Below are 115,343 nucleotides of genomic sequence, written 5' to 3'. Positions count from 1 at the left end.
CCGGCGTCATCGGCATCCCAGGTCAGGCCGCCATCGAAACGCAGCCAGGGCGCATCCGGATATCGGGCAGCAAGGGTGCGATAACGGTCGATGCCGGCGAGGCGCAGCCGGTGATAGGCATCAGAGCGTTTCCGGGCCGAATTGAGCCAGGCGAGCGAACGGCCGGAGGCGCCATTGGCAAGCGGCCCATCGCTGACGAGCACGGTGGCGATCCCGAGGCGAGCGAGATGGACAGCCGTCGAGACGCCGAATATGCCGCCACCGATGACGACGACCTTCGAAGGTTTGGGGGAAGCATTCATGTCGATAACCTTGTTTCCTGCTATGTCGAACGAATTCCATGCATCCGTCGTAGGAGCCCTCAGCGGCATGCCTCGCGTCAGGGGCTAAAGCGCGTCGCGATCTTTCAGATTCGCGCCTCGCGCTTTGGCTCTTTGTTTTTTGCGCATGTCGTTGCCGCAAAACCGCTGCACACTTTTGCGCGACATGCTTTAGAGGACTTCCGCAAGGAAGCGTTTCAGCCGCTCGCTGTGGGGATTGTCGAAGATTTGCCCCGGGCAGCCGGCTTCGACGATGCGGCCCTCATCCATGAAGACGACCTGGTCGGCCACCCTGCGTGCAAATCCCATCTCATGCGTCACCACGGCCATCGTCATGCCCTGGCGGCCGAGAGCTGCCATCAAGTCGAGAACGCCTTTCACCAATTCGGGATCGAGCGCACTCGTCACTTCATCGAACAGGATGAGTTCCGGATCCATCGCAAGAGCACGCGCGATGGCGACGCGCTGCTGCTGCCCGCCAGACAGACCTGCCGGGCGATGATTTCTGCGCTCGGCAAGACCGACCTCGGCCAAACGCGCCTCGGCAATGCGTCGCGCCTCCTGCCTCGACATCTTCTTGATCTTCGTCAGTGAAAGCATGACGTTCTCAAGCGCGGTGTGATCGGGAAACAGGTTGAAGTGCTGGAACACCATGCCCACGCGCCGGCGCAACCGCTCTGGTTTCATGGCCAGAATGCTGGCGCCATCGAGCAGGACGTCGCCGCCTTTCGGTTCCACCAGCCTATTCATACAGCGCAGCAGCGTCGATTTTCCCGAGCCGGAAGGACCGATGATGCAGGTGACGGTACCGGCGGCGATGTCGAGATCGACACCCTTCAGCACATCGAGATTACCATAGGCCATGGTGAGATCCCGGACGTTCAGGGCACCACCCTTGAAGCGCGGTTCGGTCTGCTCGACAGATTTTGCCGGGGGTTGCGGACCGGCGGCGCGCATTTCGCTCACCTCGACCAATCCACTCGCAACACCCGAGCTGCGGCCTTGTTTTCCCAGGCGCAGTCGCACATCGATGTAATTGACCAAGTGAGTGAGCGGCACGGTGATGACGAGATAGAAGACGCCCGCCAGCAACAAGGGCGACAGATTGCCCGTTACGACAGCTTGATCCTGCCCGACGCGGAAGATCTCCCGCTCGGAGGCGAGCAATCCGAGAAAATAGACGAGGCTGGAATCCTTGACGTTTCCGATGAATTGATTGACCAGCGCCGGCAGAACCCGCCGGATGCCTTGCGGGATGACGATCAAGCGCATGCCCTGCCCGTAGCTCATGCTGAGCGCCCGGCAGGCTTCCATCTGGCCGCGCTCGACGCTTTGGATGCCTGATCGGAAGATTTCGCCGATGTACGCCCCGGCAATCAGGCTGAGCGCCAGGATGCCGAGCGGAAATGGCGACGGACCGAAGATCTCCCGTCCGATCCGGGCAAAACCCTGACCGATGATCAGGATCGTGACGATCGCCGGCAAACCGCGGAAGACATCGGTATAGACGCGCGCGGGCAGCCGCAGCCAGCGGGACTGCGAGATACCCATGACGGCGAGAGCCATGCCGATAACGACGCCGAGCACGGTCGAGGCGGCGGCCAGGATCAGGGTATTCTTCAGGCCGACGCTGATCATGCTCGGTAGCACTTCGGCCATGGCGTCCCAGTCCAGGAAGCTGCGGCGCAGATTTTCAAGCCAGTTCATCGAGATCCTCATCGAAGCCCAAGCCGGGCATGAAACCGTCCGCCGGAGCGGACGGCTTACGACGTTACTTCTTGGGAAGGTACTGGTCCGGCATCGGCGAACCGGGGAACCATTTTTCATAGAGGGTCTTCCAGGTGCCGTCCTGCATCGCGTCGTGAAGAGCTGTGTTCAACGCCGTGCGGAAGGCGTCATTTCCCTTGCGGATCACGAAGCCCGCTGGCGCATCGAAGGACGGGATGTTGACCGCAATCTTCAGCGCGGGATAGCGCTCGCCATATTGTTTGGCAGCCTCGTAGTCGAGAAAATGCGCATCGACCGTTCCGTTGTTGAGGGCAGCCACGGCGGAATTGTTGTCGGGGAATTTCACGAGATCGGCCTCACCGAAATTCTTGGCCGCATAGACTTCCTGCAAGGTCCCCTGCACGACGCCGAGACGCCTGCCCTTGAGGCCGTCGGCATCCTTGATGCCGGAATCCGCCGTCAGGACCGAGAGATAACCGGCAAGATAGCCGTCGGAAAAGTCGACGGTCTTCTTCCGGGCTTCGGTGGTTCCGATCGCCGCGACAGCAACATCGAACCGTTCGTTTGCCACCGACGGCAGAAGTGCGGAGAATTCCTGGCCCGTGAACGTGACCTTGTCTTTCGGAATGCCAAGGCGGGAGACGACGTTGAGAAACAACTCGATATCGAAACCGGTGAACTGGCCGTCCGCCGTCGCAAACGTATAGGGCTTGGCATCGCCCATCGTGCCGACGCTGATCACCCCGGGCTCGATGAGGCTATAGGGATTGTCGGCCGCGGCCGCAGAGCCGGCCCCCATCGCCAGAAGGCACGTCAGAAGGCCAGCCCGCAATGGAGCCGCGACGGCCGCGAAAGATTCAAAAGGCTTCATGTTCGTTCTCCGCTCTGAAGGGATGCTCTTGTCGGCATTCGTTATCATCCGGTCTCGTCGCCCGTGCGACGAAGACTTCTGGACAAGATACCGGTCTTCTATATAAAGAGACCGGTCTCACGACATATTTGATATCTGTCAATTGACCGGCCGTCAACAACTCTTGTAGTGCTGCGCCATGGAAGATTCCGCTGCCCCGAAACGTTCAGTCACGGTTGCCGACGTCGCGAAGGCAGCAAGGGTCTCGAAGGCGACGGCAGCCCGCGTGCTCGGCGGCTATGGCGTCGTCAGCGACAAGATCAAGGATCAGGTGACGGCGGCCGCCGCCGCGCTCGAATACCGCCCGAACGAGCTCGCCCGAAGCATGAGCACGGGACGCTCAGGCATTATCGGCGTGGTGGTCGGCGATATCGAGAATGCTTTCTTCAGCCTCGCAGTGCGCGGCATTACCGATGCAGCCCGGCTTGCGGGCTTCAACGTCATCATCGCCAATTCGGGCGAACAGATCGATGCGGAAAAATCGGCGGTCGACCTGCTGATCGGTAAACGCGTCGATGGCCTGATCGTCACGCCGGCCCGCTGCGATCGCCTCGATCACCTGCAGCACGTCCGCCGCGCCGGCGTGCCATTGGTTCTATTCGACAGGGCCATCCCGGAGCTTGATGTCGACGCCGTGACCGGGGATGACAGGGATGCGGCACTCACCGCGACAAGGTATCTGATCGGCCAGGGCCATCGCCGCCTCGCCTATATCTCCGCCATGGACGCCGAGGACGGCGGGCTCACTGAGCTCGGGCGGATATCAAATTCCGCCGTGCGCGAACGCATGGAAGGCTTCGTCAGCGCTCTGACCGAGGCGGGTTTGCCGAACCCTCTTCATTACATCCGGCTCGGCGCCACGAACCAGCAGCAGACAAACGCCGTGATAAAACGCCTGCTCTCGGAGATATCGCCGCCGACGGCGCTGTTGGCATCCGACAGTCTCGTGGGCTTGCGCATTTTCAAGTCACTGCAGTCGCTCGGCTTGTCGATCCCTCAGGATGTCTCGATGATTTCGTTTCTGGACGCCGACTGGACCAGCGTCACCGTTCCGCCGATCACCATCGTCGACCAGCGCGTCTACGAACTGGGCAAACTCGCCGGCGAACGGCTCGTCGCCCGCATCGAACGCACCCCGCTTGCCGTCGAACGTCTGCGCGTTGCCACCAGCCTCGTCGTGCGCGGCTCCGTTGCGACGATCGGCCGGTAAAATCTGGGTTAAAGCGCGTCGCGCTTTAGGTTTTGTCTTTACGCATGTCGTTGCTGCAAAACCGCTGCGCACTTTTGCGCGACATGCTTAGTCGTACAGCTCGCCATGACCAATCTGCTCTTGCCTAGCGGAAGCATCGCTGATGACAGGGTCATCAGCCGGATCGGGATCTTTCTTGTTGGCGTCGCTCAGAAATTGCGCGGCCTTAAGCAGCGCCGCGGTTATCTCTCCGGTTGCCCATCCGGACTCATTGGCGACGGCAATCAGTCTTTCCAATGCGTCGCGCGCGGCCTCGGTTGCCTGTTCAAAGCGTTGCGCGGGAGCTTCGGTTTTCGGCGGTGGAAAGGTCATCGGCATTCACTCCATTAGGTCTGACTGTAGGAGAGGAACGCAGCCTGCGGGAAATGGATGCACAATCATGCCGATTTAGCCAGCGGATGCCTTGTCACGCGGCAGAGACAAGAGGTGGCGACGGTTTCTCCAGGTCAGATGACCGTCTGCAACAGGAACGGAGAGCGCTCCAGCGGACGCTGGGCGAGAATCCTCAGCATCGCCGGGCCTTGTATGCCAGTCGTCGTCGTCGAGCGACCGTCGTGATAGACCACCGTCATGACTCGGCTGAGGCTGTCATATCTGATCTCTGCGATCGTGCGTGTGTGAACCGGAAAGATGAATTCGTGGGGCTGAGATTTTCGCCGGGAGGTGTTCGAGGTCATCGTGATGCCCCATCGAAACAAAAGGAGGATTGCCCCAGCCGTCCACGGCTCAGGACACGCGTGATAGTCGGCAGCACATCCCTCATCGAATGTCTCCAATGCGCTTAAAAATCGATCAAACAACAGAGCGGCCGGTTCCCGCCATCAGAACGGCAATCGCTAGGTCTGAGACCTTAGCCTCATCCCAACCATGCCGATCAAGCACATATTGTTTCCATGGTCGCGTGACATCGGCGTGACACGCAGATCGCGGCTCGAAAACACGTCCGGAACGGGCTCCGTGAATTGCCAGCTCTACCTAAGGCAGCGACAGCCCATCAATGCAATGTTCTGTATATGCCGTAGGCCCGTGCGGCCTGCGGCCAACATTCGACGGCGCGTGCAAGTGACCGAATGGCTTCGTCCACGACGAAAACCGCATCCCCGAGCCGTTCGATCTCGCAATCGAGTTCATACACTTCAACTTCGTCAAGGTCTTCACTCTTCAGCAGCTGCTTGCTTGCCTCGATCAGGCGCTCCGTACGCTGAACAATATCAAGAGCGCTCCGTATAATGATGTCGAGCATGCGGTTGCCCTCGCTTCGATGAGCAAGTGTCGGGCATAATCGCGATGCTGACAATCCTGAAATCTTGTCAGATGCGCTCGCGGATCGTGTCGTAAAGATCCCTCAACTCGCGCAGCGATTGATGGCGATGGCGCGGCAGAGAAGCGCGGCGTCCAGCGAAGGCGAACGCACCCGCAACGGCCGCAACGAGGATGAGCGTCGAAGCCGGATAGAGCTTCACAGCCGCTTCCGTCTGCCGCATTGCTTTCCGGGCGCCTCCCTTTAACGATCGGGCACCATCGAACACCTGCCGCTGGAGCGCGTCGATTTGCTGTCGCAACGCGCTCAATTCCTCACGCAGGCCCTGATCAGGCTGCCGGGGAATGCCGACCGAGGCCGCGTTCGTATCGATGATGGCTTTCGGCACCGGTTCGCCGATCTTGGCTCCTTTGGTGTCGAGGGTCGTCGTCTCAGTGCTCTTGCGTCGCGGCACGATCAATTCTCCTTCCCCTGGGGGTAAAATCATCCTGTTCTAGTTATCGTCGAGCGAGAAGACCGGCCGATAGTGGCGCTCGGCGATCAGCAAGCTCCGATCAGGCCGGATGATGTAAATCTCCTCGACCTGGCGTCCCCATTGATCTGTAAAGCTGTGCGGGAAGGAAGAACCCACGGGCGATTTCGTCAACTTCGTGCGAGGCTGACCATGATAGGTGATGCTGCCGGGAATGGGGGCCAGTCCCGCCGACGCGTAATCGCCTGCACCGGTCGTGCAGCCCGTCAGAATAACGGCAAAAACCAGCCCAAACCCTATGCTCCGCTTCATGGAACCTCCAGCTGTTCCTGCCTTTGCGCGTTACTTATTTCATCGCTAATGTAACAAGAGACGATAGAGATTGTTCCATATTTCGGCTGGAAACGTCATGACACACGTCTTCAGGAGATCGAGCTTGGGACTGGCATCGCGCGTTCAAGGCCAGTCTTAGACGCGTGCCTCACGCGGCGACATCAGGAATGCGCAGGCCAAAAAGCGCGGCATATTTACAGAGCTTCTCCCAAGGCACATCGCCGACCGGCACGCCCTCTTCCAACGCCGAGCGGCGCCTGCGGGCTGCGCTGTCACCCGGCATGCGGACCGGGCCATTGTTCCACGGCGCGGATGGGTTGCTGCGGCATGCAGAGGCGAGATAATCGGACTGCGCGGTAAAGGCGTCCAGCCCGGCGAAAAAGGCGGGGTCGATGACCTGAATAAATGCGCTTTGCGAAAACACACCGGGCGGCGCGTTCGCCCGTCCCTTGCCGGAAAGCCCCTGCCCCAGCAGTTCGACGATCAGCCCGAACCCAAAGCCCTTGTGTCCCTTCAACTGACCGCCGAGGGGCATCATTGTCCCGCCACGTTCGGTCACCTCGCGCGGATCATCGGTCGGCTCGCCCGCGGCGGTGAAGGCCCAGGCCTCGGGGAATTTCTTGCCGGCGTTCGCCAGGTTTTGCGTCATCGTCGTGGTGGTGATCGAGGCGGAGACGTCGATCAGAATCGGATCCTCGGATGTCGGAAAGCCGGCCGCCATCGGGTTGGGGGTCAGGAGCGGCTTTGTGCCGCCATAGGGCGCGACTCGGCTTGCCGCGGGATGCGATACCGACAGCTGAACGATGAGGCCCTGTTCGGTAACCTGCCGCATGAAGGCTGACAGTGCGCAGGTGTGATGGCAGTTTCGGATTGCGGCGGTGACGACGCCATGATCGCGTACGCGTTCGCAGGCCTGGTCGATCGCCTTGGTCAGCAGCCATGCGCCGGGCAAAGATTTGCCGTCCCACACAAAGGCTGCGCCGCGGTCATTGACCACCTCGTAGCTACCCGACTTCGCCAGCGAACCATCTTCCAACGCTTCGACATACCAGTTCAAAAGGCTGACGCCATGCGTTTCGTGGCCGATCATGTCGCCTTCCACCAGGACGGCGGCTGTGATTTTGGCCTTGTCGGGTTCCATCCCGGCGCGGATCAATATCTGCTCGGCGAATTGGGTGAGGTCAATGCGGTCAATCAGCGGCATAGGCATCCATCCGTCATGTCATCGAAAGCGCGGGCCATTCAGGGAAGGCGGCCCGCGCGTCAATCCGCAAACCGGCTTACTTGAAGCGGATCTGCGATAGCTGCAGCTCGGAATTCGTCGCGATCGTCGGCTTGAAATCGAGACGCGGCGAAACGCGGGTGAATCCGACCATGTGAAACATCGGGATATCGGCGATGATCTCGGTGTTCACCTTGGCGAAAAGCTCCTTCCAGAGTTTTGTGCGCGCGTCTCCGGTGGCTGAGGTCGCCTTGGCGATGAGGGCGTCGACTGCGGGATCCCGAACCATGGAGTGAGAGCCGTCGGTCGCGTATTTCACGAAGGCGGTGAAGACGGGATCGCCGGTCGCGTTATCGTGCTGCGACTGCGTCAGCGTCGGACCGGAATCGGCGACGAAAGGTGCCACGAAGTAGCCGTTCCACACGGAAACGTCATACATATCGAGCTTTACGTTCAAACCGACGTCCTGAAGCATGGCCATCATCGCTTCCATCGCTTCGGTGGCGTTCGGATATTGCCCGTTGCGGCCGATGATGCGAATCTCTTGATCGACCGGGACGCCGTCAGCTTTCGCCGCCTTGACCAGTTCCTTTGCTTTTTCCGGGTCATAGGGCCAGACGGGAATATCGGCATTGTAACCGATCGTTGTGGGTACGACGAGCTGTGTGGCGATCTTCGCCTGTTCAGGGAACAGCGTTCCGAGCATTGCCTGACGATCGATGGCGAGGTTCATCGCCTCGCGAATGCGCCGGTCGTTGAGGGGTGCCGCGCGCGTATCGATGCGCAGCGATGTCGTCTCCGAATTCGGATAAGCGAAATCTGTTTCCTTGTTGGTGGCATCCTGCACCGATACGGCCGGAACGATATCGGCTTCGCCGGCATCGACCATGGCGGCTGCGACCGCGCTGTCGGAGCGGAACAGATAGGTCGCCTGTTCCACCTGCGGTTTCTCCCCCCAATAGTCCGGATTGCGCTTCAGCACGATCGACTGGCCGATATCCCATTTGTCGAACGTATAGGGGCCAGTGCCGATCGGTTTGCGGGTGAATTCGTCTGCTGGTGTCGCCTCGGCTGATTCCACGGCCATCACCGTCATCAGCAGCGGAAGAATCGGCTGCGCCGGTTTTGTGGTAATGCGGATCGTGTTGGCATCCGGCGTCTCGAAGCTGAATTCCGTGCCGCCGAAATATTTGCCGCCGGTCTCACAGCTGAGCTTCTTGTTCTTGTTGCGCTCGATCGTGAACTGGACGTCTTTGGCGGTGAACGGCTTGCCATCGTGCCATTTGACATTCGGGCGCAGCTTGAATTCCCAGGTGTCGTCGTCGATCTTCGACCATTCCGTCGCCAGACGGGGTTTGAGGCCGCCGTTGACGTAGTCGAATTCGACCAGCATCTCGTTGACGTTCTCGGAAATGACCCGGCCGACGTCCTGGCGCGCCGCCATGCAAGGCTCGACGACATCGACGGTTTCGGCAAGCACAACAGTCACGTTGCTCTTGGCATCCTCAGCGTGAGCCGAGCCACCGCTCAGCCCGATCATCGTGGTTGAAAAGCAGACAGCTAGCAAATGCAGTTTCATTTCGTTCTCCTCCCATGCGCCGTCGGCGCTCCTCAAGCGAATCTTCGTCCCATTTCCGGTGATGCGGCCCTCGCCTCCTCCTGCAAAAGCCGATCTAATGCATAAGTGCACTAATATACCAGTTGAGAGGAGCGATCAAGCGCGACACCCGAAACACGGGCGCCCACCCTGTCTGAAACGCTCGATTTCTAGCCGGCCGAAACAAACAGTCCGCGCGACATCTCGACCTCATCATCGGTAAGATCGGTCGGCGGCGCAGGCATTGATCTGCCTCGAAGCCGGCGAATGATCTTGCGAAGTTCCGTCGCGGCGCGATCAATTTGCTTTTCCCCGGTTTCAGTTGCGCAGGTCTTGGGGCAGCAGGCCGGCGGGGAAATTCTGGTAGGAAACGGGGCGCAGAAACCTGCGGATCGACATGGTCCCGACGCTGGTCGCGCCGAAATTGGTCGAGGCCGGATAGGGGCCGCCATGAACCATGGAATCGACGACCTCGACGCCGGTCGGGAAGCCATTAACCAGCAATCTGCCCGCCTTCCTTTCGAGGATCGGCAGCAGCTCGCGGGCAAGACCAAGATCGGCGTCGTCCATATGGATCGTCGCGGTCAACTGTCCCTGGAAGCTTTCGGCAAGGGAGAGCATCTCTTCTTGCGAGCCGACGCGCACCACGAGGCCGAGAGAGCCGAACACCTCTTCGCTGAGCGAATGATCGGCAAGCCAGGCCGAGCCATTGGTCTCGAACAGGTTCGGGGCTGCATCCCGGCCAGCGCTCTTTCCAGTGAGAACCGGTGCGACTGCATTGCTTGCCCGCATCCGATCGACACCGTCGTGATAGGCGGTGGCGATGCCTTGAGTCAGCATCGTCTGCGGCGCCACCTTTTCAAGCGCCGACTTGGCAGCGCCGGCGAACCTGTCCGCCTCCGGCCCATCGACCACGACGGCAATACCGGGTTTGGTGCAGAACTGGCCGGCGCCAAGCGTCAGTGAGCCGGCCCAGCCTGAACCGATCGCCTCCGCCCGGGCAGTGGTCGCGGCCGGCAGCAGGAACATCGGATTGACGCTGCCGAGTTCCCCGAAAAACGGGATCGGCTCTGGACGCTGGGCGCAAAGATCGAACAGCGCACGACCACCGACCAGCGATCCGGTAAAGCCGACGGCCTTGATGGCGGGATGCGTCACCAGAGCCGTGCCGACGTCACGGCGCCCGCCCTGGATCAGGCTGAAGACGCCAGCCGGCATTCCGGTGCGTTCGACAGCAGCGGCGATCGCCTCGGCAATGATCTCACCGGTGCCGGGATGGGCTGAATGTCCCTTCACCACGACCGGGCAGCCGGCAGCAAGCGCGGCTGCCGTATCGCCGCCGGCCGTCGAGAATGCCAGCGGAAAATTCGAGGCGCCGAAGACGGCGACCGGGCCGATCGGCCGCTGTACCAGGCGGATCTCGGGCCGCGGCGCCGGTTGGCGATCCGGTTGCGCCGCATCGACGCGCGCGTCAAGATGCGTACGCTTGCGGATATGCTCGGCAAACAGCTTGAGCTGGCCGGTGGTGCGAGCGCGCTCGCCATTCAGCCGGCCCTCCGGGAGCCCGGTTTCCTGAGTTCCGATGAGCGTGACGGCCTCGCCACGTCTGTCGATCTCCTCGGCGATCGTCTCAAGGAAAATGGCGCGCTCCTCGCATGTCTTTGCTGAAAACGCCGCAAAGGCACCTTCGGCAGCGCGGCAGGCGCGGTCGACCAGATCGGTCGTGCCGACGGCGAAGTCATGCGCCGGGCCGTGCGCCGGCTCGGAGCGAAATGTCGTCGTTCCGGCAATCCACTCACCGGCGATGAAATGTCTGCCTGAAGGGGTCCAGCTCATTGTTATCCTCCTCGGCGGAGCCTCGCTCCGTCCTGATGCGGTGATCCGTTGTCCAAGATGCCGGCTTTAGCGGCCATTCACCTTCCGCCATTCGGCAAAGAGCGTCAGGTTGCTTTCGTCGGTGGCCGGATAGAGGCCGATGATCGTATGTCCTTGCTTGACGCGCTCGGTGACGAAATCCTCGTAAGCGGTCATTTCCACCGCTTCGTCAGCGATCTCGTCGGCGATCTCGGCCGGGATGACGATCACGCTGTCGTCGTCGCCAACCATGATGTCGCCCGGGAAGACCGCCACATCGCCGCAGCCGATCGGCACGTTGATGTCGATCGCCTCGTGCAGCGTGAGATTGGTCGGGCTGGAAGGACGATTGTGATAGGCGGGAATATCAAGGCCACCGATCGTCACGGCGTCGCGGAAACCGCCATCGGTGACGACGCCGGCACCGCCGCGCATCATCAGGCGGGTAATCAGAATATCACCGGCGGAGGCTGCTCGCGGATCCTTGCGGCTGTCCATCACCAGAACATGGCCGTCGGGGCAGGTCTCGATGGCAAGCCGTTGCGGATGTTTCGGGTTTCGAAAGACGTTCATCGCGTTGCGGTCCTCGCGCGCCGGCATGTAGCGCAGCGTGAAGGCCGGCCCCACCATATTGCGGCCCTTCGGCTGCACGGGCCGAACATCCTGGACCGTCTGATTTCTCAAGCCGCGCTTGAACAGCGCCGAGCAGAGGGTCGCGACCGAGACGCCCATCAGCTTTTCACGGGTTGCGGGGTTCATATTTCCTTCTCCTCGTTCAAATTCAGCCGCCGAAGCTGCGCGTTTCCACTGTCCAGTCACGGGCTTTGCCCGTCAGGCTGCAGCCAAGCCCCGGACGTGCGGGCACGATCATCCGGCCGTCCTTGATGTCGTGCTGCTCGTTGAACAGTGGCGCCAGCCAATCGAAATGCTCTACCCACGGCTCGTGCGCATAGGCAGCCGCCAAGTGCAAATGGATTTCCATGGCAAAATGCGGCGCCAGGCGCAGGCGTTTCGCCTCGGCTTGCGCGCAGATGCGCAGAAAGGGCGTGATGCCGCCGACACGCGGCGCATCCGGCTGAATGAAGTCGACCGCATCGGCGCGGATCAGGGCCATATGTTCGTCGGCGCTTGCCAGCATCTCGCCGGTGGCGATCGGCGTGGCGAGTTCGCGCGCCAGTGCCGCATGGCCCTCGGCGTCATAGGCATCGAGCGGCTCTTCGATCCATTCGAGATTGAGCGGCTCGACAAGCCGGCCGAAGCGCAATGCCGTCGTGCGATCCCATTGCTGGTTGGCATCGACCATCAGCGGCACACGGCCGTCGATATGGCTGGTCACGGCATCAAGCCGGCGAAGATCGGCCATCGGGTCCGGCTGTCCGACCTTGATCTTGATGCCGCCGATACCGGCGGCGATCGAGTGATCGATAGCATCGCGGATTTCCTCGACGCTCGACGACAGGAAGCCGCCTGAAGTGTTGTAGCAGGCGACGCTGTCGCGATGGGCGCCTAGCAATTTTGCCAGCGGCAGGCCTGCCCGTTTCGCCTTCAGGTCCCAGAGGCAGATGTCGATGGCGGCAATGGCCTGCGTCGCAATGCCGGAGCGGCCGACCGAGGCCCCGGCCCAGCAGAGCTTGTCCCATATCCGTGCGGTATCATTGGGGTCTTCGCCCATCAGGTTGTCGGCGATCTCGCAGGCATGTGCATAAAGAGCGGGTCCGCCCGCCCGTTTCGAGTAACTGAAGCCGAGACCGCTATGGCCCGCTTCGGAAACGATCTCGCAAAACAGAAACGCCACCTCCGTCAGCGGCTTCTGCCGGCCCGTCAACACCTTGGCGTCGCTGATCGGCCGCGCCAACGGCAGATAAGCAAGCGACAGGGTGACCGATCGGATGGCGTCCAGCTTGGACGGGCCGGCGGCGAAGCCAGCCTTGGGCGGTTGTGCGGGGATCGAGCGTCGATTGGGATCAAACATCGTGGTTCCTCAATTGATAGCCGGTTCCGGAGTCTTGCCACCGAATTCCGTCGTCAGGAAGTCGAAGTCGCAGCCTTTGTCGGCTTGCTCGATATGCTTGGAGAACATAAAGCCGTAACCGCGCTCGTAATGTCGCGTCGGCGCCACCCAGGCGGCCCGTCGGGCTGCGATCTCCTCTTCGGAAGCCAGCATATTGAGGCTGCGTGCCGGAATATCGAGCTCGACCATGTCCCCGGTTCTCAGCAATGCCAGCGGCCCGCCGATGTAAGATTCCGGCGCGGCGTGCAGCACGCAGGCGCCGAAACTCGTTCCGGACATGCGCGCATCCGAAATGCGCACCATGTCGCGCAGGCCGAGCTTCAACAGCGCCTTCGGCATCGGGATCATGCCCCATTCCGGCATGCCGGGCCCGCCCTGCGGGCCTGCATTGCGCAGCACCAGCACCGTGTCCGGCGTCAGCGGATAATCGGGATCGTCGATGATCTTCTTCATCTCCGCATAACTGTCGGCAACCAGGGCCGGGCCGCAATGGCGATGGAATTTCGGGTCGCAGGCCGCTGGTTTGATGACCGCGCCGTCAGGACACAGGTTCCCCTTGAGCACTGCCAGCGAACCTTCGTGATAGACCGGGTTCGACAGTGGCCGGATAACGTCCTCATTGTAGATCTTCACCTGGTCGAGGCCGTCCACCAGGGGTTTGCCCGTGACGGTTATCGCGGTCGGATCGAGTTTGTCACCGAGCTGCTTCATGAGCGCCCGCAGGCCGCCCGCATAAAAGAAATCTTCCATCAGGTAGGTCGAACCAGAAGGCCGAATGTTGGCAAGAACAGGGGTCGTGCGACCGATGCGGTCGAGGTCATCGAGCTCCAGCGGGATGCCGGCGCGTCGCGCCATGGCAATCAGGTGAATGATCGCATTGGTGGAGCAACCGGTCGCCATGGCGACGGTGACAGCATTGTCGACGGCCGCCGGCGTTATGATCCGGTCGGGGGTCAGATCCTCCCACACCATATCGACGATGCGGCGACCGCAGGCGGCCGACATGCGCTGGTGGTTGGCGTCGGCTGCCGGAATCGAGGAGGCGCCCGGCAGTGTCAATCCCATAGCCTCGGCGATCGCTGTCATCGTCGACGCCGTGCCCATGGTCATGCAATGGCCGTAGCTGCGGGCAATTCCGCCTTCAATGCCCTGCCACTCCTCCTTGGTGATCGTGCCGGCACGCCGCTCGTCCCAGTATTTGAATCCGTCGGTGCCGGAGCCCAGGCTCTTGCCGGCATAATTGCCGCGAAGCATCGGGCCGGCAGGGAGATAAACAAAGGGAATGCCCATGCTGACCGCACCCATGACAAGGCCCGGTGTCGTCTTGTCGCAGCCGCCCATCAGAACGGCGCCGTCGACAGGATGGCTCCGCAACAGCTCCTCGGTCTCCATCGCCAGCATGTTGCGATAGAGCATCGTGGTCGGCTTGACGAAATTTTCGGAAAGAGAAAGAGCAGGCAGCTCCATGGGAAACCCGCCCGACTGAAGGATGCCGCGCTTCACCCATTCGGCGCGTTCGCGGAAATGCATGTGGCAGGGCTGGGCATCGGACCAGGTGTTGATGACGGCAATGATCGGCTTTCCGTGCCAATCCTCCGGCGCATACCCCATCTGCATGGTCCGCGACCGGTGACCGAACGAGCGCTGATCATCCGGCAGCATCCATCGGGCCGACCGCAGTTGCTCGTACGTTTTCCTCGCGGTCACGGCTTTCTCCCACCATTTCGCTTGCTGCTCTACGAATTTCTCCAACTAATATTTTAGTTTGCCATATATATCAACCGCAACTTTGCATTCTTGTGCATTAGGTCACGTAAAGCTATGAATGGTGTAAAAGGATTTGCCTCACATGAATTCTCAGTTCGCTTCCACATTCGGCCTGACCGCACCCGGCTTTCCAGTCGCGGCCGGCAGCACCGTCCAGCGGGTCTATGATGATCTGCGAAAGCGCATCATCACCATTCAGTTGCCGCCGGACACCACGCTGTCGCGCACCGAGCTGACGGAGACCTATGAAGTCAGCCAGACGCCCATTCGTGACGCGTTACAGCTTCTCAAACAGGAGGGCCTGGTTCGTATTTACCCGCAGTCCCGCACTGTGGTGACGAGGATAGACGTCCTGCAAATCTACGAAGCGCATTTCCTTCGTGTCGCGCTGGAATCGGAAGTCTGCCGCCGCCTCGCGACTGACCCGGATCCGGATCCGAGCGTCATCACGCGCGCCCGCTCGATCATAAAAATGCAGTCGGCGGTCGCCGATGACGTCGATCAGATTGCCATCTTCCAGGAGCTCGACGAGCTCTTTCACCAGACATTGTTCGCAGGCGCCAAGCGCAGCAGCCTCCATCAACTGATCCGCGAGCGGTCCGGCCATCTCGAGCGCATTCGACGTCTGCATCTGCCCGAAAAGGGCAAGATCATGAGCATCCTCGATGGTCACCACGCCATCATCGACGCGATTGCCGCTCGCGACGAACAGGGGGCCGTCGATGCGGTCCGCGAGCATCTCAGCCGCACAGTCGCAAAAGTAGAAGAGCTCAGGAAGGAGTTCCCGGACTACTTCGTCTGAACCTGCCGCGCCGCAGGTTTCCGCCGGGGTCAATTGACCGGCGTCAGCAGCGGCCTGCCTGCGAAGAAGGCGGCAAGGTTGTCGAGCGTGAGTTGCGCCATCCTGTCGCGCGTTTCCTCGGTGCCGCTGGCGTGATGGGGATAGAGCACAACGTTATCGAGTGCTGCGAAGCGCCGATCGGGATTGGGTTCGTTGAGGTAGACATCGATGCCGGCAGATGCGATCCGATTTTCCTGCAAGGCGCGGATCAAGGCCGGCTCATCGACCACGGTGCCGCGGGCAATGTTGATGAAGCTGCCCGTTGGTCCGAGCGCATTCAGCACCTCTGCCGAAATCAACCCTTCGGTCGAGGGCCCGCCCGGTGTCGCGACGATCAGGATGTCGGCCCAGTCCGCCAGTTTTACCGGCTCGTCGAAATAGGCAAAATCATTGTCGGCTTTTTTCGTCCGCCCATAATAGCCGACCGCCAGTCCGACAGCTTCGCATCGCCTGGCAATCGCCATGCCTATGCGGCCGAGACCGACGATCCCGGCTTTCTTGCCCGACGTCGATGTCGTCAGCAGCATCATGCCCTTGTGCCCCCAGTCGCCGGAGCGCACATAGCGATCACCTTCCGGCAGGCGCCGGCGTGCCGCCAGCATCAGAAGCAGCGCCATGTCGGCAACGTCGTCGCAAAGCACCTCGGATGTGTTGGTGAGCTTGATGCCGCGCCGCGTCATCGCCTCGACGTCCATCTGGTCGTAGCCGGCCGAGGAACAGGCGGCCAGCTTCAGTGCCGGCAATTTCGCAAGCAGGGCTTCATCGATCGTCACATGGCCGTTGCAGACCAGAGCCGTGCAGATCGGGCCGGCTTTGGCCAGGAGAGCATCGCGTTGCCCGCCTTCTGCAAGATCCAGCCGGTGCAGCGTATAGGTCTCCTCCAGCACCGCCATCTGACGGGACCGGAGCGGATAGGCGACGATGACATCGGGCTTCATACGGAAACGAGTCCTTCCTGTGTGAGACGTGCGGCCCGTCGGGTGGCCTGGACCTCGGGATCGGGATCGAGGCCGGCGGCAAGCAGCGCCTGGGTGTAGGGGTGGGATGGCGCGTTAAATATCTGGCCCACCGGCCCCTCCTCGACAATCTCGCCGGCCTTCATGACGATGACACGATCCGCGAAATCGCGAACCACCGGCAGGTCGTGTGCAATGAAAAGGTAGGACAGGCCGAATTCGCGACGCAGACCCTCGAGCAAGGCAATCACCTGTGCCTGGATCGACACGTCGAGCGCTGAAACCGCCTCGTCGCAGATGATCAGTTTCGGCTCCATCGCCAGCGCGCGGGCAATGGCGATGCGCTGGCGCTGGCCGCCCGAAAATTGATGTGGATACCGGTCCGCCATATCCGGCTTCAGGCCAACCTTGACCAGCAATTCGGCCACCCTCTCCTTCCATCTCGCTTTCGGCAGGATATCCGGGTGAATGACCCAGGCCTCGGAAATCAGCCTGAACACGGTCATCCGCGGGTTGAGCGACTGCGTCGGGTCTTGAAAGACCATCTGCAAATCCCGACGCAGCCCGAATATTTCCCTCGGGCTCATCGCAAGCAGATCATTGCCGCGGTAGAGGACCTGACCCTCCTGTGGGTCGTCAAGGCGAACGATCGCCCGGGCAAGCGTCGACTTACCGGAACCGCTCTCGCCGACAACAGCGACCGTTTCGCCGGGCATGATGACGAAGTCCACGCCTCTCAGTGCCTGGAATGCGCCAAAACTCTTCTTCAAGCCGATGGCGCGCAGCAGCGGTTCGCCCTGCCGGTCACGCTCTTGCGCCATCGCGCCCTTCCCAGGTGCGGCAGCAATCAGCTTCTTCGTATAGGGGTTCTGCGGGTTGCGATAAACTTCGGCGGCATTGCCGGTTTCGACGACGCAGCCGGAATTCATCACCACGACCCGGTCGGCGATCTCTGCAACGACACCAAGATCGTGCGTGATCAGCAACAGGCCCATTCCGGTTTCCTGCTGCAATTCCTGCAGAAGTTCGAGCACTTGTGCCTGCACCGTAACATCAAGCGCGGTGGTCGGTTCATCCGCAATCAGGATTTCGGGCTTGCAGGCGATCGCCATGGCGATCATCAGCCGCTGCCGCTGCCCGCCGGAGAACTGAAACGGGTATTTTCGCATCGCCGCCTGCGGATCGGTGATGCCCACTCGCTGCATGAGTTCGAGCGCCCTGGCACGGGCCTGCTCAGCGGACTGACCATGCGTGGTCATCATTTCGGTGATTTGCCAGCCGACCGTGTAGACCGGATTGAGATGCGCCAGCGGATCCTGAAAGATCATGGCGATCTTGGCGCCGTTGATCGAACGCCGCTCCTCAGGCGTCATTTTCAGCATATCGCGCCCATTGAGGAGGATGGTGCCGCCGGTGATCTTGCCGGGTGGCATATCGATCAGGTTCATGATCGCCGAGGCGGACACCGACTTGCCCGAACCGCTTTCCCCGAGGATTGCCAGTGTCTCGCCGCGATCGAGATGCCAACTGACATCTTGCACTGCCTTGACGGAGCCACTGGCGGTGTGAAACTCGACCGAGAGGTCGCGCACTTCCAGAAGATGTTCAGCCATTTTTCCTGCCCCTCATTTCAAGGCGCCAGCGTTGCGTTGGATTGAGCGCGATGCGCAGCCAATTTGACAGAAGATTGAGCGACAGCGTCGTCAGGATGATTGCAAGGCCCGGCCAGAAGGACAGCCACCAGGCATTGGTAAGGTAAGGCCGCCCTTGGGCAACCATGAGGCCCCAGGTGATTTCCGGCGCCTGAATGCCGATCCCAAGGAACGACAGCGAGGATTCCGCCAGCATGACGAAGGCGAAATCAAGCGTCCCAATGGTGACCAGCGTCGGGAAGATCACCGGCAGGATGTGATGAAAGACAATGCGCCGGGACGATGCTCCCATGACTTTCGCCGCCTGCACGAACATCCGCTCGCGCACTTCCAGCACTTCGGCGCGGGTGGTGCGCAGATAGATGGGAATGCGGGTGATCGCCAGGACGAGGACGATATTGGTGACCGAGGGTTCGAGCATATAGAGCACGATCACCGCCAGAAGCAGCGACGGAAAGGACATGATGACGTCGCCGAGGCGCATGATCCATTGAGCGGCGGAAGAGCGGCTATAACCCGCCACCAGTCCGAGCGCCGTGCCAACGATAGAGGATGCAAGCACCGCCGCCGCAGCAATCAGGATGGTGTTTTGCGCCGCGACGACGACGCGGGCAAGCAGCGGCCTGCCCAGCGCATCGGCTCCAAGGACATAAAGCCATCCGCGGGTAATATCGAAGGGCGGCGCGTTTCGGCCCCGCAGGTTCTGCTTGGTGGCGATGCCCTCCAGCAGAAACGGGCCAAACAGCGCGCAGAGAAGAACGATCAGGAGGAATAGAGCGGCGAAGAATGCGAGCTTGTCCGCCCACAGCATGGTCAGCCAACGCCCGATCGGGCCGCTCGGTTTTTTCTCGATGAGGATTTGTGTGTCGGTCATCGTCATCGCTCAATACCGGATACGCGGATCGAGCAGCGCATAGGCAATGTCGATCAACAGGTTCATGATGAAGATCGCCAATGCCGAGACCATGATGACGGCCAGCACGACGGCGAAATCGCGAAGGAGGATGGAATCGATCATCAGCTTGCCTATTCCGGGAAAGCCGAACACCGTCTCGACGACAACGGCACCGTTCAAGATGGCCGCCGCCTGATCGCCGATCACTGTGATCACCGGCAGCATGGCGTTGCGCAGTCCGTGAATGAAGATGATCGAGTTCGAACGCACGCCCTTGGCGCGCGCCGTCTTCACGTAGGCGGAAGACAGCACGCTGATCATCGAGCCGCGCACCACCTGCAGGATCAGGCCGAAGGGCCGGATGAACAGCACGCTGACCGGCAGGACCCAGTGCCAGAACGTTCCCGTTCCCGATGTCGGCAGGACATGCAGTTTCACGGCGAAAATGACGATTGCCACGATGGCAAGCCAGAAATCCGGGGCGGCAGCGCCGATCAGCGAGAAGAAAGTGGCAAGACGGTCGAAGACCCCGCCGACGCGAAACGCCGCGAGCGAACCAATGACGATCGCAGCGACCGTGACCAGCGCCATGGTGATGACAGCCAGCCAGAAGGTCCAGACGAAGGCCTCCAGCACGACATCCATGGCCGGACGGGCCTGGCGCAGGGACTGACCGAAATTGCCTTGGGCGAGATCCGCGACATAACGGCCGAACTGGATGATCAATGGGTCGTTGAAACCGTTCATCTCACGGAATTGCTGGCGCATTTCCGTGGTCGCGTCGATCGGCAGATAGAGGTCGGTCGGGTCGCCCGTCAGCCGGGAGAGGAAAAAGACGATGACGATAAGCACCACGAGCGATACGCCACTGGCGATCGCACGCTTGCCGATAAAACTCTTCATGCCACTCCTCCCGAGTGAAACCCATACGGACCGTCAGGTCTGGTCTTCGCGTGTTTCGAAGCCCGCCCAGTCATGCCCTTTCCGGCGACAGGCGTGAACTAAAATATTAGTTCATCTAGAATTTTTGTGAACCCCCTTTCTCAAAATCGTCAGCTCTTATCAAACGGCGGCTTGCGCCGCCACGCCATACCGCCCGTTCCAATGATGGTCGCGCCAATGATGACCGCGGCACCAATCCATGTCTGTGCGGCCGGAACCTCCGAGAAAAACAGGAAAGCTATGAGTGCTACGACCGGCAGCCGGAGAAAGTCGAGCGGGGCCAGAACGCTTGCAGCCGCCATACCGAAGGCGCGGGTGATCAGCGTCATGTTGAATGCGCCGAGCGCCCCTTGTATGGCGAGCAGCCCGAGTTGGCTCCAGGTCGGCATCGACCAAACCGGCACCATGACGATCAGGCCAAGCGGCACCGTGGTAGTGAGATTCCACGCAACCAGCCGGTCCGCGCTATCCCTCAACGCCATGCGCCGAAGCATCAACTGGCTAGCCGCCGTCAAGACCGCTCCTGCAAGGGCAAAAAGCAGCCATTGGTCGAAACCTGACGCTACGGGGCGAATGATGATCATCACGCCGATAAAGCCTGCGGCGATGCCGGCGACGCTGGAGACGCCGACGCGCTCCTTGAGGACAAGCCATGCACCGAGAACGAGAAACATCGGCATGGTGAAATTAATCGCCGTGGCATCGGCCAGTGGCGCGTGCGCAAAGGCGATGAACAAAGCAACCAGTGAGGCAAGCTTCAGACCCGCACGCACTGCGTGCAGAACACGATAGGGAGAGGCTTTCAGACCGACTCGGGACACGATCCACGGCGAGACGACAAGAAGTCCGAAAAACGAGCGGAAAAAGCCGATCATCAAGGGATGCACGTCGCCGGCCAGCAAGCGCACAATGATGGCGTCAAGACTATTCAAAAAGGCGGCGGCCACCATCATGCAGACGGCAAGGCCTGTGCGACCGGGCTGCATCACGCTTCTCCTGATTGAACGATGTGGGCTCTGCCAATATCGGACGTTCGATACGGCAGCGCGTTGAACCAGCAATCCATCAGAAATAAGAGCCTTCCTGGCGTGCAGGTGCCAGGATCGCTCAACTCATCAGGGATGGGCATCGCTATCTGTCGGTCGCGCGATCTGACGGTCTTATCTCGATCCCTCGTCCGGCGTCCACACTAAAATACAAATATATTAGTTTGAAGGCGACAACTGCCATATCCCATCGAGAAACTAGGCTTGATGACACTCGACGGCACGTGACGATGATGGGGGCAGCTGGGAACTCGAAAGCCGGGAGAGCGCCGTCGATGGAATACGCTTTCAATTTTAAAAATACGGCCGGCTGAACTTCGTCGTCGACTTTTCCGATTACCTTAATCGGATGCCGTCAACCTATTCAGACGGGTCGAAAAGCCTGACAATCCGCGCCACGCCGGAAAAGCCGGTTCCCTTTCCGATGCCCAAGACCGACGAAAGCTGACCACTTCGCACGGGAAAGGAAGCGATTTCCAGGAATTACTCTAAAGCTCATCGCTGCGACGTCTCACGGCGTGCTTCAGAGCCATCATATGTCTTCGCCGCTCCAGCACATAGTCGGCATAGCCGAAGCAGATGAACAGCAACGTCGGACCGGCGTAGATCATGATGAGAGCCAATGCGATAAGGATGAATGCGGTCGTCATGGTCTTGTTTCCATCATATTGGTCGCGCCGCATCTGAAGCGGCGAAAGCGGACAGGCTTATCTCGGCGATCCCTGTCCTTATTCCTTGAAAATTCGCCGGCTTCGTATTCGTTCCCTGCCCGATCGATTTCCATACGCGCGGCAGGCCCGATCGAACGACAATGGCGAAGCTGGCGGTTCATTCGACCTCGATCACTCCCGCGGCCTTTCCTCTCGCATCACCGCCCCCACGATCTCGGGCAGCGGACTAGTCGTCAAATCCTCAAGCCAAACCGATAGCTTCGGCTTCCAGTTCGGATAGCTGTCGCTGGTGCCTGGAACATTGGTCGGCTTTTTTTCGTCGGTGAGATCGGCAAGCCGAACCGCGACGAGCAACGACGGAGTCCGCGCGATGAAGCGATAGGCGCTGACGGTCAGTTCCCTCAGCGTTTCCTCGCTTACCCTTGCGGCAGCAAGGCGGGCCGGCAAATCGATGCCGGCAACCTTGAAGGTGACCTTCAGGTTCCTCCGTTCGTGCTTGCGGTGTTTGAGATGTTCTTCGGTGAGATCGGGCGGTACGATACCGTGTTCACAACGGTCCCGAATGTCGGCGCCGCGCCACCAGCCGGCAAGGGTCTGGTGGTCATGCGTCGAAATGCAGGCGAGCGCGAGGACGGGATAGGCATCGGCCGGCTTGAAGCCCTTGTCGTCCTGTTCGTAGGAAAGGATCCGGTAGGAGAAAATGCCGGCAGCGGCCAGATCTTCCTGCAATCCTTCCGGGATCATTCCCAGGGACTCTCCGATGACGAGGCATCGGTGTTCGGCGGAAACTTCGGCGAGGATCTGCAGCAGCCGATCCTCGGGATAGCGGACATAGGCGCCGCTCTCCGGCCTGTCGCCCAATGGAACCAGGAAAAGGCGACGGATTGCCGGCGCGTGATCGATGCGAATGGCGCCCGCGTAGCGCATGGAGGTGCTGACCATGCGTCGATACGGCGACATCTCCCCTGCGGCAATTTTTGAAGGCAGGTATCCAGCGAGGTGCCAGTCCTGGCCGTCGACGGCGAATGGATCGGGAGGGCTGCCGATGGTGGCCTGGGAGACATAGATATCCGGCTCGCTCCATGTCGCCGAGCCATCGACCGCTTCCCCGACGGCAAGATCAAGATAGAGCCCGATGCGCAGCCCGGCCTTGCGCGCTCGATCTGCTGCCTGCATCAATTGCCGGTGGGCGAGCCATTGTAGCCACATGTGGAAACGAACATCGTCCGGGTGCTCGCGTTCAAAATCGGTGACGGCAGCGCTGTCGACGCGCTGGAACTCGGCTGGCCACCGTTGCCAGCCGGCGCCCGCTCCGCGCTCGACCATGTAAAACGAGAGGCATTCGAACAGCGCATGCAGCCGCAGGCTGTCGCCGCCTTGCGCGACAAAGGCGTCGAAATCGGCCGGGCCGTCAGAGGCGGCCTTGCGACTGACACGACCCTGGCGCCATGCCGACCAGAGATCACGAAGCGCTCCAAGCTTGGTCCGCGCGACGCCGATGTAATCGACGAGATCGGATTGGCGAAGGCGCTCCAACTCCCGTTCGAGTTCGCGACTGCTGGCAAACCCCGGCACCTGGTCGACTGCGATATAGAGCGGGTTGAGATGCTGACGGCTTGAGGGTTCATAGGGGCTGCAACGGTCGGGATCGGCGAGGAACGGCGCGTGAAGCGGATTGAGTCCGATGAAATCGGCCCCCAGCGATCCCGCCAGATCGGCCATATCAGCCAGATCCTTGAAGTCTCCTATGCCCCAATTGCGTGCCGACCGGAGTTCGTAAAGCTGCAGGCTCACGCCCCAGACCCGTGTGTCGGACAGGAAATCCGGCAGAAATGACACCGGAATCTTCCCGCGCGCCGGCTTCGCTTCCCGCCGCGGCGCGCCAGTCTCACCCGTCCTCGTCAATTCGATGTTCAGTGCAGAGAGTATCTTGCGCTTGGTCTCGGCGGAAATCGCCACTTCCCGGTTCTCGGGGCTGGGTCTTGTCGGGCTGATGCCGTGGAGCCGGGCGAGCTTATCGAGCTCAGCGGATTTCATCAGTCGATCCTTTCCTCGCACCGCCGTCACGCTTTGCTCATGCTCCAGATCACCGTCCAGGGCGCGAGATCGCCGCCGTCGCTGCCGAGACGGAATATCGTCTCGGCGTCACCCTGTTGCGGGTCAAGCGGCCGTCCCGCCTCGCTGCCTAGGTTGGCGCGCAGATGAAGGTGCCGGCTCTCCGCAAGGGTCCAATCCACCGCGATCGCGTTTCCCGCCGAGCGGTAGACCGCGCTTCCGCCGGCCACACCCTTCAGCAAAGGAACGATCTTCCGATGCCGGAGGTCGAGAAGTGTCCGGTAATACTCAAGCACGTCAGAGGTAGTGCGTTTCGACCAATCCAGTTTGGCGGCCGCAAAGGTCGATGGCGCCGTCGGGTCGAGAAGGTCGTCGGCGTCGAAGCCCGGCAGACGCGAAAGCTCCTCGCGACGGCCTTTCCTGACCTTCTCGTTCAGATCCTCGTCGAAATCGCAGAAAAAAGGAAACGGCTCCTCCGCACCCCATTCCTCACCCATGAACAGCATCGGTATCTCAGGCGCCAGCAGATAGATGGCGATGACGGCCTTGACGGCATTGGCCGGGCTCGAGGCCAGAACCCGATCGCCGAGCGCCCGATTGCCGATCTGATCATGGTTCTGGATGAAGGAAATGAAGGCGGTCGGCGGCAGGTGGCCACTCGGTCTGCCGCGGCCTCCTCCGCGATACGACATATGTTCGCCCTGGAACACGAAACCTTCCGCCAGCGCTCGGCCGAGCTTGCCAGCGTCGCCAGCGTAATCGGCATAATAGCCGAAGGTTTCGCCGGTCGCCGCGATATGCAGCACGTGGTGGACGTCGTCATTCCACTGGGCTGTGAACAGCTTCGCTTCACCTTTTTCGTCACGCTTCAACAGGTCGCTGTCATTCTCCTCGTTTTCGATGATCAGATGCACATGCCGATCGCCGGCCGCAGCCCTGACGCGGCGGGCAAGCTCGTAAAGAAGATGCTCGTCGCTGTCGTCCTTGATCGCGTGAACGGCATCGAAGCGGAAGCCGTCGAGCCTGAATTCGGTGATCCAGTAAATGGCGTTCTCAATGACAAATTCGCGGATCATCTGCGATCCGTCGCCGTCGTAGTTGATGCCATGGCCCCAGGGCGTCTTGTGATGGTCGGTAAAGAGCGGCGCATAGGAGGGGATATAGTTCCCATCCGGCCCGAAGTGATTGTAGACCACATCGAGGAACACCGAGATGCCGCGCTGGTGCGCTGCATCCACCAGCGCCATGAAATCTTCCGGCCGGCCGTAACTGCTGTCGGGAGCATAGGGAAGCACACCGTCATAGCCCCAGCTGTAACGACCCGGGAATTCACTGAGCGGCATGATCTGCAGCGCCGTGATGCCCAGCTCTCGCAGATGATCGAGCCGCTCGATCGCCGCCCTGAAGCTGCCCTCCGGCGTGAAGCAGCCGATGTGCATCTCGTAGATAACCATCTCTTCCCAGGGCCGGCCAGGCCAGTCGCTTGTCTTCCAGCGATAAGAGGAAAGGTCGACCACCTCACTCGGACCATGCACATCCTGCGGCTGGAACCGCGAGGCGGGATCGGGAATTTCGAGACCGTCCGGCAGGACGAAGCGATAGCGCGTACAGGCATGGGCATTCGGAACTATGCACCGATGCCAGCCATCTTCCGCCGCCTGCATCGGACGCGGATCGGCGCCTTCGATCTTCAACGACACGCTGTCATGCAGAGGAGCCCAGAGGCGAAACAGAATGCCGTCTTCGGTGAATGCGGGGCCGAACGTCATTTTGGTCAAGGGAAAGCCTTCGGTGAGTGGGGATAGATTTATTTAACTTTTGCGGGAGCAAAAAGTTTCGTCCGCAATTGGACACGCGAAAGCGGCAACGGTCGCGGGGATGACCGCACTGCTCGCCTTGGTATGTTTACGCTTCGATCGTCAGGCCGCCGCGACCTTGCCGGAGAGCGCCTGATCCATGGCCGCCTGAAGCTGTTCCTGCGTGAATGGTTTCTTCATCCGCAGCATCCGGCCGAGGCCATGGTCTTCGGAAAATTCGGCATAGCCCGAGGCGAGGATGATCGGTAGGCCCGGGAAAGCCGAGCGGAGGTGGCGCGCAAGCTCGGCGCCTGTCATACCCGGCATGGCATGATCGGTAATGACGAGATCGCAATCCTGTCCGCCGGCAAAGAATTCCAAGGCTTGGGAAGCGGAGGACACTTCCTGCGGCAGGTGCCCGAGATCCTCCAGCATCGCCACGGTTCCCGTCCGGACAAGCGCGTCGTCGTCGACGACGAGAATGGCAAGCGGCCGCGACGCCGGTTTCAGAGGCTCCGTCGCCGGAGCCTCGACGATCGGCTGCACCTCGACGAAAGTCTCGGCGACGGGCAGCCAAAGGGATACGGTCGTGCCGCTGCCCCTGGCGCTCGATATCTGGATCGAGCCCCCGGATTGCGCCGCCAGACCATGCACCATCGATAGGCCGAGACCGGTGCCCTTGCCGACTCCCTTGGTGGTAAAAAACGGTTCGGCGGCACGCGAGACCGTTGCTTCGTCCATCCCTTCGCCATCATCCGACACCGATATTCTGATGTAGTTGCCGCCGGCGAGACCGGCTGGCCGGCCCTCTTCGGCGGCCGCCGCGGCAACCGTTACGGCTCCGCCGCTTTCGAGTGCATCGCGCGCATTGACGAACAGGTTGAGCAGCGCCAATTCCAGTTGGTTGCTGTCCACCAGAAGGGGCGCCAGATCTGCCGGGATGCGCTTGCGGATTTCGATGCGCGGCCCGACCGCCTTGGCGAGAAGATCCTCGACGTTTTCGAACAGCCTGAGGAAGTCGACCGCCTGCGGCTTGAGCTCCTGGCGGCGTGCGAAGGCAAGCAGGCGCTGGGTCAGCGCCGTGCCGCGCTCGGCCGCCTGGATCGCATTGGTCAGCAGCCGTTCGCTGCGTTCATCCACCGGAAGCCGCTTCTTCAGAAGGCCAAGGCTGCCGAGCACCGCCATGAGAAGGTTGTTGAAGTCGTGCGCCACCCCGCCGGTCAGGTGGCCGATGGTGTCGAGCTTCTGCGCCTCGAACAGTTGCGCCAACGCCTCCTCGCGCTCCCGCGTCCTTTGATCGATCCGGTGCTCGAGCTCCTCGTTGAGCTCCCGCAACTGGGCGGCCGAGGCTTCGAGTTCGGCAGTGCGTTGGCGAACCCGGGCCTCCAGCTCCGCATTCAGGCGCTCGAGTTCCCGTGTCTTCCTGTAGAGATCGGCAAAGACCCTGACCTTGGCTCTCAGCACTTCGGGCACGATCGGCACGGAGACGTAGTCGACCGCGCCCACCGCATATCCGCGCAACCGGTCGGGTTCGGCCAGCATCACCGCGGAAACGAAGATAATCGGCGTATCTTGATACCGTGGGTGCTGCCGGATCATGCTGACCAGCTCGAACCCATCCTGTTCAGGCATGCAGACATCGACGAGGATCACCGCGATTTCGGTGCGCAATAGATGCTCGAAGGCTTCGCGCGCCGACTGCGCCTTAATGAGGTTTTCTTCGAGCTCGTCGAGGATGACCTCGTAACTCAGAAGCTTGGCGGGTTGGTCGTCGACGAGGAGGATGTTGACGGGGTTCATGGCCAGGTCCTCAGCGGTGCAGCCACATGCGAAGGGCCGACAGAAGCTGTTCGGTATTGACCGGCTTCGCCAGGTAGTCGGAAGCGCCCGCTTCCAGGCATTTCTCGCGGTCGCCCTTCATCGCTTTGGCCGTCAACGCCAGGATCGGCAGCCGCCGGAATCGTGGCTCCGAACGGATGACCTGCATCGTCTCGTAGCCGTCCATTCCAGGCATCATGATATCCATCAGCACGATTGCGACAGAGGGTTCATTGTTGATGACGTCGATGGCTTCGCTGCCGGTCGTTGCTGTCAGCACCCGCATTCCCCGGCGCTCGAGCACGCTGCTCAGCGCGAAGATGTTGCGAGCATCGTCGTCGACGAGCAGTACTGTCTCGCCGACGAGATCCTCGTCCGAGCTGTGCAATTCCTGCAGCGTCGCCTGTTTTGCAGGCGGCAGGTCGGCGAAGACCCGGTGCAGGAACAGCGCAGTTTCATCGAGAAGACGTTCCGGAGACTCCACGCCCTTCACGACGACGCTTCGCGCCATGCTGTGTAGCGTCGCATCCTCCTCGGGGGAAAGCTCCCGTCCAGTGAATACGACCACTGGAACCTCACCGATCTCGGCGTCGTCGCGTATTTTCTCCAGTACGTCGAAGCCGGACATATCCGGAAGGGAAAGGTCGAGCACCACGCAATCCGGAGGATCCTGCCTCAGAGCGTCGAGTGCTTCCGATCCGGAGCCGACGCTGGTGATGTCGATGTCGTCATGTCCGAGAAGGGCAGTGACGCTCAACCGTTCGGCCTCGTTGTCTTCGACGAGCAACAGATGCTTGCGGCGCGGTTGCGCATAGGCTTTCAAACGCGACAGCGCCTTGCCGAGGCCCTCCGGCGTCGTCGGCTTGCTCATGAAGGCGAAGGCGCCGCGGGTCAGCCCATGCTGGCGATCTTCATCGAGACTGATGATCTGCACTGGGATATGCCGCGTCTGCGGGTTCTGCTTGAGCTGGCTGAGCACCGTCCAGCCGAGCATATCGGGCAGGAAGATGTCGAGCGAGATCGCCGCCGGCCTGTAGTCCTGCGCGAGTGCCAGCGCATCGCCGCCACGCATCGCCACCAGAACCTTGAATCCATTGTCACGGGCGAGATCGGCCAAGACGCGGGCGTAATGTGGATCATCCTCGACGATGAGCAGCACCGAGTCACCGGCCGCTATCCGATGACGATCGTCTTCAACATGTTCGGTTGGTTTTTCGGCACGGCGGATTGCCGCGGCCTCGGCAAATTCCACGACGTTTGCCGGTGGGACGGATTTCGGCGCAACCGCCCCGGCACCGACATAGGTGAGCGGCAGATAGAGGACGAAGGTGCTGCCGACGCCGGGCGTGCTGCGGAGCTGGATCTCACCCCCCAAGAGGTTTGCCAGCTCGCGGCTGATCGCCAGGCCAAGGCCGGTGCCGCCATATTTACGGCTTGTCGAGGCATCAGCCTGCTGGAACGCCTCGAAAATGATGCGCTGCTTTTCCGGGGGGATGCCGATGCCGGTGTCAACCACTTCGAAGGCGATGACGGAGGGCGCGTGCCGGAGCGACGGATGATCGGGCGACCAGCCGCTCGCCGGCAACCCGACACGAAGCGTGACGCCGCCCTGCGCGGTGAATTTGAAGGCGTTCGACAGCAGATTCTTGAGGATCTGCTGCAACCGCTTCGAATCCGTAATGATGCTCTTGGTAATATCGCCACCGACCTCGACCGCGAATGACAGGCTCCGATTTTCCGCCTCATGCCGGAATGGCCGGGCCATCATCTCAAGCAGGTTGCTGACGAAAATCTCCTCGGCATCGACCGAGACCGTTCCGGACTCGATCTTCGACAGGTCGAGGATATCGCTGATGAGGTTCAGGAGATCGGTTCCGGCGCCGTGGATGGTCTTGGCGAACTCGACCTGTTTTCCCGACAGGTTGCCATCCGGATTCTCTCCCAGCTGCTGGCCGAGGATGAGGATCGAATTCAAAGGCGTGCGCAGCTCATGCGACATATTGGCGAGGAATTCGGATTTGTACTTCGATGTCAGCGCCAACTCGGTTGCCTTTTCCTCCAGCGCGCGCCGGGCCTGCTCGATCTCCTGGTTCTTCGCCTCGACTTCGACGTTGCGTTCTTCCAGCTGCTGCGCCTTCTGCCCGAGCTGCTCGTTGGTCTGCTGCAACTCGCGCTGCTGCGTCTGCAGCTCGGCGGCAAGCTGCTGGGACTGCTTGAGCAGGCCTTCGGTCTGCATGGTCGCTTCGATCGAGTTGAGCACGATGCCGATCGACGTCGTCAGCTGGTCGAGGAATGACAATTGCAGCTCGGTGAATTCGCCGGCGGAGGCAAGCTCGATCACCGCCTTCACCTGCCCCTCGAAATGCACCGGCAGCACGATGGCGCTTCTCGGCAGGGTCGTGAACACGCCGGAGCTTATCGGAACGACATTGTCGGGAAGATCGGTGACCAGGATGCGGCGGGCGTCGCTGGCACACTGACCAACCAGTCCCTGGCCGAATTCAAGCCGTGCCGGGTGCGCCGCCTCGACCCCTTGCGCATAGACAGAGAGCAGCGACAAGACCGGCTGCCGTTCATCGGCATCCACCTGGTAGATTACCCCCTGATGCGCGCCGACCAGCGGCGCCAGCTCCGAGAGCAGCATCTTGCCGACCAGCGTCAGATCGCGCTGTCCCTGCAACATATTGGTGAAGCGCGCCAGGTTGGTCTTCAACCAGTCCTGCTCGGTGTTACGCTCGGTGGTCAGCCGCAGATTGTCGATCATCGTGTTGATGTTGTCCTTGAGCTCGGCGACTTCGCCGCGCGCGTCGACCTTGATCGAGCGCGTCAGGTCGCCCTTGGTGACGGCGGTCGCCACTTCGGCAATGGCGCGCACCTGCGTCGTCAGGTTGGCGGCAAGCAGGTTGACGTTGCCAGTCAAATCCTTCCAGGTCCCCGCCGTGCCCGGAACATTCGCCTGGCCGCCGAGGCGGCCTTCCACGCCCACCTCGCGCGCCACCGTCGTCACCTGATCGGCGAAGGTCGCGAGCGTGTTGGTCATGTTGTTGATGGTTTCGGCGAGCGCCGCCACTTCGCCCTTGGATGCGACGGTGAGGTTCTGCTTGAGGTCGCCGTTCGCCACCGCCGTCACCACCTTGACGATGCCGCGAACCTGCTCGGTCAGGTTAGCGGCCATGACATTGACGGTGTCGGTCAGGTCCTTCCAGGTGCCTGCCACTCCAGGCACCTGCGCCTGGCCGCCAAGTTTGCCTTCGGTGCCGACTTCGCGGGCGACGCGCGTCACCTCACCGGCAAAAGCGTTCAGCTGGTCCACCATCGTATTGATGGTGTTCTTCAGTTCGAGGATTTCACCCTTCACGTCGACGGTGATCTTGCGCGACAGGTCGCCGCGCGCCACCGCCGTCGTCACTTCGGCGATGTTTCGAACCTGGGTGGTCAGATTGGCGGCGAGCAGGTTGACGTTGTCGGTCAGGTCCTTCCAGGTGCCGGCAACGCCCGGAACGACCGCCTGGCCGCCGAGCCGGCCATCGGTCCCGACCTCGCGCGCCACACGCGTCACTTCGCCGGCGAAGGATCGCAGCTGATCCACCATGGTATTCAACGTATCCTTCAACAGCAGGATTTCGCCGCGCACGTCGACGGTGATCTTGCGCGACAGGTCGCCGTTGGCGATCGCGGTCGCCACCTCGGCGATATTGCGCACCTGCGCCGTCAGATTGCCGGCCATGGAATTGACGCTGTCGGTCAGGTCCTTCCAGGTGCCGGCCACACCGGAGACCTGCGCCTGGCCGCCGAGCTTGCCTTCGGTGCCGACCTCGCGGGCGACACGCGTCACTTCACCGGCAAAAGCGTTCAACTGGTCCACCATGGTGTTGATGGTGTTTTTCAGTTCGAGGATTTCTCCTTTCACGTCGACGGTGATCTTGCGCGACAGGTCGCCACGCGCCACCGCCGTTGTTACTTCGGCGATGTTTCTCACCTGGCCGGTGAGGTTGGAGGCCATGGAATTGACGTTCTCGGTCAGATCCTTCCAGGTGCCGGCGACACCTGGCACCTGCGCCTGGCCGCCGAGCTTGCCTTCCGTCCCGACCTCGCGCGCGACGCGCGTCACTTCGGAGGCAAACCGGTTCAGCTGATCGACCATGGTGTTCAGCGTTTCCTTGAGCTCAAGGATTTCACCCGAGACCGACACCGTAATTTTCTTCGACAGGTCGCCATTGGCAATCGCAGTCGAGACCTCGGCGATGTTGCGCACCTGCGCCGTCAGATTGCCCGCCATGGAATTGACGCTGTCGGTCAGATCCTTCCAGGTGCCGGCAACACCGAGCACGTTGGCCTGGCCGCCGAGCCGCCCTTCGGTGCCGACCTCGCGTGCCACACGCGTCACCTCACCGGCAAAGCCGTTCAGCTGATCGACCATCGTATTGATGGTCTCCTTCAGCTCGAGGATTTCCCCCGATACGGTGACGGTGATTTTCTTGGAAAGGTCTCCCTGAGCGACGGCGGTGGCGACTTCGGCAATGTTGCGCACCTGTCCCGTCAGGTTGGAAGCCATGGAATTGACGCTGTCGGTGAGATCCTTCCAGGTGCCGGCAACGCCGCGCACATTGGCCTGGCCGCCGAGCCGGCCCTCTGTGCCGACTTCGCGGGCCACACGGGTCACTTCCGAAGCAAAGGCGTTCAGCTGATCGACCATCGTATTGATGGTTTCCTTCAGCTCAAGGATTTCACCCTTCACGTCGACGGTAATCTTCTTCGACAGATCGCCATTGGCAATCGCGGTCGAGACTTCGGCGATATTGCGCACCTGCGCCGTCAGGTTGCCGCCCATCGAGTTGACGTTTTCGGTCAGATCCTTCCAGGTGCCGGCAACGCCGCGTACATTGGCCTGGCCGCCGAGCCGCCCTTCCGTGCCGACTTCACGGGCAACGCGGGTGACTTCCGAGGCAAAAGCGTTCAGCTGATCGACCATCGTGTTGATGGTCTCCTTCAGCTCGAGGATTTCGCCCGACACCGTCACCGTGATCTTCTTCGACAGGTCGCCATTGGCGATCGCGGTCGAGACCTCGGCGATGTTGCGCACCTGTGCCGTCAGGTTCGACGCCATCGAATTGACGTTGTCGGTGAGATCCTTCCAGGTGCCCGCGACACCCGGCACCTGCGCCTGTCCACCAAGCCGGCCTTCGGTGCCGACTTCACGCGCTACGCGCGTCACCTCGCCGGCAAAGCCATTGAGCTGATCGACCATGGTGTTGATGGTTTCCTTCAGTTCGAGGATTTCGCCGGAGACGTCGACGGTGATCTTGCGCGACAGGTCGCCGCGCGCCACGGCCGTCGTTACCTGGGCGATGTTGCGGACCTGGGCGGTCAGGTTGCCGCACATGGCGTTGACGCTGTCGGTCAGGTCCTTCCAGGTGCCGGCGACGCCGGGCACCAGGGCCTGGCCGCCGAGCTTGCCCTCGGTGCCGACCTCCCGGGCGACGCGCGTCACTTCCGAGGCGAAGGACCTCAGCTGGTCGACCATGGTGTTGATCGCTTCCTTCAGTTGCAAGATTTCGCCGCGCACGTCGACGGTGATCTTCTTAGAAAGGTCGCCGTTCGCGACGGCGATCGTCACCTCAGCGATATTTCGCACCTGCGCCGTCAGGTTCGAGGCCATCGAGTTCACGCTCTCGGTGAGGTCTTTCCAGACGCCCGTCACCTCCGGCACCTGCGCCTGCCCGCCGAGTTTTCCGTCGGTGCCGACCTCGCGCGCCACACGCGTCACTTCCGACGTGAAGACGCTGAGTTGCTTGATCATCGTGTTGACGATATCGGCCGAGCGTAGGAATTCGCCTTTCAGCGGTCGCCCGTCGACATCGAGCGGCACGGTCTGCAGCAGATCCCCCTTGGCGACCGCAGTAATCGTGCGGGTGACGGCAGTCGTCGGCCACAGCAGATCGTCAATCAGACCATTGATCGAACCTTCCATCTCGGACCAGGAACCGTCCGACAGGCCGAAGCGCACCCGCGTGCTCGTCCGCCCGTCCCGGCCGACGACTTCGCCGACATGCTCAAGCTGCTGGGCCATGCGCTGGTTGGCAGCGATGATGTCGTTGAGAGCGTCGGCGACCTTGCCGGTAACACCGGTCAGATCCGCTCGCATCCGCACCGAAAAGTCGCCGCGGCGAACCGCGACAAGAACCTCCAGAAGCGCGCTGGCGTCATCGAACGCCATGGTTTTATGGTCGTGCCCATTGACGCCGTCTACCGCAACGACATCGCGCGAAAATTCACTGGTCTGCTTGCTCACGAAATCCCCCTTGTTCGACTGGAGGTAAATTAGTGCTCAAGTGGAAAAAGGGTATGGCTGAGGCGCGCGGTTGCAGAGATCGACGTATTGGGCATCAGCCGTCAAACTTTGCCTGCGCTGGAACAGTTTCCGGCCGGCCGTCGTTTCCAACCTGATAATGGAGAGCGACATGTCGAACGTCTCAAGGACAGGCAAGGAAGAGATCAACAACGCGACCAGCCCGACCACCTTCGGGAGGTCGGTCGAGAGCCAGGCGCAGATGCAGGATGCGGCCGCGCAAGCCTCGCCGGACGCCAGTGGCGAAATGCTGAACATCTACCGGCTGGAACCGATCGCCAAGCCCGACGATCCCAGATGGGCCAACGCTCCCGGACACGGCATCATCGTGGTGGCCGCCCGGACGCCGGGCGATGCGAGGATCGTCGCCGCGGCTCGTGAGCTCGACTTCATGGAAGTGGATGCAGCTCCCGCCGAAGATGTCACCACGGTCAATGCCAGCGCCTTCCGCGACGACAAGCTCTACACCGTCATCGAGATCGATCGGGATAGACGCGACGTCAAACGCGGGATCGTCGACGGTGTAGTTTCGGTCGACACGATCCGACCGGTCGAACTGGATTAAATGCCCCTCTTTTCATTGGAGCTCTCATGAATACGGCCAACCTGCAGCTCAAGGGCCTGATCATGGCAATAGCCTCGATATGCGACGCGATCGTCGAGAAAGAACTGCTCACCCATCAGGAAGTCAATGCCGCGCTCGCGAAAGCCAGAAAGGCCGTCGAAGATGATGACGACAACGAGCTATCCGATTCCAACCGCGCCGCCATCCTGTTTCCCATCCGTGTGCTGATGCTTGCCGACGAGGCAAACAAAAGAGGCGAGCGCTTCACCTTTTCGGACTATGCAAAGCTCGTGGGTAAGCTCACCTGAACATGTTCGACGTGCACGGTTTGGGGATAGACAGCGGCCACCTATTATATTGTCAGCAGTGTCGCTACAGCGATTTTGCAATAAGTTGATATTTTCAGTCTTGTTTTGGACGCGTCCCGTGGCTATACGGCGGCGGCATACACTCACGCACCGGGATCCTTACGTGACCAGCCTCAAATCACTCTTGGCCGCCTGCGGCCTCTCAACCGTGATCGGCCTTGCCGCAACTCCCTCACTGGCCGGTTCGACGACTTACCCGCTGACGCTCGAAAATTGCGGCGCTGAGGTAACGTTCAAGAAGGCGCCCGAGCGGGCGATTGGCCTCGGCCAGAACAGCGCTGAAATTCTGCTGCTGCTCGGCCTCGAGGACAAGATGGCCGGCACCGCTTTCTGGCCGAGCAAGGTCTTGCCGCAGGTTGCCGAAGCCAATGCCAAGGTCAAGCTTCTGACCGTCGAGATGCCGACCTTCGAATCGATCCTCGCCGAAAACCCCGACTTCGTGGCGGCGGCCCTGCCGAGCCTGGTCGGGCCGAACAGCAAGGTCGCCAAGCGCGAGGATTTCGACAAGATCGGCGTCGTCACCTATCTCTCGCCCAGCACCTGCCTCAGCACCAAGGACGTGAAGGACCAGTATGGCAGCCGCGCCGAGTTGTGGAACATGGATCTTCTCTACAAGGAGATCGACGAACTATCGCAGATCTTTAACGTCGCCGATCGCGGCCAGGCGCTGATCGCCGACTTCAAGGCGCGTGAGGCCAAGCTTCGTTCCAGCGTCTCGAAGGACGGCAAGAACCTCTCCTACGTCTTCTGGTTCTCCAGCCCCAGCCCGTCCGCCGACGCCTATCTCGGCGGCAAGAACAGCGCCTCCGGCTTCATCGCCGACCTGCTCGGCGGACACAATGCGATATCAGCGGAAGCGGAATGGCCGACGCTCGGCTGGGAAGCCATCATCGCCGCCAATCCCGACGTCATCGTCGTTGCCAGCCTCGACCGCAACCGCTGGGAGCTCGACAAGCCGGAGGCCAAGATCAACTTCCTCAACACCGATCCGGCCGTCAGCCAGATCACTGCCGTCAAGAACAAGGCGATCGTCGTTATGGACGGCCAGGCGATGAACCCTACCGTCCGTACGATCTACGGCGCCGAGCAGGTTGCAGGCCGGTTGAAGGCTCTCGGTCTGTTGAAGTGACGGAAGCGGGCCGTATCTTCCGGCAGCTGGGAACCGCCGTCGCGCTGCTCCTCGCCTCCTTGTGCCTCGTCGCTGTCGCCATTGGCGTCAGCGTCGGGATCGGCGACTTGCCGATCCCGCTTGCAACGACGTTTTCGGCCGTCACCAACCGGCTTGGATGGACCGCGGTCGAGCTGAACCGCATCCACGAGACGGTCATCTGGGATTATCGCCTCAGCCGGGCGCTCGTCGCCGCCTTCTGCGGCGCCGGGCTGGCGCTGTCGGGCGCCACCATGCAGTCGCTGCTGCGCAATCCGCTGGCTGAACCCTATGTGCTCGGCATCTCCGCCGGCGCCTCCACAGGCGCGGTGGCAATCGTCATCCTCGGGCTCGGCGCGGGCGCGGTATCATTGTCGGCCGGAGCCTTTGCCGGCGCCTTCGCCGCCTTCTTCTTCGTGGCGCTGCTCTCGAACGGCACGCGCGGCGGGGCCGACCGCATCATCCTTGCCGGCGTCGCCGCCTCGCAGCTTTTCAACGCCACCACCTCCTATATCGTCACGACCTCGGCCAATGCACAGCAGGCCCGTGACGTGATGTTCTGGCTGCTCGGCAGTTTCGGCGGCGTGCGCTGGCCGGAATTCGCGCTGGTCTCGGTCGTCGTCGGCATCGGCCTCGCCGCCTGTCTGTTCTACGCCCGCGTACTCGACGCCTTCGCTTTCGGCGACGAGGCGGCATCCTCGCTCGGCGTCAATGTCGGCCGCGCCCGCATGGTGCTCTTCGCGCTGACGGCGATGATGACGGCGACGATCGTCAGCATGGTGGGCTCGATCGGCTTCGTCGGCCTCGTCGTTCCGCATGTCGCCCGCTTTGTCGTCGGGCCGCTCCATATTCGCCTGCTGCCGGCCTGTGCCATCGCGGGAGCGATCTTCATGGTGCTCGCCGACATTGCCGCGCGCGCCCTCATTCCCAACCAGATCCTGCCGATCGGCGTCGTCACGGCACTGGTCGGCGTTCCGTTCTTCTCGATCATCCTCTACCGGTTCCAGCGCGCGTCATGAGCATCAAGGCCGACAACCTCATCTGGAAAATTGGCAGGAAGACCATTCTGGACGGCGTTTCCCTGGAGGCGCAGCCGGGCCAGATGCTCGGTCTGCTCGGCCCCAATGGTTCGGGCAAGACTTCGCTGCTGCGGCTCCTCGCCGGCCTGAAGCGGCCGCATGCCGGCCGCGTCACGCTCGACCGCAATGATATCGGCGCGATTAGCCGCCGCTCGATCGCCCGCCGCATCGCCTTCGTCGAGCAGCATGCCACGACAAATGCCAATCTGAAGGTCGTCGACGTCGTCAAGCTCGGCCGGTTTCCGCATCGGTCGATGTTCTCAGGCTGGGCCGGGGCTGACGAAGAGGCGGTCGAAGGCGCGCTGGCGCGCGCCGGCATGGCGGAGAAACGCGACGATCGCTGGCAGAGCCTGTCGGGTGGTGAAAAACAGCGCACCCATATCGCAAGGGCGCTCGCCCAGTCGCCCCAAGAGCTGATCCTCGACGAGCCCACGAACCATCTCGATATCCAGCACCAGATCGGCCTGATGCGGCTCGTCTCCGGCCTGCCGATCACCAGCATCGTCGCGCTGCACGATCTCAACCATGCCGCCATGTTCTGCGATCAGCTGATCATCATGCAGCGGGGCAGGATCGTCGCCTCCGGCGCACCGCAGGACGTGCTGAGCGAAAACCTCCTGCGCGATGTCTTTTCCGTCGAGGCCCGCATCGAAGCCTCACCCCATCATTCCCGCCCGCACATCCACTATCTCAGATGAGAGTAGCTGAAGCCGCTCTCATGTCACGATCTGCAGCGGCAAAGCGGTCGTCTTTTTCAGCGTCTTGAGGACAATGCTTGACTTGACCGACGCCAGATTGTCGGTGACCCGGATCATTCTTTCGAGAAACTGGCTGAGATGGTCGAGGTCGCGCGTCATGACCTTCATCAGAAAATCGGCGTCCCCCGTCTGCGAATAGCACTCCAGAATCTCCGGCGCCGTCTCGATGAAGCGATGAAGCCGCTCGTTTCCGCCTTCCGTATGCGCTCTGAGGCTGACAAGAGTATGAGCGACGACGCTGAAACCCAACTTTGCGGGATTGAGGATGGCAACGACATTCTGAATGTACTGCTCGTTGCGCAGCCTTTCCAAACGGCGCGCGCATTGGGTCGCAGAAAGATTGACCTGCTGCGACAACTCGCTCTGCGTCATCTCGCTGTTCTGCTGGAGCGCGGCAAGCAATTTGATGTCGAACTGGTCAAGCATGGTCACGATCCCCAAAAGAGGTGAATTTCTGCGCATTATAGCTACGACACGCCGATTATCTTCATATTTATGTTGAAGCAGGGAGATAATCGCAGAAATTCGCCGCAGGAGTTCAGTTAATCTCCGACCAAGAGATGGAACGGAGGTGGACTTATGTTTGACCAACTGAATAGCCGGCCAGCCGACAGCCTACTTGCCCTGATCAAGGCCTTTCACGCCGACGATCGCAGCGGAAAGGTCGACCTCGGCGTCGGCGTCTATCGCGACATCATGGGACGCACGCCGGTGATGCGTGCCGTGAAGGCAGCGGAGCAGTTTCTTCTCGAGACCCAGGACAGCAAGAAATACCTTGGCCCGGAAGGCGATCTGCAATTCGTGCGCCTGCTGCAGCCTATTATTTTCGGAAAATCACCGACGTTCGGTCATCGCCTTGTCGGCATTCAGACACCGGGCGGAAGCGGTGCGCTGCGTCTAGGCGCCGAACTCATCCAAACAGCAAATCCGTCGGCGAAGGTTCTGCTCGGGACGCCGAGCTGGCCAAACCATGCGCCGATCTTCGGCGCAGCGCGTTTGCCGGTCAAGGCGTACGCCTTTGTCGACCTGACGTTACAGCAGGTGAAATTCGAAAGCGTCATCGAAGCCTTGTCTTCCGCGGGGGAAGGCGACGTCGTGCTCCTTCACGGTTGCTGCCATAATCCGACCGGCATCGATTTCACCATGGAGCAGTGGCGGCAGATCACCGCACTGCTTGTTGCACAGAAGCTGGTGCCGTTCATCGATCTTGCCTATCAGGGGCTCGGCGACGGTCTGGAACATGACGCCGCGCCGACACGCATGATCCTCGATGCCGTCGATGAGGCGCTGATCGCTTATTCCTGCGACAAGAACTTTGGCCTTTATCGCGAGCGTGTCGGCGCGCTCTATGTCATGGCCCGCAATGTCGACGACACCGGGAAGGCCGAAAGCAACATGGCGGCCCTTGCCCGTGTCAACTGGTCTATGCCGCCCGACCATGGCGCCGCGATCGTCAGAACCATCCTCGAGAGTGACGAAATGTCGGCAATGTGGCGCGCCGAACTCGAGGAGATGTGCCAGCGCGTCAACGGCAATCGTGCGGCGCTTGCCGCCGCTGCTCCCGATCTGGCGTTCATTAGCCAGCAGCGCGGTCTGTTCTCCAATCTCTCCATGTCGAAAGAAACGGCAGTAGCGCTTCGAGCCAAGCACGGCATCTATATGGCCGATTCCGGTCGTATGAACCTTGCGGGCATGCAGCCGGACGATGCCTGCGCCATCGTCGCCGCACTTCGCGCTGAAGGCTGCCTAAAATCATCGATGTCGGCCTAAGCGAACTCAAGCCTTTGAGGTTTTAAAATGAGCAGGAAAGAAACGACCGGCCAGGCGATGACCCGTTCGCTCATCGGCCATCGGATCGACACGGTCTTCGGCATCCCGGGCGCCCATATGTATGATTTCAACGATGCCCTCTACGGTGCCAGCGACAAAGTTCGGTTCATCCACACCAGGCACGAACAGGGCGCCGGATATATGGCCTACGGCTATGCCAAATCCACCGGCCGGATCGGCGCCTACACCGTCGTGCCCGGCCCCGGCGTCCTCAATTCCGGCGCGGCTCTGTGCACGGCTTACGGCGCCAATTCGCCGGTGCTTTGCATCACCGGCAACATCATGTCCCATTTGATCGGTCAGGGCAGAGGACAGTTGCACGAGCTGCCGGATCAACTCGCGACGATGCGCGGGATTACCAAGACGGCGGAGCGCATCAATCACCTGTCGGAGGCCGGTCCTGTCATGGCCGACGTCGTCAGCAAGATGCTTTCCGGCCGCCAGGGTCCGGGAGCGGTCGAAGCCCCTTGGGATGTATTTGGCCAATCCGGCCCTGAAATCGAACTTCCCATCGGTTCGAGAGCCCCTCACCCAGCAGTCAACCACGATCAGGTCGCTGCCGCAGCCGCGCTGATATCAGGCGCCAAGAACCCGATGATCATGGTTGGCGGCGGTGCCGTAGATGCCGGCGCCGAGATCGCCGCGCTTGCAAAATTGCTGCAATCGCCCGTCACCTCCCATCGGTCCGGCAAGGGCATCGTCGCCGACGACCACCCGAACACCCTGAATTTTGTCGCCGCCTATGAATACTGGAAGAACACCGACGTGCTGATCGGGATCGGCAGCCGGCTCGAATTGCAGTTCATGCGATGGAAGTGGCTCCCCAAGGGCCTCAAAGTGATCCGCATCGATATCGATCCGACCGAGATGGTCCGCCTCAAGCCGAATGTCGGCATTGTCGCCGATGCCAAGGCAGCGACGCAAGCTCTGCTCGATACCCTGGCAGAATCGCCCAGCAAGGATCGCACCCGCGAATTTGCCGATCTCAACAAAGGCGCCAAGTCCCGGTTCTCGGAAGTGCAGCCGCAGCTTGCCTATCTCCATGCCATTCGCCAAGCCCTGCCGAGGGACGGCTTCTTCGTCGAGGAGGTCAGCCAGGTGGGCTTTACCGCCCGGTTTGCCTTCCCGGTCTATGGTCCGCGCCAATATGTGACATGCGGTTATCAAGACAATCTGGGTTTCGGCTTCAACACGGCCTTGGGTGTAAAAGTCGCCAATCCCGACAAAGCTGTGGTCTCTGTTTCAGGCGATGGAGGCTTCATGTTCGGCGTTCAGGAGCTTGCCACTGCCGTCCAGCACAAGATCAATGTCGTCGCTATCGTCTTCAACAATTCCGCCTATGGCAATGTGTTGCGAGACCAGAAGCAGGCATATCAAGGCCGCTATCTCGGCTCGGACCTGACCAATCCTGATTTTGTCGCTCTTGCCGAGAGCTTCGGTATCCGCGCATTCAAGGTGACGAGCCCCGGCGAATTGAAAGCCACCATCGAGAAAGCTCTGTCTCTCGACGAACCGGTTCTCATCGAGGTTCCGATCGAAAAGGGATCAGAGGCGAGCCCCTGGCCTTTCATTCATCCGGCTCCGCACGCCGATTGATGCCCATCAAGACGATGGTCCCTTGAGAAAGATCGTCGCCAGCGGCGGCAGCGTCAACGACAGGGAGGCTGCCCTGCCGTGGGCGGGGACCGGTTCGCTCGACAGCGCACCGTTGACGAGGCCGGAGCCGCCATATTCCCGCGCATCCGTCGTTATCCCTTCGACCCACACTCCATCCTTCGGCACGCCGATCCGGTAGCCGTAACGCGGCACCGGTGTGAAGTTCGAGACGACCAGGAGAGAGGAAGTGCGATGGGGGGCATAACGGAGCATGCCGAGGACGGAATTGACGGCGTCGTCGGCTGCCGCCCATTCAAAGCCCTCGGGATGAAAGTCGCCGAATTGCAATGCGGCTTCGTCCCTGTAAAGGCTGTTCAGATCCTTCACCAGCCGCTGAATGCCGACATGCTGGGGCCGATCCAGTACATCCCAGGTCACCGAAGCGTCGTGGTTCCATTCGCCCGGCTGGGCGATTTCGCTGCCCATGAACAACAGTTTCTTGCCGGGATGTCCCCACATGAAAGCGAGATAGCTGCGCAGATTGGCGAATTTCTGCCATTCGTCGCCCGGCATCTTCGTCAGCAGCGAGCCTTTGCCATAGACGACCTCGTCATGGGAAATCGGCAGTATGAAGCGCTCCGAATAGGCATAGATCATGCCGAAGGTCATCGTGCCATGATGATGGCTCCGATAGACCGGATCCTTCTCGATGTAGCTCAGGCTGTCATGCATCCAGCCCATGTTCCATTTGATGTCGAAACCGAGGCCGCCCTGCTCGGGTGGCTTCGTGACACCAGGCCAGGCCGTCGATTCCTCGGCGATTGTCATCGCATGCGGGCAGCGCTCGTGAATGATGCTGTTCAGGTGCTTGAAGAATTCGACCGCTTCCAGATTTTCGCGGCCGCCATATTGATTGGGAACCCACTCGCCTTCATTGCGGCTATAGTCACGGTAAAGCATCGATGCCACGGCATCGACGCGCAACCCGTCGATATGGTAGCGCTCCAGCCATTCCAGCGCACTGGCGATCAGGAAGCCTTTGACCTCGTTGCGGCCGAGATTGTAGATCAGCGTGTTCCAGTCGCGGTGAAAACCCTCGCGCGGATCCTCGTGCTCGTAGAGCGCGCTACCGTCGAAGCGGGCAAGTCCCCAGGCGTCTGTGGGAAAGTGGGCCGGCACCCAGTCGAGGATGACGCCAAGCCCCGCCCCATGGCAGCGGTCGACGAAATAGGCGAAATCCTCAGGCGTCCCATATCGGCCGGTCGGGGCAAACAGGCCAAGCGGCTGATAGCCCCAGGAGCCGCCGAACGGATGCTCCATAATCGGCAGCAGCTCGATATGGGTAAAGCCCATGTCACGAGCATAGGGGACAAGCCGCTGGCTGAGTTCAACCCAGTCGAGCGACCTGTTGCCGTCTTTCTGGTCGCGGAGCCAGGAGCCGACATGCACCTCATAAACCGAGACCGCGCCCTCCAGCCTCGCCTGCCGGGATCGGCCCTTCATCCAGCCGTCATCGCTCCATCGAAATGACGTCGACGATGCGACGATGGACGCTGTGGATGGGGCGGCCTCGCTCGCCCTCGCCACCGGATCGGCCTTATGCGGCAGGCAGGTTCCAGCAGCATCGACGATCTCGAACTTGTATCGTTCGCCAGGCGCCAGCCGGGGAATGAACAGCTCCCAGACACCCGCCGACTGCCTCAGCCGCATCGGGTTTCGCCGACCGTCCCAGGCGTTGAAGTCGCCAACGACCGAGACCCGCCGCGCGTTCGGGGCCCACACGGCGAAACGAACGCCTGATATGCCGTCGATCGACATCGCCACGGCGCCGAGCGTCCGGCTCAGACTATAGTGGGTGCCCTCCGAGATCAGATGGAGGTCGAGTTCTCCGAGCAACAGGCCGAAACTATAGGGGTCCTCGGTGATCTGCACCGCATCCGGCCACGTGATCCGCAGGCGGTATCCCGCCCTGGCGACCGTCGCCGCCGCAAACAGGCCGGAGGGGTGGGCGATGCTGAAAGGCGTCACCACTCGACCGCTCGCCGCCTCGATGAGATCGACCGCGTCGGCGCCGGGCAGGTAAACGCGCACGATCGTCATGCCGCTACTTTCATGGGGGCCGAGGATCGAAAAAGGATCGCCGTGGCGTCCCTCGATCAGAGCCTGGAGCTCATCCTGTCCGATGCCCGCCAGCAGTTCCGAGCGCTCAACATTCATGCCGGGACCCCCGCCAGACGCGAAACGATTTCGGTGAAGCCGGAGAGCGGAATGGGAAGCCATTTCGGCCGGTTGCGGGCTTCATAGGCGATCTCATAGGCGGCTTTTTCGAGAAGAAAGGCATCGAGAACCCTCCGTCGTTGACCGGACGGCATGTAAAGCGCCTTCGATGCCGACACCGCCTGCGAATAGGCGCCGAGGAACGCCTCCTCTGCCTGGCGCCCGAAGCGGGCGATGGCGTCGCGCCGGACTTCGTTCTCGTGTTCGATGACGGCGTCGTTGTCGAGCTGGGCGGTGGCCACCAGATAGCTCAGCGATCTCAAAAGCCCGGCGACATCGCGCAGCGGGTTGGTCTTGGCGCGGCGCTCGGCCAGGTTTTTAGCAGGCTCGCCCTCGAAGTCGATGATGACGGCATCGCCCTCGCTGACGAGGATCTGGCCAAGATGGAAATCGCCATGCGTGCGAGTCATCAGCGTATGGCGTGCGGCCTCCGCAAGCGTCGCGGCAAGCTCGGCGAGTTCGGTGCGGCGCTCAAGAAGCGGTGCTGCGAGCAGGCCGATCGCGGGATCGGCATTCTCCTCGCGTTCGGCAAGTTTCGACATGGCATAAGCGACCTCGCCGGCAACCGCCTTCTTCATCGTGTCGACCTCGCTGTCGCCGGCGACGACCGGGCTAAAGGCTTCGTCCCCGGTCTCGCCGGCGAGCACGACATGCAGTTCGCCCAATCTCATGCCGACCATCGCGACGAAGCTGATCAGCGGCTGGAAGACATCGTCGCCGGGCTGGACGGCCGGATCGTTGAGCACGAGTTCGTCTGCCCCACGGCGCAAATTGTTCAGCATCCAGTTCCAGGCGTCGCCCTGATTGCGGATCGCGCCTTGGACGATGATCAATGTCGAACGGCGTCCGCTGGAATCCGTGTGCGCGACCTCGCCCAGCAAGGGGGCGGTGTGGTCATAGCCGGCGCGGGTGAGATAGCGCGTCATCTCGACCTCCGGATGGATTCCAGGAAAGATGTGCCTGATCAGTTTGATCATCGCGAGGTCGCCGACGATCAGCGAACTGTTGGACTGCTCGGCCGAGAGCCAATGGACCGGAAGGTCGTCGGTAACGGCCAGACGGTCGAGCCGCTCCGTGCCGAGAAATTCAAGTGTGCCGGTGCGGCCGGTAATGCGTGAGCGGTCGCCAAGCCCGCGCAGGATGCCGCGCGCCATCGCCTCCACGGCAAATCCGTCCGTCAGGAAGCCGACCCGCCTGCCCTGGCGGACCCGTCCGAGCGCGAGCTGCTGGGTCAGCACGGAGGGTTGCGCATCGTCCCAGGCGACTGCCAGCGGCAGTTGGTAGGATTCGCTATGGTTCGGCAGCACGGCCTCCAATTCGCCGAGCACGATCCCGTCGGCAAACGGTATCGGCGTTGCGGAGATCAGCCGCGCCGCATGAAGCGGCTGATCCTTCGCCCCGAACCACCGCCGCTTGCCGAGATAGGCAGGCAGAATTTCGGTGCTGAGGACCCGTGCAAGCTTGGGTTCATCGACGAGATCGAGCAGGCCACGGCGGATGACCATCGTCACCAGATCGGGAAGCTGCTCAGGTGGCGCCGTGCGCCATGCCGGCGGGTCGGCATCGGCCTCCAACTGGAACCAGAAGAAGCCATAGGGCGGCAGTGTCAGCAGATAGGTCAGCTGGCCGATCGGCGGAAAGGGCGACATGCCGGTCAATTCGATCGGCACGCGGCCCTCGAAGCTCGACAGGTCGAGTTCGACGGCCTGGGGCAGCCGCGAGAGATTTGCGACGCACATCAGGGTCTCGCCTTCATATTCCCTGAGGTAAGCGAGGATCTTGCGGTTCTCCGGTGCGAGGAACCGCAACGAACCACGGCCAAAGGCCGGATGCCTGCCGCGCAGCGCCAGCATCTTGCGCGTCCAGTTGAGCAGCGAATGCGCGTCAGTGCTCTGCGCCTCGACGTTGACGGCCTCGAAACCGTAGAGCGGGTCGGCCACCGGCGGCAGGACGAGACGCGCCGGGTCTACCCTGGAGAAGCCGCCATTGCGGTCCGGAGACCATTGCATCGGCGTCCTGACCCCATCCCGGTCGCCGAGGTAGATATTATCGCCCATGCCGATCTCGTCGCCGTAATAGATCACCGGCGTTCCCGGCATCGAGAGAAGCAGCGCGTTCATCAGCTCGATCCGCCGGCGGTCGCGCTCCATCAGCGGTGCCAGGCGCCGCCTGATCCCGAGATTGATGCGGGCACGCTTGTCGGATGCATAGGTCTCCCAAAGATAGTCGCGCTCGGCGTCGGTCACCATTTCGAGCGTCAGCTCGTCGTGGTTGCGAAGGAAGATCGCCCATTGGCAGTTGTCGGGAATCTCAGGCGTCTGCCGCAGGATATCGGTGATCGGAAACCGGTCCTCCTTGGCGATCGCCATATACATGCGCGGCATCAGCGGGAAGTGGAAGGCCATGTGGCATTCGTCACCCTCGCCGAAATACTCGCGCGTGTCCTCCGGCCATTGATTGGCCTCGGCAAGCAGCATCACGCCGGGATGGGTGGCATCGAGCGCAGCGCGGATGCGTTTGAGGATTGCGTGGGTTTCCGGCAAGTTTTCGTTGATGGTCCCCTCACGCTCGACGAGGTAGGGGATCGCGTCGAGGCGAAACCCGTCGATGCCGGTTTCCAGCCAGAAGCGCATCACCTTCAGGAGTTCCTCCATGACGAGCGGGCTGTCGAAATTCAGGTCGGGCTGATGCGAATAGAAGCGGTGCCAGTAATAGGCGCCGGCGACAGCATCCCATGTCCAGTTGGATTTTTCCGTATCTATGAAAATGATGCGCGTTTCCGGAAACTTCTGATCGGTATCCGACCAGACGTAGAAGTCGCGCTCCGGCGACCCCGCTGGCGCCTGGCGCGCGCGCTGGAACCAGGGATGCTGGTCAGAGGTGTGGTTGATGACGAGCTCGATAATGACGCGGATATTGCGCCGGTGGGCGGCATCGACGAAGGCGCGAAAATCCTCCACCGTCCCGTAGTCGGGGCTGACATTGCCGTAATCAGCGATATCATAGCCGTCGTCGCGGCGCGGAGAGGGAAAGAACGGCAGCAGCCAGATGGCGTTGACGCCGAGCGCTGCGATGTGATCGAGCTTCTGGTGCAGACCGGCAAAGTCGCCGACGCCGTCGCCATTGGCGTCGTAGAACGACTTGATATGCAGCTGGTAAATGATCGCATCCTTGTACCACAGCGGCTGATGCGAGCCATCGGTATTCGTCGTGTCCATTCATGCCTCCCTTGAGCGAATACGCCAGATCGCATAGGGCAGGACGTGGGGATTGAGCCCGATGCTCTGCCATTTGCCAGTCCACTTGAAACGATGCCCGCCGATCAGATCTTCGGCATCCAGCGTGCCGCCATCCCCGAGCGACCACTGCCAGAGCGGCAGCTCGACATCGCTTTGCTGGAAATTGTGGGGGTCGAGGCTGATGGCGATCAGCAGGACGTTGTCACGCGCACGGCTTGCCTTCTCGAAAAACAGGATATTGCCATTTCGTGCATTCAGCAGCGTCAGCCCGAGATGTGAATGCAGCGCGGTATTTTCACTCCGGATGCGGTTGAGCATGCTGATCTCGGCGATGATGTTGCCCGGTCGGTCGTAGTCCCAGGCGCGGATCTCGTACTTCTCGCTATCGGCATATTCCTTGCGCTTGGCATCGGGGCGCCCCTCGCAAAGTTCGAAACCGTTATAGACGCCCCACAGGCCCGAGAGGGTGGCGGCAAGGGCTGCGCGGATCAGGAAGGCCGGGCGCGGTGCGTTCTGCAGGAAATCCGGATTGATATCATGGGTGTTGACGAAAAAATGCGGGCGGAAGAATTCCTTCGCCGCCGTCTCCGTCAGCTCCCGCATATATTGCTCGAGTTCCCACTTGGCATTGCGCCAGGTGAAATAGGTGTAGGACTGGGAAAAGCCGATCTTTGCCAGCCTGTACATGACCTTCGGCTTGGTGAAGGCTTCCGACAGGAAGACGACATCGGGATGACGCGCCCTGATGTCTCCGATCAGCCATTCCCAGAACGGAAAGGGCTTGGTGTGTGGATTGTCGACGCGAAAAAGTTTGACGCCCTGGTCCACCCAAAGCTGGACGACATCCCTGAGCTCCACCCATAGCGAAGGTAGCGCATCCCTGGTGTAGAAATCGACGTTGACGATGTCCTCGTATTTCTTCGGCGGGTTTTCGGCATATTTGATCGTGCCGTCGGGACGCCAGTCGAACCAGCCAGGATGCTCCGTGAGCCAGGGGTGATCCGGCGACGCCTGGATTGCGAGGTCGAGGGCGATCTCCAGGCCATGCCGGCCCGCCGCCTCGATCAGCCGCCGGAAATCCTCGAACTCGCCAAGTTCTGGATGGATGGCATCGTGGCCGCCATCCTCCGAGCCTATGGCATAGGGGCTTCCGGGATCATCCGGCGCGGCTTTCAGGCTGTTGTTGCGGCCTTTGCGGTTGGTCGAACCGATCGGATGAATTGGCGGGAAATAGAGCACGTCGAAGCCCATATCGCGGATGGCCGGCAATCTCGCGATGACGTCGTCGAACGTGCCATGCCGGTCCGGATCGCCACTCTGCGAGCGCGGGAAGATCTGGTACCAGCTGGCAAAGGCGGCGGCCTTGCGTTCGGCATCGACGGCGCTTGCCGCCGAGCAAAGCCGAAACGGCCGCCTGTCGGCCTTGTTCATCAGTTCCGATGTCTTAGGATCAAGCAGGATCGCCGCGCGCTCGGCATCCGGCGCGTGTTCGAGACGGTCGGCAAGGGCTTTCAATTCCGCGCTGAGCGCTGTGCTGGCCTGGGTCTCAGCCGAGCGGACGAGATTCACCCCCTCCTGCAGCTCGAGCTTCAGGTCCAGCCTGGCATCGTTCTTCTTCGTCAGTTCGTAGCGAAAGATCGCAAACAGGTTCCTCCATGCCTCGACGGCAAACTCATAGCGGCCGGTCCGCTCCAACAGGAATTCGGCGCGCCAGCGGTCGTTTTCGACCAGCTGCATCTCCGTCTCGTTCCAGTCCGCCGCATCGAGCGGCCGCCAGAGCAGGACGGCGGCGATCGGGTCGTGGCCGTCTGCGAATATATCTGCCTCGACGGTGACGATGTCGCCGACCACTCGCTTGACTGGGAAGCGCCCTTCATCGACGCGCGGCAGGATGTTTTCGATGGCGAGCCGCGGCGACGCCGTCGCCTGCTCGATATCGAGAATGGGCCGGGATGTGATCGGTGCCGGCGCTTTGCCTTCGATTACCAGGGTCTCCCCTGCCCGCAGCCGTAGAGCCGCGCTGCCGGCAGCCACGGGAAGAAAACCCGAAGCCGCTTCGCGAAGTGCCGTAACCGGAGCGGGCGCGCTTTTCCGAAGGTCCCTGTTGATTAAGATGAAGCGCACATTCTCCGTGCTGCGAAGGTCTTCCGCCTCGGATTGCAGAAGCGCTGAGACCGGGCCATTGGCGTTGCGGATGAGCCGAAGCGTTGCAGCGAAGGCATCTGGGTTCTTGCCGATTTCCGTGTTCGCAAGGCGAATTTGGGAGGAGATATCGAAAGCGAGGTCATGGCGCAGGCCTCGCAAGCCCGTTCCATTCCCATGGGTCGGATCGAGCGGCGTGGCTGCGCCATACTCGAAGCCCATCGGAACCATCACGCCACCACCGAGCGCGGCGGCAAGGCGCAGCGCACGGACGGCGCGCCGTTCGAGGATTTCGCGGCTCTCGGTTCCGTGCGCGATCCGCCGGGAGAATGGCGGCTCCGGAAAGGCGATCTGCCGGCCGAATAACGCCTGCACGCGGTGTTCTTCGATAAACCATCTCTCGTCGAAATCCCACCAGGCCATCGATGAAAAACATCCATCGAAGCCTGCATCCTTGACCGCTTCCCTCGCGCCGAAATCGGTGCCGGGGGTCCAGGCGAAGAATTGCGCGTCCGCCTTCTCGCGCACCGCCGAAATCAGCGATTTGAAGAGCGTCGGCGCGGCGCGATCGATCCCGAGCACCCGGTAGCCGGAGAGGCCTAGAGGGGCCAGTCTTCGCAGCCGTTCGGTCCATTCTTCCAATAGCCGGGATTGAGACTCCGCCGCCATCGCGGACATCGGCTCCGCCGGGTCTAATGGTGAGCGACGGGGGTCGACGGGATGAAAGCCCGCTTCGGGATCCCGAGACTTGCCATCGAGCATCAGGTCCATCATCAAGGCGACACCGCTCTTGCCGGCAGCCTCCGCCAAGCGCGCTACCCCATCCTCGACCGCGCTCCCGAGCGACAGCGGAGGATCGAGGCGATCGAAGTCCCGCGGGGCAAAGACGCTGCACTCCCCGCCCCGGTCGAAGAGAGGCGCCGTCAGCACACGATCGAAACCCGTATCCGCCGCATGGTCGAAAACCTCGCGCCATGCGTCGATGCCCTGAAGTAGAAGCGGATTGACATAATAGATCCGGGGTGGGGTGCTCAACACACCCTGGTTCGTAGAAAATGGCATCGGCCGCCGCCTCGAGTTGCTTTCCATGCAAACTTCCCTTGGCGGTGGTTGTTCCACCGAAACCGCCAATTCGCGATGCGCGACGATCACCGATCGCACCGACGTTCGCTCATCAACGGCGCTCAATGATGCAGAGAGTGCTTGAGGATTCATGCCGCTTTTGGGTAGTCTCGCCTCTCCCAGGAGGGTACCCATTTGGCTGTTGACGGCGCATCGGTGTTTCGAACGATACTCGTCACTGCAACGCTTGCAGCGTGCGTCTCGTCCCTCGCCTCCTGGAGCATCGATACCGATCGTTCGACTCCTCACAAGCACGGCCTGTTTGAGATCCGCGAGGAGGCCAGGCGTTTCATCTCGGGTGAGAACGCCAAGGGGAGCGAGCAATGGCAAGCGTTGGAGCCCAACGCCAAGGTGCTGGTTCCTCGATGCGCGGTCCCGCTCCAAACACAATGGACGCCGACGAGCCTCGGCCGTTCGAAACCCAGCGTCATGGTGATTTGCGCAGCCGCGGTGCCGAACACCGTGATGAAAACTTGGGATGTGCATGTTCCCGTAGAGCGGAAGTCGCACCATCCTTAAGGGCGGGCACCTGAGCAAGATTTGATGTACTGAATGAAAACACTTCGATTGCAATAGAGACAACCAGACGTGGATGTATCGGTAGAACTGTGCTCCTATCCCGAACTTGACGACCGGATCGTGATCGTTCGAGCGGGCGACGAAGTCGATGGCGTGTTTGTCCGGACCGAGAGGTTCAACGTCCTGATCGATACGCTCGGGACGCCCGAGCTATGCCGAATGGCGCTGGATCTGCTTGAAGAGAAGGCTGCAGCTCGCCCGCTGATGGTCATCAACTCGCACATGGATTGGGATCATTTCTGGGGAAATGCCGCCATTGCGGGCCGCGCTCCCATCATAGCGCATGCCGCGGCGCTCGACCGCTTGCGTGATCCCTCCGCGCAGCAGATCCTCAGAGACAAGGCCAGTCAGGAATCGAGATTTCGGAATGTCGAGCTCATCGGTCCCGATATCACCTTCTCCGGCTCGATGGTTCTCAACGGCGGCGATCTCACGCTCGAACTGATCCATACGCCCGGGCACACGCCCGACCATATCGCCGTATGGATCCCCGAACTTCGCATCTGCCTGGCGGTCGATGCGGTGGAATACCCCATTCCCGAAGTCTGGAGCAAAAGTGCCGAAGACCTTCGCCTGATCCGTTCCTCGCTGGAGCGTATCCGTGACCTCGATGCGAGACTGGTCATCCCCGCGCATGGCCAGACGTCTTCACCTTCAACGGTGAATGCGAACCTCGTCTATTTCGAAGCCTTGGCCGATCGTGTCGATGGGTTGAGCGAAAACCAACTGGCGGATGGACAACTCAGCCGCTCAAGCGACTTCCGGCTTGAAGATTTCGTCATCATTCCCGACGGGATGCCTTTGGATACGGTGACATTCTACCGGAACTGCCACGAGACAAATCTTGGCGCCACGGTTCAGGCCCATATCGAAAAACGGAATCACGCATAGGGGATAGCATGCAGGAGACCATGACGTGAAACCATTGGAGGGCGGGCGAGCCGGGCAGATCTGGCGTGACGGCAACACCGTCATCAGACCATCAGGCGTATGGACGCCGACGGTTCATCGGTTTTTGCGCCATCTCAGGACCAGAGACTTTCTGGGAGCGCCGGTGCCGATCGACATCACAGGGGAAGGCCAGGAGATCGTCAGCTACGTCTCCGGGCGCGTCTGCGAAGACTTGCGTGACCCATTTGTCGGATCAGAGACCATGCTGATTTCCGCGGCCAGGCTTCTGCGCGATTTTCACTCGGCGTCTCAAGGGTTTCTGGCAAGGGATGGCGAGGTCCAGACATGGATGCTGCCGCCGCAGGAACCGCGCGAGATCGTCTGCCACGGAGATTATGCGCCTTACAATGTCGCAACCGCAGAACATGAGGCTGTCGGGGTCATCGATTTCGACGCCGCCCATCCCGCGCCGCGCCTATGGGATCTGGCCTATGCTGTTTACCGCTGGGGGCCCTTGTCCGATCCTTCCAATCCCGGCGTGATATCAGGCCTTGATGAGCAGCTGCGGCGGACGGAAATCTTCTGCATGGCTTACGGCACGACGGCAGAAGAGCGGCGCCAGCTGCCGGAGACGATCTGCAGGCGGCTTCAAGCGCTCGTGAATTTCATGCAAACAAGGGCCTCGGCCGGAGACGAGACCTTCGTGGAGGACGTGGCCGCAGGAGACGATCGGCTGTATCTAAACGACATCGACTACATCAGCAAACATCGAGATCGGCTGCTGCGCGCGCTGCGGTGACGCGCCTCTGGCAATTACAGCCACTTCCTTCGGCGGAAAAAACCGAACAGACCCAGACACAAGACGGCAATGACACCCAGCACGAAGAAATAGCCATACTGGAATTTCAGTTCCGGCATATCGCTGAAATTCATGCCGTAGATACCGGCGATCGCGGTGGGAACGGCGAGGATCGCCGCCCAGGCGGCAAGCTTGCGGGCAATCGCCGTCTGCTCCGTCTGGCCGATCATCACACTGGCCTCGAAGGCGAAGGCCAGCACCTCGCGCAGCGCGTCGATATCCTCCTGGACCCGGCGCACATGATCGGTCACATCGCGAAACAGCGATTGCAGCGTCGGATCCATGCCGGGAAGATCGACATGCTCATATCGCCGGCAGACGTCGACGAGCGGCACCACGGCATTGCGCAGCCGCAGAAGCTTGCGGCGTAAGAGGTAAAGCCGTTCGATGTCGGACTTTGCCAGCTGTTCGCGCAGCACCAGATCTTCAAGTTTTTCGACCTCCTCCTGCACGACCTCGATCACCGGCATGTAGTTGTCGACGATGAAATCCAGGATGGAATAAAGAATATAATTCTCGCCGTGGGCCAGCGCCGTCGGCGTCGCCTCGCACCGCTGCCGCACCGCCAGGTACGAGGACGAGTCCCCGTGGCGGACCGAGACGACATAACCGCGACCGACGAACAAATGCGTTTCGCCGAAGACGATTTCGTCATCCTTCATATGGGCGGTCCGGGCAACGATGAACATTGCGTCCCCATAGGTCTCCAGCTTCGGTCGCTGGTGGGGCTGTGCCGCGTCCTCGATCGCCAAGGCATGGAGATTGAACTCGGCCTGGACCTGGTGCAGCAGCACTTCATCCGGCTCGTGCAGGCCGATCCAGACGACGGCATTCTCCCGGCCTCGCCATTCACCGGCCTCTTCTATCCTGATGTCGCGAATGCGTTGCCCATGCTGGTAAACGGCAGCAGCCACGACGCCGGGACGTTCATAGGGCGGCGATGTCGAACCGCTGCCGGCCCGCGGGGAAATGCTGTCCAGATTCTTCAGCTGTTCCAAATCCTGCCGTCCTCCACTCCCGCACGGATCACATATCCGCAGCCATCCGTCTGCCGGTCAGGCGGTCAGCCCATCATAATGCTATTTCGTAAAACATGCATCTGCCTCGATGTGGAGGGCTGACCCAGCGCCTTCATCGTGGCAAGGCGCGTGCAATCACGTATCCGTGGAAATATCGTCCCAGTCCTGATCCATGTAGCCGATCAGCCAGTTGAGAGCGTAGTGGCGTGCGTAGACAGCCCCCTGAGCGCAAAAGCGACATAGGCTTTCCAAAAAGGTGGTAAACGGCGTTTTACATATTGAGCAAATCGTTAAATTGTTTTTGTTAGAAACTCCTCATCCAGTCCGGTCAGAAGCCGGAAGTTCGATCGAGGACTTTCAATGCGCCGCCCAAACATCAAATCAAGTTTGCTGTTGATTTTCAGTGTCATAGCTCTTCTTTTCGGCCTTGTCGCCTATCTCGCGGTCGATGGTCTTCGGAAGACGAACGGATCGACGGAAGAGATTGCAAGTAATTGGTTGCCGAGCGTACAGGCTTCCCAGGCGATCAATCTCGCCATGACGAATTTGCGCCTCGTTTACCGCGATCACATCATTGCGCAGACGGAGGCGGAAAAGAAAACACGCGAAGAGGCCATCAAGGTCGCCGAGGATGCGATTCGCAAATCGGCGGACGCCTACCTTCCTCTGGCTTCATCCGACCACGAGCGCGAGTTGATCAAGACGATCGAGGAAAGCGTCGAAGGCTACATCGCCAGTAGCGCGCAGTTGCTTGATCTTTCCCGCGCCAACAAGACCGAAGAAGCCGGGAAATATCTCGGCGGGGAGATGCGCTCCTATTCGGACAAGCTCAAGGAAGCCACAGCGGCCCTGGTCGAGTTGAACGTCAGTGGCAGCAAGAAGGCTGCCGACCTCAGCAAGGAGACCTTCGCCTCCATAGAATTCTACCTGCTTGCAACGATCGGTGTTGCCGGATTGCTCGTTCTCGGCGCTGTCGCCTTCGTGCTGAAGAGCATCGCCAATCCGATTACCGGCATCACCGCTTCGATGCGACGGCTGGCCGACGGGGACACCGGTTCGGAGATCCCGTTCGCCGACCGCGCCGACGAAATCGGGTCGATGGCGGAGGCGGTCGAAATCTTCCGCCAGGCCGCGATCACCAACAAGCGGATGGCGATGGAAGCCGAGGAGAATCGCAATAGAGCGGAGACCGACCGCGTTGCCGCACAGAGGCAGGCCGAAGCCGACGCCTCGGAGCGGCTACGCATCGCCACCTCGGGCCTCGCCGCCGGTCTAAAGCGGTTGGCCGCAGGCGACCTGGCCTTCCAGCTCAACGAGGCCTTCGCACCCGACTTCGAGGCGCTGCGCCGTGACTTCAACCAGTCTGTCACGCAGCTTGGCACAACGCTTCGAGCGATTTCCGAAAGCATCGGCACGATCGACGAAGGCTCGCGGGAGATCTCCTCAGGTGCGGGCGATCTTTCAAAACGCACGGAGGAGCAGGCAGCGTCGCTCGAAGAAACCGCGGCTGCGCTGGAAGAGATCACGGCGAATGTGTCGAACTCCAGCAAGCGAACCGAGGAGACGCGCACGGTCGCCACCGAGGCAAATCGCAGCGCCGGGATCTCCGCCGAGGTCGTGTCCCACGCCGAGGAGGCAATGGGGCGGATCGAAACCTCGTCTCAGCAGATTTCCAACATCATCAGTGTCATCGATGAAATTGCATTCCAGACCAATCTTCTCGCGCTGAATGCCGGCGTGGAAGCGGCAAGAGCCGGCGAGGCCGGCAAGGGCTTTGCCGTCGTCGCCCAGGAGGTGCGCGAACTTGCGCAGCGTTCCGCAACGGCTGCCAAGGAGATCAAGGGTCTTATCCAGAACTCGTCGAAAGAGGTGGAAAGCGGTGTCAAGCTTGTGCGCGACACCGGCCAGGCCCTGAAGACCATTGGTGGCTTCATCAGCCAGATCAATCACCATATGGATTCGATCGCCACCTCGGCGAAAGAGCAGTCGGTCGGCCTCAGCGAAGTCAACGTCGCCGTCAATCGCATGGATCAGACCACGCAACAGAACGCGGCCATGGTGGAACAATCGACCGCTGCCTCCGATTCGCTAGCCCAGCAGGCCCAGACGCTGCGCGAACTCATCAGCCAGTTCAGGCTCGACGACGCCGCATCTAGCCAATCCTCAGCCCTTCGCTCCACCGCTAGAACAATGGAACAACCAATGGCCCGCGCAACGGTGCATGCGGTTGCCGCACGCCGCTGAACTATCGGCAACAGGAGTCGATAAAGGGCGCGCGGCAATGCCGGGCGCCCTTCGTTTGTCATGACGCGAAGGCTGGATTGCGCCGCGCGCCCATTCTCAGCACGAAATAGATCGCCCCGCCGATTCCGACGCCGAAGAACCAGCCATAGGTACCCCACCAATCCGGCAGGATGCTGGTGAAGGTCGGCAGGATCGAGGAGAAAAGCGCGCCGACCGCGAATGCGATGAAGGCATTGCCGTGCCATCCGTTCTGGAAGCGGAACTCGCCATTCTCATGGTAAAGCGCCTCGACGTTCAGCTGGCTCTTGCGGATGAGATAGTAGTCCACCATCATGACGCCGAAGATCGGTCCCATGGTCGATCCGATGAAATTGACGAAATGCGCCGCACCTGTCTCCCAGGGGGCAAACGGGTAAAGCACGAGAGCGATCATTGCGGCGATATATCCCCCGCGTTTGAAGTTGATCTGGCGTGGGAAGACATTGGCGAAGTCGAAGGCCGGCGACACGAAATTCGCCACGACGTTAATGCCGAGCGTTGCGATCGCAAATGTCAGCGCCGCAAGCAGCGCCAGGAACCAGCTTTCGAATTTCGCCGATATCATTTCCGGATGCAGCAGGACCTCCCCGTAGACGGTGAAGGCGGCGGTGGTCGTCACACCTGCGACGAGGCAGAATGCCAGGAGATTGATCGGCAGCCCCCAAAGATTGCCTTTCCTGAGCACCTTTTCATTCGTTGCGTAACGCGAGAAATCGCAGAAGTTCAGGTAGAGCGCCGCGAAATAGGTGATCCAGGTGGCGGACACGGCGGCAAGCGCTGCGACCGAGCCTGGCTCGCCCGGCACGCCGGCATCCTTGGTCTTTTCGATCAGCACGTCGCGCGGAATTTCGGCACCGAAGGAGAAGGTGCCTGATTTGACGACCAGATAGACCGCAAGGATCAGCATCATGATCCAGACGGCCGGACCGGCCCAATCCTGGAACTTGCGAACCGTTTCCATCCCCCGCTGAATGATCAGCAGCTGCAGCGCCCAGACGATCACATAGCAGATGAGTTCGAGGGTCGAGTGGCCGAGCATATGGCTGTTCTGATGAAAGGCGAGCAGGCTGTCGTTGCGGATCAGCAAGGCGACGATGGCGCCGGATGCAGCGGCGGTCTGCGCCCCGTACCAGAAGCAGGCGACCACGGCCCGGACAAGGGCCGGAACATTCGCCCCGAATGTGCCGAAGGAGGCGCGCGCCAGCACCGGAAAAGGTACGCCGGTGCGCACGCCGGCATTGCCGACCAAGCTCATCAACACGAAAATGACCAGCGATCCGATGCCGATAGCGATGACGAAATTGACGAAGCTGCCGCACAGCAGGAACAGGCTCGCCGCCAGATAATAGCCCCACAGGCTGTGAACGTCGGATGTCCAGACGTTAAAGATACTGAATGCACCCCATTTACGCTCCTCGGCGGGTGCAAGATCCTCGTTGTACAACGAGGGAGACGGATTTCGAATGCTCATGAATGCCCTCCCATATCCCTGAGGTCAAATCGACCACAGCCGGAAGTCTGCTCCTCCTTTGTGCATCTGACAATTTAATAGTCACATTATGCACATCTCTTGGCGATGCCTGAGAATTAGCCATCGCCGGAGCCGGATCGGTCCTTGGCGAAAGCGTTCACTGTGAGCCGACGACACGCCCAGCCAGGCGAAACGGGCTTGCAACCGCGGCACCTGCGGCGTCGAAGACGTAAGCGCCGACGTCACCAGCGGTCGAACGCCTGCCGCTCTCGAAGGAGGCGAGCTGCGCGCCGAACCTGGCGAGCGATGCGTAGCGGTCGTGCCCCAGCCCGTCGGACGCTTGGATCGACGTGATGTCGATGACCCGAAGCCTTTCCTTCACGGCAGCCTCCTCGACGACGGGATCGTCGATATCAAGGCGCCCGACGCGCGGCCGCTCTCCGGCGATGAAACTCGAGGCCACGAGCGCCCGGTCGTCCTTCGAAACGAGAAGCGATATCGGGATCGGCATCCGCCCGACGTCCTTCAGCTGGGCGCGGAAAACGTCGACATCGATGTCGGGGGCGGCAAGCAACACCGCCAGTTTGCCGATGACATCGTCGCGATGCTGCAGCTTGAGCTGGCGCACCGTTTCCATGACCAGAAACCCGCCCATGCTGTGTCCGAAAAGGACAATACGCTTCACCTTGCCCGAAGCCGAGAGCGACGTGACGAGCGAGGCGAGTTCGGTGCGCGAAGACAGGGCCGCATCGCGGTCGGCGACATAGCCGGCGACCGCCGCGGCCGAAGGCCAGGAGAACAGAATCGGGGCACCCGGTATATTCGCATCCGCGGCGATCTGCGCGGTGCGGTAAAGCGCCTCCTGGTAACTGTAGTTGTAGCCATGCACGAAGATGCCAACGGTGCCGTCGGCCTGCACGGAACCGAGCGCCTGTTGCACGAAGGCATCCTTCGGCAGTTGCTCGCGCTCGATGACGGCAAATTGCCGCTCGGGATCCGGCGTCGCGGTCGGATAGGTGATCGCGGTATCCTTTCGGTCGGGAGGAACCGAAAACTCATACTCCTCATAGGTGAGCGTCTCGGCCCATGCGCTGCCGAAACCGCCGCGCACTCTGTCGGGGGTTCGATTCGTGGAGGCGAGGACCCTCACCCGATCCGGGGCCTTCTCGCCATGAACCTGCTTGTTCAGCGAAACGGGCTTATCGAGATGCACGGGTTGCAGGACATCCGGCGATGGCCGCGTGGCGCAGCCGCCAAGCATCGCCAGGGCGATGCCAACGGTGATGGCCGCAGCGATGCTCGGCGGACCAGCAGGAGTTCCCTTCGACACCTCTCGGGAATGCCGCTCCGCCATCGATCCATTCTTCCAAAGGTCGCTGGCGGTCACGAGTGTGGTTTTGCCCATGTCGTCACTCGGAGTGCGATTCCTGCTCCCGCGTGGGATGGCAATCGCTTGTGCCATCCCACGCATTGCGTTCCAGTCCGTGTTGCAGCCACGGCGGCATGAAATAGCCACTAGCTTCCTCACGCCTCTGCCGCGGCACCGGCCTGGGCGCCTTCATCCCTCGGGATCCTGAACCACGCGACGTAGAGCGCCGGCAGGAACAGCAGGGTGAGCGCGGTTCCGACGACGATGCCGCCCATCATGGCGTAAGCCATCGGTCCCCAGAATATCTCGCGCGAGATCGGGATCAGCGCGAGGGTGGCGGCCGCTGCCGTCAGCATGATCGGCCGCATGCGATGTTCGGTCGCCTCGATGACGGCCTGCCAGGCCGGGACACCTTCGGCGCGCAGATGCTCTATCTGCACGACGAGGATGACGGAGTTGCGGATCAGGATGCCGATCAGCGCCAGCACGCCGAGGATGGCGACGAAGCCCATCGGCGCATGGCTCAGCAACAGCGCCGCAACCACACCGATTAGAGCCGTCGGAGCCACCGCAAAGACCAGGAACAGGCGGCTGAAGCTCTGCAGCTGGATCATCAGGATCGTCGCCATTACGAACAGCATCATCGGAGCGACCGCCGCGATCGGCCCTTGCGCCTCGGCGCTGGATTCGACCGCGCCGCCGATTTCCACCTTGTATCCCACGGGCAGGCTCTTCTGGAATTCTTCCACCTTCGGCTTCAACTGGTCGACGATCGTGGCCGGCTGCGTCGAGCCGATAACGGCTGCCTTGAGCGTGATGGTGGGCTGCCGGTCGCGACGCCAGATCGTCGGTTGCTCGAGCTCGTAGCGGAAATTGGCGACGGCTGAGAGCGGCACGACCTTGCCGTTGGAGGTGGAAAGTTGAAGGTTCTGCAGCGTCTGGATGGAACCGCGCTCCGATGCCCTGGCCCGCCCGATGACATTGACCAGGTAGATGTCGTCGCGGATCTGCGTCGCCGTCGAGCCTTCGACGATGCCGTTAATGGCGGTGGCGATATCCTCGGAGGAGACGCCGAGTTGGCGCGCCTTGTCCTGCAGCACATCGACCTTGACGACGCGGGAGGGCTCGTTCCAGTCCAGGACCATGTTGGCGAGAAGCGGATGCGTACCGACGATGCCGGCAAATTGCTGGGAGATGTCACGCACCTTTTGGATATCGGGGCCGCTGACCCGGTACTGGACCGGCTTGCCCACCGGAGGGCCGATATCGAGGAGCTTGACGAAGGCGTCGGTGCCGGGAAAGGTTTTCGTCAGATAGCCCTGCAGGTCCGCCCGCACCTTGTCGCGCACGTCAAGCCCCTTGGTGACGATCACCGTCTGTCCGAACGAGACATCAGGCGTCTGCACATCGAAGGAGAGGATGAAGCGCGGCGCGCCCTGGCCGACATAAGTGGTCCAGTGATCGATGTCCTTGTTGCCGGCCAGCATCTCCTTTTCGAACTTGGCCATCTGCCTGTTGGTCTCGGCGATCGAGCTGTTGTGCGGCAGGTTCCAGTCGACGACGAGCTCGGTCCTGTCCGAGTTCGGGAAGAACTGCTGCTGCACCAGCCCCATGCCGACGACCGAGAGGCCGAACACGGCGACGGTGAGCGCGATGGTGATCCAGCGCCAGCCCATCGCCAGCCCCAGAAGCCAGGAGAAGAAGGAGGCGAAGCGGCCCTTCTTCTCGTGATGCGACTTCATGGTCTTCGGCAGGATGGTGACGCCGAGAAGCGGCGTGAACAGCACCGCCACGATCCAGGAGACAACCAGCGAAACCGCGATGACCACGAAAAGCGTGAAAGTGAATTCGCCTGCGGCGCTGTTGTTGAGACCAACGGGAATGAAGCCCGCGACGGTGACGAGCGTTCCCGTCAGCATCGGAAAAGCCGTCGATGTATAGACGTAAGTGGCGGCTTTCTTGAGATCGTCGCCCGCTTCCAGACGGGCCACCATCATCTCTACGGCAATCATGGCGTCGTCGACGAGCAGTCCGAGCGCAATGATGAGCGCGCCGAGCGAAATACGCTGCAGCGAGATGCCGGAATATTCCATCACCACGAAGGTGATGGCGAGCACAAGAGGGATGGAAATCGCCACCACCATGCCGGCGCGCAAGCCGAGGCTGATGAAACTGATGACAAGCACGATAGCGATCGCTTCGAAGAGCGCGCGGGTGAAGCCCGAAACCGCTTCGTCGACGACGGCCGGCTGATCGGAAACGCGGTGGACATCGACGCCGATCGGAAGATCGGCAACGATACGTTTCATCTGCGCGTCCAGCGCCTCGCCGAACTCCAGCAGATTGGCGCCCTGCTTCATGCCGATCGCAAGTCCGATCGCCGGTTCGCCATTGAAGCGGAACAGCGCCGACGGCGGATCGACATAACCGCGCTTGATCGTGGCGACGTCGGTCAGCGGAAAGAAGCGGTCGTTGATGCGAAGGTTGATCGACCGCAGGCTTTCCTCGGAGGTGAACTGTCCGCTCACCCGCAAGGCGATACGCTCCGGCCCGGCATCGACAAAGCCGGACTGGGTAACGGCGTTCTGCGCCTGCAGGGTGCTGATCACCGACTGCTGGTCGATGCCGAGTGCTGCGATCTGGCGCGTGGAGAATTCGAGGTAAATCGCTTCATCCTGAGCGCCGACCACATCGACCTTGCCGACATTGGGCACGGTCAGAACCTCGGAGCGGGCGTTTTCCACGAGGTCGCGAAGCTGCCGCTGGGTCAGCCCATCGCTCGTGAAGGCGTAGATGTTTCCGAACACGTCGCCGAAGCGATCGTTGAAGAAAGGTCCGACGACACCGCTCGGAAAATCTCCCTTAATGTCGGCGATCATGTTGCGGATGCGCAGCCAGGTCGGCGCGACATCCCCAGCCTTGGTGGTCGGCAGCAGTTCGACGAAGACGGTCGTCTGGCCAGCGACGGTCTCACTCTTGGTGTAGTCAAGCGACTCCAATTCCTGAAGCTTCTTTTCGATCCTGTCCGTCACCTGCCGCGTTATCTCTTCGGCGGAAGCGCCGGGCCACTGCGCCGTAATCACCATTGTCTTGATCGTGAAGTTCGGGTCTTCCTCGCGGCCGAGGTTCAAATAGGAGAAGGCGCCGGCGAGAATGAAGACGATCATGAAGTACCAGACGAGCGAACGGTGTTTGAGCGCCCAGTCGGAAAGGTTGAAGGACTTCACTGGCTGATCTCCTGGTCGATCCTGATGGCCTGGCCATCTTCAAGTTTATGCACGCCTGCCACGGCCACCCTGTCTCCGGGGGCAAGCCCCTCTGCGATGCGGACGCTGCCGCCTTCGACGACGTCGCCGTCAATCTTCACGCGGCGCAGCGATACCTTCTTGCCGGGCACGTCGACGATCCAGACGCTCGGGCCCTCGGCGCCGGCAAGGATTGCCGAAGACGGCAGCACGATCTCCAGATCGGCGGCAATGGTGGCCGAGGCTGATATAACGGCACCGAGCCTGAAGGCCTCCGGCGGATCGGTAAGCGCGATCTTCGTTCGGCTCGTGCGAGTGGAGGCGTCCGCCTCCGGCGCGATCTCGCGCACGACCCCTGACGCACGAATTGCGGGATCGAGCTGCAGCGTCACTTCGAAGGGCGCGCCGATCTTCAGTTTCTGGGCAGTGCCCTGCGGCACGTCGACCACGGCGTCGCGCTTGTCCGGCCGCGCGATGGTCACGACCGTCTGGCCGGCTGATACCACCTGCCCGACCTCGGCCGAGGCCGCCGTCACCACACCGTCGAATTCCGCGCGAAGCTGCGCATAGCCGAGCTGCTCATTGGCCTTGTCGAGATTGGCCTGCGCCTTGGCGACCGCGGCCGAGGCCGATCGTCTCGCCAGCTCGGCCTCTTCGAGCGAGGCTTCGGTACCGGAGCGCGATTCCACCAGCGCGCGCTGGCGCTGCTCGGTGGTCACCGCGTTCCTCAACTGGGCGTCGCTGTTTTCCACATCGGACTGGGAGCTGCGCACGGCAAGCTCCAGCGCCAGCGGATCGATGGCTGCGACGACACCGCCCTTCTTGACGACATCTCCGACATTGACGTTGCGGGCGATCATCCGCCCGAGAATCCTAAAGCCGAGCTCGGTCTCGAGCTTCGGCTCGACTGTACCGGTCAGGCTGAGACTGGTGGCAGGCGTCTGCGTGACTGTCATCGACAGCACGGGACGCGGCGCTTCTTCGTTGTTATCCTCTTGCCGCGTGCAGGAGGAGATCAGGGCCGTACCCATCATTAATGCGACTATCTTGGGACGAATACTCACTTGGAAGCTTCCTTGACATAAGAAACGATTTCACCGGGCCTGAGGAACTTTGTTCCTTCAGTCACCACGACCTCTCCTGCCGACACGCCCGATTTCACGATAAAGCTGCCGGTCTCGTAGCCGGTGACATCGACGGCCCGCACAGAGACCTCTGACGATGCGGGATCGGCTATCCAGACGGCTGGCTTGCCGTCCTTGGCGGTCATTGCCGACCAGGGAAGCTGGATGACGTCCTGGGAGACGTAATTGAATCTTCCGACGACGGGAGCGCCCAGCGGAATGGGAGCGTCGCTCGAGATCGCGACCTTGACCTTGATGGTGCCGGTGGAGGAATCGATCGTCGGCGAAATCTCGCGAACCTTCGCCGTGATCTTTTGCGTCGGGTCCGAAAGGAGGGCCACGGTCCCGTCGCCTGCGATCGGGCGCAGGAAGGCGCTTTCGACCACCTCGAAGACGGCGTCCCGGTCGCCGTCATGAGCAAGGGTGAAGACGACCTGAGCGGCCTGCGCCACCTGCCCGACCTCGGCATTGCGGGCGGTGATCACCCCGTCGACGTCCGCCTTCAGCTCGGTGTAGGACAGGGTGTCCTGGGCGGTTTCGAAAAGCGCCTGCGCCGACTTCGTCGATGCCCGGGCCGTCAGAAGCGCCTCCTGCGCCTGATCGAGCGCAGCGCGGGTCGTCACCTGCGTTCGAAACAGGCTCTGCTGGCGATCGAATGCCAGCTGCGCCTGGGTCTGCTGCGCTTGCGCCGACTGAAGATTGGCCGCCGCCACGTCCAGATCGGCCTTCTGCTCTTCCGGATCGATGCGGGCCAAAAGCTGACCCGCCTTCACGGACTGCCCGATTTCCACCAGCCGTTCGACGATCTTGCCGCTGACGCGGAAGGACAGATCGGTCTGAACGCGGGCGCGGACTTCTCCCGTGATCGCACCGCCCTGGACCAGCGGCTCAGGCTTGGCGACGACAACACCGACCTGCCGCGGGGTTGGTCCGGCCGGTCGGCTGTCATCACTGCATGACCCGAGACCGATGGCGCATACGATCGCTGCGGCGACCTGAATGGTTCTCATAATAGACCTCTTGCTCTCAACGGCAGCTCCTATATAATTGACTGACGCATTAGTCAATGAAACTTTGCGCCGGAGGGAACGAGGGCGCGCACGACAAAGGAAGGCGAGAAAAATGGCAGCTCAGAAGAAACTCACACGCGCAGAACAGAAAGCGCTGCGACCCATCCAGATCCTGGATGCCGCTTTCGAGGAATTCGTCAGAAGCGGTTTTGCCGGAACGAGGGTCGAAGACATCGCCGAGCGGGTCGGCGTCACCAAGGGCACGGTCTACGTCTATTTCGAAACCAAGGAAAAGCTATTCGAAGCGATGATCAACCACTTCTCCGTGCCGTTTCAGGAACTGGTCGTGATCGCCGATCGGCTCAGCGGCAGCGCTACCGACAGACTGGTTTCAATTCTGGGACTCTTCTACGAGCAAATTCCCGAGGACCGCGCGACGCGCGAGTTAACGCGACTCGTCATTTCGGAGGGACAGCGCTTTCCCGACCTGATCGATCGCCACCACGATCAGTTCATTGCGCCGATCATCGCCAAGATCGACGCTCTCATTCTGGAGGGCATGGCCTCGGGGGAGTTTCGTCAGGTTCCGGTGGAATTTTCCGACATCGTGGTCGCGCCCATCCTGACGACGACGGTACTGCGACTGATATTCGACGACCGCCGCGTGCCCACTCCCAACAAGGAGGCCTTCCTGCGGACCTATTTCGACCTGCTGTTCAACGGCTTGCTCGCCAAGCCTCACTGATCGCCAATGGTTCCAGCGCCCGCGATCATCGCTCATTTGCGGCAGCGCTGCGGCCGGTTTTCGCCGAAAGAGGAAAAATAGGCTGCAGCGCACGTAGATTTTCTGAAGTTTTTATGTGAAAACATCGAGTTAGCTTGTGCCTTCGAAGGCACGACCTCAATTCGCGACGGAATAAAGTGGAACGCAAAGTCAATCTCAAGGATGTCGCGCGCGACGCTGATGTATCGCTGAGCACGGCCTCGCACGCTCTGAACGGAACCGCGCCGCTGACGATAGAAGTGCGCGAACGGGTTCTGGATTCGGCCAAACGCTTGGGTTACCTCGACCGCCGGCGAAAGAAGGCGACGATTGCGGCGCTGCGCGTTCTGCTTCTCGCCATTCCCGATGATGCCGCGCCGGAGAGCGACCTTAACCTAGTGAGCTGGACGATCCTCAACGGTCTTCGAAGGGAGTGCGAGCGTCGCGGCATCCGGATCGTACCCTTCGTCAGCACCGGACGGCGCATCGACGGCGCTCATGTCAGGCAGATCGCGCTTTCGGAGCGTGCCGACGGCATCGTGGTCCTGAACGACGATCAGCCGGAACTCATCCGCAGCCTCGCCTCCCCTGACATGCCGGTCGTCATCGTCAACGGCGAGGATCCCGCTATGCTGGTCGATACGGTGACACCCGAAAACCGCTTCGGAGCAAGGCTCGGCATCGCGCACTTGCTGGCGCTCGGGCATCGCCGCATCCTGCACCTGACCTGGAAGGGCCGCACGACGATCCAGCGGAGATATGACGGCTTTTCCGATGCCTATTTCGCCGCCCAGCTTCCCGTGCCGGACGATATGATTCTGGAGGCCGAGGGATATGAGCCGAGACACGGCGAGGCTGCCATCAATGCGTTGCTCGACCGCGATCCTACGCTGAAAGGGGCGACCGCCGTCTTCTGCGCGGCCGACAATCTGGCGCTCGGCTGCCTGAAGGCATTGGCCGATCGCGACATAGGCGTGCCGGAAGCGATCTCTGTGCTGGGCTTCGACGATATCGTCCCCGGCGAATTCAGCCGTCCGCCGCTTTCAACGGTCAGCGTTCCTACCGACAAGCTCGGCGCCGCCGCACTGGCACTCATCGAACAAAGGCTGATCGCCAACGACCCGCAGCGCCCGGCCCATCGCCTGGAACTCGGATGCCATCTCGTCCTGCGCCGCAGCGTCGCGCCGCCGCGTCAAGAACCTGTCGGAAGGCCTCAGAATCCCAAAGGCTTGAATTAACGCAAACGCTCTGCCCGCAGTCGCGTATCCCGCGGGCTCTCGCCAAAGGTGCCGCGGTAGATGATGGAAAACCTGCCCGCATGCGCAAAACCCCATATCGCGCAGATCTCGCGGACGGATCGTTGGTTTGTTGGATCCCGCAGTTGTTCGCGGGCTGCCTGCAGCCGGATGGAGCGCAGATAACAGGCCGGAGAAGTCCCCCTGAAAGCTTTGAATCCCGTCTGCAGCGCGCGAAGTGAAACGCCGACATTATCCGCAACCATCGCCATGGTGAGAGGCTCGGCGATCTTGGCATGCATATAGTCGATGGCCCGTCGGACATGCCAAGGCGCAACCAGCGATATTTTCTTTTTTTCCATTTGACCTGAAAGGCGGTGGTGGCCAAATCGGATCACGAGGTGAGCGAGGGTCTCGCTCATCGTCGCCATGGCGAGAGGGGAGGACAAAAGCGGACCGCCGTTGCGCATACCCTGGACGATTGTCTGTACCAAATTGCCGATAAGCTGGCCCGACTGTGTCGCAAGATCCAGAACGGGCTCAAGGTCGAGCGACTCGGAGAGCGGTGTTTCCATAAGTGAAACGAGCATTCGCTTCACGACTCCCCAGTCGAGGAAGAGTACATCCGAAGTGTGCGGACCTTGGACGAAACGATCATCGGCCTCATGATTATTGGCCATGAGAAGGTGACCCGCTCCACTTTCAACCGACCTTTTTCCAATGGACACCCGAAAAGATCCGGTATGCGGAAGGTAGAAGGCAAGGTGTTGCGGCGTCTCATTGAGCGTTCGAACTGTCCAAGAACTTTGAAAGACGGAGTGAAGAACCGTAAATCCATTGCCTCTTCTCAAGTCTGCCGCCCAGGGGAAGATTCGATCGTTGCCTAGCGGCTGTGCGGCGAAAACCCCATAACCCGCCGACAGTGTTTGAACCATCGACTCGAAGTCGCGGCCTTGATGCATCGGTGCGAACCCATAATTCTCGCGCTCAGGAGCGCGCGCCGTATTCTCGTATCGCGAGGAAATCATGTTGCTCGATCCTCTCTTTCAGCACCCGCCTGCCGCAAGGCCGAGCGTTCCATCTCGCTCGAGCTTGCAGTGATGGCGAATGGGTTCCTCCAAACGCACGGACCCGCTCTTCGAGTCCCTGAAATGCACTCATCTCGGCTGGCTTGGCCAATCTTGATGAGGTAAGCAAGCTCGGCAAACAGGGGATCGAATCCCCTCATTTGACAGAAGCAACATGCACCTGCAATCTGCTTCACACTCACAGTGTAAATCAAAACGAACTGCAAATGAAGTATGATCCGCTAAAACATGTTGCCGCGCATTTTTTGCGCGATGCACAACCGGCCCGAGTGGCGTCCCGCAACGAACGGGACCTCTTGCGGCTGATCTGGAAATCCCCAGGGATCGAGCGCTCCGACCTGACCGAGCCGCTCGATCTCACCCAGCAATCCCTGCACAGGATCGTCGCACGGCTTCATGAGCGAGGAATGATCGCCTTTTCGCATTCTGAAGGCCGACGGTCAGGTCCGCCCAGCCCGGAGCTGACCCTTCGAAAGGACTGGTGTCTGACACTTGGAATCTCCGTCAACGTCGGCTCGATCGGCCTTTGCCTCATGGGCTTTGGGGAACCATTGGAAAACTTGGAAATCCAGCAGGCGGGCACTTCGCTGTCGGCTGAGCTGGAACAGATCGAAGCGGCGGTCGAAGACATTCTGGCTCGCCGGGGCGCCAAACGCCGCGACATTCTCGGCGTCGGCCTGGCGGTCGCCGGCCACCGTATGCTGGAAACGGCCTTCAATTGTCCTCTGCCGCTCGCTCATTGGTCATTGATCGACCTAGCGCCTTTGCTTGGGAAGCAGCTCGGCTTGCCGGTCTGGGCAGACAATGCCACCAGGACCGCAGCTTTGGCGGAAGCGATCTTCGGCGTTGGCCGTGATGCCGCGGATTTCGCTTATATCGCTCATCTTCATGGCTATGGCGGCGGCCTGGTTTCCGGGGGCATGCCGTTTCGCGGCAGTTTCGGTAACGCCGGTGAATTCTCCGTTCTCTTCGCGCGTCAGGATTACGGCGACCGTCCTGCACTCGGCCAATTGCTTGAATACCTACGCAGCAAAGGTCGCTCCGACTTGACCCTCAAGGATCTGAAGAACGAAAACCTGGTGGATTGGGATGGCGTTCGCGAATGGGTCGACCGCGTCACTCCGGCCCACAATCGCGCCATCAATGCGATCAGCGCGATATTCGACCCGGCACTGATCGTCCTTGGCGGCGAGCTTCCGCATTCACTCGCGAGAATGCTTATCGAACGGACCGAATTCAACAATCTGCCTCGGCACGGCGTGTTGCGCGACGTTCCCAGCCTTGCGGTGGCACAGATCATCGATGCCCCAGGCGCAATCGGCGCGGCCTTGATCCCGCTATTTGAAACTGTTTTGTGATACCTTTGCCAGCAGTGCCTGGATGACGCAGACCTTCGGAACCATGACCAAACCAACGGCCAAAGCGCACCGCATGAATCACGTTCGATGCGACACGCTTCAGCCGGGAGGTACGGGTATGGTTCTTCGATGTTGGGCGCAGGTCTATTTCCACGCCTCGCCCTTCACTTCATCCCTGTTCCGGCGATGCCGGTGGTGATGTATTTCTGCAGGAACAGGAACACGATAGTGACAGGCAGCAGACTGAGGAAGGTCATCGCCAGGATATAGTGCCACTGCACCGAGAACTCTCCCTGAAATGCGTTGAGACCGACCTGCAGCGTGAAATTCTCGCGGCTGTTGAGGACGATGAGCGGCCAGAGGAAATCGTTCCAGCGCCAGAGCACCGAAAAGATCGCCAGCACTGCCAGCGCCGGCGCCGTCAGCGGCAGGATGATGCTCCAGAAAATGCAGAATTCGCTCGCCGCGTCGACGCGCGCCGCCTCGATCAGCTCATCGGGTATGGTCAGCATATATTGCCGCAGCAGGAAGACGGCCGTCGGAGAGGCGACTGTCGGCAGGATGACACCCCAGAGGTTGTCGGCAAGCCCGACCCCGACGATGACGAGATAGGCCGGAACCATGACGACGGCGAGCGGGATCATCAAGGTTGAAATGATGATGACGAAAACAGTTGTGTCGCCACGAAATTTGTATTTCGACAGCGCAAAAGCCGCCATCGCATTGACGACGAGGGTCAGCAGCGTCGCAACCACCGTGACGAACACCGAATTCTTGAGGAAGGTCAGGAAGTTGAAGCGCGTCAGCGGATCGGTGTAGTTCTCGGTGGCAATAGTCAGATGCTGCACCGGCGTCATCCCCTTCACGTCGACGCTGACCGGTGGTCCCGGATTTGCCGGATCGACCACTTGCGCCTTGAGGCCGATGCGCCGCACCATGGCCATTTCGCGCTGCTGACCGTCGATAGTGACCTGCCAGAGACTGAGCGGCTTGTCGAAGCCGGGCACCGTCTGCTCCACGGCGGCGCGCGGAAGCAACGTCGGCGGAAAACGGGTGATCTCGGCCGCCGGCTTCAGCGAAGAGAGGCCCGCCCAGACGACGGGAACGAGCACCGCCAGCGTTCCACCGATCAGCCAGACCCATGACAGAATATCGGTGATGTCTATGCGTCCGGCCCGGCGCGTGCGCGTCATGAAGCTGATCGGGTTCATAGAGCTGGTCATCTCAGGACTCCATTCGCTTGCCGAGGCGCAGCTGTATGAGGGTGAGAACCAGAAGCACCAGTCCCATGAGAACCGATGCGGCCGACGCAAGTCCGAAGAGGCGAAGGTCGCTGCTGAACGCCATCTGGTAGATGTATTGGACGATGAAGCTGTTGGCCGTGCCCGCGCCACCGCCGTTGGTCAGAACCCACGCCTCATCGAAGATTTGCACGGATTTGATCATCAGAAGGATGAAGACGACCAGCAGGTTCGGGGCCAACAGCGGAAGCGTGATCCTGAAAAGCGTGCGGCGCGGCGAAGCGGCGTCGATGGAGGCTGCTTCGTAGAGTTCCTTCGGGATCGCCTGGAGGCCGGCGAGCAGGATGAGCGTGTAAAAGCCCATATGGAACCAGACCGACACCACGACGACGAAGAAACGCGACCAGCCGACATCCAGCAGGAAAATCTCCGGGGGAACGCCGATCATCTGAAAGAAGGCGTTCAGCAGCCCGTTGCGATCGAGGAACCATTTCCAGATCAGGCCGATGACGACGGGCGACAGCAAGACGGGATAGAAGAACATCGCCCTGAAGAAGCCGCGCGCAAAAATCGCCCGGTTGAGGATCAGCGCGGTGATCAGCGCCACCAGCAATGTGGCGACGACGTTGAACGACACGAACCAGAGCGTATTCCACACCGCCGTCCAGAACAGCGATTCCTGGCAGGTTCCCGGCTGCAGGTAATTGCCGCAGGAAAGCAGCGTCCGGAAATTGTCCAGGCCGACGAAGGGCCGCTCCGACACGAAAAGATTGGTGCCGCCGGTGAAGGCGTAACCCACTGCAATCGCGATCGGAAGGAACGTGAAGATCGCGAACAGAACGAGGTTCGGCGCCAGGAACAGCCATGGCATGCGCTTGCGGCCGAAGATGCGTTCAATCACATTAATCGGGGCTTCGACCACCCTCATTGCCGTTTCTCCTGTCTGCGACAGCAATGCACCTGCTTTGAGCGCCGCCATCTTCAGCGTCTCCCCTGTCCGGGCCGCCGGCCAAAGGCCAGGCCGCTTTCGGGATCGAACAGATGAACCCGTTCCGGAGCGGCGTCGATCGAGATCAGGTCGCCTTGCGTGGGCGCGAAATGGCCGGCCTCATGAATGATGATCTGCTCGTCGTGGCCGGCAAGGTTGCCGTAGACATAGGTCTCGGTGCCGAGGCCCTCGTGATACTGGACGACGAATGGCAGTCCTTGCTCTCCGACGCGTGAAAAATGCGCAGGCCTTATACCGGCAAGAACGGCCTGCCCGACCGCGATGCCGGCAGGGTCGACATCGCTGACGATCTTGCCGCCGTTGTCGACATCGATGGCCACACCGCTTTCACCGATAGCCGAGACCCTGCCCCTGATGATGTTCATGCGCGGTGAGCCGAGGAAGCCGGCGACGAAGAGATTGCGCGGGTTGTCGAAGAGTTCCAGCGGCGCGCCGACCTGCTCGACCCGCCCGGCGCGCAGCACGACGATCTTGTCGGCCATCGTCATCGCCTCGACCTGGTCATGCGTCACATAGACCATCGTCGTCTTGATCTCGCGGTGGAGCTTGGTGATCTCAGCCCGGGTCTGGACGCGCAGCGCCGCGTCGAGATTCGACAACGGCTCGTCGAAGAGAAAAATATCCGGTTCGCGCACGATGGCCCGGCCGATGGCAACACGTTGGCGCTGGCCGCCCGAAAGTTGCTTCGGGCGCCGGTCGAGATAGGGTTCGATCGCCAGCATCCTGGCGGCCTCGGCAATGCGCGCCTCGATCTCGGCGCGCTTGAACTTCAGATTTTCAAGGCCGAAAGCGAGGTTCTTGCGAACGCTCATATGCGGATAGAGCGCGTAGGACTGGAAGACCATGGCGATCTTGCGCTCGGCCGGCGAGAGTGCGCTGACGTCCCGGCCTCCGATCGCGATTGCCCCCGACGTGACCTCTTCGAGGCCAGCGATGACGCGCAAAAGGGTCGACTTGCCGCATCCCGACGGACCGACGAAGACAACGAACTCGCCGTCCTTGATATCGAGTTCGACGTCGTGCAGGACTTTGACCGAGCCATACGATTTGTTGACGTTGGAAAGTTTCAGTTCTGCCATGCCCCACTCCCATCGGGTGCCGCCGTTTCGAAGACGACGTCAATTGCGTTCCAGCCTTGCGGCAGCGGTGTCGGCCTCGTGATCCGCACCTCGTTCATCAATATCCCGGCAACCCCCGCCACATAGATGGCCGGCATTCCGTCCGGATAATTCTCAAGACCGATCACCCGCCCGTCCGAGCCGCGCGTCCAGGCATTTGCGCGGCCACCGCCGTCGACCTTCGGGGCAAGATCGGCACTGGTCGGGCGCAGGTCGTAGGATTGAGCGGTGCCGAGTTGCCCCGGCTGCTGTTCTAGGCCGATGCGTCTCAGCGATACGTTGCGGATGCCGGCCGATGCGGCCGCAATGACGGTGATCGCCCCTTGCATCTGCCCGCTGACGTCCTCGACGATGAGGTTCCCGATGGCGCCCGCAGGGCGCTCGGTGACACGGTCGACGACATTAACGGTCAGCGCCTCCCCGGATCCCCAGAACCCATCGGGCGTTTCGCGGCACTCTACCGCGATCCGCGAAAACCGGACGTTCGATATCCGGCCGCCGTCGCGCGAAAATATGCCGAGCGCCCGGTTGGATGATGAGACACTGCAATCCTCGAAAGCGACATTGGTGATGTCGCCATGGGTTTCCGTGCCGATCTTCAGCGCGCAGCTGAGGCTCTGAACCGAGCAGCGGCGGACAAGGATATTTTCGCATCGGCCGATCGCTACACCATCAGGACCGATACTGGTCTTCAGGCAGATGCCGTCATCGGCCGTCGATATCGTGCAGTCCTCGATGACGGCGCCGCGGCAGGCGTCGAGCACGATGCCGTCCGTATTGGGAAGGCGGCGGTCGTTGTCGATCGTCACGTTCCGGACTCTGACATCGGTGCAATCGACAAAATGCAGCGTCCACATAGGCGAGCGGCTGATATGCAGCGCGTTGATCTCGACCTCGTCGCAGCTCTCGAAGACGACGACGCGGGGACGGAATTCGGCGGGGGTGAAAGTTCCCACCGTCTCGTCATCTCCGATGATGAAGCTGTCGCCGCCGGCTTCGATACGCCCTTCCCCCGTCAGGCTGATCCGCTGCGCGCCCTTGGCGACGATCATGCCACGGTCCGACTTCTCGGCGATCACCGAAACAATCGTATGCGCGTAGGCGCTATAATCCGGAACGGGACGCAGGATCGCGCCGGCGGCGAGATGAAGATCGACACCGGAGCGAAGGCGGAGCCCCCGGCAGATGTGGATGCCTGCAAGCAGTTCCAGCCGTCCGCCGCCGGAAGCCGATAGAGCATCGATCGCCGCCTGAAGGCGGGCCGTGTTGTCGCCATCGACCGCCTCAATCGCGACGAGAGATACAGCGCTCATTGGCGACGACCGTTTTCGAGGATGACTTCGGTCAGCAGCAGCATGGTCAGCGCCTGGCCGTAAGGCGTCGGCACGTTCGGGATGCGCCGGTAGAAATCGAGGTCATGGCCCATCGGCGTGCCGTCCGAGACGCCGTGAACGATGCCTTCTTCGTCGATCTGCGCCAGCACCGCCGCAAGCGCGCGCTCCGCATAAGCCTTATCGCTATCGTCGAGAATGCCGGCATCGACGGCGCGCAATATGCCATAGGCAATGCCAGCCGTGGCCGAGGTTTCCAGCGGCGACCAGGGGTCGTCCAGAAGGGTCGTGAACATCCCGTCCGGCCTCTGGTACTCCTTCAGCGAGCGCACCTGGCTGACGAGAACGTTCGAAAGGAACCGCCGGTCCTTTTCGCCAAGCGTCGGAACCAGATCGAAGAGCTCGGGAATGGCGACGGTGATCCAGGCATTGCCGCGCGCCCAGAAGGCATTGGCGAAATTGTGCCGGCCGTTGAAGGTCCAGCCGTGATACCAGAGACCGCTCACCGGATCGGAGAGGTAGCGGGTGTGGATCACGAACTGATAGACGGCCTCGTCGATCCAATCGTTGCGCTCGCAGAGCACGCCGGCTCGGGCGAGAAACAGGCAGGCCATGAACAGCGTATCGTCCCACAATTCGCCGTCGTTGAGGCGCTCCTTGACGACGTGCTGAAAGCCGCCCTCCTCGGTCTTCGGCAATTCCTTGACCAGCCAATCGGCCCAGTCCTCGACGAGCGCGCGAAAATCCGGACGGTCGACATGCTGGACGAGGATCGCCAGCGGCAGCATCGGCGCCGTGCTGTTGATCTGGCGCGGCGGCAGACCGCGTTCGATCTGGCCGGCATACCAGGCGACGAGCTCCTCCAGCGCCTTCCGGTCATTGGTGGATATGGCCCGCCGCAGGAAGCCGTAGAGGCCGACGCCGACTTCCCAGTCCCATTCGTCGAACTGGATCCCGGAGGTGGAGCTTCCGGTCACCAGACCTTCCTTGATGCCTCTGAGCCGGCTGAAAGCCGTCGCCACCCGATCGATCGTCGTCAGGAGGGCGGCGTTGTCGACAGATGTAGTGTTCATGCGGGAGCCCTATCTTTCAGGAGTAGAACGGTCTGTCAGCGCCGGCGCCGGAGGCCGCACTGTCGTGGGTGAGGATCGGGTGCGGCTGATCATGCGTGAACGGCCGGGGCTGGCCGGCGATCGAAAGACCGTCGGCATAGGAGAGAGAGATCGCCGGGCCACCCGGCGGCGTCAGCGCAAGGCACCGAAGCGCGGGATCGAAGGATACCGTCGTCTGGCACAGGCGCTCGAGGAAGGCTTTGAAGGCGTCGCCATTGCCGCACCCAACGATGGCCGCCCAGCCGCAGAGCGGCCCATAGGAGCGCGCCTCGCGACCGCCGGTCGGGCCGTCGGTGATCAGTTCCAACCCGTTCGAGGCCCAGAGGGCGGAAAATCCCCTGCCCGATCGCGCGATCAGCCACTTGTCTTCGATGATGAGATCGTCGAGCCCATCGCGGCCGATATAGGCATGCATCCATGCATGCCGTGCGTCGCAAGTATCTTCGATCAGGAGGGCGACGTCGCGATGCTGGGCGACGCGGGGCAGGATGCCGTTGCCGGCCCAATAGGATGGCCTTTGATTGCCCCAGGGATCGTCCTCGCCGGGATGATTGACCCAGAGTCTCGCCATCGGATGGCCGGCCAGCCTGATATCGAGAACATGCTGCTGGTGCCCCTTCTGGCCAGTCTTGTGATCAATGACCGTCGAAAGCTGCGCCGCCTCGTTCTTGAACAGCACGAGTTTGCCGCTCTCAAGCCCCTGGCTGTAACGCGCCTCGACGCTTCTGCCCCGCGAAAGTGCTGCAAGCTCGGCGAGATCGGCGGGCGGCTCGTAGCCGCCGGCGCAGAACATGGTCAACGCGGCGACACCGTTGTTCAGCCAACCAGTTCCGAAGGCGACCTGGGCGAAAGGCGCGAGCTCGGTCAGCGGGCCGGCGCGCAATTCCTTGTCGTAAGCGCGGCCCTGCGAACCGGCCGGAACGCCGGCCAGAGTATGAAGAGCGATCATCCGGAAGATGAGGTCGATCTGCCCGCGAGAACGATCGGCGATCTCGCTCTCGGCCCAACGTTCCAATGCGAGCAGGCCGATGAAATCGATCGGGTAATAAGCGGCCGAATTCCACTCCGCCAGGCCATGGGCCTCGACGCTGTCGAACCAGCGCCCGAGGCGCGTGACGGCGAGTTCCGCCTGCTGCCGTCCCGTCCGCCCCGAAGCCGAGAATACCGCGTCGGGGAGAAGAAGCCCGGCCAGCAGCTGACTGGTATGGAAGCAGAGCACGTGGTTCTCGCTCCAGAACCACATCGCGTCATTGCCCGGCTCGTCGACCCAGTAACGGTAGGAGAGAACGGAACGGCGGATGCGTTCGACCGTCGCCTCGGGCATCCGGTCGCCATAGGCGCCGAGCAGCCACAAGAGCGGCACCATAATGAAATCAGAGCAATCCTCCCGTGCCTCGATCGAGGCAAGTGTCGCGTCGACGATGCGGTCGAAGCTTTCCTGGTCTTGATGGCCGATTTCCATCATCGCGATCAGGCGCCCGGCGCGGTTGGCGCCGAAGCGGGCGCTGTATTCCAACGCCTGCTGCTTGCGGGCGGCAAGCGACGGCTCGGGCGGCAATGGCGAAATGCTGCTCATGAACGCGGCATCGATGACGCGGCTGACCGAACCCGGGCCGGAGCCGATCGTCATGTGGATACCGTGATAACCGTCGGCAATGCCGCAGATATCTTCGGCGATCAGACGGCTCTGATGGGCGCGCAGGGTCAGTTTCGAATGGGCGAGAACGGGCCGCTCGTGGCCATGGCCGACGACCTTGAGTTCCACCGGCAGGTCGCGCTCGGGCGCCGTGTCGAAGATGATCTCCAGCGGCTGGTTGACGAAGACGTCGCGGGCCGGCCGCACGCCGCGTGACAGCGCTTCCAGCTCGCGCACCTCGTCCTGATCAAGCGATACCGGCAGCAGCACGCAGAGCGGCTCCTTGTCCAGCATTTCGAGCTCGAAGAACCAGGTCGTGTCGCGCTCGGCAAGATCTTCGGTATGGACGAGAATCTCATTGTCGCCGGCATCGAGCGACAGCGCTATTTCAGTTGCGCTTTCGGTGTTGCGCTTGAAGGGCTCGAAGCGCACCGTCTCCTGCCCGTTGACCCAGATGCGAACGCCGCCGCAGGTCTTGAGCGCGAGATTGAGCGTGCGCGGAGCTTCCGTCCTGAACGTGCCCTTCAGCCATCGCCTGATATGCGTCGGCACATGCCAGAAGCTGGTAAACTCGACGCGGCGGTTCGAGCACGGGAGATACAGGCTTTCGGTCGGCCAGGACGTGTCGGCGATGAGCGCCCGCCCCACCATGGTCGACCAGAAGGCCTTGCGACACGGCAGGTCGCCGACGTCGACGAAACCGTTGATGAAGCGATAGTTCACGCGATCTTCGGCGAGCGCCGGCTCGCCGGGGAAATAGCTGGCGATGAGGCCCGAAACGGCCCATGCCGTTATCGTCTGGCCCTCGGCCACGCTATAAGCCGGCGCCACGTCACCCGGCTGCTTGATGCTTTCCGTTTTCACAGATCGCCTCCTCCGCAATCAAATGAAAATATTTTCATTATGTTATTCGAGTGCTTGATTTTTGAAAATTGCTCAAAAACATCGCTATTGGCATAGAAAATAGCTTGACGGAATGAATGTCAAGTATATGAAATTCGCCTATCGACGGTTTATGCCGCGATTGATGAAAATGTTTTCATGGGAGGATGAAAATGAAAACCTGCCTTTCAGGGGCTTTCGCACTGGCGCTTGCCACCGTTTCTTTTGCATGGTCCAGCGTGGCCATGGCCGAAACCCAGACGATCACCTTTCTCTTCACCGACGACGACCAGGCTTACGTCGAGCGGATGGAAGCGCTGAGCAAGGAATTCGAGACCGCGCATCCAGACATCAAGGTGAATTTCGTCTCGTCGGGTTATGATGCGGTCGCCAAGCAGCTGCCGGTGCAGCTTGCCGTCGGCGAAGGCCCGGATATCGCCAAGATCACCGATTGGCAGCTGGCGCCCTACTATCTCGATATGCGCCCCTTGATGAAAGACCCGGATGGTTTCGCCAAGCTGCACGGCGACAGCCTGAACACGCTTCGTTTCCCGGGCGTCAACGATCCGAACTCAATCAACGGCTATGTCGCGTCGCAGACCTTCAACCTGCCCTTCGTCAACAAGACGCTCTTCGAACAGGCTAAGGAACCGCTTCCGAAGCCGACCGCCACCTTGAAGGACATCGTCGAAGCTTCCGCGCGCGTCGCCAAGGCGACCGGAGCCCAGATCCCCTTCACGATGGACCGCTCGGGCCACCGCTTTTCCGGCGCGGCCTTCTCCTACGGCTCGAACTACGTCAAGGACGGCAAGTTCGCCTTCCCCGACGACGCCGCCAAGCACTACATCACCGATCTCTATAACTGGACGAAGGACGGCTCTTTCCCGAAGGAAATGTGGGGGGCGGCCGGCGGAACCCAGTACAAGAACATGGGTGACGAGTTCGTCAACGGCAATGTCGTGACCTATGTTGCCGGCAACTGGATGGTCAATCCGTTCCAGAAGAAGATCGGCGACGCCTTCGACTGGACGGCGATCAACGCACCCTGCGGCGATGCCGGTTGCTATGCGATGCCGGGCGGCACCGCGATCGTCGGCTTCAAACGCACCAAGTACCCGCAGGCCGTAGCCTCCTTCATCGAGTTCCTCGGCTCTGAAAAGGTCCAGCGTGAAATCGCCGAAAACTACGTCATCCTGACCGGCGCCGACATCAAGGACCCGCAGTACAAGCTCGAGAGCAAGAACGCCAAGGACGCCATGGCCGTCTTCCTTGCAAGCCGTGCCAGCGCACCGAAGGCAGCCCGCGACCTGGAACGCCTCAAGGGATCTTCGGCCATCTATCAGCTCATCGTCCAGCGCATGAGCCAGCTGATTGTCGGCGAGCTTTCCCTCGACGAGACATTCAAAGCGATGAGTGCAGACGTCGACAAGGTCAACGTGGCGCTCGCTGCCAACAAGTAACCGGCCGCGCCTGCGCCCTCCGCAGAATGCGCGCTGTACAGCCACGGTCTCGCAACGGGCCGTGGCTGATCGTTTTTTTTGCTCTGCTCACATTGCCGTCTCTAACAGTTCGATCGGTTTCGAATTGTCGATGACCTGAATCACGCTACGTCTTGCCGATGGAAAGGTAGCGTCATGAATGTCATCGAACGAAACTCACGGTCCCGCTCGGACCTGAAACCTGCCGCTCTCGCCATTCTCTGCCTCGGCGTGATCGTGGCGCAGGTCGACACATCGGTCGTCAATCTGGCGGTCCAGCCGATAGGCCTCGCCCTCAAGGCGTCGGTCACGCAATTGCAATGGGTCGTCGACGCCTATAACCTCGTTTACGCAGCACTTCTCATCAGCGGCGGTCTGTTTGCCGATCTCTACGGCCGGCGCCGGATGTTCGTCATCGGCTGTGCTGTTTTTACCCTGGCGAGCCTCGCCTGCGCCTTTGCCCCGACCATCGCGATGTTAATCGTGACCAGGGCCTTGACGGGCCTCGGCTCCGCCCTCCTCCTGCCCGCGTCGCTTTCGCTGATCCGGGTCATCTACCGGGATGAGAAGGTCCGCGCACAGGTGCTCGGAATCTGGGCCGGCTGCAATGGGATGTCGCTTGCCTTCGGTCCGACTCTCGGCGGCGTCCTGATCCACGATTTCGGTTGGCGATCCGTCTTCTTCGTCGTCATCCCGATCGCGTTGATCGCGGCGGCAGGAGCGCGGCTTTTCATTCCGGAAAGCGCGGATCGGCAAGGCAGGTCCTTCGACCTGCCGGGTCAATTGCTGGGGATCGCATCCCTCACCGCCCTTACCCTCACCGCGATTGAATCATCGCATCTGCCGCCACTATGGACTGCGCTCCTGGCAATCGGCGGCGCGGCTCTCCTGCTGCTCTTCGTCATGGTGGAGAAGCGCCTGGAGCAGACGGCCCTCGTTCCCATCTCAATGTTCCAGGACAGCCAGTTCCGCGGCGCAATGGCCGGAACGGCGGCGATGACCTTCGGCATGTATGGCACGCTGTTTCTCTTTCCGCTTGCCTCCTTGGGCCTCGGCCGCCTGGCCTCGATTCAAGCAGGACTGTCGCTGTTGCCGATGGCCCTCAGCTTCATCGCGATCTCACCCTTCTCAGGCTCGATCTCGGAGCACCTGGGGAAGAAACGCACCATATCGGCAGGGCTGACGCTGATGGGCATGGGCAACCTCCTGCTCGGCGCGTCCTTCCTGGCCGACTGGTTCATCGCCGAAGAGATCGGACTGCTGCTGACCGGAGTCGGCATGGGCATGGCGACCGGGCCTCTGACCGCGGTCGCGGTTTCAACCGTGAGCGCCGATCGCGCCGGCACGGCGAGCGCCCTGATAAACGTTGCCCGCATGGTGGGCGCGACGATAGGCGTCGCCTTACTCGGAGCGATTTTCGCCTTCCTGGGAGAAGCCGAAACCGGCTTCATCGTCGCGATGTCGGCCGGCGGCGGCGTACAATTACTGGGGAGCTTCGTTGCCTGGCGCTCACTCTGAACGCACGGCTGGGCGACTGGTGCGAAGGCGTCGTGACACGAGCCTCCTGAGAGGCTATAGGCGTTGTCAGCCTTGGCCAGCCCCAGGCGCCATGTCAAATCATAAGCGCCGGCACCCGGTCATTACGCCGGCGACCCAGCGACTGTCTACCGTATAGAGGTGCATCTCCATGCCGATGGGTTCCGAGCATCCGCTGCGCAGGGAGCTTCACAACGAGTTGCATGCCCGGCCGTCGCTTTATTTCGATGGCGACACCGATGTCTGGCATGTCGCGATCGTCGGCGACAATGCCCCTCCCTCGATCCTGGAGCGCCTGCCGGGATTGGAAGATGTCACTATGACCCTCGGGGGCAACCACGGCATCGGCCGCGTCGGCGCCGGTCGGCTGAAGTGGGAGGCGCATACCGAGTTCCTGACCCTCACCTTCGTCGTTCCCGCTTCGTCCGAACCCGGCAGCAATCCGCCGGAAGCCTTTCAGGCCTGTTACCGTCAGATCGAAGGAAAGGTCATGGCGGCCATCCGAGTGCTGGTGCGCGACGAGAAGGATGGACAGCGTCTCGAAAAACCAAAGCTGGACTATGTCGCATCCCAGGTCGGCGGCGGCGATGCGGAAGTGCATTCGAACTTCCGCCTGACCGACAGCGGGTTCGTCGAATTCCTGTTCTTCAACCGCAACCTCAACGCCTATCGCACCGGCCGCATGGTCCGGCGTTTCCTGGAAATTGAGACATACCGGATGATGGCGCTGCTGGCGTTACCGATGGCGCGCGAGACCGTCTCGAGGCTCTCAGCTTTTGACCGGCGCCTCGATCTGCTGATCGCGCATATGCAGAGCGCCATCAAGGTCGACAAGGCGCTGCTGTCCGAGGTGACTAGGCTCTCTTCCGACGTGCTGAACTTCTCCGCACTCGCCCGCCACCGCTTCGGCGCGACGAAAGCCTATGCCGAGATCGTCGCGAGCCGGCTCTCCGAGCTCAGAGAAGAGCGGGTCGAACAGAGGCAACGGCTGGGTACGTTCATCGACCGGCGCTTCCAACCGGCTGTGCGCTCGGTCTATGCGGCAGAGCGGCGCCTCGATGAACTGGCCGAACGCGTCAGCCTGGCCGGAGACTTGCTCAGAACCACCGTGCAGGTTCAGCTCGAAGATCAGAACGCCTCGCTGCTGACGTCGATGGAAGAGCGGGCCCGCATCCAGGTGCATATCCAGCAGGCGGTCGAAGGCTTCTCCGTCATTGCCATTACCTATTACACCGTCGGCCTGGCGAAGATTTGCCTCGAAAGCATTTCCGAACTGGGCGTCGATCCGCACGTGACAAAACTCGCTGTTCTCGGCGCTATCCCGCTCGTGCTCTTCGCCGTCTGGACCGCTGTCCGTCATGTGCGCAGGAGCATCGCCGGTGCGCCGCACGGCCCGGCAGCCGAAAGCCACTGACGCCGGGCCTACCACACCGCGTCCACCGAAATAGGCAGGAGCGGCGCCGCCCTTCCAGCGGCGCTCCTAGATTATCTGCATCAGCAGAGCATCACGATGCCATTGCGTAGTGGCGATGGTCCGATGCCCGGCCGCTGCTCGTCCTGAACCGCAGCAGCAGCTGGGCAAGGCTTTCGGTTTCCTGTGTCAGGCTCTGGGCGGCCGCCGTGGTTTCTTCGACCATCGCGGCGTTCTGCTGCGTCACCTTGTCCATCTGGTCGCCGGCGGCCGAGACCTCGCGCAGGCTCGTCGCCTGTTCGCGGGCGGCAACGGCGATCTCGGCGACGGTCGCATTCATCGCAGTGACCTGCTCGACGATCTGTTCGAGCGAGAGGCCGGATTGGCCGACCAGCTCGACGCCGGTCTTGACCTGCGCCGAGGAGGTCGAGATCAGTTGCTTGATCTCCCTTGCCGCATTGGCAGAACGCTGGGCGAGTTCGCGGACTTCCTGGGCGACCACCGCAAAACCCTTGCCTGCTTCACCGGCGCGCGCGGCTTCGACGCCGGCATTCAGCGCCAGCAGGTTGGTCTGGAAGGCGATCTCGTCGATGACGCTGATAATGTTGCCGATCTTCGAGGACGAATTCTGGATCTCCGTCATCGCGTCGATGGCGCGGGCGACGATCTCGCCGCCCTTTTCGGCATTGGTGCGGGCCGTCGCCACGACAGCCTGGGCGCGGCCTGCGCCCTCCGCCGTGCCGTTGACGCCGCGGGTGACGTCGCCGAGTGCTGCGACCGTTTCTTCCAGGGAGGCTGCCTGCTGCTCGGTGCGGCGGGCGAGATCGTTGGAGGCCGTGGAGATTTCCGACAGACCGGACCGGATGGTGGCGACCGCGCGAATGACGGAGTCGACGGCTTCCTCGAGGCTCGCGACCGAGTTGTTGAAATGATCCCGGATCCTGACGTAGCGATGGTCGACTTCGCCGACGCGGACGGTGAGATCACCCTTCGACAACGCATCGAGGCCGACGGAGATCTGGCGGAAGGCATGTTCCATCACCTGCGCATCGCTGAGCCGCTCGGCCTCCTGGCGGAGCCGCTCTTCTTCGGCGGCCAGGCGAGCCCGTTCGGCATTGGCTTCCGCGATCAGCTTGGCGCGGCCGGTCTCCTGGAACACCTTCAGCGAACGCGCCATGGCGCCCAGCTCATGGCGGTGCTCGACGCCCGTTATCGTGATCCCTTCCTCGCCGCGGGCAAGCTGCTCCATCGCCTGGGCCATGTTGCGGACCGCCGAGGAAATCAGCCGGCCGACGAAATAGGAAAGCACGAGGCCGATGACGATCAACAATCCGCTGATGGCCAGCGTCGTGCTGGTCGCGGAGGCAACCGTTGCGTCCACCGAACCATCCAGGGTCTTCTGCGCCCCCGCGACAGTTGCCTGCAAGTCCTTGAAACCGCCTGATATTCTCGGTGCAAGCACGCCGAGCTGCGTCTGGCGGATGTTGCCCGAGGCCTGCAGGACGTCCTTCATGTCGCCGAGACGGGCGGTGTAGTTCTGCATGAGCTGGCCGGCGCCCATCAGGCGCTTCTTCTGCAGCTCGTTCTTCGCGGCCTTGGCGGCGGCTTCATTGAGGCTGACCGCTTCGGCAAGTGCAGCTTGCGCCGTGTCATAGGCCGCAAAATCGTTGGAATGCACGAAGCGCTCAGAGAAATAGAGACTGCGGTTCAAGGCCTCCAGCGTCGCCGCCGTCATTTGCAACAGGGCCACATCGTTCTGGCGCCAGGCGCTTCGCACGACGTCGTTGAGAGCAATGCTGGTCCAAGGGCCAAATTCGGTGACCTTGGAGATCAAGGCGTCACGCCGGGCCTGAAGAGAAACGATCTGTTCGAAAGCCTTGCCATAGGCAGCAATGTCCTGGCGGATCGCGGCAAGGCCGGATTGCAGGTCCTTGTTGCCGGCAAAACGCGGGTCGTCGGCGTCGAACGCCTTCACGCCGGCACGGAAGCGGTCGACGACATCCTGCGTCGGCGTAGAGCGGAAAGCTTCAGCCGACATCTGAATCTCGTTCAGCTGGTCGCTGTAGTCCGATATGGCGAGGCTCTGGCCTGCCGTGGTGCGATAGGAGGCGAAAATCGAGGCGAGCCCATTCATGCCAGAGATCGCGCTGACCGTGAGCAGGCTCATCAATAGGATCAGCGGCACGAAGCCGGAGGTGATCTGTGCGCGAATGCCGAATTTATTCCAGAAATGCAACATCATAGTCCTCTTATGCTCACTGGCTCTTCGGCAGATACTGGGCAATGGTCTCAGGTGTGACGAGCTCGAAGGGAACGTTGTTTTCGCGCGGCACCTTTTCCTTATTGACGAGCTTCACGGCAGCATCGACAGCCGTCGCCCCCTGCCCGACGGCGCTCTGGAGAATGGTGACGTCGAGATCGCCGGCCACCATCGCGGCCAGCGCGTCGTCGGTCGCGTCGACGCCGGCGACGACGACGTCCTTCATCGGGATATTGGCCTTCTTCATGGCGCGGATCGCGCCGAGCGCCATTTCGTCATTGTTGGCGATGACGGCATCGAATTTGACCCCGGCCGCGAGCCATTCCTGCATCTGCTGGTCGGCATAATCGCTTGACCAGTAAGCGGCCTGCCGTTCGACGATCTGAAGGCCCTTGCAGTCAGGCGTGGCGATGACGTCGGAAATGTCCTGGGTGCGTGCGCGGGCGGCCGCATGGAAGGGTTCGCCCATCAGCACGACGACGCGGCCTTTGCCCTTAAGGAGGGAGCAGACCTGCTTCGTCTCCAGCGTTCCGGAATCCTTTTCGTTGGAGGCGACCACCACCTGATTGTCCGGCAGGTCCAGCAGGTTGGAGGGGACGTTGTTGATATAGACCAGCGGAATGCCTGCATCTGCGGCCATCTTGGTCATTTGCGGCCCGAGGTCGCCATCGGAGACCGCAAGGATAATCGCGTCGACCTTGTCGGCAATGAGCTTCTGAACCTGCTTCTTCTGCAGCTCGTTGTCGCCCTTGGCATTCTCGGTGACGAGCTTGAGGCCGGATATCGTCTGCCCATGCGCGACGACACCGTTTAGAAGCGCCGTTCTGAATTTGTCGAGATCGGACATCGAAACCCCGATCGTCTGGGCATTGGCGGCAGAGATCGATATCGCCAGGGCGATGGATGCAAGCGTGGCCGTTTTCATGAGTTCCCCTGGGCAAGTCGGATAGAACTGCGTTATTTCAAATTTTGGTTAAATTTTACTTTTCGACGCGAAGCAAAAGTTAAGCGCGAGTGTATTTTGCGGCGCGGGAGCGCCATCTTCGGCGGCCACCAGCCGAACTTGACCAGCTTCGCGTCGAACCTGACGCGGCACGCTCTAATCTGTTTTTTATATAAATTATCGTCCGCCGAAGCCGGACCCGACGGAGATGCCTTTGTAGATTATCCTCTGCATCACGATGGCTAGGATGACGCCCGGCAGCATGGAAATCGTCGCACCCGCCATGATGTAATTCCACGAAGTGCCCTGCTGCGTCTGGAACAGGGTGAGCCCGAGCGGCAGCGTGGCTTTTTCGACGCCGCTGGTAGCGATCAGCGGCCAGAGGAAACTCTTCCATTGCGCGATGAAGGTGAAGAGCGACAGCAGGCCGATCGCCGGCATGGCAAGCGGAACGATCACCGTGACCAGGATACGCAGGCGCGAAGCGCCGTCCATCATCGCCGCCTCGTCGAGATCCTTGGGAATGCCGAGGATAAACTGCCTCAGCAAAAACGTGCCGAAGGAAGAGAAGGCGACCGGCAGGATCATGCCGTGATAGGTATTGATCCAGCCGAGCTTGCTGACCAGCAGGAAGAGCGGGATGACCAGCATCACCTGCGGGATCATCAGCGTGCTCAGATAGGTGAGCAGCAGCCCTTCCCGCCCGGGAAACCTCAGCCGAGCGAAGGCGTAGGCGGAAAGGCATGAAACCGCGACCACGATCGCCGTCACCCCACAGGCGACAATAATGGAATTCAACAGGAAGGTTCCGAACGGCAGCGAAACGAAGGCATCGACGAAGGTGCCCCACTGATACTCCTCGGGCAGAATGTGGACCGGCACGGCCATCACTTCGGCGTTGGAGCGCACCGCGTTCGACACCATCCAGAAAAATGGGAAGAGGAAAAGCAGCGCGACCAGCGAAATTCCCGCATAACTCATAAAGGTGCCGACGCGCCGCAGGATGCGCTTCCGATCCGCAGAGACGGAATGCGGATGCCGTGAGGTCGGGTTAGTCGTCATAATGCACCCATTTGCGCTGCATGTGGAATTGCAGAATGGTGAGCGCCATGATCATGACGAACATCACCCAGGCAAGAGCAGAGGCATAACCCATCTGGAAGTTGGTGAAGCCTTTCTGATAAATGGCAAAGCCGAGTGTGGCCGTCGCCGAGCCTGGGCCGCCGCGCGTCATCGCAAAGATCTCGTCGAAGACCTGCAGCGAAGTGATCGCCGTCATCACGGTGGCGAAGAAGACGGTCGGCGAGATGAGAGGCAGGCGGATGCGCCAGAATTGCTGCCAGGCATTGGCGCCATCGATCGTCGCCGCTTCGAGATAATGCTTCGGCACCAGATCGAGCGCGGCGTTGAACATCACGACGTTATAGCCGACATTCGCCCACAGCGTGACCAGGATGATTGCCTGCATGGCCCAGGTCGGGTTCAACAGGAAATTCGGCAGGCCGAGGCCGAGCGCGCGGATGACGGCGTCGGCCAATCCATCCGGCGTGAAGATCAGCAGCCACACTACTGACGCGGCGATCGTCGGCGTGAAGGTCGGCAGGAAGAAGATCACCCGGAAGATCGCCTTGCCGCGTTTCAGGCTCGATATCCACACCGCAAGCGTCAGCGAGACGGCAATGTTCAGCGCCAGATATTCGACGGCGAAGAACAGCGTATTGCGCAAGATGGTGTAAAACGCCGGATCGACGGTGAAGAGCTTGATGTAATTCTGAAAGCCGACGAAGGACGGCGTCGAGATCAGCTGCCAATTGGTGAAGCTCAGCGCTAGCGACGCCAGGATCGGCAGAGCCATGAAGATCATGAAGCCGAGGAAGCTCGGCAGCAGGAACAGCATGGCAGTCTGGGTCTCGGGCATCAGAAAGCGCCGTGGCTGACCGGGCTGCAGCGGAATTTCGGCGACGGCGCTTTGCGACATGTCTTCCTCCATGCGTGACAATCTCGCCTGGCGAGAGCTGGCGCATGACCCGTAAATCGAAATCAATTGTCCGAACGATCATGCGCAGATCCAAAGCGACGGCGCGTCTTCTCAGACGCGCGGGCGCTCTATTGTTGCGCAAGGCTCTGGATGGACTCCATCGTCTGCTTGGCGTCGGCGCTGCCGCCGAAGGCCGGCGGGAAATACTGGTTGAACAGGTTTTCGACCGCCGCCCAGTTGTTGGTGATCACGTAGGGCACGGAATGCGCCAGGGAATAGTCGATGGCCTCGCCGCCATTGGTAATGTCCTTGGCCGCTACCTTGTACCACGAGGGTTGCGAAGCCGTGCGCGCCGGCAGCGCACGGCCCTGCTCGGCAAGATACTGCAGCGCCTCCGGGCTGGTCAGCACCTGGATCGCCTTCCACGCCGCATCCTTGTTCTTGCTCGTCGTGGCGATGCCGAAACCTGAGCCCGCCGTGACGGCGGTAAGCTCGCCGTCTCCGCGCGGCAGGGAGGTAGAACCAATTTTGAACTTGACTTTGTCCTTCATGCCAATGATTGACCACGGACCGTCGATATACATGGCGACATTGCCCGAATAAAACCGACCTTGGATGACCGTGCCGGCATCGGCGCTCGACGGCACCAGCGGCGCGACCTTGTCCTTGGCGGCAAAGCCAATCACCCTATCGGCGGCAGCAACGGCACTCGGATTGGTGAGGTCTAGCTCTCCTGCGTCGTTGACATATTTATCGCCCCAGGCGGCGGCCAGAACCGAATAATTGGTCGGGGTGATGCCAAAGCCGTATTTACCGTCCTTGGTCAACTTCTTGGCGGCATCGGTAAATTCGGCAAGCGTCCAGCCCGGCTTCGGCAACGGAACGCCGGCAGCTTCGAGCGCGTCCTGGTTATAATAGATGACCCACGGACCGACGTCGTAAGGCAAGCCGTAAAGCTGCTTGTCGACAGACATGCCGCCGATGATCGAGGGCGTAAAGGCGCCGACGTCGAACTTGTCGGCCGCGATCCGCTCATTCAGAGGCTCGAGCAGCGAAACAAAATTCGGCATGCGCAGCGACTGCATGGAAACGATGTCGGCGAGCTGTCCGGATGCCGCCAGCACCGGCAGCCGCGTCCAGTAGTCGACCCATCCCGTCGTCGTCAGCGTCACCTTGATATCGGGGTATTTGGTGGTCACCATGTCGGCCAGGTGCTGCCAGCCCTTGGTGTCGGCATCGGAACCGGTCCACATCTGCCAGGTCAGGTTCACCTGCTCGGCCGATGCGGTGGTGGCCAACAGACTGCCGCCGATTGCGGCGAGCAAAAGCGTTTTCTTCAGAACCTTCATGGGTTTCTCCTCCCTCCATGACGCAATGAACGTGCGGATGCGACCGAGCTCACACCTTGAGGATGATCTCGATTACCGGAACGGTGACATCAGGTCGCCGGACCGGCAGTTCGAGCATGATCATGCCTTCCGGCACCATCACGCCGATATTGGAATCCACATCCCTCGTGTGGTTGAGCCAGCGCACTTCGCTGGCATCGTGCAGGAACTGCGCATAGGCGATCTTGTCGGCGAGGCCCTCGATATGAACGTGGCGGTAGGGCCAGTTGTAGACATGCAGATAAAGGCGGTTGCCGCGCTGGGTGTAGCGGCAGCCGGCCGGCACCGGCAGCTCTGATGGCCCGGCCCCATAAATTGAGCGCCCGTTGACGGCCATCCAGTTCTGGTAAACCTCCAGCGCATCGATGGCGCGCGCATCGAGCGCGCCGCGCCCAGTCGGACCGACATTCATCAGCAGGTTGCCGCCGAGCGCGACGGAATCGATCAGCAGTTGGATGATCTGTTCCGGGCTCTTCCAAGTATCCTCGTCACGGTGATAACCCCAGGAGCCGCTGAAGGTATGGCATGCCTCCCAGAGCACCCCCTGGCTGGCGATAGCTGGCGCCACGCGCGGCGTATATTGCTCTGGGGTCGTTACATCAGGCAGCTTGCCCGGTGGCAGATCGAGGCGGTTGTTGACGATGATTTCGGGCTGCAACTCGCGCACCAGCTCGATCAGTTGTTCGCTCTCCCAATCGGCACGCCCCTTGCCCGGCAGACCGTGATATTCGCGGCCGGGATAGCTGAAATCGAACCAGATGATGTCGATGCGGCCGAATCCGGTCAGAAGCTCGCGCACCTGTTCGCGCATATAGGCGGCGTAGTTGGCGATCTTGCGGTCGGCGTTCAGCGCCTTGGCGTCAGGATGGTTGCGCAAGGGATGGTGGACGTCGATCGGAAAGTCCGGGTGGTGCCAGTCGAGCAGCGAATAATAGAAGCCGATCTTCAGCCCCTCGGCGCGAAACGCCTCGACCAGGGGCGTCAGCAGGTCCTTGCCGCAAGGTGTGTTCGTCGCCTTGTAATCGGTGACCTTGCTGTCCCAGAGGCAGAAACCCTCGTGATGCTTGGTCGTCACCACGACATATTTCATACCGGCCAGACGGGCGCGTCGAGCCCATTCCTTGGGATCGTAGAGATCGGGATCGAAATTGTCGAAATAGCGCTGGTAGTGCTCGTCGCTCAGCTCCTCGCGGTTTTTCAACCACTCATGGCGGGCTCCGAGCGCATAGAGGCCCCAATGGATGAACATGCCCAAGCGGTCCTGGCTGAACCAAGCGTGCTTGTCCGATGCCGAATTTTCCAGCTGGCGTGCCGCTATCGTCACAGGTTTCTCCTCCCTGTTTCCGGTTCGTTAAATCATCGAACCGGTTCGGTGGCCAGATCATCCGCCGCGAGTTTCGAGCTGTCAAGCCGAAATCCATCTAGTTCAAGTCGGAATCTCGCCCGCATGTTGCCGCTTTTGCCGTCAACGTGTTGCACCGACAAATAAAATCTGCCATAAATAACCTATAGAACCGGTTCGACAAAAAATGACCACCATACGTGATGTAGCGCGTCTTGCGGGGGTTTCGATCTCGACCGTCTCGCTCGCGCTCAACAGTCCGAAGCGGGTCGGCGCCGAGACGCTCGATCGCATCCAGCAGGCGATAAAATCGACCGGCTACCGTATCGATCCGGTGGCCCAGACGCTGGCGCGCGGACGCAGTTCGCTGATCGGTTTTGTTTCGGCCAATCTCGGCAATATGTTCTTCGGCGACATCCGCCGCGAAATTGAACACCAGGCGCTCGATCACGGCTATTTCGTCCTGATCGCCGACTCCTCCGGCAGGGCCGATCTTGAACGGGCGCTGCTGGAGCGGCTGGAGGCACAGAAGATTGCCGGCATTGCCTTGGCAGCCAACGGGCGCGGCGAGGAGTACGCAACCTTCCTGCGCGACTTCAAGACGCCGATCGTGATGTTCGACCAGAAGGTCGAGGGCGCAGAACGCGATTTCGTCGGCTCCGACAATCCGTTGACGACAACTATCCTGACCGAACATCTGCTGCAGCTCGGCCACCGGCGCATCGGCTTCATCTCCGGCCCAAGCGGCCTGCACACCGCCGACGAACGCCTGAAAGGCTTCATGGATACGATGGCCGGCGCCGGCGCGGACATCGACCCTTCGCTGGTCGTCGAGGGCGGCTACACCAGGACCGGCGGCCATGCGCAGGCGATGCGGCTCTTAACCCGCCGCGACCGGCCGACCGCCATCATCGGCGCCAACAATATGACGGGGCTGGCGGCCCTGCAGGTAATGCAGGAGATGGGTTTCCGCTGCCCTGACGACGTGTCGCTGGCAATGGTCGACGACGTGCCCTGGAGCAACGTCATCACGCCGCGCATCACCATGGTGGTTCAGGATGCACCGAAGCTCGGCGAACTGGCCGCACAGCGTCTGCTGGCAAGAATAGCCAGCCCCGAGGCCGCCGCAGAGCCGCCGCAGGATTTCATCCTGACGCCGAGATTTGTGCGCGGGGAGTCGACCAAGCGCCTCTGAATCGCCCCTCCCTGAACTCTCTTAGTGAGGCGAAGGAAGACGCGGTGCGCGGGCGGATACCTCGCTAACGCCGAAGAGATCTTCTGGGTCGCAGCACCCTACCCGGCAAAACAGGCAAGCAACGGGTGCCGTTCTTCATTGAAAGACGATGCGATTTGTCATACATGTGTGATGAATCGAGATTTCGCATGCCACCAAACTCGGCGGCGTCCGGATCCAGCCGATGCAAGGGGCGAGGCGTGGCTATGCAGGTGAAGGATCGCGGTAAGGGCTCGGGGTCGCTGGTCTCGCGGGTCGGCGAGAGCCTGCGACAGGCAATATTGAGCGGCCAGTATTCTGCCGGCGACAAGCTCCCGAGTGAGCATGAACTGACCGAAACACATCGCGTCAGTCGGACCGTCGTGCGCGAGGCGGTGGCCGCACTTCGCTCCGACGGGCTCGTCGAAGTACGCCAGGGCGCCGGCATCTTCGTGGTTGGCGCCGATCTGGGCGCGGCGCTCTCCGGGCGCAACGACAAGGCCCGTGTCGCCTCCGACTTGGAAGTGCTCGAAATCCGAACCCCCGTCGAAATCGAGGCGGCCGGACTTGCCGCCTTGCGCCGCTCGCCGGCGCAGGAGGAAGCGATCTTCGAATGCCACCGGAAGATCCTCCAGTGCATCGAGACGGATCAATCCATCCGCGAGGCGGATCTCGAACTCCATGTCGCGATCGCCGAGGCGACCAACAATCCACTGTTCAAGCACTTCCTTCAATCCCAGGGGTCAGCGATCATCCCGCAATCGAGACTTGTCCCGGAAACAAGGACTGCCGAGCAGACCGCCTACCGAAAGCTGATCCACAGGGAACATGAAGCAATCATCGTTGCGATCTCCGACAGGGACGAGCAGGCTGCCCGCAACGCCATGCGTGAGCACCTGGTCGGCAGTCAGACGAGGTACCGCAACCTGCTGAAGGACCTGCGGAGTTTTGCGACCTGAGTCCAACGAGAAGCCCCCGCCGCACGGCAGGCTTTTCGACAGTCACGACCAACCCATCCAAAAATCGACGCCGAAAGCGACTTTCCCGGCAATTTGAGCAGGCTCCTCCATTGTATGGAAGCGCGCGCAACGCGTTTTTCGGCGTGTCGCATGGATTGGACGCGCTATTTGACCCTTCTGCGGCTGAAAGCTAGTTGAAAGCTTCGACGTCATAGGAAAGGGCAGCATCGTGGAGGAGCACGGTCAAGGTGGCCAGACGACGATGCAAGCACCAGGAGGAGATTTCCATGCGTTCTTCACGCAGCCTTTTTCAAACCGTAGCCCTTTCCACGCTTTTCGCTGCAGCATCTTTCGCTGCGAGCGCCGCAAACGCAGCCGACAAGATCACCATCATGGTCGGCGGCTATGAAAAGCAGATCTATCTGCCGGCCAAGCTCGCCGAATCGCTCGGGTACTTCAAGGACGAAGGCCTCGACGTCGAACTCCTGAACGAAGCTGCCGGCGTCGATGCCGAAAACCAGCTGCTGGCGGGCGCCGTCCAGGGTGTTGTCGGCTTCTACGACCATTGCGTGGACCTGCAGGCCAAGGGCAAGTTCGTCGAATCTCTCGTCCAGTTCAGTCAGGCGCCGGGTGAGGTCGAGATGGTCTCGAGCAAGCATCCGGAGATCAAATCGCCGGCCGATTTCAAGGGCAAGACCCTCGGCGTTACCGGCCTCGGCTCTTCCACCAACTTCCTGACGCTCTTCATGGCGTCGAAGGCCGGCCTGCAGCCGGGCGACGTCGTCACCGTTCCAGTCGGTGCCGGCGGCACGTTCATCGCCGCCATGCAACAGGATCAGATCCAGGCCGGCATGACGACGGAACCGACGATCTCGCGCCTGATCAAAACCGGCGAAGCCAGCGTTCTCGTCGACATGCGCACGGTCGAATCGACCCGAAAGGCGCTCGGCGGGACCTATCCGGCCGCCTCGCTCTATATGGAAACCGCTTGGGTCGATGCGCACAAGGACGAGGCACAAAAGCTCGCCAACGCTTTCGTGAAGACCCTGCGCTACATCAACACGCATTCTGCCGCCGAGATCGCAGACAAGATGCCGAAGGACTTTTACGTCGGCGACAAGGACGGCTACATCAAGGCTTTGAACGACGGCAAGGGCATGTTCACCACTGATGGTGTCATGCCGGAAGACGGTCCGAAGACCGTGCTTGCCGTGCTCTCGGAATTCTCCAAGAACGTCAAAGGCAAGCAGATCGACCTTTCCAAGACCTACACGACGGAATTCGTCAAGAACGTCAAGTAACGCGTGATATCGCTTCCGGCTTCAGCCGGAAGCGGCCTCCGATCGATCCATGGGCATTGCGTGCACGCGCCCTAAGGCACGCCTCAGGTATCATCATGCAACATGACAACAAGCAGATCCCGGCGATCGAGCTGATCAACGTCAGCCGGCGCTTCGTCTCGCCGACCGGAAAATCCCTCACAGCCTTGCGCGATTTCAACATGACGGTTGCCCGCGGAGAGTTTGTCGCCGTCGTCGGTCCTACCGGATGCGGGAAATCGACGACGCTCAACCTCGTGACCGGTCTCGCACGCCCAAGTGCCGGCGAAGTCCGGCTGATGGGCGGGCCCATCACCGGCATTGACCCGCGTGTCGGCTTCGTATTCCAGACCGACGCGCTCTTTCCCTGGAAGAACGTCATCGACAATGTCATGGCCGGTCCACTGTTCCGCGGAAAGTCCCGCGCCGAGGCGGAAAAGAGCGCCCGCGACTGGATCGCCCGTGTCGGTCTTTCGAAATTTCTCCATCACTACCCCCACCAGCTTTCGGGCGGCATGCGCAAGCGCGTCTCGCTGGCGCAGACCTTCATCAACGAGCCCGAAATCCTGCTGATGGATGAGCCGTTTTCGGCGCTCGACGTGCAGACCCGCACAGTCATGCATGAAGAGCTCTTGAAGCTTTGGGCGGAGCGAAAGGCCTCGGTAGTGTTCGTGACCCACGATCTCGAAGAGGCTGTGGCGCTCGCGGATAAAGTCTATGTGCTGACCGCCGGCCCCGCGACGGTCAAGTCGGTCTACACGATCGATCTCCCACGCCCGCGCGTCGTGTCGGAAATCCGCTACGAGCAGAGCTTCATCGACTATTGCAAGACGATCTGGGAGGACCTCCGCGAAGAGGTCGAGACCAGCTACCGCCGCGCAAGCGAAGCGGCCTGAGGGAGGATATCATGGCACACACCACTCTTGAGGCCGGTTCGGCCACCATGTTTCGGCCGGGCACGTCTGATACAGAAATCGAGGCGTCGGCGCTGAAGGCGATGCGTCAGCGGAAATTTCTGGTGCGTTTCTGGCAGATCGCCATCCTGGTCTTCGCGATCGGCATGTGGGAACTCTCCTCCAATATGCAGTGGATCGACCCGTTCTTCTATTCGAGCCCGAGCGGCGTCGTTCAGCGCCTCTATGAATGGGCAACGGAAGGCACCACCGAAGGTTCGCTGTGGTACAATCTCTGGGTGACGATGGAAGAGGCGCTGATCGGCTTCTTCGCCGGCTCGATCACCGGCGTTTTCGTCGGCGTCGGCCTCGGCCGCAACCGCTTTCTGTCGGACATCTTCTCCGTCTACATCAAGGCGATCAACTCGATACCGCGCGTCGTTCTCGCCCCCATTTTCATCATGATCATGGGCCTCGGCCTGCCCTCCAAAGTCGCTCTCGCCTTCATCATGGTGTTCTTCGTCGTGTTTGCAAACGCCTTCCAGGGCGTGCGCGAGGCCGACCGCAATATGATCGCCAATGCCCGCATCCTTGGGGCCTCGGACTGGCAGGTGACCCGCGCGGTGATCATTCCTTCGGCGATGAGCTGGATCTTCGCCAGTCTGCACGTGTCCTTCGGTTTCGCGATCATCGGCGCAATCGTCGGCGAATTCGTCGGCGCCCGGTTTGGCATCGGTCAGCTCATCTCGATCGCCAAGGGTACGTTCGATGCGGCCGGCATGTTCGCGGCAATCCTCCTCGTCATGGTCGTCACGCTTGTTGCGGAATACATCATGACGTTGGTCGAGAACCGTCTGGCGAAGTGGCGGCCGCAGCAGCACCTCGACACGCAGTAAACAGATCGATCCTCCCTAGGCAGATCGTACTGAAGGCCGGGCGCCATGCCCGGCCTTCTTTCATTGATGCAGTCAATCTTGAAAGGAACCTCGCCTCGGGTTCAGGTCAGCGGAAGCCGCACGGTAACGACAAGACCGCCGCCATCTGCATCATCGAGCGAGACTGAACCTCCCGCACCTTCGACGACCTCCCGGACGATCGCAAGCCCAAGACCGCTGCCCTCCGCTTCGGTCCCCATGATCCGGTAGAACCGTTCGAAAACCTGCTCCCGCTCCCCGTGGGGAATCCCCGGCCCGCTGTCCTCGACGGTAACGACGGCGTTGCCGTCCGCTTGCCCGACCGTGACGGTCACCCGTCCGTTCGGGCTGGTATAGCGGATCGCGTTGTCTATGAGGTTGACCAGCATCTCGCGCAACATCGTCCCGTCGCCTTCGACGATGACGGGACCATCCGCTTCCAGACCGACGTCGATGTTGCGCCTCAGCGCCTCTTCAGCATGCGCCTCCAAAATCTCACGGGCTGCCTTGCTGAGGTCGGCAGCGTCGCTGCGCGGGCGCCGGCTTCCGGGCTCGGCGCGTGACAAGGTAAGGAGTTGGCTGGCGAGACGCGAAATCTGCTTCGTGCTTGTGCGAAGCGCAAAGAGCGCCTCGTCGCGGCGACCCGCATCGTCTTCCCGGGCCGCCACGCTCGCCTGGGTCGAAATCAGCGCCAAGGGCGTTCGCAGCTGATGGGCAGCATTCGATACGAACCGTCGCTGCGCGGCCATCTGGTTCTGGACGCGCTCCATGTAGTCGTTGAGTGCGTGAACGAGCGGTTGCAGTTCGCTCTGCACCATCTCCGGCGGCAGCGGATCGAGACGGTTGCGACCGCGCTGTCGCACAGCGTCCCGCAGTCGCAGAGCTGGCGCCAGGCCCCGTTGAAGCCCGAGGATGGTTACCAGGCTTGCGACGAAGAGGAGCACAAACTGCTTCGAAAAGTCCGAGAGCCACAGCTGCCGTCGCATCGCGTACTGGCTGTTATGGGTCACGGCGACGGTCACGGAGATGGTGCCGTCATCGGGCAGCCCGACGACAGGATGGTCGAGCATTATGACGCGCACATCGGCGCCATGAAACGCGCGATCCTCACCTGCGCGATGGATGGCCGGCAACGGCAGGTCGGGAACGCCACTCACAAGACTGCCCCACGCAGTGATCACCTGATAGGACACCCGGTCACCGAAGCCTGTATCGAACATCTCCAGCGCGGAAGGCGGCACGTCCACTTGAACATTGCCGCCCTCGTCGACGCGGACGGCCTCGGCGATGACCCGGGCCGAGGCCAGAAGCGTTCGATCCGTCACCAGCTTTGCCGTCGCGTCGGCCGTCCAGAAGCTGTCGTAAAGATTGAAGCCGATGGCGCCGAGCAGGGTCAGCAGCACCCAGCAGAGCAGTTGCACCCTCAGGCTCCGGCTGAGCCGCGCGATCGTCGCCCCTACCTTTGTGACGACGCTACTGGACATGTCTGAGGAGATAACCGAGCCCACGCAACGTCGCGATCTGAACCGAGCTGCTCTCGAGCTTCTTTCGCAGCCTGTGGACGTAGATTTCGATGGCGCTCGGATCCGCCTCGTCGTCGAAACCGAACACGCTTTCAGAAAGCGTGGCTTTCGAGACGGTGGTGCCAAGCTTCATGACGAGCTGCTCAAGGACAGCATATTCTCGCGGCGTCAGTTGCAACAGCTCATCCGCGACGAAAAACTGCCGCGTCCCACCGGAAAAACGTAGGTTTCCGACGGTGATTTCCGACGATGCGCGATCCTGCCCGCGGCGCACCACCGCGCGGATTCTCGCTTCGAGCTCGGCGATTTCGAAAGGCTTGGCGAGATAATCGTCGGCGCCGCTGTCGAGCCCGGCCACACGCCCATCCAGGCTCGCATTCGCGGTCAAGATGATGACAGGCAGCTTGCTTCCCGACTGCCTCAATCGCTTCAAGAGCGTCAATCCGTCAAGCTTGGGCAGCGCAAGGTCGAGGATCATTGCCGAATACTCGGCCACCTTGAGCATATGCTCGGCGTCCTCGCCGTCATGGGCGATATCGATAGCATATTGCGCCTGTCGCAGGGCTTTCCCCAGCCAGGCCGCCAGATCCTTGTTGTCCTCCACCACAAGCAGTCGCATCCGACCTCCTTAGCATGGGCACATGCTCTGACGGAAGCGACGCGGTTTCTCTGCTATCAGGCGTGCTTAGCCTCGCCTTCGGTAGCAACGGCTGCGACGTTCCGGTCTCCGGCGCCCGGCGCTTCCGTTCCCCAGATTTCGACCTGCGTCAGCGCCGGATAAGGCGAGCCGTCCTCCGCCTTGATCAGGCCATGCATTTCGACCCATTCGACGATGCAAGGCTCGATGGAAAAAACCTGCGCGGCGCCGGATTTCACCAGCGGAAAAGAAGAGGTTCTGCCATTCGAGAAGGTGACGCTGGCTTTCTCCCACCAGGAATCATGCGGGAAATCGGCCCGGAGGTAGAAGACGATCTCGTTGATCCGGACGGGCCTGCCGAACTCCACGGTCAGCGCGGCTTGCGGATCGCGATTGATGCCCCAGCTGGTGTAGGGCCAGAAGCCATGATCGTCGTTGGCCTTTTCGCCGTCGATCGCGTTGCGCGCCGCAAAGACCGCTTCCCCTCGGGTTTCGACATTGGCGCGCGCATGCGGAAAAAGCGTCCGATTGGCGTGATCGTCCCAGGGGTTCAGGGCGAGATTGCGCCGCTGGGCGATCTCATCGGGCCGCGCGCTTTTTGCTGAAAGCCGATGGATATCACCCTTAAAGGCGTTCGGCGAATAGGACTTGCGCTTGTCGCCGAAGGGCACGGCGAAGCAATAGTCGCTTTCCCTGATATAGACGAGGCCGGGCTGGATCGCGCTGTCCAGCGCCAGGAACACATGCCCGAGTTCTGAAGCTTCTACGACGACGCAATCGCCCTCGCGATAGCTCTGGCGATAGACTAGAAACGTCTCGTCCTGCCCAGTGGAGCTTGCCAGCACGAACCCATTGGCGTCCGTGATCTTTAGCGTCAATTTCATGCTCGTCCTCCTCAGACGATCCGCAATCTCAGGACCCTGCCGGGAAACGATAGGCGCAGCCGGTAGATTTTTTCCGGCCAGGCCGCTCTCAGCCTGATGTCGTCCACGTCGATCTCATCGATTTCGATCGGCCCACTGCCGTCGGCGAAAATGCTGCCGAGATCGGCGAGATCGATCCTGTCCGAGGTTACGGTCGGTGCCAGGCATGTCATCAGCGACAGGATGGCCGGCTTGCCCCCGTCATAGGTGTCGACGATCTCGACATGGCGGCCACGCAGCAGGGAAACGACGCGACGGTAGCTGTGCAACTGCGCTTCGGCGGGATAGGCGCCAGATATATCGAGAGAGATGCGCGCGCTCTGCTCGTCATACCCGACCTCGACATTGCGCGCGCCGAGCGCTTCGCCGGCGGATTGCATGACGCCTGCGAAGGTCGGCAGGTTGTGAAAAGCCGACTGCATCGTCCATATCTCGTAGCGCTGCGCCGAAAAGGTCTTTGCAGTATAGGTCTCGACACCGACATCGATCAGCAACGGACGACCGTTCTTATAGAGCGTCACGCTTCCGACATCGTTGTGATTGTGGCCCTCGCCGTTGTTGCCGCCCTTGACGGCAAGCGAAAACTGCTCGTCGCGAGCGATGAACAGACCAATGCCGGGATAGAAGATCTCGCGCCTGCGCGCATGACGCGGGTGGACGGCAGCGGGAAGCGTCGGGCCGACCAGCAGTTCCTGCACGCGATACCAGAGGTTCCATTCCCCGGGCAGGTGCGGATTGTCGGCGGCGACCCTGTCGGCTGCGGCGAACTCGGCCAGCATCGGCGAGCCGACCGCTTGTCCGAACAGGTATTCCCGCGCACTGCAGGGTTCGACCACCGCGGAAGAATCGGCGAAGTTGAAATAGTAGCGGCCGGCGACATGCATGTTGGCGATATATTCGGCCATGTTGCGGACCTTCGGCTGCTGCCAGAACCTGGCAAACAGGCCCGGGGCCACGGTATCGAGGATGGTCAATGCACCGTGGAGGCAAAGCGCGGCGTGGCGGTAGTAGACGACGCCCTCCTCGCAGGCGCCGTCCTCGGCGTAGTCCTTCAGGAAAGCATCAAGACTGCCGAGTGCCTTTCTGACGACGGCGTGGCGCGTCGCCTGATCTGTTTTCAGCGAAAAGACCGTCAAGAGGACGTTCTGGGTTATCCATGCCGTCCAGTTGTTCATCCGCTCATCGTCGCGGCCCATCCACCAGAAATGCCGGGCGAGATAGGGCGTAAGGATGCGGGCCTCGATCTCGCGGTCCACCCGTGCGGTGATCTCGGGGCTGATGCCGTCGAGTTCGTCGCCGAGCAAGGCCACGATAGTGGCAAGCAGGGCAGCCGTTTCGGCTGCGAAGAGATCGACGACCGGTTGCGAATTGTCGGGTAGCGGCAGCCGCGCGCCGCTGCGTTCATAGGCATTATGCGCCGGAAGCTGCCAGCCGCTTTCCTCGACGATCAGGAAGATGCCGTCGACGATCTTCGGCAGGAACCGGGCTGCACCTTCGATAAGTTCGCCAAGCACCAGATTGTTGAGCATCCGGCGCCGTGTGAAATAGAGCTCCTCGAAGCGCGAACGGTTGCCCGTCGCGGTGAACGCCCGGTAGTCCGACGCAGTGATAACAGGCCAGGCCCGCGCCAGAGTCTCTTCGGCCTCCCGAACGACCAGTTCGCGCGTCGCCTGCGGCACGGAATTCCATCTGACGCGATCGGAGCAGACCGCCCCGGGCGTGAAATCGCCCAGCACATCCGGCAGCTCTCCTGAAATCTGACTGAACATGTCTCTCCCCGTACCGGAAAAGCATTGATGGACGTCTGCTTTCCCGCCCACTTATCATATGTATTTTGCGATTTCCATAAAATTCATATGACACATTCAGAACTTGTTTGACCAATAGGGGATTTGTGCTATGTCGATGCGAGAGGAAGAGGAGGCATCGGTGTCCCTATCGAATTCGGTCATCGCAGCGGATGGCGCTCTGGCAGCCTCCGGCCGGAAGGTCACGGTCCTGTCCAAGCGCCAGCGCAGGATACGCAACGCGCTTGTCGCCTACTCCTTCATTGCGCCAAATTTCATCGGCTTTGCCGTCTTCACGCTCGGCCCGATCCTGTTCGCCTTCGCGCTCGCCTTCATGCATTGGGACGGCTCGAACGCGATCACATTCGCGGGCCTCGACAACTTCTGGCGGCTGTTCGAGGACAAGGCCTTCATCGCGGCGTTCTGGAACACGGTTATCTACACGGTCGCCTCCGTGCCGGCGACGCTCGTCTGCGCCCTCGGCCTCGCCGTTCTCCTCAACCAGAAGATCGTCGGGCGCGATTTCTTCCGCACGGCGATGTTCTTCCCTTATGTCGCCTCGCTGGTCGCCGTCGCGGTCGTCTGGAACATGATCTTCAACCCCGAGATGGGACCGGTGAACATGGCCCTCTACACGCTCGGCCTCGACCCGAAGAACATGCCGGGATGGGCAGCCGATCGCCACTGGGCGATGGTGACGGTGATCCTCTTCGGCATCTGGAAGAACATGGGGTATTACATGGTCATCTATCTGGCCGGCCTGCAGGGCATCAATGCCGAACTCTACGAGGCCGCCGACCTCGATGGCGCCAATTCCTGGCAGAAATTCATCCATGTCACAGTGCCGCAGCTCGGCCCGACGACCTTCTTCGTGACCGTCATGCTGACCATCCAGTCCTTCAAGGTATTCGATCAGATCTACATGATCACCCAAGGCGGACCCGGCACCTCGACGCTGGTCCTCGTCTACCACATCTACAACGAAGCTTTCATTTCCTGGGATCTCGGCTATTCCAGCATGGTTTCGCTGGTGCTGTTCTTCCTCGTCCTCGCGGTCACCGTCTTCCAGTTCCGGCGCCAGAGGGAGGACGAGGCATGAGGATCGCCGGACGCAAGGTGACCGTCGGGACGGTCGCGATCTATGCCATCGTCATCGCCGTCACGCTGATCATGCTGATGCCCTTTGCCTGGATGCTTTCGGCATCGCTGAAGCTCAGCCGCGACGTGTTCGCCTTCCCGATCGAGTGGATACCGTCCGTACCGCAATGGCAAAACTACGTCGATATCTGGACGAAGATCCCGCTCGCCCTCTTCATCTACAACACCTCGAAACTGACGATCATCGTCACGCTGCTGCAGCTTTTGACCTCCAGCTTTGCGGCCTACGCCTTCGCCAAGCTGAATTTTCCCTATAAGAACACTCTGTTCCTCGGCTACATCGCCACCATCGCCATGCCCTGGCAGGTCTATATGGTGCCGCAATTCCTGCTGATGCGCGAATTCGGCCTCAACAACACCCATCTGGCGCTGATCTGCCTGCAAGCCTTCACCGCCTTCGGCGTCTTCCTCATGCGGCAATTCTATATGTCGATTCCGACCGAACTTTGCGAGGCGGCCCGCATCGACGGCATGAACGAGTACCAGATCTGGGCACGCATCATGCTGCCGCTGTCGAAGCCGGCGCTCTCGACCCTGACGATCTTCACCTTCGTCACCACGTGGAACGACTTTCTCGGGCCGATGATCTATCTGACCAAGACCGAGCTGAAGACGGTCCAGATCGGCCTGCGCATGTTCATCTCGCAATATTCGGCCGAGTATGGGCTGATCATGGCGGCCTCCGTCGTCGCGCTCATCCCGGTTCTCGTCGTCTTCCTTGTACTCCAGCGCTTCTTCGTCGAAGGCATCGCCTCGACCGGATTGAAGGGTTAGGCCATGAACGCCATTTCCTCAGTCGCCCCGCAGCCGATCACCGACGAGGAGGTGAAAACCGCGCTCGATCTCGCTGTCGATCAGATCCGGCGCAACCTTCCCGAATTCACCCATGCCGCGCAGAACCATTCGAGCGTCAAGAATTTCTACCCCGCTGTCGCCAACGACCAATGGACAGCAGGCTTCTGGCCGGGAGAGCTGTGGCTCGCTTTCGAACACAGCGGCGAGGCAGTTTTCCGAGATGCCGCGCAGACCCAGGTCCAGTCGTTCCTGCATCGGATCATTAACCGCATCGAGACCGATCATCACGACATGGGCTTTCTCTATTCGCCCTCCTGCATCGCCGCCTGGAAGCTCGTCGGAGACGAGGATGGGCGCCGGGCTGCGATCCTCGCCGCCGACCAGCTGATCGAACGTTTTCAGCCGATCGGCCAATTCATCCAGGCCTGGGGCCGCAAGGGTAAAGCAGAAGAATACCGCTACATCATCGACTGCCTCTTGAACCTGCCGCTTCTCTACTGGGCAAGCCGCGAGACCGGTGATCCGAAATACCGCGAGATCGCGCTCATCCACGCCCGCACCACGCTCGCCAATTCGGTGCGGCCTGACGATTCCACCTATCACACCTTCTATATGGACCCGGTCACCGGAGCGCCGGTGCGCGGCGCCACCAAGCAAGGCTACAAAGACGACAGCGCCTGGGCGCGCGGACAGGCCTGGGGAATTTCAGGCATGGCGCTCTCCTATCGTTACGAGCGGATTGAGGAATATCGCCAGACCTTCGACCGGCTGCTCACCTTCTATCTCAACCGGCTGCCGGCCGACATGGTGCCCTATTGGGATCTCGTCTTTTCGGACGCAGACGGCGAGCCGCGCGACAGCTCGTCGGCCTCAATTACCGCCTGTGGCCTTCTGGAGATGGCCGATCTCGTCGAAGCCGAAGCCGCCGAGCGTTATCGCACGCTGGCGCGGCGGATGATGAAGAGCCTGGCCGACCACTATGCGGTCAAGGATCCCACGATCTCCAACGGCCTGGTGCTGCACGCCACCTATTCGAAGAAATCACCCTTCAACACCTGCCGCGGCGAGGGCGTCGATGAATGCGTCTCCTGGGGAGATTATTATTACATGGAAGCTTTGACGCGCCTTTCGCGCCGCTGGTCTTCCTATTGGTGAATTCAGGAGGACCCGATGGCCAGCATTTCGCTTAAAGAGCTGAACAAATCCTACGGCGCGCTCACCGTCGTCCACGACATCGATCTGGAAATCGCCGATAAGGAATTCATCATCCTGGTCGGCCCTTCCGGCTGCGGTAAATCGACAACGCTGCGGATGATCGCCGGCCTCGAGGAGATCTCGGGAGGAGAACTGAAGATCGGCGGCGACCTGATGAACGACGTCCCCTCCAAGGATCGGGATATCGCCATGGTCTTCCAGAACTATGCGCTCTATCCGCATATGACCGTCTACAAAAACATGGCCTTCGGCCTGCAGCTCAGAAAAGTATCGCGAGACTTCATCGATGCCCAAGTGCAGGATGCAGCCAAGATCCTCGACATCGCCCATCTCCTGAACCGCAAGCCGAAGGCGCTTTCGGGCGGCCAGCGCCAGCGCGTCGCGCTCGGCCGCGCGATGGTGCGCAATCCCGCCGTCTTCCTTCTCGACGAGCCGCTTTCCAATCTCGACGCCAAGCTGCGCGGCACGATGCGCTCCGAAATCACCAAGCTGCATAAGCGCCTCAACGCCACGTTCATCTACGTCACCCACGACCAGGTGGAGGCCATGACCATGGCGGACCGGATCGTCGTCATGAAGGACGGCCACATCCAGCAGGTCGATACGCCGCAGAACCTCTACGATCGTCCCGTCAACATGTTCGTCGCCGGCTTCATCGGCGCGCCGCAGATGAACATGCTGCCCTCGACTGTTCAGCGCCGGGGCGACGGCTATGTCGCCGTCTTCGATGGTCGGGAATTGCCGCTGCCTGATCATTTCGACAAGGGCAGGATCGCACCCTATGAGGGACGTGAACTGGTGCTCGGCATCCGGCCTGAGAATTTTCACGAACTGCCGCCGGCCGACATCTCGGAAGAGAATCTGGCGCCGCTGGATGCGGTCGTGGAACTTGCAGAACCAATGGGCTCGGAAGTGCACCTGAACATGGTGGCGGGCGGCCGCAATCTCATCGCCCGGGTCTCGCCGCGTTTCCGTCCGGCGATCGGCGAGACGGCAAGGCTCGTCGCCGACATGAGCAATGCGCAGCTGTTCGACAAGGAAACGGAACGCTCGATTCTTTACTGAGGCGACTGCGGGAGAAGGCTATGCAGCGGTTGCGGGACATGTGGACGAGGGAGGGGCCGGGCATTCGAAAGGATGCTCCGAAGCGGACCGGTCTTGCCTTGTTTGCCGAGATCCTCGCCCGCGAATGGTGGGAGATGGTCAAGCTGAACGTCCTGTTCATCCTGGCTTCGCTCTTCGTCGTAACGCTGCCGGCCGCGCTCGCCGCCATGGCCCGCGTCTCGGTGGCCTTCGTGGAGGATCGCAACACCTATCTCCTCAGAGAGTTCACCGAAGCTTTTCTGCGCTACTTCTGGCGCGCCACCGCCTGGGGCCTGGCACTGACGGGCGCTCTTGCGATCTGCATCCATGCGATCATGACCTATGCCGCCGGCGCGCGGGATGACCTGTTGCTCGCCGCACCGCTGACGATCGCGCTCGCCGCCGCCGCCTTCGTCGCGGTTTTCGCCTGTCACCTCATCGTTTTGATGGTGATGCGCGATCTGCCGGCTCTCCGGCTGCTGCGGTTGGCTGCGCTCGCCTCCGTCCTCCGTCCGTTCCCGGCGCTTGCAGCGCTTACCTTCGTCGCCACACTGTGGCTGGCGCATATCCTCTTCTATCCGGTTTCCGCCTTCATGCCGGCAACCGTCAATTTTTCACTCGGAATGTTCGCCGTCGCATTCGGCGTCCATCGGGCGGCGGTGTTGGTGCTGGACTTGCCAGAGGCGACGCAGCCGCACCGTAAACCGCATGCACAAGACGCTTCATAAGATATCTGATTCAGAAACGATCCAGGGAAGGAGAACAGCAATGTATTTGGATAAACTCGGGAGGACGATGAAACTTGCCGTAGCAGGTTTCACGCTGGCAGCGGCAACGGCCGGCGTAGCGCTTGCCCAGGACGCGGTGACGTTGAAATGGGCTTTGTGGGACTGGGACAAGACCGCCTATTACAAGCCGCTGATCGAGGCCTATCAGGCCAAGCATCCGAACGTGAAATTCGAGCCGATGGATCTCGGTTCGCAGGACTACCAGCAGATGATTTCGACGCAGCTGACCGGTGGCTCTAAGGATATCGACATCGTCACCATCAAGGACGTACCGGGCTACACCAATCTGGTGCGTGCCGGCAATATCGCCGATCTCAGCAGCTTCGTGACCGAGCAGAAAATCGATCCAACTCCCTATGGCGGCCTGCTCGAGGAACTGACCATCGACGGTAAGATCTATTCCCTGCCGTTCCGCTCCGACTTCTGGATCGTCTATTACAACAAGGACGTCTTCGACAAATCAGGCGTTCCCTACCCCACCAATGACATGACCTGGGCGCAGTTCGACGCAACCGCCGAGAAGCTTTCGGGCGGCATGGGCGCCAACAAGACCTATGGCGCGCTCTTGCATACCTGGCGTTCGACCGTTCAGCTGCCCGGCATCCTCGACGGGAAACACACGCTCGTCGATGGCGACTACGCCTTCCTGAAGCCTTGGTACGAGCGAGCGCTCACCCTGCAGAAAGATGGGGCCATTCCTTCCTACGCCTTCCTGAAGACATCGAACACGCATTATTCGGCGCTCTTCTTCAACGGTACGATCGGCATGCTGCCGATGGGAACCTGGTTCGTCGGCACCCAGATCGCCAAGGTGAAATCGGGTGAATCGAAGAGCAAGAACTGGGGCATCGTGAAGTTTCCGCATCCGGACGGCGTAGCGGCCGGCACCACGGCTGCCCAGATCTCCGGCCTCGCAGTCAACGCCAATTCCGACCACAAGGCTGCCGCGCTCGATTTCATCAAGTTCGTCACCGGTCCCGAGGGCGCTGCAGTCATAGCATCGACGGGCACCTTCCCGGCGCTTAAGACCGCTGACGTCAGCGCAAAGATCGCCGCAACGCCAGGTTTCCCTGAGGACGCGGCCAGCAAGGAGGCTCTGATACCGTCGAAAGCCTATCTGGAGATGGCGGTCAACCCGAACGCTGCCAAGATCGAGGTCGTGCTCAACCGCGTCCATGACGCGATGATGACCGACAACACCTCCGTCGACGACGGCTTGAAGGAAATGACCGAAGGCGTGAAGGCCATCAAGTAGACTTCATGAGATGCCGACGGCCGCGGACCAGGACATGGCCCGCGGCCAATCCTGTTTCAGGAAATTTCCGAGCTGACGATGATATATGATCCCACCGCGGCCAACCCGCTTTCCGGCAATCCTCTGAAGACGCGCGACGACCTGGCGAAGGCCGTCATCGACCTCTTCGCACCGCTTCTGCCCTATTTTTCCGAAGGCGGCGCCCGTGTGCGCCTCGGTGCTACCGGCGCGATCTTCGACCGGGCAGCGGCGGATCTCGAAGGATTTGCGCGGCCACTGTGGGGCATTGTCCCGCTCGCGGCCGGCGGCAGCCATTTCCCGCATTGGGATCTCTATCGGCGCGGACTGTCTAATGGGACCAATCCTAATCATCCCGAATATTGGGGCGATCTTGCCGACCGCAATCAGCGGCTGGTCGAGCTGGCTGCCGTCGGCTTCGCATTGGCGCTGGTGCCTGAACATATTTGGGAGCCGTTGAGCGATAGCCAGAAGAAGACGGTCGCCGCCTATCTCGTCGCGGCACGAGATCTCGAATTCATCGACAACAACTGGAAATTCTTCCGCGTCCTCATCGATCTCGGGCTGGAGCGCGTGGGTGTTGCGTTCGACCGTGGGAAAACCCTGACCTATCTCGACGAACTCGAGACTTTCGATCTCGGCGAAGGCTGGTATCGCGACGGGCCTGTGCGGCGGGTCGATCATTACATCCCCTTCGCCATGCATTTTTACGGCCTGATCTATGCCGTGCTGGCGCGTGGCGACGAGGCGCGTAAGGACCGCTTCCGCGATCGCGCCCGGACCTTCGCCGGGGATATCCGCCATTGGTTCGGCCCCGATGGCGCCGCACTTGCCTTCGGCCGTAGCCAGACCTACCGCTTCGCGGCCGGTGGCTTCTGGGGCGCACTTGCCTTTGCCGGCGTCGAAGCGTTGCCCTGGGCTGAGATCAAGGGCTACTACATGCGCCATATCCGTTGGTGGTCAGCCATGCCGATTGCGGAGCGAGACGGCGTTCTCTCCATCGGCTATGGCTATCCGAACCTGCTGATGAGCGAGAGCTACAACTCGCCCGGCTCGCCCTATTGGGCGTTGAAATTCTTCCTGCCGCTCGCACTTGCGGGGGATCATCCATTCTGGACCGCCGAGGAAGCGCCGCAGCCGGAATTTTCGGAGCCGGTTGCGTTGAAGCAAGCGGGAATGGTCGCCATGCACACACCGGGAAACGTCGTCGTGCTCTCCTCCGGCCAGCAGCACGACAAGATGCGCGGCGCAAACGAGAAATATTCGAAATTCGTCTATTCCACCCGCTACGCCTTCAACATCGAAGCCGACGACCGGAATTTTTCGGCCGCAAGCTTCGACGGCATGCTCGGCCTCTCCGACGACGGCGTCCACTTCCGCATGCGGGAAACCCTCGAGGAGGCGCTGATATCTGGCGATCGGCTCTATTCGCGCTGGCACCCTTGGAGCGATGTCACCGTCGAGACCTGGCTCATCCCCGAAAACCCCTGGCACATTCGCATTCACCGCATCGCCACGCCGCGGGCACTGAGCACCATCGAGGGCGGCTTTGCGATCGAACGCGCGGATTTCAATGCCGACCGATCCGAACAGGCGAAAGGCCGGGCTATCTGGTACGGCCAGACGGACGTCAGCGCCATCGTGGATCTATCGCCCGATCCGAGGGCCGGCCATGCGATGAGCCCGATCCCGAATACCAACCTCATCCACGCCAAGACCCTGCTGCCGCAGCTACGCGACGAAATCAGTCCGGGAACCACCTTGCTGGCAACCGCGGCAATGGCTTTGCCGAGCCGCGAAAACTGGACAAAGGCGCTGGGCAATCCGCCGGCTGGTCCGGATCTTGACGAGCTGGAGCGGTGCTTCCGTGAGAAAGGCGTGCGTGTGCCGGCCTTTGCTCTGTGGATGTAGCTGCAAATCCCGCCGGCGAGCCACTACGGGCTGACGGGATATGACGCGAGTTACGTCGCCCTGGGGAAAACACAGGGCCTGCCTCTGGCGACGGCCGACCGAAAGATGGCGGACGCCGCACATAGCGAAGGCATCACCATCCTTGGACCACTCGAGCGTCGTAAGGCTAACTGTGATTAGTCCGCTCGGAATAGTACGCTTCAGCGATCCGCTGCGCCAGTTCCGCCATTTGATCATCGGGTATCTGCAGAACGCCGTGTTCGGCCATCAACGCGTGGTATTGCTGCTCCTCAAGCGGGACGCCCGAAGGCAAGGGAACGACGTGAAAATGTAAATGGCTATTGGCTTGCTGACTGCCGAGCGAAAGCACATAAATTCGCTCGGCATCGAACACCCTTTTGAGGGCACGCGACAAAATGTGAACCTTCTCCTGTAGTCGCAGATATTCGTCTGCCGATATGTCTCGCGCCAGATCCTCACGGTGCTCCTTCGGACAGACAAGGCAATAGCCGGGCAGAGTGGGATATTTGCTCAGGAAAATGATGGTCTCGTCGTCGTCATAAACGCGATGATGAAAGAAGGCCGGGTCATCCTCGACCAAGCCGCAGATAAAGCATGGCCTTGTTCCGATGCCTTGCACATAGGCTTTGAGATTAAATGGTTCGCGTTCGATCATTCTGAACCTCAGCCATCTCACGCGTGGCTGCGGTCGCGGACCCCGGAACTACCACAAGCCATTCTCGGAAAACTAACGCAACAGTCAAACCCGCTGCCGACCATAGTATATTCGGATTACTCCGGATAATTATATTTATATTTTTGATGCAGCGATCGTAAACGGCCATTCAACGCAATATTGTTGAAATGAAACTCAGTAAAGCGTAGTGATGTACTCGGCTTTCATTTTCCAATGCCAGAGGAGAAGGCAATGCCTACAATAATGGCCTATCACAATGTAAAAGACACAAAACACTGGCTCGCTTCACCTATGCGTAAACAGGTATTCGAACCGATCGGCGTCACGAACATTCGCACGTTTATAGACCCCCAAACGTCTAACCGCGTCGGCCTGGTCATGGACGTCGCCGATATGGAAAAGTTGATGGCCTTCATGCAGACCAAGGCAGCTGCCGACGCGATGGCGCATGACGGCGTCTTGCCCGAGAGTCTGGTGCTCCTCGTTCAATCATAACACGCGTCCCGACCAAACCTGAAAAATTCAACGCGGGAGGATGATATGACGACATTATTCGTGCGGCACGAGGTCTCCGACTACGCCGCCTGGCGCAAGATATATGATGGGTTTTCTCCGGTGCAGAAGGCCAACGGGGTGATGGCGCAAGCCGTTTATCGCGCGATCGACAATCCGAACGATATTACCGTCACCCACGAGTTTGCCACGCTGGAAGCGGCTCAGGCATTCAGCAAGCTTGACGAGCTGAAAACGGCGATGCGCACGGGAGGCGTGCTCGGCGCCCCGACGGTGTGGTTTACCAACAAAACGTGAAATGGATTGAAGACTTCGGGACGTTGGCACTCGCGGACACAAGCCGCGGGCCCGTTCTGTCGCATGGCTGACGTGAGCGATCATTCGCTACCGCCGATTGCCGAGCTGGGTGGCAATTGCCAGCGAACCGGGCGAATTTATTACCTGCTCTTCAGCTCGCGCAAGAGATCCAGGCCGCGCTGGTATTTTTCCGCGTTCTTGCCGGCCTGTTCGGCTTGACTGAGATTGTCTTCGAGGTCGGCCTGTTTGACCGGCAGGGCCAGCGGGTTTGATGCCGCACGTCTGACGAAGTCGTCATCCGGCTCGTCCGTCCGCCGCGTCAAAGCATCCACCGCGGAGATAATCCCCGGCGGAAAGCCTTCCTCCCTCAGCCTGTCGAGCGTCCACCCACTTCCCTTCTCGACGACGTCGTGAAGGTAGGCGACCGTTCGCGTCTCGTCGCCGGAAACCAGAAGCGCTACCCGCTGGCAGTGCTCGAAGAACGGCCGGTCGGTCTTATCAGCCTGCCCTTCATGCGCCTCGAGAGCGATTTGGATGGCGTGGTCGAGATGCTGCATGGAATTACGGCCCTTCGGCCTTCCTGATCTTCCGCTGAGACGGCTTTTCGCCTGTCGTCATCTCGATATCAGGCATGGTAGTCTCGGCGGCCCGGCCGGGCTTAGGTGGTTGCCGATCGAGATCGCCGCTCTCACCGGCGCCTTGAAGCAGCGCCGCATCATCCCTGTCGTCTTCATCGAGCAGGTCTTGCAGTGTCTCGTGCTCATCCTCGCCGGCCAGTTCATCGCAGGCTTGCAGCCAATGGCGCTGGTCCGCGCCATCCGGCCGGCCCTCGGCCTCCCAGATTTCGTAGGCGCGGCGACGTATCTGCTCGTGCTTGTCTGTAGCCATGACTTCCTCCGAGCGCATTCGAGTGAGCCGTTCGAATATACGGCCGGACTGCCGCTTAGGGCGTGTTTATGGTAGGAAGAAAATCCTCTACCTGTTTGCGCTCATCCTTTGAAAGGGTCTCCACCCTTTCCTTCCAGAAACGCTCAGCCTCCGGCGGATCCTCATCCCACTGGCGGACATCGGTGATGTTGTCGTCAATTTTTGACCGGCGGCGACCGCCAAGGCTGAGATATTTCTTCGCAAGCTTCAGGCTTGGGGTTTCGGTGTCGCTGTCTTCGTCTATCACCGCGCTTATATTGCTGCGGGCACTCTCCAATGTCCTGCGACGATCGTTCGCGGCCTGCTGCGTATCGGCGGAGCGCGCGTCGTCAGTGCCGCTTTCCGGCGGCACTGCGGATCTGGATACCATACCACTTGTCCTCCCATTCATTCAAAGGATGTTGCAATCCGATAACCCTCGCGGGTAGCGAGAGTTCCCGCCTATTGGCAATGATTTGAGCGGAGGATCGAGCAGGAGCACACGGCTGGTAATCCGGCCATCAATGAACGGCCATGCTCACCATCCGATAGGGATGCACAGCCTCGAACTGCGAGATCATCGCCGTGGCCTGGAGCAGCACGCGCTCGGCATTCTCGGGATCGTCACGGGCCAGTTCATCGGCGTTGACCCGGATCGCTTCCGCCATGTTGATGGAAAGTTCTGCAAACTGCGCATCGCCCTCGACAAGGGCCTCACGTGCCGTGTCTTCCAGCGTACGAGCGATATCGACGAAGATTTCCTCGCGTTCCTCAATGCTGAGGTCTTTGATTATGTTGGTCTTCTCTTCCATATCACTCACTCCAAAAACGTGTGTCAAAAAGACATCGGCCAAAAGACATCGGCCAAAAGACATGGGTCAGTAACCGAGCTCATCGAGCCTCGATCACCGGGAGCTAATAGCGCTGAAATGTGGATTCGAGCCTGAGCGCAGCTTGAACTCGCCTTTCAACACGGCACCATTCGCCTGGGCCGGGGGCAACTCAACTATCGTCTTTATTTCGAACGCCGGAGTCGATGATCGGTTCCCTGAAGGCGTGCATGACTGTTACGACAGGCGAACGCGGTGAAACAGGTCGGATACGTGACGCGGTCCGACATCTACGCGTCACGCACGATGCATACCGGTGTCAGCGCGGGTGCCGTCCAGAGGGTTTTCCCCGAAGAACGGTCATTTGCTCCTGCTGCACTTCATTTTCATCATTCAGAACGGCTCGCCAAAGCCTGTTGCCGAGCCGAACCGATACCCGCCTGGTGCCCTCATGTTCAGCGGTGCCGATTTCCACGGTGCTGACAACGGAGCCATGCCGCATGTGACGGCGCAGGTCGGCCAGCGACAGCCCGAACCGTTCCGCCAGTTCTGTTGATTCCAAAATGAAATTCCCATTCGGATCGCGCTCGATCAGCACCGGCTATCCTCCAACTGTGCTGCCCGATGGCAGCCGGTTTGCGCCGCCACCCAGGCCACGGCCGGGATCGGGGCGCTGTCCTTCGGTAGCAGCCGCGCCACTGCGCTTAAGAGATCCGTCTGCGATATCAGGCCAAGGATGCGGTAATCGTCATCGACAATGATGACGGCATGCGTACGGCCGTCGCTCAGAACGGGCAATAGCGACAAAGCGGCATCCGAAGGTCTCGCTACCGCCGGCCTCGAGATCGCGCGCGCGATGGTCTCCGTACCTTCGGATAATTCCCGCAAGCCGACGGTGCCGATGAGGCGACCCTCTGGATCTTTCACCGGCAGGGTACGAATATTGTGCTTCAAGAGAAGATGCCGCGCGGCAACCGGTTCTGCAGCTTCGCCAATAGCGATTACGTCACGCGACATGATATCCGCGCAACTGATCTTGTCGTTGGAGCGGATGGCTGCCTGCAGCTCGACCTGTTGCAGCAGCCGGCCGAGGTCCGCCCGATCGACATCGAAGGTTTCGTCGAGCGCTTCGAGGGCGGCATCGACATCCTCCTCACGAAAACCCACCCGCACGGCCGATGGCAGATCGATCGTCTGATGGGTGTTCTCCGCCGGCTTCGGAACGACGTGCGGATAATTCCGCTTGGAAAGCTTGTGGAACAGCAGGCCGAGGCCGACGAGAATGCAGGAGTTCAAAGCGACGGGCACGAAGGGAAAGAGGAAACCCCAGCCGGCAACGACAGGACCGCCGAGCACCGCGGTCAGCGCCGCCGCTCCGCCAGGCGGATGAAGGCAGCGCGTAAAGGACATCGCGCCGATGGCAAGCGAAACGCCGACACCGGTCGCGATGATCGGATCGTGAATGAAGTAGGCGGCAATGATTCCCATGAGGGCGGAAATCGTATTGCCGCCGATGATCGACCAAGGCTGCGCAAGCGGGCTTGCAGGCACCGCGAAAAGCAGCACCGCGGACGCCCCCATCGGCGCGACGATCAAGGGAAGATGCGGCCCCTGCCCGAACAGATAACCGCTGATGACGCCGGTAAAACCAATGGCCAGCAAAGCGCCGACACATGCAATCAAACGCTCTCGTAAGGTCGCGCCGGCCAGAATTGGTGAAAACAACCGGAAGCGACGGAGGCGGCTTAATCCCACCTTCGGGGAAACGGGATACGGCATGACAACACCAATTTTCAAGCGAGGATTATCTGGCGGACTGAGAGAAGAAGAAGAAGAGGGGCGGGCGGGCTAGTGTGCTGCCAGCCTGATATCTCTGCCTTTTGTCGCGTTGAGGACTTCATAGAATGCATTGAACGCACTCGGCCGATCATTCTTGCGGTAGACGAGCAGCGTTTCGACTAGCCCCAGCTGGTGGGTCTGAACAGACGTCGGCCAGTGCATGAGGTCGAGAACGGATCTCGGCATCACACCCGCCGTATTCCCGGTCGCCACACTCGCCAAGATCGCGTGGTAGGAGCCTAGTTCGCTCGTCGGCAGGGCGCTCGATTTGCGCGCCCAGTTTTCGGCTATCCTGCGATAGGTGCAGCCAGGCTCCAAAGCGGCAATCGACCCGACGCGCAGGTCGGCAGCGGATTTGACCGCGGGATGCCCGGACGGCAGCACGATCAACAGATCTTCGACAAAGACCGGCTCCATCTCCAGCGCCTTGAGTTCAGCCTCGAAACCCACGTCTTCCCCGCGCATTATCTTGGGCGGGCGGGCAATCAGCGCGCAGTCCAGCACATCGGCCACAACGGCGCGGGCGAGATCGCGGGACGCCCCCATCGTCAGATGAAGCGACACATCAGGCCACATCCGGTTGAACTGCCTCAGCGCCGCCGGCAGCCTGCTTGCCGCCGTGCTCTCCATCGTGCCGACCCGCAATATCCCCGATGGGGCAAGAGGCCGAACGGCCTGGCGCGCTTCGAGTGCCAGCGCCATCAGCCGGTTGGCATAGGCAAGAAACGTCTCGCCTTCCCGCGTCAACGTCATCTTCTTGCCGTCTCGGCTGAACAGGGAAACGCCGAGGTCGTCCTCCAATTGCCGGATGCGCGTCGTCACATTCGATGGCACCCGGCCGACGGCCTTGGCAGCCTTGGTAACGCTGCGGTCGCCGGCAACGGCGAGGAATATCTCGATCGAGGAAAGGTCCAATGAAAGATCTCTGTTCCAGAATTAAGGAGAAGGATAATTCTCTATATAAAAATCATTGTCCCAGCTCAAGCCGGTTTCGGCATCGGACGAAAAAGCGAGCCGGAAATCCGGATGGCCTGTTTTGAGGGCTCATCGTCCACGCTCCAATCCCCAACGCGATCGCCACTGAATGTCACGCCATCCGCGAACCGACCAAGCAGGCGAATGCCGAAAAAAGGATCGCTACGCCGCGGAAATAGCCATTAAGCAGCGGCACTGCCCTGCCGTACGGCGATTGCGGCTGGCATGGCGCTTGCATCTGCAAGTCCATCTGCAGATCGATCGGCGACGACCCCATGTTGCACCTTGTCTTGACCTGTCTTCTTTTGAGCGTCGCTTCAGGCTTGAGCATGCGGCGTTTCCTTCTACCATATTTCCCAGGCGGCGATCTCGCCGAGAAAGCTGCCCCTGTGACAATCGTCGCAAGTGCCGTCTTTCTGGCGACAATCGCTTTCACTGTCTCCGATCAGGATCTTTGGGCAAAATTTGTCATCGTGATGCTCGGCCTTTTATTGGCGGCCATGTTCGACGATGCAAGGCCCAAGCTGACGATTGCCCTCTCCGCCGTCAGTTTGGCGACCTATCTCGGGCTGCGTTCGATTATCTGAGCCGCCCGGCCTCAACGGGGACACTGCAGCCTTATTGGCGGTATCGTGCGCTCGGAAACTTTTCCGCCCGGACCGGAACAGGCCGCTCGATACAATTCACTGGCGAGGCCGGCGCAAACACAACAATCGACCAAATCTCGGTCACTTTCGGCAAATAAAGCCTGAGCCTCCCTCTAAAGTCATTGCCGAGCGACCGCAATACGCCGTCTGGGATCGGCAAGGTCCCGGCCGCGAAGCCCAGTTCGCCAACAGCAAGAGCAAGCGTGTGCTCATCAGCCTATGAGGACCTGCGATGAAGACCTACAAGATCGCCCTTCTGCCCGGAGATGGCATTGGCCACGACGTGACGGAAGCAACCTGGGCCGTACTCGAAAAGGCAGCTCAATCGAACGGATTTTCTCTTGATGCAACCAGCTATCCCTGGTCCTGCGACTACTATCTGGCGAACGGCAGCATGATGCCCGGCAATGGCATCGAAACGCTGAGATCCTTCGATGCCATCCTGCTCGGGGCGGTCGGATGGCCTCGCAAAGTGCCGGATTCCGTTTCATTGCATGGGCTTCTGCTGCCGATCCGCAAGGCTTTCGTGCAATATGCCAATATCCGCCCACACCGGCTGCTGCCGGGTGTGCAGGGACCGTTGCGGTCGGAGAACTTCGACATCCTCTGCATTCGCGAAAATACCGAAGGCGAATATTCCGGCGCCGGTGGCCGTGTTCATCAGGGGACCGACAGCGAGGTGGCAGTGGAGACCTCGATCTTCACCCGCAAAGGGGTCGAGCGCATCCTGAGGTTCGGTTTCGAACAAGCCCGTGCGCGCCGCGGCAAGCTTGCCTCGGTGACAAAGTCCAACGCGCAGAAATATTCGATGGTTTTCTGGGACGAGATCACCCACAGGCTTTCCGCTGAATATCCCGATGTCGAGGTGACCAGCTACCATATCGACGCCATGGCCGCCCGCATGGTCATGGCGCCGGAAAGCCTCGATGTGGTCGTCGCGTCCAACTTGTTCGGCGATATCCTGACCGACCTTGGCGCCGCCATCCAGGGCGGGCTCGGCTTCGCGGCCTCCGCCAACATCAATCCCGATCGCTCGGCGCCGTCGATGTTCGAACCGGTGCACGGCTCGGCGCCGGATATCGCCCATCTCGGCAACGCCAATCCGATTGCCGCCATCTGGTCGGGCGCAATGATGCTGGAGCATCTGGGAGAAACGGCTGCTGCCGGAGAGGTAATGGCCGCAATCGAGGCGACGACGGCACGCGGCATCGGCGCAATTCCCGGCAAGGACAAGACGGACGCGATCACGGCATCGGTGCTGTCTGCGCTCGATTAGAGCAGAGTACCGACAAGGGTGAGCGGTTTTCGCGCCCTAAACTCAGAATCTTGTTCTAGCCGTTCAATGGTCGTCGTGATCGTGATGCGAAGGAAGGTCGAGGCCAAACGTGTCGACCAAATCGGTCACCTGCCCGGGGCTGAGG

At 61.0% G+C, this 115,343-nt stretch carries 96 protein-coding genes and 1 pseudogene (2 of these 97 running past the window's edge); 35 read left to right on the top strand and 62 right to left on the bottom strand.

Features of this window, described 5'->3' with window-relative positions; all coding sequences use genetic code 11:
• The 3 genes from J3O30_RS26380 to J3O30_RS26370 form a co-directional block, all read right to left on the bottom strand.
• Positions 1–302, bottom strand: the start of a protein-coding gene (locus tag J3O30_RS26380; RefSeq protein WP_207584729.1) for an FAD-binding oxidoreductase. Its footprint begins 835 nt before the window's first position; the window shows 302 of its 1,137 coding nt (coding positions 1–302); it begins with the start codon at positions 300–302; its stop codon lies off the left edge, out of view.
• Positions 303–491: 189 nt separating this feature from the next.
• Positions 492–2,027, bottom strand: coding sequence for an amino acid ABC transporter permease/ATP-binding protein (locus J3O30_RS33640; protein ID WP_207584728.1), 1,536 nt, complete (start codon positions 2,025–2,027; stop codon positions 492–494).
• A gap of 64 nt (positions 2,028–2,091) precedes the next feature.
• Positions 2,092–2,919, bottom strand: coding sequence for an ABC transporter substrate-binding protein (locus tag J3O30_RS26370; protein WP_207584727.1), 828 nt, complete (start codon positions 2,917–2,919; stop codon positions 2,092–2,094).
• 178 nt (positions 2,920–3,097) lie between these two features.
• Here J3O30_RS26370 and J3O30_RS26365 point away from each other — a divergent pair, with 178 nt between their 5' ends.
• The gene (locus J3O30_RS26365; RefSeq protein WP_207584726.1) at positions 3,098–4,168 is read left to right on the top strand and encodes a LacI family DNA-binding transcriptional regulator; all 1,071 of its coding nucleotides are present in this window, start codon (positions 3,098–3,100) and stop codon (positions 4,166–4,168) included.
• A gap of 87 nt (positions 4,169–4,255) precedes the next feature.
• Here J3O30_RS26365 and J3O30_RS26360 read toward each other — a convergent pair whose 3' ends face one another.
• The 11 genes from J3O30_RS26360 to araD all read right to left on the bottom strand — a co-directional run bounded on the left by J3O30_RS26360 (position 4,256) and on the right by araD (position 14,664).
• Complete coding sequence (locus J3O30_RS26360; protein WP_207584725.1) at positions 4,256–4,519, bottom strand: hypothetical protein; 264 nt, start codon at positions 4,517–4,519, stop codon at positions 4,256–4,258.
• 134 nt (positions 4,520–4,653) lie between these two features.
• Complete coding sequence (locus J3O30_RS26355; protein WP_207584724.1) at positions 4,654–4,884, bottom strand: hypothetical protein; 231 nt, start codon at positions 4,882–4,884, stop codon at positions 4,654–4,656.
• Between the two features lie 317 nt (positions 4,885–5,201).
• Positions 5,202–5,450 (bottom strand): hypothetical protein, encoded by a 249-nt coding sequence (locus J3O30_RS26350; protein ID WP_207584723.1) that lies wholly within the window; start codon positions 5,448–5,450, stop codon positions 5,202–5,204.
• Between the two features lie 67 nt (positions 5,451–5,517).
• Positions 5,518–5,922, bottom strand: a complete 405-nt coding sequence (locus tag J3O30_RS26345; protein ID WP_207584722.1) for a hypothetical protein — start codon at positions 5,920–5,922, stop codon at positions 5,518–5,520.
• 39 nt (positions 5,923–5,961) lie between these two features.
• Positions 5,962–6,252, bottom strand: coding sequence for a hypothetical protein (locus tag J3O30_RS26340; RefSeq protein WP_207584721.1), 291 nt, complete (start codon positions 6,250–6,252; stop codon positions 5,962–5,964).
• Positions 6,253–6,421: 169 nt separating this feature from the next.
• On the bottom strand, positions 6,422–7,483 hold the full coding sequence (locus J3O30_RS26335; protein ID WP_207584720.1) for an Ldh family oxidoreductase: 1,062 nt from the start codon (positions 7,481–7,483) through the stop codon (positions 6,422–6,424).
• Positions 7,484–7,553: 70 nt separating this feature from the next.
• The gene (locus J3O30_RS26330; RefSeq protein WP_207584719.1) at positions 7,554–9,074 is read right to left on the bottom strand and encodes an ABC transporter substrate-binding protein; all 1,521 of its coding nucleotides are present in this window, start codon (positions 9,072–9,074) and stop codon (positions 7,554–7,556) included.
• 336 nt (positions 9,075–9,410) lie between these two features.
• A complete protein-coding gene (locus J3O30_RS26325; RefSeq protein ID WP_207584718.1) occupies positions 9,411–10,928 on the bottom strand; it encodes an aldehyde dehydrogenase (NADP(+)) in 1,518 nt (505 codons plus the stop codon).
• 66 nt (positions 10,929–10,994) lie between these two features.
• Positions 10,995–11,705 (bottom strand): ribonuclease activity regulator RraA, encoded by a 711-nt coding sequence (locus J3O30_RS26320; protein ID WP_207584717.1) that lies wholly within the window; start codon positions 11,703–11,705, stop codon positions 10,995–10,997.
• A 22-nt stretch (positions 11,706–11,727) separates the two neighbouring features.
• Positions 11,728–12,918 carry a mandelate racemase/muconate lactonizing enzyme family protein gene (locus tag J3O30_RS26315; protein ID WP_207584716.1) on the bottom strand — a complete coding sequence of 397 codons (1,191 nt, stop codon included), beginning with the start codon at positions 12,916–12,918 and terminating at the stop codon, positions 11,728–11,730.
• A 9-nt stretch (positions 12,919–12,927) separates the two neighbouring features.
• A complete protein-coding gene (gene araD / locus J3O30_RS26310) occupies positions 12,928–14,664 on the bottom strand; it encodes an L-arabinonate dehydratase (RefSeq protein ID WP_207584715.1) in 1,737 nt (578 codons plus the stop codon).
• A gap of 142 nt (positions 14,665–14,806) precedes the next feature.
• Between araD and J3O30_RS26305 the strand changes: the two genes are divergently transcribed.
• Complete coding sequence (locus J3O30_RS26305; RefSeq protein WP_207584714.1) at positions 14,807–15,526, top strand: GntR family transcriptional regulator; 720 nt, start codon at positions 14,807–14,809, stop codon at positions 15,524–15,526.
• A gap of 29 nt (positions 15,527–15,555) precedes the next feature.
• On the opposite strand, the gene J3O30_RS26300 is transcribed toward J3O30_RS26305, so the two are convergent.
• The 10 genes from J3O30_RS26300 to J3O30_RS26255 all read right to left on the bottom strand — a co-directional run bounded on the left by J3O30_RS26300 (position 15,556) and on the right by J3O30_RS26255 (position 33,688).
• Positions 15,556–16,503: a 2-hydroxyacid dehydrogenase gene (locus J3O30_RS26300; RefSeq protein ID WP_207584713.1), complete on the bottom strand. Its 948-nt coding sequence runs from the start codon at positions 16,501–16,503 to the stop codon at positions 15,556–15,558.
• The gene (locus tag J3O30_RS26295) at positions 16,500–18,134 is read right to left on the bottom strand and encodes an ABC transporter ATP-binding protein (protein ID WP_207584712.1); all 1,635 of its coding nucleotides are present in this window, start codon (positions 18,132–18,134) and stop codon (positions 16,500–16,502) included. The genes J3O30_RS26300 and J3O30_RS26295 overlap by 4 nt, the downstream gene beginning before the upstream one ends.
• Positions 18,127–19,053: an ABC transporter permease gene (locus tag J3O30_RS26290; protein ID WP_207584711.1), complete on the bottom strand. Its 927-nt coding sequence runs from the start codon at positions 19,051–19,053 to the stop codon at positions 18,127–18,129. The genes J3O30_RS26295 and J3O30_RS26290 overlap by 8 nt, the downstream gene beginning before the upstream one ends.
• Before the next feature lie 3 nt (positions 19,054–19,056).
• Entirely contained in the window at positions 19,057–19,971 is a 915-nt protein-coding gene (locus J3O30_RS26285) for an ABC transporter permease (protein WP_207584710.1), read from the bottom strand.
• Positions 19,972–20,120: 149 nt separating this feature from the next.
• On the bottom strand, positions 20,121–20,996 hold the full coding sequence (locus tag J3O30_RS26280) for a DMT family transporter (protein WP_207584709.1): 876 nt from the start codon (positions 20,994–20,996) through the stop codon (positions 20,121–20,123).
• Between the two features lie 548 nt (positions 20,997–21,544).
• On the bottom strand, positions 21,545–21,706 hold the full coding sequence (locus J3O30_RS26275) for a hypothetical protein (RefSeq protein ID WP_207584708.1): 162 nt from the start codon (positions 21,704–21,706) through the stop codon (positions 21,545–21,547).
• Positions 21,707–21,898: 192 nt separating this feature from the next.
• A complete protein-coding gene (gene malQ / locus J3O30_RS26270; RefSeq protein ID WP_207584707.1) occupies positions 21,899–23,764 on the bottom strand; it encodes a 4-alpha-glucanotransferase in 1,866 nt (621 codons plus the stop codon).
• Positions 23,765–23,790: 26 nt separating this feature from the next.
• Entirely contained in the window at positions 23,791–25,551 is a 1,761-nt protein-coding gene (gene treZ / locus J3O30_RS26265; protein WP_246762878.1) for a malto-oligosyltrehalose trehalohydrolase, read from the bottom strand.
• 150 nt (positions 25,552–25,701) lie between these two features.
• Positions 25,702–27,378 (bottom strand): response regulator, encoded by a 1,677-nt coding sequence (locus J3O30_RS26260; RefSeq protein WP_207584705.1) that lies wholly within the window; start codon positions 27,376–27,378, stop codon positions 25,702–25,704.
• Positions 27,379–27,388: 10 nt separating this feature from the next.
• Complete coding sequence (locus J3O30_RS26255) at positions 27,389–33,688, bottom strand: HAMP domain-containing protein (RefSeq protein WP_207584704.1); 6,300 nt, start codon at positions 33,686–33,688, stop codon at positions 27,389–27,391.
• A 157-nt stretch (positions 33,689–33,845) separates the two neighbouring features.
• On the opposite strand from J3O30_RS26255, the gene J3O30_RS26250 reads away from it, so the two are divergent.
• The 5 genes from J3O30_RS26250 (at position 33,846) to J3O30_RS26230 (ending at position 37,602) form a co-directional block, all read left to right on the top strand.
• Positions 33,846–34,310 carry a hypothetical protein gene (locus J3O30_RS26250; protein ID WP_207585195.1) on the top strand — a complete coding sequence of 155 codons (465 nt, stop codon included), beginning with the start codon at positions 33,846–33,848 and terminating at the stop codon, positions 34,308–34,310.
• Positions 34,311–34,336: 26 nt separating this feature from the next.
• Positions 34,337–34,618 (top strand): hypothetical protein, encoded by a 282-nt coding sequence (locus tag J3O30_RS26245; RefSeq protein WP_207584703.1) that lies wholly within the window; start codon positions 34,337–34,339, stop codon positions 34,616–34,618.
• 163 nt (positions 34,619–34,781) lie between these two features.
• A complete protein-coding gene (locus J3O30_RS26240) occupies positions 34,782–35,807 on the top strand; it encodes an ABC transporter substrate-binding protein (protein ID WP_207584702.1) in 1,026 nt (341 codons plus the stop codon).
• Positions 35,804–36,844 carry an iron ABC transporter permease gene (locus J3O30_RS26235; protein WP_207584701.1) on the top strand — a complete coding sequence of 347 codons (1,041 nt, stop codon included), beginning with the start codon at positions 35,804–35,806 and terminating at the stop codon, positions 36,842–36,844. The genes J3O30_RS26240 and J3O30_RS26235 overlap by 4 nt, the downstream gene beginning before the upstream one ends.
• Positions 36,841–37,602 (top strand): ABC transporter ATP-binding protein, encoded by a 762-nt coding sequence (locus J3O30_RS26230; protein WP_207584700.1) that lies wholly within the window; start codon positions 36,841–36,843, stop codon positions 37,600–37,602. Before J3O30_RS26235 ends, J3O30_RS26230 begins: the two co-directional genes overlap by 4 nt.
• An 18-nt stretch (positions 37,603–37,620) precedes the next feature.
• On the opposite strand, the gene J3O30_RS26225 is transcribed toward J3O30_RS26230, so the two are convergent.
• The gene (locus tag J3O30_RS26225) at positions 37,621–38,088 is read right to left on the bottom strand and encodes an Lrp/AsnC family transcriptional regulator (protein WP_207584699.1); all 468 of its coding nucleotides are present in this window, start codon (positions 38,086–38,088) and stop codon (positions 37,621–37,623) included.
• 153 nt (positions 38,089–38,241) lie between these two features.
• Here J3O30_RS26225 and J3O30_RS26220 point away from each other — a divergent pair, with 153 nt between their 5' ends.
• Together J3O30_RS26220 and J3O30_RS26215 are read left to right on the top strand one after the other, a co-directional pair.
• A complete protein-coding gene (locus J3O30_RS26220; protein WP_207584698.1) occupies positions 38,242–39,432 on the top strand; it encodes an amino acid aminotransferase in 1,191 nt (396 codons plus the stop codon).
• Between the two features lie 27 nt (positions 39,433–39,459).
• Positions 39,460–41,088, top strand: a complete 1,629-nt coding sequence (locus tag J3O30_RS26215) for a thiamine pyrophosphate-dependent enzyme (protein WP_207584697.1) — start codon at positions 39,460–39,462, stop codon at positions 41,086–41,088.
• 6 nt (positions 41,089–41,094) lie between these two features.
• Here J3O30_RS26215 and glgB read toward each other — a convergent pair whose 3' ends face one another.
• The 3 genes from glgB to J3O30_RS26200 are packed head-to-tail and all read right to left on the bottom strand — an operon-like array spanning position 41,095 to position 49,808.
• Entirely contained in the window at positions 41,095–43,305 is a 2,211-nt protein-coding gene (gene glgB, locus J3O30_RS26210) for a 1,4-alpha-glucan branching protein GlgB (RefSeq protein ID WP_207584696.1), read from the bottom strand.
• The gene (treS, locus tag J3O30_RS26205; protein ID WP_207584695.1) at positions 43,302–46,583 is read right to left on the bottom strand and encodes a maltose alpha-D-glucosyltransferase; all 3,282 of its coding nucleotides are present in this window, start codon (positions 46,581–46,583) and stop codon (positions 43,302–43,304) included. Before treS ends, glgB begins: the two co-directional genes overlap by 4 nt.
• Complete coding sequence (locus tag J3O30_RS26200) at positions 46,584–49,808, bottom strand: alpha-1,4-glucan--maltose-1-phosphate maltosyltransferase (protein ID WP_207584694.1); 3,225 nt, start codon at positions 49,806–49,808, stop codon at positions 46,584–46,586.
• A 216-nt stretch (positions 49,809–50,024) separates the two neighbouring features.
• On the opposite strand from J3O30_RS26200, the gene J3O30_RS26195 reads away from it, so the two are divergent.
• The 3 genes from J3O30_RS26195 to J3O30_RS26185 all read left to right on the top strand — a co-directional run bounded on the left by J3O30_RS26195 (position 50,025) and on the right by J3O30_RS26185 (position 52,137).
• Positions 50,025–50,387 (top strand): hypothetical protein, encoded by a 363-nt coding sequence (locus J3O30_RS26195; RefSeq protein ID WP_207585194.1) that lies wholly within the window; start codon positions 50,025–50,027, stop codon positions 50,385–50,387.
• Between the two features lie 69 nt (positions 50,388–50,456).
• Positions 50,457–51,338, top strand: coding sequence for an MBL fold metallo-hydrolase (locus J3O30_RS26190; RefSeq protein ID WP_207584693.1), 882 nt, complete (start codon positions 50,457–50,459; stop codon positions 51,336–51,338).
• A gap of 25 nt (positions 51,339–51,363) precedes the next feature.
• Positions 51,364–52,137 carry an aminoglycoside phosphotransferase family protein gene (locus tag J3O30_RS26185; RefSeq protein WP_207584692.1) on the top strand — a complete coding sequence of 258 codons (774 nt, stop codon included), beginning with the start codon at positions 51,364–51,366 and terminating at the stop codon, positions 52,135–52,137.
• A gap of 14 nt (positions 52,138–52,151) precedes the next feature.
• Here J3O30_RS26185 and J3O30_RS26180 read toward each other — a convergent pair whose 3' ends face one another.
• Together J3O30_RS26180 and J3O30_RS26175 are read right to left on the bottom strand one after the other, a co-directional pair.
• Entirely contained in the window at positions 52,152–53,195 is a 1,044-nt protein-coding gene (locus J3O30_RS26180; protein ID WP_207584691.1) for a magnesium and cobalt transport protein CorA, read from the bottom strand.
• A 156-nt stretch (positions 53,196–53,351) separates the two neighbouring features.
• Positions 53,352–53,441 (bottom strand): annotated as a pseudogene (locus J3O30_RS26175) (DUF4272 domain-containing protein); the annotation flags it as partial.
• A 135-nt stretch (positions 53,442–53,576) separates the two neighbouring features.
• On the opposite strand from J3O30_RS26175, the gene J3O30_RS26170 reads away from it, so the two are divergent.
• Complete coding sequence (locus J3O30_RS26170; RefSeq protein WP_207584690.1) at positions 53,577–55,460, top strand: HAMP domain-containing methyl-accepting chemotaxis protein; 1,884 nt, start codon at positions 53,577–53,579, stop codon at positions 55,458–55,460.
• 58 nt (positions 55,461–55,518) lie between these two features.
• Here the strand turns inward: J3O30_RS26170 and J3O30_RS26165 are convergent, their stop codons facing one another.
• From J3O30_RS26165 to J3O30_RS26145, 5 genes are all read right to left on the bottom strand, one after another.
• Entirely contained in the window at positions 55,519–56,970 is a 1,452-nt protein-coding gene (locus J3O30_RS26165) for an NCS1 family nucleobase:cation symporter-1 (protein WP_207584689.1), read from the bottom strand.
• A 157-nt stretch (positions 56,971–57,127) separates the two neighbouring features.
• Positions 57,128–58,231: an alpha/beta fold hydrolase gene (locus J3O30_RS26160; RefSeq protein WP_246762872.1), complete on the bottom strand. Its 1,104-nt coding sequence runs from the start codon at positions 58,229–58,231 to the stop codon at positions 57,128–57,130.
• 263 nt (positions 58,232–58,494) lie between these two features.
• The gene (locus J3O30_RS26155; RefSeq protein ID WP_207584688.1) at positions 58,495–61,566 is read right to left on the bottom strand and encodes an efflux RND transporter permease subunit; all 3,072 of its coding nucleotides are present in this window, start codon (positions 61,564–61,566) and stop codon (positions 58,495–58,497) included.
• Complete coding sequence (locus J3O30_RS26150; RefSeq protein ID WP_207584687.1) at positions 61,563–62,648, bottom strand: efflux RND transporter periplasmic adaptor subunit; 1,086 nt, start codon at positions 62,646–62,648, stop codon at positions 61,563–61,565. The genes J3O30_RS26155 and J3O30_RS26150 overlap by 4 nt, the downstream gene beginning before the upstream one ends.
• A complete protein-coding gene (locus J3O30_RS26145) occupies positions 62,645–63,718 on the bottom strand; it encodes an efflux RND transporter periplasmic adaptor subunit (protein WP_207584686.1) in 1,074 nt (357 codons plus the stop codon). The genes J3O30_RS26150 and J3O30_RS26145 overlap by 4 nt, the downstream gene beginning before the upstream one ends.
• A 112-nt stretch (positions 63,719–63,830) precedes the next feature.
• On the opposite strand from J3O30_RS26145, the gene J3O30_RS26140 reads away from it, so the two are divergent.
• Entirely contained in the window at positions 63,831–64,463 is a 633-nt protein-coding gene (locus J3O30_RS26140) for a TetR/AcrR family transcriptional regulator (RefSeq protein WP_207584685.1), read from the top strand.
• 176 nt (positions 64,464–64,639) lie between these two features.
• Complete coding sequence (locus J3O30_RS26135) at positions 64,640–65,719, top strand: LacI family DNA-binding transcriptional regulator (RefSeq protein WP_207584684.1); 1,080 nt, start codon at positions 64,640–64,642, stop codon at positions 65,717–65,719.
• On the opposite strand, the gene J3O30_RS26130 is transcribed toward J3O30_RS26135, so the two are convergent.
• Complete coding sequence (locus tag J3O30_RS26130) at positions 65,716–66,744, bottom strand: AraC family transcriptional regulator (protein ID WP_207584683.1); 1,029 nt, start codon at positions 66,742–66,744, stop codon at positions 65,716–65,718. The genes J3O30_RS26135 and J3O30_RS26130 overlap by 4 nt on opposite strands.
• 266 nt (positions 66,745–67,010) lie before the next feature.
• Here J3O30_RS26130 and J3O30_RS26125 point away from each other — a divergent pair, with 266 nt between their 5' ends.
• Positions 67,011–68,162: an ROK family transcriptional regulator gene (locus tag J3O30_RS26125; RefSeq protein ID WP_207585192.1), complete on the top strand. Its 1,152-nt coding sequence runs from the start codon at positions 67,011–67,013 to the stop codon at positions 68,160–68,162.
• A 164-nt stretch (positions 68,163–68,326) separates the two neighbouring features.
• Here the strand turns inward: J3O30_RS26125 and J3O30_RS26120 are convergent, their stop codons facing one another.
• From J3O30_RS26120 to J3O30_RS26095, 6 genes are read right to left on the bottom strand one after another with little or no spacing between them, the layout of a single operon-like run.
• Complete coding sequence (locus J3O30_RS26120) at positions 68,327–69,373, bottom strand: carbohydrate ABC transporter permease (RefSeq protein ID WP_207585191.1); 1,047 nt, start codon at positions 69,371–69,373, stop codon at positions 68,327–68,329.
• 13 nt (positions 69,374–69,386) lie between these two features.
• Positions 69,387–70,382: a sugar ABC transporter permease gene (locus tag J3O30_RS26115; protein ID WP_207584682.1), complete on the bottom strand. Its 996-nt coding sequence runs from the start codon at positions 70,380–70,382 to the stop codon at positions 69,387–69,389.
• Positions 70,383–70,384: 2 nt separating this feature from the next.
• Positions 70,385–71,491, bottom strand: coding sequence for a sn-glycerol-3-phosphate ABC transporter ATP-binding protein UgpC (gene ugpC, locus J3O30_RS26110; RefSeq protein ID WP_207584681.1), 1,107 nt, complete (start codon positions 71,489–71,491; stop codon positions 70,385–70,387).
• A complete protein-coding gene (locus tag J3O30_RS26105; RefSeq protein ID WP_207584680.1) occupies positions 71,479–72,843 on the bottom strand; it encodes a glycoside hydrolase family 28 protein in 1,365 nt (454 codons plus the stop codon). The genes ugpC (J3O30_RS26110) and J3O30_RS26105 overlap by 13 nt, the downstream gene beginning before the upstream one ends.
• Positions 72,840–73,934 carry a glycoside hydrolase family 88 protein gene (locus tag J3O30_RS26100; RefSeq protein ID WP_207584679.1) on the bottom strand — a complete coding sequence of 365 codons (1,095 nt, stop codon included), beginning with the start codon at positions 73,932–73,934 and terminating at the stop codon, positions 72,840–72,842. The genes J3O30_RS26105 and J3O30_RS26100 overlap by 4 nt, the downstream gene beginning before the upstream one ends.
• Before the next feature lie 16 nt (positions 73,935–73,950).
• Positions 73,951–76,473 (bottom strand): hypothetical protein, encoded by a 2,523-nt coding sequence (locus J3O30_RS26095; protein ID WP_207584678.1) that lies wholly within the window; start codon positions 76,471–76,473, stop codon positions 73,951–73,953.
• A 191-nt stretch (positions 76,474–76,664) separates the two neighbouring features.
• On the opposite strand from J3O30_RS26095, the gene J3O30_RS26090 reads away from it, so the two are divergent.
• The 3 genes from J3O30_RS26090 to J3O30_RS26080 all read left to right on the top strand — a co-directional run bounded on the left by J3O30_RS26090 (position 76,665) and on the right by J3O30_RS26080 (position 80,919).
• Positions 76,665–77,951, top strand: coding sequence for an ABC transporter substrate-binding protein (locus J3O30_RS26090; protein ID WP_207584677.1), 1,287 nt, complete (start codon positions 76,665–76,667; stop codon positions 77,949–77,951).
• 174 nt (positions 77,952–78,125) lie between these two features.
• Positions 78,126–79,487: an MFS transporter gene (locus J3O30_RS26085; protein WP_207584676.1), complete on the top strand. Its 1,362-nt coding sequence runs from the start codon at positions 78,126–78,128 to the stop codon at positions 79,485–79,487.
• 169 nt (positions 79,488–79,656) lie between these two features.
• Positions 79,657–80,919: a DUF3422 domain-containing protein gene (locus tag J3O30_RS26080; RefSeq protein WP_207584675.1), complete on the top strand. Its 1,263-nt coding sequence runs from the start codon at positions 79,657–79,659 to the stop codon at positions 80,917–80,919.
• Between the two features lie 91 nt (positions 80,920–81,010).
• Here J3O30_RS26080 and J3O30_RS26075 read toward each other — a convergent pair whose 3' ends face one another.
• From J3O30_RS26075 to J3O30_RS26050, 6 genes are all read right to left on the bottom strand, one after another.
• On the bottom strand, positions 81,011–83,155 hold the full coding sequence (locus J3O30_RS26075; protein WP_207584674.1) for a methyl-accepting chemotaxis protein: 2,145 nt from the start codon (positions 83,153–83,155) through the stop codon (positions 81,011–81,013).
• 16 nt (positions 83,156–83,171) lie between these two features.
• Complete coding sequence (locus tag J3O30_RS26070; protein WP_207584673.1) at positions 83,172–84,101, bottom strand: substrate-binding domain-containing protein; 930 nt, start codon at positions 84,099–84,101, stop codon at positions 83,172–83,174.
• A 195-nt stretch (positions 84,102–84,296) separates the two neighbouring features.
• A complete protein-coding gene (locus tag J3O30_RS26065) occupies positions 84,297–85,181 on the bottom strand; it encodes a carbohydrate ABC transporter permease (protein WP_207584672.1) in 885 nt (294 codons plus the stop codon).
• Positions 85,171–86,097: a sugar ABC transporter permease gene (locus J3O30_RS26060; RefSeq protein ID WP_207584671.1), complete on the bottom strand. Its 927-nt coding sequence runs from the start codon at positions 86,095–86,097 to the stop codon at positions 85,171–85,173. Before J3O30_RS26060 ends, J3O30_RS26065 begins: the two co-directional genes overlap by 11 nt.
• Positions 86,098–86,225: 128 nt before the next feature.
• Positions 86,226–87,446 carry a sugar ABC transporter substrate-binding protein gene (locus J3O30_RS26055; RefSeq protein ID WP_207584670.1) on the bottom strand — a complete coding sequence of 407 codons (1,221 nt, stop codon included), beginning with the start codon at positions 87,444–87,446 and terminating at the stop codon, positions 86,226–86,228.
• A 49-nt stretch (positions 87,447–87,495) separates the two neighbouring features.
• Complete coding sequence (locus J3O30_RS26050; RefSeq protein WP_207584669.1) at positions 87,496–88,809, bottom strand: alpha-L-fucosidase; 1,314 nt, start codon at positions 88,807–88,809, stop codon at positions 87,496–87,498.
• A 205-nt stretch (positions 88,810–89,014) separates the two neighbouring features.
• Between J3O30_RS26050 and J3O30_RS26045 the strand changes: the two genes are divergently transcribed.
• The 5 genes from J3O30_RS26045 to J3O30_RS26025 all read left to right on the top strand — a co-directional run bounded on the left by J3O30_RS26045 (position 89,015) and on the right by J3O30_RS26025 (position 94,107).
• Complete coding sequence (locus tag J3O30_RS26045; RefSeq protein ID WP_207584668.1) at positions 89,015–90,022, top strand: LacI family DNA-binding transcriptional regulator; 1,008 nt, start codon at positions 89,015–89,017, stop codon at positions 90,020–90,022.
• Between the two features lie 245 nt (positions 90,023–90,267).
• Positions 90,268–90,999 carry a FadR/GntR family transcriptional regulator gene (locus tag J3O30_RS26040; RefSeq protein ID WP_207585190.1) on the top strand — a complete coding sequence of 244 codons (732 nt, stop codon included), beginning with the start codon at positions 90,268–90,270 and terminating at the stop codon, positions 90,997–90,999.
• Between the two features lie 287 nt (positions 91,000–91,286).
• Positions 91,287–92,300, top strand: coding sequence for an ABC transporter substrate-binding protein (locus tag J3O30_RS26035; RefSeq protein ID WP_207584667.1), 1,014 nt, complete (start codon positions 91,287–91,289; stop codon positions 92,298–92,300).
• Between the two features lie 95 nt (positions 92,301–92,395).
• A complete protein-coding gene (locus tag J3O30_RS26030) occupies positions 92,396–93,214 on the top strand; it encodes an ABC transporter ATP-binding protein (protein WP_207584666.1) in 819 nt (272 codons plus the stop codon).
• A gap of 11 nt (positions 93,215–93,225) precedes the next feature.
• Positions 93,226–94,107 carry an ABC transporter permease gene (locus J3O30_RS26025; RefSeq protein ID WP_207584665.1) on the top strand — a complete coding sequence of 294 codons (882 nt, stop codon included), beginning with the start codon at positions 93,226–93,228 and terminating at the stop codon, positions 94,105–94,107.
• Between the two features lie 101 nt (positions 94,108–94,208).
• Here the strand turns inward: J3O30_RS26025 and J3O30_RS26020 are convergent, their stop codons facing one another.
• The 4 genes from J3O30_RS26020 to J3O30_RS26005 are packed head-to-tail and all read right to left on the bottom strand — an operon-like array spanning position 94,209 to position 98,977.
• Positions 94,209–95,609, bottom strand: a complete 1,401-nt coding sequence (locus J3O30_RS26020; protein WP_207584664.1) for a sensor histidine kinase — start codon at positions 95,607–95,609, stop codon at positions 94,209–94,211.
• Entirely contained in the window at positions 95,599–96,267 is a 669-nt protein-coding gene (locus J3O30_RS26015; protein ID WP_007635395.1) for a response regulator, read from the bottom strand. Before J3O30_RS26015 ends, J3O30_RS26020 begins: the two co-directional genes overlap by 11 nt.
• 56 nt (positions 96,268–96,323) lie before the next feature.
• On the bottom strand, positions 96,324–97,169 hold the full coding sequence (locus tag J3O30_RS26010; protein WP_207584663.1) for a carbohydrate-binding protein: 846 nt from the start codon (positions 97,167–97,169) through the stop codon (positions 96,324–96,326).
• Between the two features lie 11 nt (positions 97,170–97,180).
• A complete protein-coding gene (locus tag J3O30_RS26005) occupies positions 97,181–98,977 on the bottom strand; it encodes a heparinase II/III family protein (RefSeq protein ID WP_207584662.1) in 1,797 nt (598 codons plus the stop codon).
• A 130-nt stretch (positions 98,978–99,107) separates the two neighbouring features.
• Between J3O30_RS26005 and J3O30_RS26000 the strand changes: the two genes are divergently transcribed.
• The 7 genes from J3O30_RS26000 to J3O30_RS25970 all read left to right on the top strand — a co-directional run bounded on the left by J3O30_RS26000 (position 99,108) and on the right by J3O30_RS25970 (position 107,218).
• The gene (locus J3O30_RS26000) at positions 99,108–100,094 is read left to right on the top strand and encodes a sugar ABC transporter permease (protein ID WP_207584661.1); all 987 of its coding nucleotides are present in this window, start codon (positions 99,108–99,110) and stop codon (positions 100,092–100,094) included.
• A complete protein-coding gene (locus J3O30_RS25995) occupies positions 100,091–100,927 on the top strand; it encodes a carbohydrate ABC transporter permease (protein WP_207584660.1) in 837 nt (278 codons plus the stop codon). Before J3O30_RS26000 ends, J3O30_RS25995 begins: the two co-directional genes overlap by 4 nt.
• A 3-nt stretch (positions 100,928–100,930) precedes the next feature.
• Positions 100,931–102,103 (top strand): glycoside hydrolase family 88 protein, encoded by a 1,173-nt coding sequence (locus J3O30_RS25990; protein ID WP_207584659.1) that lies wholly within the window; start codon positions 100,931–100,933, stop codon positions 102,101–102,103.
• A 15-nt stretch (positions 102,104–102,118) separates the two neighbouring features.
• On the top strand, positions 102,119–103,228 hold the full coding sequence (ugpC, locus tag J3O30_RS25985; RefSeq protein WP_207584658.1) for a sn-glycerol-3-phosphate ABC transporter ATP-binding protein UgpC: 1,110 nt from the start codon (positions 102,119–102,121) through the stop codon (positions 103,226–103,228).
• A 20-nt stretch (positions 103,229–103,248) separates the two neighbouring features.
• Complete coding sequence (locus J3O30_RS25980; RefSeq protein ID WP_207584657.1) at positions 103,249–103,974, top strand: YesL family protein; 726 nt, start codon at positions 103,249–103,251, stop codon at positions 103,972–103,974.
• Positions 103,975–104,014: 40 nt separating this feature from the next.
• Positions 104,015–105,289: a sugar ABC transporter substrate-binding protein gene (locus J3O30_RS25975; RefSeq protein WP_207584656.1), complete on the top strand. Its 1,275-nt coding sequence runs from the start codon at positions 104,015–104,017 to the stop codon at positions 105,287–105,289.
• 78 nt (positions 105,290–105,367) lie between these two features.
• Positions 105,368–107,218, top strand: a complete 1,851-nt coding sequence (locus tag J3O30_RS25970; RefSeq protein ID WP_207584655.1) for a DUF2264 domain-containing protein — start codon at positions 105,368–105,370, stop codon at positions 107,216–107,218.
• Positions 107,219–107,384: 166 nt separating this feature from the next.
• Here the strand turns inward: J3O30_RS25970 and J3O30_RS25965 are convergent, their stop codons facing one another.
• Positions 107,385–107,894: an HIT family protein gene (locus J3O30_RS25965; protein WP_207584654.1), complete on the bottom strand. Its 510-nt coding sequence runs from the start codon at positions 107,892–107,894 to the stop codon at positions 107,385–107,387.
• A gap of 252 nt (positions 107,895–108,146) precedes the next feature.
• Between J3O30_RS25965 and J3O30_RS25960 the strand changes: the two genes are divergently transcribed.
• Together J3O30_RS25960 and J3O30_RS25955 are read left to right on the top strand one after the other, a co-directional pair.
• On the top strand, positions 108,147–108,410 hold the full coding sequence (locus J3O30_RS25960) for a hypothetical protein (RefSeq protein WP_207584653.1): 264 nt from the start codon (positions 108,147–108,149) through the stop codon (positions 108,408–108,410).
• 45 nt (positions 108,411–108,455) lie between these two features.
• Positions 108,456–108,725 (top strand): cyclase, encoded by a 270-nt coding sequence (locus tag J3O30_RS25955; protein WP_207584652.1) that lies wholly within the window; start codon positions 108,456–108,458, stop codon positions 108,723–108,725.
• Between the two features lie 140 nt (positions 108,726–108,865).
• On the opposite strand, the gene J3O30_RS25950 is transcribed toward J3O30_RS25955, so the two are convergent.
• The 8 genes from J3O30_RS25950 to J3O30_RS25915 form a co-directional block, all read right to left on the bottom strand.
• Positions 108,866–109,282, bottom strand: a complete 417-nt coding sequence (locus J3O30_RS25950; RefSeq protein WP_207584651.1) for an HD domain-containing protein — start codon at positions 109,280–109,282, stop codon at positions 108,866–108,868.
• Between the two features lie 4 nt (positions 109,283–109,286).
• Positions 109,287–109,613 (bottom strand): DUF2934 domain-containing protein, encoded by a 327-nt coding sequence (locus tag J3O30_RS25945; protein ID WP_207584650.1) that lies wholly within the window; start codon positions 109,611–109,613, stop codon positions 109,287–109,289.
• Positions 109,614–109,668: 55 nt separating this feature from the next.
• A complete protein-coding gene (locus J3O30_RS25940; RefSeq protein WP_207584649.1) occupies positions 109,669–110,022 on the bottom strand; it encodes a hypothetical protein in 354 nt (117 codons plus the stop codon).
• Between the two features lie 130 nt (positions 110,023–110,152).
• The gene (locus J3O30_RS25935) at positions 110,153–110,443 is read right to left on the bottom strand and encodes a hypothetical protein (protein ID WP_207584648.1); all 291 of its coding nucleotides are present in this window, start codon (positions 110,441–110,443) and stop codon (positions 110,153–110,155) included.
• Between the two features lie 337 nt (positions 110,444–110,780).
• Positions 110,781–111,059: a DUF6522 family protein gene (locus tag J3O30_RS25930; protein WP_207584647.1), complete on the bottom strand. Its 279-nt coding sequence runs from the start codon at positions 111,057–111,059 to the stop codon at positions 110,781–110,783.
• Positions 111,053–112,240 carry an HPP family protein gene (locus J3O30_RS25925; protein WP_207584646.1) on the bottom strand — a complete coding sequence of 396 codons (1,188 nt, stop codon included), beginning with the start codon at positions 112,238–112,240 and terminating at the stop codon, positions 111,053–111,055. The genes J3O30_RS25930 and J3O30_RS25925 overlap by 7 nt, the downstream gene beginning before the upstream one ends.
• A gap of 69 nt (positions 112,241–112,309) precedes the next feature.
• A complete protein-coding gene (locus J3O30_RS25920; protein WP_207584645.1) occupies positions 112,310–113,215 on the bottom strand; it encodes a LysR family transcriptional regulator in 906 nt (301 codons plus the stop codon).
• Between the two features lie 172 nt (positions 113,216–113,387).
• Positions 113,388–113,606: a hypothetical protein gene (locus tag J3O30_RS25915; protein ID WP_207585205.1), complete on the bottom strand. Its 219-nt coding sequence runs from the start codon at positions 113,604–113,606 to the stop codon at positions 113,388–113,390.
• On the opposite strand from J3O30_RS25915, the gene J3O30_RS25910 reads away from it, so the two are divergent.
• Both J3O30_RS25910 and J3O30_RS25905 read left to right on the top strand, forming a co-directional pair.
• On the top strand, positions 113,551–113,862 hold the full coding sequence (locus J3O30_RS25910) for a hypothetical protein (RefSeq protein WP_207584644.1): 312 nt from the start codon (positions 113,551–113,553) through the stop codon (positions 113,860–113,862). The two genes, J3O30_RS25915 and J3O30_RS25910, sit on opposite strands and share 56 nt — an antisense overlap.
• A gap of 292 nt (positions 113,863–114,154) precedes the next feature.
• Positions 114,155–115,198 (top strand): tartrate dehydrogenase, encoded by a 1,044-nt coding sequence (locus tag J3O30_RS25905; RefSeq protein ID WP_207584643.1) that lies wholly within the window; start codon positions 114,155–114,157, stop codon positions 115,196–115,198.
• 63 nt (positions 115,199–115,261) lie between these two features.
• Here J3O30_RS25905 and J3O30_RS25900 read toward each other — a convergent pair whose 3' ends face one another.
• Positions 115,262–115,343: the 3' end of an aldolase gene (locus tag J3O30_RS25900; protein ID WP_207584642.1), read on the bottom strand. Its footprint extends 587 nt past the window's final position; only the last 82 of its 669 coding nucleotides appear in the window; its start codon lies off the right edge, out of view — the gene reads right to left on this strand; its stop codon occupies positions 115,262–115,264.

It is taken from the genome of Rhizobium sp. NZLR1, from assembly GCF_017357385.1.
Classification (GTDB): Bacteria; Pseudomonadota; Alphaproteobacteria; order Rhizobiales; family Rhizobiaceae; genus Rhizobium.
Note: the sequence above shows the minus strand (reverse complement) of the source record. Positions and strands in the feature narration are given on the sequence as shown.

Bases quoted from the DNA above. Each gene is read 5' to 3' on its own strand.
- J3O30_RS33640 (WP_207584728.1), bottom strand. From the start codon at position 2,027: ATGAACTGGCTTGAAAATCTGCGCCGCAGCTTCCTGGACTGGGACGCC.
- J3O30_RS26370 (WP_207584727.1), bottom strand. From the start codon at position 2,919: ATGAAGCCTTTTGAATCTTTCGCGGCCGTCGCGGCTCCATTGCGGGCT.
- J3O30_RS26365 (WP_207584726.1), top strand. From the start codon at position 3,098: ATGGAAGATTCCGCTGCCCCGAAACGTTCAGTCACGGTTGCCGACGTC.
- J3O30_RS26360 (WP_207584725.1), bottom strand. From the start codon at position 4,519: ATGACCTTTCCACCGCCGAAAACCGAAGCTCCCGCGCAACGCTTTGAA.
- J3O30_RS26355 (WP_207584724.1), bottom strand. From the start codon at position 4,884: ATGACCTCGAACACCTCCCGGCGAAAATCTCAGCCCCACGAATTCATC.
- J3O30_RS26350 (WP_207584723.1), bottom strand. From the start codon at position 5,450: ATGCTCGACATCATTATACGGAGCGCTCTTGATATTGTTCAGCGTACG.
- J3O30_RS26340 (WP_207584721.1), bottom strand. From the start codon at position 6,252: ATGAAGCGGAGCATAGGGTTTGGGCTGGTTTTTGCCGTTATTCTGACG.
- J3O30_RS26335 (WP_207584720.1), bottom strand. From the start codon at position 7,483: ATGCCTATGCCGCTGATTGACCGCATTGACCTCACCCAATTCGCCGAG.
- J3O30_RS26330 (WP_207584719.1), bottom strand. From the start codon at position 9,074: ATGAAACTGCATTTGCTAGCTGTCTGCTTTTCAACCACGATGATCGGG.
- J3O30_RS26325 (WP_207584718.1), bottom strand. From the start codon at position 10,928: ATGAGCTGGACCCCTTCAGGCAGACATTTCATCGCCGGTGAGTGGATT.
- J3O30_RS26320 (WP_207584717.1), bottom strand. From the start codon at position 11,705: ATGAACCCCGCAACCCGTGAAAAGCTGATGGGCGTCTCGGTCGCGACC.
- J3O30_RS26315 (WP_207584716.1), bottom strand. From the start codon at position 12,918: ATGTTTGATCCCAATCGACGCTCGATCCCCGCACAACCGCCCAAGGCT.
- J3O30_RS26305 (WP_207584714.1), top strand. From the start codon at position 14,807: ATGAATTCTCAGTTCGCTTCCACATTCGGCCTGACCGCACCCGGCTTT.
- J3O30_RS26300 (WP_207584713.1), bottom strand. From the start codon at position 16,503: ATGAAGCCCGATGTCATCGTCGCCTATCCGCTCCGGTCCCGTCAGATG.
- J3O30_RS26295 (WP_207584712.1), bottom strand. From the start codon at position 18,134: ATGGCTGAACATCTTCTGGAAGTGCGCGACCTCTCGGTCGAGTTTCAC.
- J3O30_RS26290 (WP_207584711.1), bottom strand. From the start codon at position 19,053: ATGACGATGACCGACACACAAATCCTCATCGAGAAAAAACCGAGCGGC.
- J3O30_RS26285 (WP_207584710.1), bottom strand. From the start codon at position 19,971: ATGAAGAGTTTTATCGGCAAGCGTGCGATCGCCAGTGGCGTATCGCTC.
- J3O30_RS26280 (WP_207584709.1), bottom strand. From the start codon at position 20,996: ATGCAGCCCGGTCGCACAGGCCTTGCCGTCTGCATGATGGTGGCCGCC.
- J3O30_RS26275 (WP_207584708.1), bottom strand. From the start codon at position 21,706: ATGACGACCGCATTCATCCTTATCGCATTGGCTCTCATCATGATCTAC.
- malQ (WP_207584707.1), bottom strand. From the start codon at position 23,764: ATGAAATCCGCTGAGCTCGATAAGCTCGCCCGGCTCCACGGCATCAGC.
- treZ (WP_246762878.1), bottom strand. From the start codon at position 25,551: ATGACGTTCGGCCCCGCATTCACCGAAGACGGCATTCTGTTTCGCCTC.
- J3O30_RS26260 (WP_207584705.1), bottom strand. From the start codon at position 27,378: ATGAACCCCGTCAACATCCTCCTCGTCGACGACCAACCCGCCAAGCTT.
- J3O30_RS26250 (WP_207585195.1), top strand. From the start codon at position 33,846: ATGGAGAGCGACATGTCGAACGTCTCAAGGACAGGCAAGGAAGAGATC.
- J3O30_RS26245 (WP_207584703.1), top strand. From the start codon at position 34,337: ATGAATACGGCCAACCTGCAGCTCAAGGGCCTGATCATGGCAATAGCC.
- J3O30_RS26230 (WP_207584700.1), top strand. From the start codon at position 36,841: ATGAGCATCAAGGCCGACAACCTCATCTGGAAAATTGGCAGGAAGACC.
- J3O30_RS26225 (WP_207584699.1), bottom strand. From the start codon at position 38,088: ATGCTTGACCAGTTCGACATCAAATTGCTTGCCGCGCTCCAGCAGAAC.
- J3O30_RS26220 (WP_207584698.1), top strand. From the start codon at position 38,242: ATGTTTGACCAACTGAATAGCCGGCCAGCCGACAGCCTACTTGCCCTG.
- J3O30_RS26215 (WP_207584697.1), top strand. From the start codon at position 39,460: ATGAGCAGGAAAGAAACGACCGGCCAGGCGATGACCCGTTCGCTCATC.
- glgB (WP_207584696.1), bottom strand. From the start codon at position 43,305: ATGAATGTTGAGCGCTCGGAACTGCTGGCGGGCATCGGACAGGATGAG.
- treS (WP_207584695.1), bottom strand. From the start codon at position 46,583: ATGGACACGACGAATACCGATGGCTCGCATCAGCCGCTGTGGTACAAG.
- J3O30_RS26200 (WP_207584694.1), bottom strand. From the start codon at position 49,808: ATGCCATTTTCTACGAACCAGGGTGTGTTGAGCACCCCACCCCGGATC.
- J3O30_RS26170 (WP_207584690.1), top strand. From the start codon at position 53,577: ATGCGCCGCCCAAACATCAAATCAAGTTTGCTGTTGATTTTCAGTGTC.
- J3O30_RS26165 (WP_207584689.1), bottom strand. From the start codon at position 56,970: ATGAGCATTCGAAATCCGTCTCCCTCGTTGTACAACGAGGATCTTGCA.
- J3O30_RS26160 (WP_246762872.1), bottom strand. From the start codon at position 58,231: ATGCTTGGCGGCTGCGCCACGCGGCCATCGCCGGATGTCCTGCAACCC.
- J3O30_RS26145 (WP_207584686.1), bottom strand. From the start codon at position 63,718: ATGAGAACCATTCAGGTCGCCGCAGCGATCGTATGCGCCATCGGTCTC.
- J3O30_RS26140 (WP_207584685.1), top strand. From the start codon at position 63,831: ATGGCAGCTCAGAAGAAACTCACACGCGCAGAACAGAAAGCGCTGCGA.
- J3O30_RS26130 (WP_207584683.1), bottom strand. From the start codon at position 66,744: ATGATTTCCTCGCGATACGAGAATACGGCGCGCGCTCCTGAGCGCGAG.
- J3O30_RS26125 (WP_207585192.1), top strand. From the start codon at position 67,011: ATGAAGTATGATCCGCTAAAACATGTTGCCGCGCATTTTTTGCGCGAT.
- J3O30_RS26120 (WP_207585191.1), bottom strand. From the start codon at position 69,373: ATGAACCCGATCAGCTTCATGACGCGCACGCGCCGGGCCGGACGCATA.
- J3O30_RS26115 (WP_207584682.1), bottom strand. From the start codon at position 70,382: ATGGCGGCGCTCAAAGCAGGTGCATTGCTGTCGCAGACAGGAGAAACG.
- ugpC (WP_207584681.1), bottom strand. From the start codon at position 71,491: ATGGCAGAACTGAAACTTTCCAACGTCAACAAATCGTATGGCTCGGTC.
- J3O30_RS26105 (WP_207584680.1), bottom strand. From the start codon at position 72,843: ATGAGCGCTGTATCTCTCGTCGCGATTGAGGCGGTCGATGGCGACAAC.
- J3O30_RS26100 (WP_207584679.1), bottom strand. From the start codon at position 73,934: ATGAACACTACATCTGTCGACAACGCCGCCCTCCTGACGACGATCGAT.
- J3O30_RS26090 (WP_207584677.1), top strand. From the start codon at position 76,665: ATGAAAACCTGCCTTTCAGGGGCTTTCGCACTGGCGCTTGCCACCGTT.
- J3O30_RS26085 (WP_207584676.1), top strand. From the start codon at position 78,126: ATGAATGTCATCGAACGAAACTCACGGTCCCGCTCGGACCTGAAACCT.
- J3O30_RS26080 (WP_207584675.1), top strand. From the start codon at position 79,657: ATGCCGATGGGTTCCGAGCATCCGCTGCGCAGGGAGCTTCACAACGAG.
- J3O30_RS26075 (WP_207584674.1), bottom strand. From the start codon at position 83,155: ATGTTGCATTTCTGGAATAAATTCGGCATTCGCGCACAGATCACCTCC.
- J3O30_RS26070 (WP_207584673.1), bottom strand. From the start codon at position 84,101: ATGAAAACGGCCACGCTTGCATCCATCGCCCTGGCGATATCGATCTCT.
- J3O30_RS26065 (WP_207584672.1), bottom strand. From the start codon at position 85,181: ATGACGACTAACCCGACCTCACGGCATCCGCATTCCGTCTCTGCGGAT.
- J3O30_RS26060 (WP_207584671.1), bottom strand. From the start codon at position 86,097: ATGTCGCAAAGCGCCGTCGCCGAAATTCCGCTGCAGCCCGGTCAGCCA.
- J3O30_RS26055 (WP_207584670.1), bottom strand. From the start codon at position 87,446: ATGAAGGTTCTGAAGAAAACGCTTTTGCTCGCCGCAATCGGCGGCAGT.
- J3O30_RS26045 (WP_207584668.1), top strand. From the start codon at position 89,015: ATGACCACCATACGTGATGTAGCGCGTCTTGCGGGGGTTTCGATCTCG.
- J3O30_RS26040 (WP_207585190.1), top strand. From the start codon at position 90,268: ATGCAGGTGAAGGATCGCGGTAAGGGCTCGGGGTCGCTGGTCTCGCGG.
- J3O30_RS26035 (WP_207584667.1), top strand. From the start codon at position 91,287: ATGCGTTCTTCACGCAGCCTTTTTCAAACCGTAGCCCTTTCCACGCTT.
- J3O30_RS26030 (WP_207584666.1), top strand. From the start codon at position 92,396: ATGCAACATGACAACAAGCAGATCCCGGCGATCGAGCTGATCAACGTC.
- J3O30_RS26025 (WP_207584665.1), top strand. From the start codon at position 93,226: ATGGCACACACCACTCTTGAGGCCGGTTCGGCCACCATGTTTCGGCCG.
- J3O30_RS26020 (WP_207584664.1), bottom strand. From the start codon at position 95,609: ATGTCCAGTAGCGTCGTCACAAAGGTAGGGGCGACGATCGCGCGGCTC.
- J3O30_RS26015 (WP_007635395.1), bottom strand. From the start codon at position 96,267: ATGCGACTGCTTGTGGTGGAGGACAACAAGGATCTGGCGGCCTGGCTG.
- J3O30_RS26010 (WP_207584663.1), bottom strand. From the start codon at position 97,169: ATGAAATTGACGCTAAAGATCACGGACGCCAATGGGTTCGTGCTGGCA.
- J3O30_RS26005 (WP_207584662.1), bottom strand. From the start codon at position 98,977: ATGTTCAGTCAGATTTCAGGAGAGCTGCCGGATGTGCTGGGCGATTTC.
- J3O30_RS26000 (WP_207584661.1), top strand. From the start codon at position 99,108: ATGTCGATGCGAGAGGAAGAGGAGGCATCGGTGTCCCTATCGAATTCG.
- J3O30_RS25995 (WP_207584660.1), top strand. From the start codon at position 100,091: ATGAGGATCGCCGGACGCAAGGTGACCGTCGGGACGGTCGCGATCTAT.
- J3O30_RS25990 (WP_207584659.1), top strand. From the start codon at position 100,931: ATGAACGCCATTTCCTCAGTCGCCCCGCAGCCGATCACCGACGAGGAG.
- ugpC (WP_207584658.1), top strand. From the start codon at position 102,119: ATGGCCAGCATTTCGCTTAAAGAGCTGAACAAATCCTACGGCGCGCTC.
- J3O30_RS25980 (WP_207584657.1), top strand. From the start codon at position 103,249: ATGCAGCGGTTGCGGGACATGTGGACGAGGGAGGGGCCGGGCATTCGA.
- J3O30_RS25975 (WP_207584656.1), top strand. From the start codon at position 104,015: ATGTATTTGGATAAACTCGGGAGGACGATGAAACTTGCCGTAGCAGGT.
- J3O30_RS25970 (WP_207584655.1), top strand. From the start codon at position 105,368: ATGATATATGATCCCACCGCGGCCAACCCGCTTTCCGGCAATCCTCTG.
- J3O30_RS25965 (WP_207584654.1), bottom strand. From the start codon at position 107,894: ATGATCGAACGCGAACCATTTAATCTCAAAGCCTATGTGCAAGGCATC.
- J3O30_RS25960 (WP_207584653.1), top strand. From the start codon at position 108,147: ATGCCTACAATAATGGCCTATCACAATGTAAAAGACACAAAACACTGG.
- J3O30_RS25955 (WP_207584652.1), top strand. From the start codon at position 108,456: ATGACGACATTATTCGTGCGGCACGAGGTCTCCGACTACGCCGCCTGG.
- J3O30_RS25950 (WP_207584651.1), bottom strand. From the start codon at position 109,282: ATGCAGCATCTCGACCACGCCATCCAAATCGCTCTCGAGGCGCATGAA.
- J3O30_RS25945 (WP_207584650.1), bottom strand. From the start codon at position 109,613: ATGGCTACAGACAAGCACGAGCAGATACGTCGCCGCGCCTACGAAATC.
- J3O30_RS25940 (WP_207584649.1), bottom strand. From the start codon at position 110,022: ATGGTATCCAGATCCGCAGTGCCGCCGGAAAGCGGCACTGACGACGCG.
- J3O30_RS25935 (WP_207584648.1), bottom strand. From the start codon at position 110,443: ATGGAAGAGAAGACCAACATAATCAAAGACCTCAGCATTGAGGAACGC.
- J3O30_RS25925 (WP_207584646.1), bottom strand. From the start codon at position 112,240: ATGCCGTATCCCGTTTCCCCGAAGGTGGGATTAAGCCGCCTCCGTCGC.
- J3O30_RS25910 (WP_207584644.1), top strand. From the start codon at position 113,551: ATGTTGCACCTTGTCTTGACCTGTCTTCTTTTGAGCGTCGCTTCAGGC.
- J3O30_RS25915 (WP_207585205.1), bottom strand. From the start codon at position 113,606: ATGCTCAAGCCTGAAGCGACGCTCAAAAGAAGACAGGTCAAGACAAGG.
- J3O30_RS25905 (WP_207584643.1), top strand. From the start codon at position 114,155: ATGAAGACCTACAAGATCGCCCTTCTGCCCGGAGATGGCATTGGCCAC.